Genomic DNA, 113666 nt, shown 5'->3' with positions numbered 1-113666 from the left:
AGTCAGTTGCCCTGACGAATTCGTAGGTAACGTGGTAGGTGACCTTAATGCCCGCCGCGGAAAAATCTTGTCTATGAATGTAAAACAGGGTGGAGGTCAGGTGATCTCCGCTGAGGCCCCTTTGGCGTCCCTCTTTGGCTATGCGACGGATGTGCGCAGTTTGAGTCAGGGGCGAGCAAGTTTCAGTATGGAATTCTTGGAGTATTCAGTCGTACCACCGAAGGTCAAAAACGAAATTCTCCACAAAATGGGAAGATATTAAAAAATTAATAATTTCCCTTTGACAAAGTATTTTGGGTTGCGCATACTCGCGCACTCATAGCGTCTAAATCTACAAAAAACCCCCCGCGCTGAGCATCAGGCCGCAAGGGCTAAACCGGGGTACGTTTTCGATGGGATAATTGACGTGTGCGAAGAAGAATTTACTAGTAATTACGATACTTTATAAACAGAAGAAGAGTGTCTATATATGCAAAGTCAAAAGATTAGAATCAGATTGAAGGCTTTCGATCATAAATTGCTTGATCAATCTACAAAAGAAATCGTCGAGACTGCTCGTCGTACTGGCGCAAAAGTTGCGGGACCAATTCCATTGCCAACTCGCATCAACCGTTTCACGGTTTTGCGTTCTCCTCACGTTGATAAAAAATCTCGTGAGCAGTTCGAGATCAGAACTCATAAACGTATGTTGGATATTTTGGAACCCACTCAACAGACTGTCGATCAGCTAATGAAACTCGACCTCTCTGCTGGTGTGGATGTTGAAATTAAATTGTCGGCTATCTAATAGGAGTCCGTCGTGAGTGAAACTACAGAAAAAAATTCTGCGCAGGGCTTAAAGCTGAACGGCCTCTACGCATTCAAAGAAGGTATGGCTACTGTTTACAATGAACAGGGCGAAGCTGTGCCTGTAACTGTTCTTCGTTATGAGCCTTGGTTTGTATCACAAATCAAAACTAACGAAGTTGATGGTTACGAAGCTGTTCAGTTGGCTTGTCATCCAAAGAAAGCTAAAAATTCAAACAAAGCTGAACAAGGTCACTTGGCAAAAGCTAACTTTGAAAATGGCGCTCAGTTCGTAAAAGAACTTCGTCAAGCTCTTCCAGAGGGTGTAACTCTTGGAGCTCAAGTATCTATCGATTCTTTGACTAAAGGTGATGTTGTAAAACTCACTTCTAAATCAAAAGGTAAAGGTTTTGCTGGCTCAGTGAAACGTTGGGGTTTCGCAGGTGGTCCTGCTTCCCACGGTTCTAAATTCCACCGTCGTCCGGGTTCTTCTGGTAACAGAACATGGCCAGGTCGCGTAATGCCAGGTAAAAAATTCCCGGGTCACTTGGGTGCTGAAACAGTAACAGTTAAAAACGTAGAGATCGTCGATATTATCGCGTCTGAAAACGTTGTTATGGTAAAAGGCCCTGTTCCTGGTGCCCGCAACACTTTGGTTAAATTGGTGAAGGCATAATTATGGCAACAGTAAATGTACTTAACTGGAAAAAAGAAAAAGTAGGGTCTGTAGACCTAGCTGCAGACGTGTTCGAAGCTTCTGTTAAAAAAGAAGTTCTTCACACTGTAGTTCAATGGCAATTGGCTAGCCGTCGCCAAGGTACTCACATGACTAAAACAAAAGGTCTTGTGAGCGGTGGTGGTAAAAAGCCATTCAAACAAAAAGGTACTGGTGGAGCTCGTCAAGGTTCTAGCCGTTCTATCTTGATGCCTGGTGGTGGTACTGCTTTCGGTCCACAACCTCGTAGCTATGCATTTGTTTTGCCGAAAAAAATCCGTCGTTTAGGTTTGAGCATGGCTCTTTCTCACCTTCAAAAAGAAGGCAAGTTGTTCGTAGTAGACAGCATGCAATCTGAAGGTAAAACTGCTGAGCTTAGCAAACGTTTGAAAGCATTCGGTTTGAAAAAAGCTGTTTTGGTTGATGCTAGCGTTGATGAAAAATTCAGCCGTGCAGCTCGCAACATGCCAGAATTCAAATACTTCCCAGTTGAAGGTTTGAACGTTTTTGACTTGTTGAAATACGATGCTGCGATCATCACTAAAGAATCTGTAGCAAAAATCGTGAACCGTTGCTCATTGGAGAACGCGTAATGAAACAAGTAATTAAAGCACCTCTCGTTACTGAGAAAAACACATTCCACAACGCAGCTGGCGTTTATGTTTTCGAAGTTGATGTTAAATCATCAAAAACAGAAATCAAAACAGCTGTTGAGAAGAACTTCAAAGTGAAAGTTGACAGTGTTAGAACTAGCATCTGCCGCGGTCACTCGAAGCAAACTAAATTTGGATTAACAAAGGTTCCTTACTGGAAGAAAGCTTACGTAAAACTTTCTGAAGGTGAGAAAATCGCTCTTTTTGAGGGAGTATAAAGATGGGTATTAGAACATTCGCCCCACGCTCTCATGGTCGCAGAGGAATGACAGGTTTCGATTTCTCTGAAATTACAAAGACAACTCCTGAGAAGTCTTTACTTGCTCCTTTGAAAAAACAAGGCGCGAGAAACAACCACGGTCAAATCACTATGCGCCACCACGGTGGTGGTCATAAAAGAAAATACCGTTTGGTAGACTTCAAAAGAAATAAACTTGAAGTATCTGCAAAAGTCGTTGCGATCGAATACGATCCAAACAGAACTTGCCGTATCGCTTTGATCTCTTACATGGATGGTGAAAAAGCATACATCATCGCTCCAGTAGGTTTGAACGTTGGTGATACTGTTTCTTCTTCTGACAAAGCCGATATCAAACCAGGTAACTCGCTTACTTTGGCAGCTATCCCAGTTGGTACAGTGATTCACAATATCGAATTGCGCCCTGGTAAAGGTGGTCAAATCTGTCGCGGTGCTGGTGCATCTGCAACTCTAGCTGGTAAAGGTGAATTGTACTGCCAAGTACGTATGCCTTCTGGTGAGTTGAAACAAGTTCTTTCAGTTTGCCGCGCTTCAATCGGGCAAGTTGGAAACACTGACAATGAAAATATCGCTCTTGGTAAAGCTGGTCGCTCTCGTTGGAGAGGTATCCGTCCTACAGTTCGCGGTATGGCTATGAACCCGGTTGACCATCCTCTTGGTGGTGGTGAAGGTGTGGGTAAAGGTCATCACCCTGTGACTCCTTGGGGTCAACCTTGTAAGGGTTATAAGACTAGACATAACAAGCGCACTGATTCGTCAATTATTAAGAGACGTAAGTAGGAGTAAAACGTGGCACGCTCAATTAAAAAAGGTCCATTTGTCGATACTCATCTTCAAAAGAAGATCGACCATGCGATCGAGAAAAATGATAAAAAAGTTATTAAAACTTGGTCACGCCGCTCAACAATTCTTCCAGAGACTATCGGACTTACGTTCGCAGTTCATAATGGTAGAAAGTTTGTTCCAGTGTACATCACTGAGAACATGATTGGTCACAAACTCGGTGAGTTTGCTCCAACAAGAACTTTCCACGGTCATGCTGAGAAAAAAGCCGCTGCTCCTGCTGCTGCGAAGAAATAATAGAGGTTGATTATGGAAGTTAAAGCAAGCTTGAAATACGCAAGAGTTGGCGCTCAGAAAGCAAGATTGGTTGTTGACCTTGTTCGCGGTAAAGACGTGAACGAAGCAGTTAAAACTCTTACTTTCTTGAACAAAAAAACTGCTGGCATGGTTAAGAAATTGATCGAATCAGCAGTAGCAAACGCAGAATACAAAAAGGTTATGGATGTAGATAATCTTTATGTTAAGGCAATTTGGGTTGACCAAGGGCCTGTACTTAAGAGATTCCGTCCTCGCGCTCAAGGCCGCGCGTTCGGTGTTCGCAAGAAAACCAGCCACATTAACGTCGTACTTGAGGAGAAATAGTCGTGGGACAAAAGGTTAATCCTATTGGTTTACGTGTTGGTGTTATCAGAACTTGGGACTCTCGCTGGTATGCGAAGGGTAACCAATATTTCGAAAATATCCACGAAGACATCCGCTTAAGAAAATACTTGAAAAACAAGCTTAAGCACGCGGGTGTTGCGAAAATTGAAATGGAACGTGCAGCGAAGAAGATTAAAATCATCATCTCTACTGCTCGTCCAGGTGTTGTAATTGGTAAAAAAGGTACTGGTATTGACGCTCTTAAAGCGGAAGTTCAAAAACTTACACCCAACGAAGTTTTCTTGAGCATCCAAGAAGTGCGCAAGCCAGACCTCGATGCTCAGCTCGTTGCTGAGAGCATTGCTCAACAACTTGAGAAACGTATCTCTTGGAGAAGAGCTCTTAAAAAATCTATTGCAGCTGCGATCAAAGGCGGCGTGAGAGGTATCAAGATCCGTGTTTCTGGTCGTCTTGATGGTGCTGAGATTGCTCGTTCAGAGTGGTACAATGAGAAGAGCGTTCCTCTTCATACATTGCGTGCAGATATCGACTACGGTACTGCAGAAGCTTTGACAGCATACGGAATCATCGGATTGAAAGTATGGATCTATAAAGGCGATATCTTATCTGCTCGCGAAGTTGAGGAGGCAGGTCGTGTTAAGTCCTAAAAGAGTAAAATGGCGTAAACAATTTGTAGGCCGTGCTACAGGATTTGCTGTTAGAGGCGCTAACTTGGACTTTGGAGATTTCGGTCTTCAAGCAGTCGAAGAAGGTCGCTTGACAGCACGTCAACTAGAAGCAGGTCGTATTGCTATCTCCCGTTCAGTAAAGCGTGGTGGTAAAATTTGGTGCCGTGTGTTCCCAAACATCCCGGTAACTAAAAAACCAGCTGAAACACGTATGGGTAGCGGTAAAGGTAACCCTGAATTGTGGGTTGCACGTGTTCTTCCTGGAAAGATCCTTTTCGAGATGAACGGTGTTACTCGTGAACAGGCAAAAGAAGCATTTGAACGTGCAGCTCATAAGCTTCCTTTCAAAACTCGTTTCTTGGCGAGGGAGTAGTTAGATATGAAATTCCAAGAGATCAAAGATCTTTCTGTAGTTGAATTGAAAAAGAAGAGAGCTGCGCTTAGCGAAGAATTATTCCAAGCGCGTATTAAGAACTCAATTGGTCAACTTTCAAACCCAATTGAGATCCGCAATCTTCGTCGTAACATCGCAAAAATTAATACAGCGATCGTTAAAAAAGTGGCGAGATAGGATAGAATATGGCGACAGAAACTAATACTAGAGGCCGTAAAATTGAAGTGGTAGGAGAGGTTATCTCTGACAAGATGGATAAAACCATCTCTGTTCTAATCTACCGTATGGTTAAACACGCAAAATACGGAAAGTATGTTAAGAAGACTTCTGTGTTCAAAGCTCACGACGAAAAAAACCAAGCTAAAATTGGTGACATCGTTAAGATCCGCGAAACACGTCCACTTAGCAAAACAAAGCGTTGGGCTTTGGCTGAAATCGTAGAAACAGCAAAAGGATAGGGAGCAGAATATGATTCAAATGCAAACTAGACTTAATGTTGCAGACAACTCTGGCGCGAAAGAAGTAATGTGCGTTAAGGTCCTTGGTGGATCTAAACGTCGTTTCGCTTCTATCGGTGACGTTATCGTTGTTTCTATTAAAGAAGCTCTTCCAAACGCAAAAGTAAAAAAAGGCGACGTAGCAAAAGCTGTTGTTGTTAGAACTGTACAAAAATTGCGTCGTCCAGATGGATCTTACATCCGTTTTGATGATAACTCTGCAGTTTTGATCAACGCTTCTAAAGAGCCAATCGGAACTCGTATCTTTGGACCAGTAGCGAGAGAGTTGAGAGCGAAGCAATTCGTGAAAATCGTCTCTTTGGCTCCTGAAGTTCTTTAAGAGGTGTGATGTGAATCGTTTACAGAACAAATACAATAAAGAAATTGCTCCAAGTTTGAAAACAAAATTGGGCGCAAAAAACGTAATGCAAGTTCCTCGTCTAGAGAAAATCACTTTGAGCGTTTGCTTGAGTGAAGCAGTTCAAAATCCAAAAATTTTGAACACAGTAGTTGACGAGATTACTGCAATCACGGGTCAAAAAGCTGTTATCACTAAAGCTAAAAAAGCGATCTCTAACTTTAAATTGCGCGCTGGCATCCCTATCGGTGTTCGCGTGACTTTGAGAAGAGAGAGAATGTGGTCGTTCCTTGATCGTTTGAACACTTTGGCTCTTCCACGCGTACGTGACTTCCGTGGTTTGCCAAATAAAGGTTTCGACGGCCGTGGTAACTACAACATGGGCTTGAAAGAGCAGATCGTGTTCCCGGAAATTAACTACGATCGCGTAGATAAAGTTCGTGGTATGAACATCACTATCTGTACAACTGCACAAAACGATACCGAAGGCAGAGCGCTTCTTGAAGCACTTGGTATGCCTTTCAGAAAGTAAGAGAGGTGTCAATTGGCTCGTAAAGCAAGTATTGAAAAAAACAACAAACGTAAAGAACTAGCTAAGCGATACGCTCAGTACAGAAAACAGTTGAGAGAGACTGCTGTTAACATGAAGCTTTCTGATGAAGAACGCGACCAAGCTCGCAAAAAACTTCAAAATCTTCGTCGCGACACTTCTATGAACCGCGTAATCACTCGTTGTGAACTTTCTGGTCGCCCTCGTGGTAACTACAGAAAATTCGGATTGTCCAGAATTGCGTTCCGTGCACTTGCCCTAGACGGTAAATTGCCTGGCGTAACTAAGGCTAGCTGGTAAGAGGTTAAGAATGGATACAATTTCTCAATTTCTAACAATGATCAGAAACGCTGGTGCTTCTAAGCACGAAAAAGTGGATCTTCCAGCTTCTAAGATGAGAGCAGGTATTGCTCAAATCCTAGTTAACGAAGGTTACATCCGTAGCTTTAAAGTAGCGAAAGACAGCAAACAAGGCATCATGCGTGTTTACTTGAAATACGATGAAGCTGGTAACCATGCTATCACTGCTATCGATAAAGTGAGCAAACCTGGTCGTAGAGTTTATGTTAAATCTGACAGTATTCCGACTGTTCGTTCTGGAATGGGTATGACTATTCTTAGCACGTCAAAAGGAATCATGAGCGGGAAGCAAGCAGCTGATCAAAAAATCGGCGGCGAATTGCTTTGCGCACTTTGGTAAGAGGTGATTTATGTCGCGTATTGGTAAAGCACCCGTAATTTTTGATAACACAGTTCAAGTGTCTGTTTCACCTGCTAACGAAATTACAGTTAAAGGTGCAAAGAGCTCACTTAAAATTGCAATGCAACCTCAGATCTCTGCTAAGGTCGAAGGTAACAAAGTTGTTTTGACTCGCAACGTGGAGACTAAAGAGGCTCGTGGCCTTCATGGTCTTTACAGAGCGTTGTTGCAAAACGCAGTTATCGGTTTGACTAAAGGTTTCCACAGAGGTTTGGAACTTCAAGGTGTTGGATATCGTGCAAACGTAGCTGGTAAAAAGTTGGAGCTTTCTTTGGGCTTCTCTCACCCAGTTATCTTCGACATCCCTGAAGGCATCGAAATTAAAGTCGACAAGCAAACTAACTTGATGATCTCCGGCGCAAGCAAGGAACTAGTTGGTCAGGTTGCAGCGAAAATTCGCTCATTCCGTCCACCAGAGCCTTACCTTGGTAAAGGTGTTCGTTACGCTGGTGAGCAAATCAGACGTAAAGCCGGTAAGTCTGCTGGTAAATAATTGAGGTAATATATGAAACTTAAAATTAGTAAGCACACTAGTGATAGAAAAGCGAATCGCCTCAAGAAGAAAATCAGAATCCGTAAAACAGTTCACGGTACTGATGAAAGACCTCGTCTTTGCGTATTCAGAAGCGGTAAGCACATGTATGCGCAAATCATCAACGACGTAACTGGTACAACTGTTTTGACTGTTTCTTCTCTTGGAAAAGATGACAAGAAAACAGGCATCGAGATGGCTAAATTCGTTGGCGTTGAAGTTGCGAAAGCAGCTACTGCTAAGAACATCAAAAACGTAGTTTTTGATCGTAATGGTTACTTGTACCATGGACGTGTGAAATCTCTTGCGGAGGGCGCTCGCGAGGGCGGCCTTAATTTCTAAGGAGTGATGTGTGGAGAAAGTTCAAACTACTACTGCTGCTGAACTAGAAGAACGTGTAGTCGCTATCAACCGTGTAACAAAAGTTGTTAAGGGTGGTCGTCGCTTCTCTTTCGCTGCTCTTGTTGTCGTTGGTAACAAAGCGGGAGACGTTGGTTTCGGTTCAGGTAAAGCTGGTGAAGTTCCTGAGGCAATTGGTAAAGCTAGCCGTTCTGCAAAGAAATCAGCTAAGTCTGTTTCTTTGAAAGATGGTCGCACAATCCCTCACGAAGTAATCGGTAAATTCGGCGCTGCTAAAGTTATCATGAAGCCTGCGGCTCCTGGTACTGGTGTTATCGCTGGTGGTGCTGTTCGTGCGGTTCTTGAGTCTGTTGGGGTAAAAGATATTCTTACGAAATGCGTAGGAACTCGTAACCCTCACAACGCTGTAAGAGCAACAATCGACGGCTTGAAACAGTTGAAACAACTGTAAGATTTGGTGGATTAAATGGCTAAAACATTTGTTCTTACATTGAAAAGATCGACAATCGGCTGCACTCAAGACCAAAAAGATGCAGTTCGTTGCCTTGGATTGAAAAAGATCCGTCACTCAGTTGAAGTGAAGGACTCTGCAGCGATCCGTGGAAATATTATGAAAATTCAACATCTAGTTGATGTTGTAGTGAAGGGGTAATCATGAGCTTGCTTAAAACATTGGCACCAGCTTCTGGTTCGAAACACAGCCCAAAAAGAATCGGTCGTGGTATCGGTTCTGGTATGGGAGGCACTGCGACAAAAGGTCACAAAGGTCAGTTGGCTCGTACTGGTGGTAAAGTACGTCGTGGTTTCGAGGGTGGTCAAACACCTTTGCACCGTCGTCTTCCTAAGTTCGGCTTCAGCAACGTCGCATTTGCTAACAACTTTGAGATTGTTAATATCGGACAACTTGCTAAATTTTCTGGAGAAGTAACTCCTGAAACTCTACACGCTGCTGGACTTGTATCTGGTGGTGCGGTTAAGATTTTGGGAAATGGTGAGCTTAAAGCAGCTTTGACTGTAAAGGCTCATAAATTTTCAGAAAGCGCTAAGAAAGCTATTGAAGCTGCTGGCGGCAAAGTCGAGGTATTAAAATAGTGTCTGCAATTGAGAGCATCGCAAAGAATTCGGATCTTCGTAAACGCATCTTGTTCACTTTGGCGCTGTTGGCGATTTATAGAATTGGCGTGCACGTTCCTACACCAGGCGTGGATGGAACTGCTGTCCTTTCTTTCTTCCAAGCACAGAGCCGAGGAATCTTTGGTTTGTTTAACACCTTTACGGGTGGTGCTCTCTCCCAATTCAGTATTTTTGCATTGGGTATTATGCCGTACATCTCGTCGTCGATCATTTTTCAACTTTTGACTTCTGCGATTCCATACTTGGAAGCGTTGAAAAAAGAAGGTGAACAAGGTCGACGCAAAATCAATCAATATACTCGTTACGCAACAGTCGCTTTGGCGATCGTTCAAGGTTACGGTATCTCTACTTGGTTGATGAACTCTGCAAGTCCCGATGGACGTCCTTTGGTGATCTCTCCAATCGTGGCTTTCCTTCCGTTCCAAATCATGACAATCATCACTTTAACTGCTGGTACATGCTTTATCATGTGGTTGGGTGAGCAAATTACTGAGCGCGGTATCGGTAACGGTACTTCACTTATCATCTTCACTGGTATCGCTGCTGCGATCCCTGGTGGTGCTCAGCAATTGTGGGAACTTGTTAAGAACAACGAAATGCAACCAATCTTTGCATTGCTTCTAGTTCTTGGCATGGTCGCTGTTATTGCAGCTGTTATCTATATGGAAGTGGCGCAACGTCGTATCACAGTTCAGTACTCTCAAAGAGCTGCTGGCGGTACAGGCATGCAGGCAATGCAAACGCCAACAAGCCATTTGCCAATCAAAATCAACTTCTCAGGCGTTATCCCGCCAATCTTCGCTTCATCTCTTTTGATGTTCCCAGCGACGATGGCTCAATTCGTTAACGTTCCTTGGTTGAAAGCGCTTCAAGACTCTTTGAATCCTTCAGGCACGATCTTCAATATCTTGTTCGTTGCATTGATCGTATTCTTCGCTTTCTTCTACACCGAAATCGTATTTAATCCGAACGACGTAGCTGACAACTTGAAAAAGTACGGCGGTTTCGTTCCAGGTGTTCGTGCTGGTAAAAGCACAGCTGATTACATCCAAAAAGTACTTGAGCGCGTAAACGTTCTTGGATGTATCTATCTTTCCGTAGTTTGTATTATGCCAGGTATCCTAACAACTATGTTCAACTTGCCATTCCATTTCGGTGGAACAAGCTTGCTCATCCTTGTTGGTGTTGCTTTGGATACGGCCCAACAAATTCAATCCCACCTGATCACTCAAAAATATGAGGGTTTCTTGAAGGGTGCGAAAATCCGTAGCAGAAGGGTTCAATTTTAATGAACTTGATCCTGTTTGGAGCCCCAGGGGCAGGCAAAGGAACTCAATCATCTCTTTTGATTGAGCGACACGGAATGACTCAGATCAGCACGGGAGACCTCTTCCGCGCTGCCATCAAGGGTCAGACTGATCTGGGCAAAAAAGCTCAAGAGTACATGGATAAAGGTCAACTTGTGCCAGATAGCATCGTTATCGGCATGGTTGAAGAGGTTCTTGCGAAAGGCCTTAAAAGCTTCATCCTCGACGGTTTTCCAAGAACTGTCGCTCAAGCAGAGGCTCTTGAGGAATTACTTAAGAAAATGAATATCTCTATTGGAAAAGCCATCTTTTTGGAAGTACCAATGGGGATTTTGATGGATCGCTTGACGGGACGTCGAGTATGCAAAAGTTGCGGCACTGTCTACCATGTAGCCAGTAAGCCTCCCAAGATGGAAGGCAAGTGTGATGTTTGCGGTGGCGAAGTTGTTCAAAGGAACGACGATAAAGCGGACGTGATTGAAACGCGTTTGAAGACCTACCATGAATTCACAAGCCCTTTAAAAGAGTTTTATAAAAAATCAGGCAAATACGTAGAAGTGGACGGTAATAGAGACACCGAAGAAGTCTACAAAGAGATCGATAAAATAATAAAATAGACGGCTGTATTATTTTTATCTCTAGACTTTAAGGTTTTTCGGTGTTAGCGTGCCGGACCGCGTTCGTTTTTTTGCTGAGATTACGCCTGTATAAGGCGATTTAAGTATGGGAAAACATTATGAAAGTAAGACCATCGGTTAAAGCGATTTGTAATAAATGTAAAGTTATCAAAAGAAAAGGCGTCATTCGCGTTATTTGCGAAAACCCTAAACATAAGCAAAGGCAGGGCTAATCATGGCACGTATCCTTGGTGTCGACTTACCTAGAAATAAACGAGTTGAAATTGCTTTGACGTACATCTACGGCATTGGTCGCCCTCGTGCGGCTATGATCTGCAAACAAGTAGGTATTCCTCATGAGTTGAGAACTGAAGGTTTGACAGACGAGCACATTGCTAAAATCCGTTCAATCGTGGAGCAAAGCTTCAAAGTTGAAGGTGATTTGCGTCGTGAAATCGGGCAATCAATCAAGCGCCTTATGGATTTGAACTGCTTTAGAGGTATCCGCCACAGAAAAGGTCTTCCTGTTCGTGGTCAAAACACTCGTTCTAATGCAAGAACTCGTAAGGGTCCTAAAAAGACGGTCGCTAACAAGAAAAAGGCCGTGTAAAGGGTAACTCATGAATACAGATAAAAAAGTAGTTGCTAAGAAAAAAGTTAAAAGAAACGTTCCGCAAGGAAACTGCTATATCTCAGCTGGATTTGGTAATGTTATCGTAACGATGACTGACCCAACTGGTGCTACTGTGTCTTGGTCCTCTGCAGGACACCTAGGTTTCAAAGGAAGCCGTAAAGGTACACCATTCGCTGCTCAAGTCGCGGCAGAAGACGCAGCGAAAAAAGCTATGGAAGCAGGCATGAAATCTGTGGACGTTTATCTTAAAGGACCAGGCGCTGGACGTGAGCCTGCTATCCGTGCACTAGCTGCAACTGGAATGAGAATCTTGTCTCTTAAAGACGTGACTCCAGTTCCACATAACGGATGCCGTCCACCTAAGCGTAGAAGAATTTAATAGAGGAGATTACCTGTGAGCTGCGTAAACGAGAGCGTTTGTAAGCTTTGCCGTCGCGAAAACGTAAAACTTTTCTTGAAAGGTGACCGTTGTTTCACTGATAAGTGCTCTTTCGAAAGAAGACCTTATCCACCAGGACAACACGGTCAATCCCGTTTGAAGTTTTCTGAATTTGCACTTCAATTGCGTGAAAAACAAAAAACTAAAAGATATTACGGTGTTTCTGAGAAACAATTCGTAAAATATGTAAAAGAAGCTTCCCGTTCAAAAGAATTGACGGGTACTGCGCTTCTTAAATTCCTCGAGATGAGACTAGATAACGTTGTGTACACTTTGGGTTACGCAAGTTCTCGTCGCGAAGCAAGACAGCTTGTGAAACACAACCATTTCTTGTTGAATGGTAAGAGAGCTAACATTCCAAGCATTCTTGTTTCTAAAGGCGACGTTATTCAAGTTGCTGAAGGAAGCCGTGAAATGGCGAAAGTTGCTATTGCGATCCAAGGGGTTGCAAGACGTACTGTGCCAGCTTGGCTTGAAGCAGATCATGCGAAATTCACTGGAACTGTTAAAGATCTTCCAAATCGTGAAGAAGTAACAGTGGCAGTTGAAGAGAACATGATTGTTGAATACTACTCAAGATAATTTTTCACCTCTCGGGGGAGCTATGCAAGAGCATTATTATAAGTTTTGGAGAGAAATGATCAAACCAAAGGGATTTGAGGTTGATCGTGATTCTCTTCGTGATGACTACGCAAAATTCATTATCCGTCCCCTTGAAAGAGGCTTCGGAGTTACTCTTGGTAACTCTTTGAGAAGAATTCTTTTGAGTTCAATGATGGGTTCTGCTGTTACAGCAGTTAAGTTTGAAGGCGTGTTGCACGAGTTCACTACGATCCCAGATGTTCTTGAAGATGTTACTGACATCATTTTGAACCTCAAGGAAGTTCGTTTTAAACAATACACTGCAGATGCTTTGACTTTGAAGATCTCTAAAAAAGGTCCAGGCAAAGTAACTGCAGCTGACATCCAAGTTTCTGATAAGGTCGAAGTTTTGAACCCAGACCATCACATCGCTACTTTGGGTGCAAACGCAACTTTCAACGCTGAAATCATCGTTGGTTTCGGTCGTGGTTACGTTCCTGTAGAAAACAGAGAAACTGATCTTCCAGTTGGCTTCATCGGCGTTGACGCTCTTTACAGCCCAATCCGTAAAGTTAACTACACAGTATCAAATGCACGTGTTGGTCAAAGAACTGACTACGATGCTTTGACTTTGGAAGTTTGGACTGATGGTTCATTGAAACCAGAAGAGTCTGTTGCTCTTTCATCAAAAATCATGAAAGAACAATTGCAAATCTTCTTAACTTTCGATGAAAGCATGGAGCCAGCAGAAGAAACACGCGAAATCGGATCTCCAACATTGAACGAGAACTTGTTCCGTTCTGTTGACGATCTTGAGCTTTCTGTTCGTTCTGCGAACTGCTTGAAAAACGCTAACATTCGCTACATTGGTGAGTTGGTTGTTCGTTCTGAAGCTGAAATGCTTAAAACTAAGAACTTTGGCCGTAAGTCTTTGAATGAAATCAAAGAAATCTTGGGCGAAATGGGCTTGGGTCTTGGAATGAAAATCGATGGATGGCCTCCGCAAGGATGGGATCCAAACCAGCCTCCACAAAAAAGAGAAACTCAACAGTAATTGTTGAGTTCTCACCCCTGAAACCATAAGGATTCAGGCAATAAAAGTAAGGTCCTCGTCAAGAGGACCTTCTATCGTGCTGATACCTGATACGGTCAGCCCGTTGAACGGAGAATAAAATGAGTTCACACAGAAGAAGAGTAAAACATTTCGATCGTAAATCTGGCCCACGTAAAGCTTTGTTGAGAGGTCTTGTGACTTCTTTGATCGAGCACGGCCGTATCACTACAACTGTTGACCGTGCTAAAGAAGTACGTCGTCACGTTGAAAAAGCAATCACTCTTGGTAAAAAAGGTGATTTGGCTACGATCCGTTTGTTGATGTCTCGTTACCCAAATAAGGAAGCTGTTCAAACTATCGTGAAGGACCTTGCTCCTCGCTTTAAAACACGTCCTGGTGGTTACACTCGCATCATCAAAATCGGTCGTCGCCCAGGTGACACTGCTGAGATGGCGTTCCTTGAATTTGTAGACTACGATTTCGAAGCTGCTTCTGCTCAACCAGAAGAAAAAGCTGACAAAAAAGCTGCTAAAACTGAAAAAGCAGCTAAACCTGCAGCGAAAGCTAAAAAAGCATCTACTAAACTAGTAGCTGCTAAAAAGAAATCTGTTAAAAAGACTCAAAAGAAAGCAAGAGCAGCAGCTCGCGCATAATTTGAGTTTCTAAAAATAGAAGCTTCTAAAAAGGGACTCATTTGAGTCCCTTTTTTTATTTGATGAGCTATATTGCGTGGCTCTCTGCTTGCGCCTCTGACCAAGCAATCCTACAACAATAATTGGATATGCATCTTTGTGGAGGTTTCAGTGAAACAACATATTAAGGCCGCTATTATCGTTGTCATTTTGGGTGTTGTAGGTGTTTGGGCCTTCCAACAGTACATGGCTTCAACAATGCATACGCCTTCTGGAAGTGTGCAAAGCTTAGCGCAGATGGAAAAAGAAGGCGTTCCTAATTTCACGTTTAAGGATTTCTCCGGAAACTCGTCAGAGTTGAGCGCGCTCAAAGGCAAAGTTGTCATTTTAAATTTCTGGGCTTCTTGGTGTTCTCCGTGCGTGGAAGAAGTTCCTTCTTTGATCAAACTCGTGAAAGAGTTTAAAGGCGACGTGAAGTTGGTTGCGATTTCCGGCGACAGCCGTAAGGAAGATATCGAAGTTTTCTTAAAGTCTTTCCCGGAGCTTCAGCACGCGGATATTCAAATTGTTTGGGATGAAGATCGCAGCTTGATGAAACGTTTCGAAGTTTCGCGTTTGCCAGAATCTTTAGTACTTGGGAAAGATCAAAAGGTCGTGAAAAAGCTTGTTGGCTCTATTGATTGGTACAACAAAGACTCTATCGAATATATGAAAACGCTTCTTGCGAAGTAGCCTTTCGTTCGCAGCCATCTCGACTGTTTGCCTAGAAAGAAATTGAAATGCTAAAAACGATTTTGTTGAGTCTGTTTATTGTGGTTCCGGCATTGTCGGCGATTCCTCAGGACCTTGTTGGGACTTGGGTTCAGCCGTGTAAGCAGAAGGCTGTAAGAACCGAAGTCTTTTCTGAAGAGACGGCGAGTCTGACGGAAGTTTATTATCTTGATAACAACTGCTCACAACCATTGATAGCATTTCAAAACGACGGTGAAGTTGTGGCGAGCGCGGGAGAAATGGATTTCCGTTTCACTCGAGTGGCAATGACATTGTTCCATTCGGACTTCGTTGATGACTACAATGCTCGTGCTGTTTGTGGGTTCACTGATTGGCAATTGGGAGTAGAAAAAGAGATTACGGCACTTCCTTGTGCCCTCTTTACAGCTAAACCTACTCAAACTCCGAGAGCAGGGGATATGCGCTACGGAATTTATATGATCCAGGCCAATCGCCTTTATTTCGGCAAAATGACAATGCAAAGAAATGCATTGTCTCCGGAAAAACGCCCGAACGAATTTGATATCCGTTTCTACGTTCGTCAGTAGTACCTGCTTCTTATCCTCTTGCTTGAACCAGGTACTTTATCCGAACGAAAATAACCTGGTACCTTTTCAACACGAAAGAAAGCAGGTACCTATTGGCAATCGTAAACGAGATCGATCTTCGTTCCTTCGATCAGTGATTGGCTGAACTTCAAAACTTTTTTGTCGACCTTGAAATTTGTTACGGACTTGCCGTTGATCTTGATCTTCATTGTTGCAGGATCGGGAAGGCAACGTAAAGCCAGTTGGTTCAGTGAGTTCACGATCTTGTCTTTGAAGGTGTTCAAGCTTCCGTTGTAATCGGCATCACAAACGCTTCCGACGCCACCCTCAGTGAGTTGTGACATCTCCGAATACACATAGCCTGCGTGGCTTGGTGATGCGTTTTCGTCTTGTTTGGCTTCGCAGGATTTATCTCCTGGCTTCACGATAATCGAGTTAAAAGTAAAACGAATGTCGTTACCAAAAATATTTTTTGAATGTGCAATCAAGTTTGCAGGTATGTCTTCGGTTTCGAGGGGTTTGCAACTGTCAGCGGCATCATTTGATTTGATCAGGCTGCAGTTGCCGCCGACCGAGCGTTCGTCTTCATCGGAAATTGCGATCACAGAGAGGGCGGCGCCGGCGCGATAACAACCGTGGCTGCTGCCAGAGTCTGGATTGCCGAGCGTGAAGTTTTCGTAGGTTGCCTTAATCGCTCGTTCGTCACCGGATGTTGAACCACCGATTTCAACTTGGCTGATCGTATCGTTAAAGATGGTGTCCAGGTTTGCCGATCCTTTTTTTAGAAGATAGACTGGTGTGCCAGCCTGTGGAGAATAATTTTTCCAAGCAAGAGGTTGTCCCCAGGCTCCGCTTACTGAGCGAGTCACCGTTAAGCACATCTGCCAATCGATATCGCTGGATTCAATCGAATTCATAAATGACGACATTCTCGCCGCAAGTTTTTTTAATTCAGGCAGCATGGAGTTCGAATCATCCAATACGATCAGAAAGTCGACTTGTTTGTTTCCCGCAGCGACGATCTCTGTGTACGCCTGAGTTTTAGGTGCCACGAGTGAAGAGTCAGGAAGAGGACTCGGAGTAAAACTGACCTGCGAACAAGCCGTGCAAAGAGTAAGAACCGAACACGTTACAAATATTTTCTTAACTTCGATTATTGTTTTCATACCCACCTCATCGTCAGCCTAGCAATTTTCTCCAGGACTTTTAAATGGGTGAAAAGTGAATGCGAGGTAAATTGATGGATTGAAGCTGGGGTCCTGGAAATGAAGTTGACGGAAAAATTCGAAAGCGGAAATTTGAAAATAAAATTTTTCGAAAGTGGAAATAAATTTTTCAGATGGCGGGAAATCCGCGAGGAGAGCTAGTTCCAAGGAACTGTCGAAGTTAACGACAAAACCAAAAATATCAAGCTCTGCCGGGACCAGGAAGGCCTATCTGACTGCCGCGATGGCAGTCAGATTCTGGCGCTAGAGAGTTCAACGTTGTTGTTAGAAACCCAATTTCTTTTTTAGTTCATCGACGGCTTTTTTACCTTCTTCTTCAAGCTTCTTTTTGCCTTGGTTTTCGGCGTCTTTTTGAGCAAGTTTGATTTTGTCTTCAGCTTGCTTTTTCTGTCCGTCAAGTTGAGCTTGAGCCTTCTTCACCTCAGTGTCGATTTGGCCTTTGAGTTTATTCATCTCGCCATCAACTTGAGCTTTCAGTTTGCCAATCTCTTGGTCGATATAAGCTTGAACCTTTTTCTTCGCTTCATCGATCTTCGCTTGGATTTGTTTTTCAAAACCTTTTTGCAGTTCTAGTCCCAAGTTCGAATTCACTGACAAGTCGATGCCAGGAAGCGTTCCGCTGCCAGTCACATCCAAAGTTACCAGCGGAATACCGGCAAACACAGCCTTCAAGATCTCATCCGCAATATTGTTTTTTGCGTTGATCGCATAGTCGATCTGCGAGAAGCGATTATTAAAATTCAATGTCAAATCTTTAAGACCAACCAATTTACCATTGATATCAAGACTGCCCACGGCTTTTTGGAAAGCAATTTTCACTTCGTCTGATTGAACGAGGTCTTTGCCTTCAAGTGGGTAAGCGCCGACTTTCAAAAGATAATCAATCACGCTGTCAGGTTTGCGATTGTCTAAAACTAGTTTCAGCAAAACACCGGCGATCTGATTTGCAGGGAAGTCCCCGGCGATGCTTGCCACTGTTGGTTTGCCGATAAGTTTTTGATTGGACGTGATATCCAAGATCTCGCCTTTGATATTCCCAGAGTTTGGCGAAAGGCCAGCCTGAGAACTGACGCCTGTGCGCTTGATCCAAAATAAAGGATAAGAGTTCGGGCGGCCGAATTCATATGTCACACCGACTTCACGTGGGTGTGGTTGAATCGGAATATCATCAGGATCTTGAGTCTTTTTATGCACCAAATTTGGTGGCAGATATTTTTCTGCAAGAGCCTTGTAACGATTGAACTTCGCACGATAAGGAGCGAGATAGCGTTGGAATACCGCCATTGTTAGGGCTTTGGCATCTAGCTTTGGAATACGGAAGTGAGTTTCCAACGTTTTAATGTCGGTTTTGATTTGGGTGTCGATAGCTTTGTATTGAGTTTCAAGACCTTTTAAGTCGGTTTGCAACTCGGTCGCCACAGATTGAACCTGTTTGTATTTGGCATCGCCTTCTTTAACGACTTTATCGAGTTCCTGAAGCGAAGCCTGCAGTTCTTGAACGTTTTTAAAATCTTTGTATTTGATTTTGTTTAAACGATCACCCAGTGCTTGAATATCTTTCGCCTGTGGAAGAGTTTTAATTTTCTCATCCCATTTCTTTTGCTGGCCTTTCAGTTCGGCATCGAACTTTTCAAGCATAGCTTTAGAAGGCAAAGTTTGTGCAAGCTTATCTAACTGCGCTTGGGCATCTGTTCCACCCAGCATCGCAATCACGTCAGTTAAAACGTTATCGCCGAATTGGCTTTCAGCTTGGTTTAAAACATTCTCTTTTAGTTTCGCTGCTTGTTTGTCAGCAAAGCCTGGTTCATTCGATGGGGGTTCCGGCGGTGCAACTTTACCTGGGTATTTTCTCTTTACTCCGAATTCAATTTGCTCGACAGCGGCTTCGTTGATCACGACTTTCGCGCGAAGAAGGGCATCCCATAGCATTGAGAATCGGATGTCGCCAATTTTAAGGGAGTCATGAGTTGGTTTTTCCGCATCGGTGATTTCGATATCTTCGATATTCAGACTGGCTTTAAAGAAGCTGGTCTCTAATTTCCCGATATTCACTTCCGCACCGATGGCCTTGTAGCCAGCCCATTCCATACCTTTACGCAGGTGAGTGTCGAAGAAGAAATGGAAGTACAAACCGATGATCAAGCACACGATCGTAAATGGAATAATGGCTTCCCAGCGGATCGGGCCTTTGACTTTTACTTTTTTTGCAGGAGTTTGATTTTGTTCCGTCATGTTGCCAATCCTTAGCCGTAAAGTTTGTCGTAAGTGCAGTACCAGTTATAAAGCTTCGTTGCTGTAAAGGCCTTCCAGTATTTTGTGCCTTTAAAACGCGCCACCACTGTGGCTCTGTATTTCAAAATCATGGCGCGGAATGCGAAGAACGCAAACGGCAAGAGTAAGAAAGAAACCAGCATTGAACCCATCACGATGCTGTTGTTAAAACGAGTCATCGGAAACAACGGAATATTGTACAACGTTGTAAAGAGCGGACGAAGAGCTTCCGTTTCCAGAGTGGCTTTGCCGATCACATGCGCTGGATAGTCGAATAAGAAAGCGACAAATTTAAAAAAGAAAGCAGACAAGAAAGCCGCGCCAACTTGCACGCGAAATACGAAGATAATGAGTAAGACTAAAAATGTTTGCAGAGAGATAAAAGGCGCAAAACCTAGAATCAGTCCCAGCGCTAAACCCGATGCCAGCTGATTGGTGCCGGTATCCGAATTCAGGAGTTTTAAAAAGTTGAAAATCTGCTTCAGCAGTAACGTCATGTTGGCTCCTCTTCCCCAATGGAATGAATACAAGTTTAGAAAGAGGAGGGCTTGGGCGCAAGTGGCCGGTGGTATACGTTGGATTAAAATGCGTGGCGGCATTCAGAGGAAACCCTTGTAATGACATGGATAGAACTTGTGGAGAACACGCCTTTTTGGCATTTTAGAGTCATGTTAAGAAATACTCTGGTTGAGCGCATTGTTGATTCTATGAGATTGGGTGGTCGTTTGATTTTCCTACGGGAACAAGCGCCCACTGAATTGCAAAATATTTTAAAAATCTTGTCTCAGCATGCCGGTGTATTTCCTTTTGTCGTATTATCGGAAAAACAGATTCGTACGCAGGTTATGCAAACGCAAGCCGGTGATATGCTCGCAGTCTTTGTTTCACAAACAGCTCTCTTTGAAGATTTAGGTGCTCTCATACAGGGGCAACGCCTGACAGAGGGGCTGGAACATTTTTCGGAAGAACAGTTTTGGCTGGATTTGCAAAAGGCCCTTAATGAGGCGGCACCGCTGACTCGTTTTTCGGAAAGCTTTTCTGCTCCGTGTTTGTTTTTAGATCGAGACGACGTCGTTGTTAAAAATGTGCCTTACAATCGAGATCCCCAGCAAGTCGTGCTCATGCCCGGAATTGTGGAGCTGATCAATCGCGCGCACGCCGCTTCTTATTGGGTTGCACTTGTCACCAATCAGTCGGGATTGGGACGTGGTTGGATTTCTTGGTCGGAGTATCAAAAGGTCCATCAACAAATGTTGAATCTGCTCGCGGCCCAAGGAGCTTGGATTGATGAGTGTGTTTGGGCTTCTTATTATGAGCAGCCGGGCGTTGATGAGGGACGTTTGTTTGCAAACCTGCGCAAGCCTGAGGGCGGTATGTTCCAGCTTGTCGGCGACAAATTAAGAGTGAATTTCGCGAAGTCGATAATGGTTGGCGATAGTGCCACAGATTTAGTTGCGGCTCACTGGGTGAAAATTCCGAATCTCTATCTTTTGAATTCAGATAAATTAGATAAAGAAGCCAGTGCGCTTAATGAGTTTCAAAAGACTCGCACGGACTTTACTTTCAAAACAATTCAAAATTTTTCTGAAGTTAAGCTTTAACAGGCACGTGGCTTTTGCGACGGAGATAGAAAAAGGCTCCAGCAAGACTGACGACGAAGCTTCCCACTTGGTAGGCCGTAATTGCGGTCGGCCCTACTTCTGTCTCTCTTCCGATATACAAATTGAACAAGAAGTAAAATGCAGCCTGGCCAACACCAATGCCCGCTGGCGAAATGGGAATAGCCGTGGCCATAAATCCAAGTGGCGCCACTAGGAAGAATGTTTTTAGCGGAGCCTCATGGAAGCCGGCTGCAGTCGCGGCAAGGAATAAGAACAAAATCGCGCTTGTTTGTGAAAGCAAACTCAGGCTCAAAACTCCCGCAAGGCGGAGTTTATCATTACCATAAAGATGCATGCTTTCATAAAGCTTCATAAGTTTTTCAGAAAGAGGCAGAGATTCGAGGCCTTTTTTCAGAACGCCAGATTTATAAAGTTGCGGCGAAAATACCAATGCCAAGGCTATAACGAAGGCTACAAAAAGAGCCAAAATAAACCAGAACAAAGTGTGTAGAGCAGGCACCGTGAGAATGTGTTTGAAATCGTAAAGCATCACGGCCAAAGCCATAAAGACCATGGCAAAAAGTCCCAGCACGCGATCCATCAAAACACTTGTGACGGCCACGACTTTGTTGCCGGGGTTGTCGTGATAAAAATAATAAGCTTTGATTACGTCACCGCCGACGCCGCCGGGCATCGCAAAGTTAAAGAAAATACCAATCAGGCTGAGCTTAAATACTTCCCAAGGGCCGGATTTAATTCCTTGTGAAGAAATAAGCAGGCGCCAACGTTCGCTGCCCAAGAAAAGGTTCAGAGTCACAAGTAAAAAGCCTAAAGCAGCAAAACCTGGAGTGAGAAGGCTTTTAAGAGCATTAAAATTGAGTTTTCCCGACTGAATCAGCCAAAAAATAATGCCCGCAGCGAGCGCAATTTTGAGGGACTGAATCAGAAGCTTTTTCGTGTGTCGAACCATGGCCCATTCATACTTGAAATTGGCCCGGAACTCTACCGCAATTCGTTATGACGAAATGAGCCATGCGGCGAGTAAAACTACGCAAGGGAAAGGGTTTCGTTGTAGATTAATCCCTTATTTTGGAGGTTCTTTTGATCCCTGTAATTCTATCTGGTGGAAGTGGCACGCGTCTTTGGCCGGTATCTCGTCAGCACTTGCCTAAGCAGTTCTGTGAGATTTTTGGAAAGCCCTTGCAAACGTTGACCGTAGAAAGATGTCGTAAAATGGGGAGCCCTTGGATTGTGACGGGTAAAGCTCTTCAGACTTTGACTGAGTTGAACCTTAAACAAAACAACGTCACCAATGCGACCGTGGTTTATGAACCCTTTGGACGTAACACAGCTCCAGCGATTGCGGTGCTCTGTCATCTTTTAGCGCTTAAAGGGCAAGAACAAGAAATCGTTGGAATCTTTCCTTCGGATCATTTGATCACCCAAGAAGAAACATTTTTAAATGTTGTGAATTTCGCAAGCCAAGTTGCTGAGGGCAATAAAGTCGTCACGTTGGGAATCACACCCTCTTACCCAGAAACAGGTTATGGTTATATCCAAACTCGCAACGTGAGTTTGAAAGAAAGCGGGACTTTGCGTGCTTATTCCGTAGTGAAGTTTCACGAGAAGCCATCATTAGACCGTGCGAAAGAATTTCTTTCGCAAGGAAGCTTTAGCTGGAATGCGGGTATCTTTGTTTTTAAAGTTTCTCATATGATAGCGCTCTTTAAGCAGCATCAACCTGAAATGTGGAATTTGGTTTCTACTTTAAAAGCTGACAGCAGCAATTTGGAAGAAATCTATTCCAAAGTGCAAAGCATTTCGATCGACTACGCGATCATGGAAAAACTGACAGGTGAAGAATTGGCGTGCATTCCATCTGAATTTGGCTGGAATGACGTGGGCTCGTGGGATGCAGTCGCTAGCCTCCAAAAAGGCCACGACGTGATCAACGTGAAGTCGCAGGGGAATTTCGTTTTCGGCGAGCCTGAAAAAAATTATTCCATGATTGGTTTGGACGACGTTCTGGTGATCGATACCAAAGATGCTTTGATGTTGGTTAAAAAAGAGCATTCTCAAGACGTGCGCCATGTGGTGGAAGCTTTGACTCAGCAAAAGTCAAAACTCGTGAAAGAACATCCTTACGAATATCGTCCATGGGGCTACTTTGAGATTTTAAAAGACACCGAGCATTTTAAATCAAAAGTGATTCGCGTGAATCCTCAATCGCAGATCTCTTATCAATCACATGCAAAACGTGAAGAGCATTGGACTATCACACGTGGTACGGGTGAAGTGGTTTTGAATGATGAAGTGATCCCAGTGAAAGCGGGAACTCATATCCATATTCCATTGGGTGCGAAACATCGCATTCGCAACAACACGAATGAGATGCTTGAATTTGTCGAAGTACAATTAGGATCTTATTTCGGCGAAGACGATATCGTCCGCTATCAAGACGACTATAAAAGATCTTAAAATTCTTAAAAGTTAGAAAGCTTGGTGAATGAATCTTAATTGATTCATTCATTTTACCTATTGCCGATGGGAAACTCGGTCGCCTAGATTGCCTCACTTGTAAAACAACAAACAGTGAGGTGATTGTGAAACTTTACCTGAAAGTACCGATCTTATTGTTCGTGGCTTTGAATGTCGCGATGATGATCACGGCAGGGCTCCCAGACAAAAGCGAAGTCGGCCGAAGATTTTTACGCCTAATAAGTCCTTATCAATCTTTTTTTGCTCTTGATCAGAACTGGAGCATGTTTGCCCCCAATCCCTCGTCTACAAACTCTTATGTCGAAGCGGTGATTCGTTTCACCGACGGTTCGACTGAACGTTGGACTTTTCCGCGTGCTTCACAAATATCTTCGGTAGATCGTTTCACCGCGGGTGAACGCTTTCGCAAGTTCAGCCAAGAAGGACTTCGTCCTGTCGATAAGAAAAAAGATGTCTGGCAGAACCTCGGGCAATTTATCGAACGCGATGTTGTGAAACTTGAGTCGTTCGGTAAAAAACGCACGCTGGAAAAGCTCGAGTTTTATCGATACTCGAACAAAATCAAGGACCCGGCAAAAGTTTTTGTGAATCATGGAGTTCTGAGTAAGCAATTTGATAGTGAAATGATCTATGAATATCGTCCGGCAGCTCAAGGAGTGAAAAATGACAATCAGAGAAACGGCTAAGGCCATTGATACGTTCTTTTTTAAGCCGCAACCTGTGAATAGCGTCGCTTTGATGCGAATTTTATTGGGAGTGGTATTGTTCATTCACTGGTTTACGATTTGGAGTCACCTAGAAATTTTCTGGGGCCCTGAAGGCATTGTTTCTTTGCAGACTTCGTGGGAGAGGACAGCTGATTTCAGAATCAATATTTTTGCATTTCTTCCCGATGATCCCAGAACATCTCAATTATTGGCGCTCTTGCACTTAGGGGGAGTTATCGGAATGATTTTTGGGTTTTTTACGCGCACCTCGATTGCGATCGCGTTTTTTACCCTGGTTTCGTTTCATTCGCGGAATCATTTTATTTTAAATAGTGCGGATGTGATTATGCGAAATATGCTGTTCTTTTTGTTTTTCACTCACTCAAATGATTTGTATTCGCTCGATGCTTGGATTCGTCGGGCACGAGGTGTGCAAACTCCAAAAGAACGAGCACCTTGGGCATTGCGACTGATTCAAATTCAGTTTTGCGTAATTTATATCGCTACGGTGATGTACAAAATGAAGGGGGCCTATTGGGCCGAGGGCACTGCGATCTATTATGCTACTCGTTTGGATGAATTTGTGCGCATTGCTGTTCCTCTTTTGAATTATATGTTTGTGATCAAAATGCTGACTTGGTCGACTTTGATTGTGGAGTTTGCTCTGGGCACATTTGTTTGGATCAAGGAGCTTCGCTATTGGATTTTGTTGGCCGGAGTAGGGTTGCACCTAGGGATCGAAGTGACGATGAATATTCCGCTCTTTGAGTGGATTATGATTGTGTCGATGATGTGCATGGTGGATTCGTATGATCTTGAAAAAATCAGCGTGTGGATCCGTGAAAAAGTGCGGGCTTTTGTTCTCTCCATTCGCTTCAGAGAAACAGATCTCGTAAAGACTCGTTAGTGCAATTTAACAGATTGATATTTCGCGAAAAAACCAAGGCGGCATCGTCTTGGTTTTTTATTTTTCAGAGTGAAAAACAATATTCATAAAAACTTGGTAATTAAAGCGGAATTAAAAGACTGAAACTTTCAAAATTTCAACTATCAAAAGGTAATTTGCTCACCTAATCCTTTGCACACCGAAAAAAGGTGGAAATTAAAAACAAAATTTTATTTGGAGGACAAATGTTTTTTCCAGTTAGGAGAGCACTGCTCGTAACTGGTATTTCTGCGTTTGCTTTGAATGCACCTGCGCAAAGCTCAAGCGGATATACAGGGACAGTTACTTACAAGCAGCAGTCTGTAGGGGGAATGGAAAAAGGCGGCCATGGTGGCGACCGCGGACATGGCGGTGGTAAAGATCATGGAGGTGGTAAACACCACGGCGGTGGTAAGGGCGGTGGCAAAGGTGGTCATGGTGGAGGCCACGGAGGAAGTCATGGCGGAGGCAAACCACGCGGTGATGATGGTTGGGGTCACGACAGTGGTCACAGCGATGGTTATGATGATGGACACGGTGGCGGGCATGGCGGTGGCCACGGCGGTGGAAAACCTCACAAGCCACATAAGCCGCACAAACCTCATCCAGGTAAACCACACAAACCTGATTGCGATACTGACGGATATCCTTCAACCGACGGATACCCTTCCACGGACGGCTATCCGACAACAGGATACCCTTCGACAAATGATGGTTATCCTTCAACGAACGACGGTTACCCTTCGACAAATGACGGTTATCCTTCAACGAACGATGGCTACCCTTCGACGAACGACGGTTACCCTTCAACAAATGACGGCTATCCTTCGACGAATGACGGTTATCCTTCAACAAATGACAATGGACCAACCACAACCGATAATGGCCCGTCAACCAATGACAACGGACCATCTACGAATGACACCGGTCCTTCGACGAATAATGAAGTAACAGTCGACACGAGCAGCACAAGTACTGATGTTCCTCAAGAAACTTCCACTTCTTCAGCGACAGAAGAAACGACGAGCTCTGCTTCTGAAGAAAGTACTTCAAGCACAAGTGAAACTTCCAGCACAACAGGTCGTGGTGAAGACAAAGAAGAGAAAAACAAGTTGAGACATAAGTTGAAACCTCTCTTCCATCTGCGCTTTGACTACGGTAACTACATCGTCAACTTGACTCCGCAATTCAAAACTCCAGAGCCAGCCGCTGCGACATTGGTTCAATACAAAGACCAAGCTCGCACAGATGCACTCGTTTATGGCGACTACTCCGGTGGTTTCCAGAAAACTGTGTACGGCAGTTTGGAAGTCGGTATCGGCGTGCAAATGCGTTGGTGGTTTGAAAATGCCACGGGCATTCGCAATGACTGGTGGGGATATGTTGGTATTCTTCCAATCGTAGGTAAGGACACAGAGTCGACTCGCTATGTGAGCACACTCAGTAAGGCTTACGATATGGGCGGACGTTGGCAGGTTCCTGAATCTGCAAGCGATCTGGACAAATGGGACTCTGGCGACAGCATCACGTACCTCAGTCACGGTGGTATCATCTTCATGGGCGGAACGGGATTCGGTCCAGTGGGAATTGGCGCTTCGAAACTCGCACGCGGCTCTTGGGAAACATATGTAGAGAAAGTCGGCGGGGATAAAGCGTACGTGAAAGTGACTCGTGGTAAATTGAGTAGCTTCTCGGCGTTTACAAATGTCGCAATCCTGAATTTGTCAGTGAACGAGTTTAAATACTCGGATGACGGATTCTCTTATTTGTTTGATTTGACAACGGATACTGGAAGAAAAGCTTACGAAGATATGATTCGCGGTAACGTGGCAGCTTCAGAGATGATCGCTTCGCGTAAACCATCGAACTATGTGGAGTTGGCACCAGTCACGAAAGTTGAAACTTTCCGAACTGTTTCTACGGGTAAAGTTGTTGCCAAAGGTTTCTCAATCCCAATCATCTGGGATAAATCGTACAGCAAAGGTCGCGTTCAATCGTTCACGTCTTCAAATCTGTACATTGACCGCAACACGGCACAAGTGCACTACGGTATCTATAACGATTCCGAAGACACTCGTTTCTGGACGATCCATAAAGAGAAAGACTTTATGTTCTACGGCGCTCGTTACTCAGTTGAGAACTGGGATACAAAAGAGCGTATGGAGAGCATGTTCGGTACTTACTCTTACGCATTCAAACACGAGCGTAGTAACGGAGAACGTTTGCGTGATGGCATCCGCGAACTTGTACACCGCACAGGCTATCGTGGTTTGATGGTGGATGTTCCAGATCGTGATTTGGGTTACACAGGTATTGAGTTCAACGTGAACTTCGATGAAGAGCACACAATGCGCTTGATGTCGGCCGCTCAAAACATGAGTCAAAGTGCGTTTATCAGAACAGCAACGGATCGTTGCGATAGCTCTGGTACATCTCACAGCATGGGCAAAATGTACTCGTCACTGAGAACGATGTACAGCAACATGAACTCTAATCCGAAGGCATTCGCAGCGGCTTACGGTCGATTTGGTGAAGGTATGGCGAACAACCGTTGTACATTCCAAGCGGCTCTGAACCTTGCGGGTCCTGGCGTGACAATCGAGTACCTCATCGAAGGTACAAAAATCTCTATGTACTCTCGTACATGGATGACAAATGGTAATGGATCTTGGGTGCCTTCTCCTTACGGAGCGATGTACAAAGGACTTCCATTCGAACCACAAACTCGTCACTCACGTGTGCGTGGTATGATTATCGGAAATTCAGATGCGGGATCAGGTGTCCCAATGATGACTCCGGTACAGTTCTAATCCTAAATTAGAATTGAAAATATGAAGCCGCTGATCGAAAGGTCAGCGGCTTTTTTTGCTCTAGGGCGGGGATTTGGAGGGAGTTTTTAAACTCTCTCCAAATTTTGCTAGATAAAAAAAGGCAGTGGTTGTCTGATAGGTCGGTGCAAATTTAAACGCTTTAGAGCTATTTAGGATTCCCTTCTGGGACAACGATCTAAAGAAAATCTAGAAACCTCAATAGTGTTCAGCGCACGATTTTAACATCGCCATTGAATCGTCCTAATTCAGTCCAAAGTAGCGTCGCAATTCCACCGACAATAAGTACTACAATTCATTCTCCAAAAGCTGGGGGGCTGGCCTTGAGTCGTAAATAGGAAAAGCTACTACAGCGCCTTGATATACTGCTGAGCGCTCTTCTTTGGAACTCAACTGACTTAAATCGTGGCGCAGCTTACGAATGAGATCTTTTGCTTTCGGAAAGTCTTCTGAATTAAGACGAAATGTAAAAGCTTGCATCTCTCTTTCAGTCAGAGGCAAATCAAAAGCACCGGCGGCCATTTCAAAAGTTTTTTGATAGTAGCCATGACATGATGAACTTCTTTGGCCCGACGGTAAAGTGATAGGCCCCTCAAAAATTCGTATTAACGTGCCATCATCTTGCCGCTGAATAAGATGATGGAAAGAAAGCAAAGCAATCGAATCGTGGATCTCTTTCAGCGAAAAGGCATTTTGGAGAATTGCTTGAATTTTCTCAGACGTCATGAGGCCTGGCAGCCCACACAAATTCAGAATTAACGTGTGTATCGGCGTACTAAAAAAATATTCCGGAGCGTAGAACACTTGAGGAGAGGTGTTACTTAATGAAACACCTTGTTCAGTAGCTTTTAGTTTAGAATCCAGGTTGGCCCGCTCTGACTCAGTCATATCCAAGCTGGCTTTAAGCTTTTTTATTTGGGCAGCGCTCATTTTTCGATGTCCTTTCAAAACATGTCGAAAAGTAATTCGAGATTTTATTCCGAAGGATTTCGACCAACCTTTAACCTTCTCTCCACCCAAGACCTCTTTCAAAAACTGACTGTACGAACTCATAAACTGCGGGACCGTCTTGAATGTAAATATCGATGGAATTAAGCGCATTTTGCTTCCTGTACAAAAGTTATACACAGAATTGTATCTGAATACCTCTCCTACTGCGACCGGGCTATGGTCTAGATATTGAAGACTTAATAAGTAAAGTAAGAATGCACCGCTTTCGCAGCTGCCTCTGCTTTAAAAAACAAATTTTTAAACAGGAGTTTTTATGAAGAAAATATTTTTTCTATTGCCAGCTGTTTTCGTATGTATGAGTGCACTTGCCTCAGGCGATGGCCCTAGCAACAACAGTCACCGGATTGAAAAGGCTATTAAGAACGGGCAAGCCACGATTCAAAGCCCTACCTGTCATGTTAGCTCTTTTTTCAATATGATTTCTGCCGGCTACACAAACGACTTTATCCATTCTGGCAGAAATAGTCGTGACTGGACTAACCAATCCCGATTCGGCAGTCTCCTTCAAGCTCAGGTCACCCCTGTGACCGAAGAGAATAGTAATCAGTCTACTTTTGATAAAATCATTAGACAACGACTAGAAAAAAATGGTTTTAAATTTGACGAAAGGACTTCCAACGTTTTTATGCGCGATGGAGATGATGTGAACTCTCTTGAAATCGTATTGACAGTCGATAAAGACGTCGAAACTTATAACGGCTTGGGAGATTCTTTTACGAAGTCATACTACTCAGTTGTTATTGCTAGGCAAATTAAGAATGGAAAAGTTGAAGATGTCTACAGCTACGGAACTAGATCAAAGGTCTTCAAAAAATCGATTTTTATCCCAACAACAAACAAAGCAATAGCTTCTCACTTTGATGCTGTCGTTGAAGCGGTTCTTTCGAACTTGCCTTCTTGTAAGCAGAAGTAAGTTTCTCAAAAACAAATTAACGGAGATTTTATGAAAAAATTTATGATCAGATTATTTGCGACGCTAGCTCTATTTTCATCCCTCTTTTCCGCAACAGTTTTTGCTGAAGAACAGCAGATCCTCGACAGCCGCGGGTACGAAGCCTTTCACGTTGAAGGGTTAAAAAAACTTGCTGAAGGCAGTTCTGGATTTATCTTTACACAAACACATTCATTCTACCAATTGAGTTCAGGCAACCTCTGTTACGCGACGAACGATTCAAAACTTTGCTATGAACTCAATTGCCCGACCCAAGGGCTTGATAATAAATTGGGTATCATGTGCCAAGCTAAGATGAACAGCCAATTTCTTATTATCTTCCATGATGAACCTAGAAATATGAAGAACGGTTTTGAGACGACCGTGAAAACAATTACCGGAATCCGTAGGTTGGATAAAGAATTTAGCGTTAAAATCGAAAAGAACTAAGAAATACAAAGCAGGTTTGGCTTGCGATAGTAGTGACCCAACCCTAGTTTCTTATCCAAAATATTTATAGAAACGCACTGACTTTAGAAAAATCAGTGCGTTTTTTATTTTGTTGAGAAGAACTTAAAGAGAGTATTCGATCAGCAGGCTTTCGCTCATCAGGTCGCCGACTGAAAGGGCCAATTGACGGGCGTGGAGTTCCCAGTCTTCGGGGCCACCGGTTTTTAGTTTTCCTAAGAGTGCTTGGAAGCCTTTCCATTTTTCTGCGAAGGCTGGAACTTTTTGTGCTTCGCATGTGCTGAAGTATTCAATCAACACTGGCAAGGCTTGTTCTTTTTCGAATGCTCTTAACATATCAAGTGAAAGAACATTTGTGGTGCCTTCCCAAATCGAAAACACTTGGCCATCGCGAAGTAAACGCGGCAGACCTGTGTCTTCCACATAACCTGCGCCACCGAACATCTCGACAACCTCAGATGAAATGTTGATCGCTTTTTTTGCTGTGTAGAGTTTTAGAACTGGAGTCAGCGCGCGGAGCAAGATTCTTTCGCTGGCGGAGATTTCTCCGACTTCTTCTTTGCCTAGTAAGTGCGCGACAAAGAAGCTCATCGCAAAACAGCGGCGGAAGTCTTCTTCAAGAACACGTAGAGTTTCTTTGTGAAGAGGGTGATCCTTCAAAAGTTTGCCGAAAGCTTTACGTTTGCTTGAATAGTCTTGAGCTAAATCCAAAGCGCGGCGCATGTGACCGATTGCGCAGATTGAATTGTAGATACGTGTGATGTTCAAGACACTTGCAATACGTTTTACACCTTCGCCTTCAGCGCCGATCATACGGGCTGGAGTGCCATTGAGATTCAACTCTGCTGTTGGCAGAGCTTTTGTTCCCAATTTGTCTTTCAGGCGATGGATTTGGATATGATTCAGATGATTTTTCTTATCACGAAGCTCAAGATAAAACAGACTCAAACCTTTTGATCCTGCAGGAGCGCCTGCAGGACGCGCAAGGGTCAAAGCAATTTGTGAAGTTGTCGCAGATGTAAACCATTTCGTTCCGTGCAGAGCATGAGTTGCACCAAATTCAGAAGCTTCTTTGTAAGGACTTGCATCCGTTGAAGTTCCGCTCACATCAGAACCACCGGTTCTTTCTGTCATCCACTGTCCCGCTGTCCAGAAAGTTGCAGGATCACGGCTTAACAAATGCGGAAGCGCACGCGCTTTTAATTCCTGAGGCGCATAAAGTTCTAATGCACGAGCAGCTCCATCTGTCATCGCAAGTGGGCAAGAGAAGATCGCAGAACTTGGTGAGTACAAATACAACAAAGCCATTTGATAAATACGGGAAAAGGCTCCGTGCTGACGATCATAAGCTGTGGCAACGATGCCTTCTTCAGCTGCGGCTTTTTCAAGATTTTTCCATCCGTCAGAAACACGAATATCATCAATGCGACGACCCCAAGGATCAAAAGGCACGTGGATTGGTGGACGGGCTTCAGCGTCCTGGGCCCAAGACCAAAGGTCAGTGGCAGCGCGATTGCCCAAATGATCCAAATGCGGGAGTGCTTTTTTCTGCACTTCCGGAGGCAAAATAGCCTTCAAAAACTTCTGAAGTGTTTCGTCATTTCTGTAGGAATTCGTGAGGCTTGGTCCCTCTTGATAAAAATTTTTCATGGTCCTAGTTTAGGCCGACAGAGTGAAGCGAACAAGAGACTTCCTTTTTTTTCGATCTTTTCTGAAATATTCCTTGCCGTTTGGTAAGGTTGACTCCTATAAGTGCCGCTCTTTCTTGGAGGGGCTGTGTCGCGTTTCGTTATTGCTTTGGCTGCAATTGCTTTGGTGTCCTGTGGAGCACCTAAATCATCTGTTTCTGGTAAAAATGGTTCTCAAATTATGGGTGGCACCGAAGTTAAAGACGGCGCGCAAATCGCAAAAAGTATCGTGGCTTTGTGGGATCGCGAAATGAAAGCGGTTTGTACAGCAACCATCATCGCGGAAAACTTCATTGTAACAGCCGCTCACTGCGCAAATAAGCCTCAACATCTTAAAGTCGTTTTCGGTGCGGAAATGGACTACTACTTGAACTCTCACGAAGACGACATCTTGCAGATGCATGTTCGTCAAGTAACAGACGTTGTTGTTCACGAGGACTACGACGAAGAACTCAACGAAAAGAAAAATACAGATCACAACGACATCGCATTAATGCGCTTTGCTGGCAAATTGCCAGAGGGTTATGAGCCTGTGACATTCCTTCCAGACGACAGCGTTTTGCAAAAGGGTGTGAGAACTTACCTTGCTGGTTACGGCGTTGATTTCGTAGATAGCCAAGAAATTGATCCAAGAAAAGTGAAGAACATCAAAAAGGCCATTGAATCTGGCGAAATTGAGTGTGACGACGATCTTCGTTACTGCGTAAAAATCACGACATCTGGTGATGGCATCTTGCGTGAGACTTCTGCGATCATCAATTTGATTGGTTTGACAGAAGTTGTTGTCGACGAATCAAAAGGTCATGGCACATGCATGGGTGACTCGGGAGGCCCGGCATTTGTGAAGTGGGAAAACGTTTATTACCTTTACGGTGTCACAAGTCGTGGCAGCCCGATGTGTGACGGGAAAGGGATTTACACGAACGCGGTGTACTTCCGCCCTTGGTTAGAACAACATATGGCAAGACTTCGCCGCTAAAGTAAAGGCTCCGAAAATACGGAGCCTTTCTTGTTTTTGCCAGTGCATTTTTTGAAATTGCACACATCTAATCGAGAGCGACTGTTAATCAACAAAGCTCCTCTGAAAAAACCGATATTTATTGTCGCGGTCTCAGACTCTTGAGAAGACTCCAAGCCTCTTGAGAGGGAGGCGGTATGTTGGATTTTTCCGTTCTGAATTCTTCGTTTTCCAATCCCACGTGGATCTCTGTTATATATGCCTTTCTATTGAGTTTTGTTTTAGGGACGGCCCTCGCCGTCGTGTACGTTAAGACCTTCCGCGGTCTGTCTTATTCACTGAACTTCCTCCATGGTCTTGTTTTGCTTCCAATCGTCATCGCTATTGCCATGCAGGCGATAGGTGACAATGTCGCTCGTGGTGTGGGGATGATTGGGGCCCTTTCTCTTTTGCGTTTTAGAACAAATGTTAAAGACCCAAGAGACATGTTTTTTATTTTTGCCTCACTCGCTGTTGGATTAGCATCGGGAGTACATGCCTATGGCATCGCGATCGTGGGGACTCTATGTTTTATTCTGGCATTGCTTGTGTTGCAGAAGTCACCTTTTGCGGCGGGACCACAGTTCGATGGTCTGTTGAGATTTAATTTACAGCGTTCAGAACAAGAACAAAGAGAAGTCGAGAGTCGTTTGAGTCATTTGTGCCGGTACTTTGCATTGGCAACAATCCGAGAAATGGCGCAAGGGGAACGTCTTGATTATTCTTACCAAATTCGCCTGAAGCCTGAAGTTTCATCAGCCGACCTGGTGCAAACATTGGGACAGGTATCGTCGGTGCGGGGCTTGAATTTTATGAATCAGGAATCCGTTATCGAGGTGTAAATTGAAACTCAAAGACATCATTGGAACTGACAACCGCTTTCTCGCTGTCATTTGGTCGTTGGCAGTTTTTTTGATTTTGGCGCTGGGACTTATTTTGAATTCCTCACCGGTCAGTCTTTTAGGCGTGGCGGAGTCCCGAGAGTATCAAATTAATTTTGATACGTCGGTTGAGATCAAACATATCTATGTCTTTCCCAGTCAGAGAGTGAAAAAGGGCGATTTATTGGTCGAGCTCAATCAAAGCGCACTGGATCTTCAGCTGCGAACACTGAAGGCACGCTATGATCGGTTGTTGGCGGAAGTAAAACTGCGCGATCAAATTTCTCGTATTGCTAATGACAAAGAGGTCTTGCAGGTCAGTGCAGACCCTCTCCAAATTGACCTCGCTGATACCAAAAAAGAAATGGAGCTTATTGAAACGCGTCTGCAAAATCTTTTTGTTTTTGCTGAGGTCGATGGAACTGTGGGTGCTGTGAATTTTAAAAACGGAGAGAAGGCGCCGGCCTTTGCTCCATTACTCACTTTACTTCCCCAAAACCCAAGCTACGTAAATGGGTTTATGAATGAAAACCTCAGCACAGCCTTAGAGGTTGGACAAAAGGTGGAAGTGACTTCAACGAGTGGTAAAACTGTGCAGGGAATTGTCACACAAGTCGGATCGCGTATTGTGCAAATTCCCGATCGGCTTTTGCGAATCCAATCTTTGCCATCTTGGGGACGCGAAGTGGTCGTTAAAATACCAGCGCACAACGAGTTTTTGCTCGGAGAAAAAGTCAGTGTCAAAAAAGCTTGGGGCGTGAGTTTTTTAAGTTTGGCACAAGCCGAGCAGGGTAAAAAGTGGTTAGCACCTGAGGCTGTTTTGGAAGATGTGCAACTGCCGCAGGCTTTTTCAGATGAGTTTGATCCTGAGTTATCAGGGCTTCTCTATATGCCAGAACTGAAGCAGTTCTTAGCCATTTCAGATGATTACCCTGAGGATCGTCCTTTTCTGATGATGATGAGTGAGCATGGCGAGCTTCAGGAACGACCGTTGTATATAGAGAAACTAGAGAAAATGGGTGATATCGAATCTATCTCTCGCTCTGGAAATTACATTTATCTCTTAAGTTCTTTGTCCCTGACCAAAAAAGGTAAAAGCAAAGAAGAACGTCAGCTGTTCACGAAAATTCATCGCGAAGGCATGCGCTTCGTTATGGATGAGCAAGTGGATTTGAGAGTTCCTGTATTAAATGAAATGGCAAAGTCTTCGGATGTGCATTTGCGGGCGCTGGCGGAATTGGCCGATGATTTCGAGGTCGAAGGCCACTTCATTCGCGGAGATGACTTGTTTTTGGCCTTAAAAGGCCCACTGCTTGAGCGCAATCAAGTTGTCATCATTCGGGTGAAGTCTTTTGCGCAACTCTTTCAAAATAAAAAATTAGCTCCTCATTCACTTTCCTTGGAATATCAGGTGACTTTGCCGTGGGATCATTCTGAAACCGAACTTGTGGTGACAGACGTTGTCGATGATCACGGTACGATTTATGTTGCGACTTCGTGTCGCAAAGCTGCTTGTAGCGCTATTTGGCGAATTCCGGCAAAGTCACAAGGTTCTGAATTGGTCCAAGAATTTCCCGTTTCTCACTTGGAGGGCCTTGCTATTCAGTCAGATAGCTCTTTGCTTTTTGGTGTGTTCGACGATAAAAAACGACCTCGTTATTTTTCGTTTCCGTTGGCGCAGAATAAAGGAACTCCGTGATGTTTTGGCTGTCCTGGATTTTTGCATCAACGGCCGTTTGGGCGGCAACTCCTGAGCAAATCCTCAAGACAGCTTGGACGGATCAAACATACCTGGTTCACGACGAAATCAAGTCGACAGATTCAAAAAATCCTTTTCGCTCGGTGGATGCTTTTGCTTCAACGGAAGATAAGAGTAAGCCTGACACGGAAGTGGGTTTAAAATTTCAATTGAAATCTTGGCCTGAATGGCGCTCGGGGCGTTCTCGTTTGGGACAACAGCGTTTGCAAAAAGAAAGTGCGCTTTCTTGGGCACTCCGTGATCGTTACGGTCTTTTGGCAAATTATCAGCTCAATCAGCAAAAGCTCAAACTTTTAAGTGAAGCTAAAGCAACATCGGAGGCCTTTAGTAAAGCCCAGGCTTTGTCGCTTAAGGCCGGGAGAAGCACTCAGAAAACTTTTTTAAATGCGCAGAGCGAAGAGTACAAGCTTAAGCGCATGGAGAATACCATTGAGCTTGAACAGGAAATTCTCAAAGACAAAATCCAGCGCTGGTTGGGGGCGGATAAAGACAAGTCTTTGGAAAGCTATGAGCTTGTCTCTGTTGATGACATCTATAAAGCCGTCAAAGAAACAGCGCCGGAAGGGTCATTAACGGCCAAGCTGGCTGGCGAAGAGCTTACCAATATTGGTCAAGAGCTTGAGATCGTTCGAGGTCGCGAAAATCAATGGGTGAAGTCTTTTGAGGTTTCGCATGTCAAAAAACCTGATGAGAGTCACTACCAGTTTGAAGTCACACTTCAGCTGCCACCTTTCGGGTCTGATGACATGCTTCGCGAAAAGCAAAACGAATTAATCCTTAAGAAGGCGTTAAAACAAAGAGAAATCGAAAACACCGGAGATCGGTTGAAAATCATGCGTTTGCAAATTTTGAATCTGGTGGAAATTTATCAAATTGAAAAGAAGAAACGGGGTTCCTTCGTGAAAGGGGCTGATCCGTTAGTAAATCTCGAAGCCAAACTGACTTCCTTAGAAGAACAAGTCGATCTGCTCAATCAACAGCAAGAAGTGACACTTCTTTACTTGGATTATTTGCTTGAAAATGAAAGTCTCGCAAAAGAGCCCGAGAAGAATTTTTTAATTGCAGGGAAAAGGTAAAATATGAGTGGACCTGTTTCTCCGCTGGCGCTTGAGCGCTACGAGCTTAAATACCTTATTCCGCCTCACATGGTCGAGCCGATCAGTCGTTTTCTAGAGGCTTACTGTGATCTGGATTATTATTCCGAGATTTCGCCCGATCAGTTTTACATGATTAACAGTCTTTATCTGGATACGCCGAATCTGTATTTGCTGCGTTTTAAAGAAGTGGCCGGAGCATTTAATTTTAACATGCGTATTCGATCCTATGGGGAGTCTCCAAAGCCTCCCTATTTTTTTGAGATCAAATATAAGATTCATGAGTTTGTACGAAAAAAACGAGCCAAGATCTTGACGGAAGATTGGGTCACTATTTTGACAGAAGATCGAATTCCCGAAGGCATGGAATCGTCATCCATATCGAATTTGGAAGATTTTCTCCGTATGAAGATCACTTACAACGTAGCACCCGTAATTTTGACGCAGTATCGGAGGAAGGCGTACATTTCCCATGCTGATGAATATGCTCGTGTGACCTTTGATAAGAATCTGCGCTATCAGGAAATGACGGAATGGAAAGTTACTCCAGATGAAAATGAACTTTGTCATTATGATCATCCTGACTCGTTCGAGGAGCCGGGATGTAATGTCATACTTGAATTAAAGTGCGAAAAAAAGATTCCGATCTGGATGGTTGATTTGATTAAGCGCTTTGGTCTTGTTGGTGGATCTTTCTCCAAATTCGGGAACTCAATGGCCACGCATCTGACTGTACCTGCAGTGATGGCCACCGGACCTCTATATCGCTAACCTTCACAGGACGGTTGCAGTTTCTTACCTCCAGGAACATAGTTTTCTAAATCCACGTCAAAACGTAAAGATCCTGAACGACAGCGTGATTTCAGAATCTCGCGGGCTTTTTTGGCGTTGTCTTGGAGGGAACGAAAGTTGGCATCGCTAAAAAGCATTTCGTTCATAAAATAGTCTCTCACATCCGGGCGTGAAAGAGTTTTTTCAAAGGCAATAAAGCGGCGGTAAGTTTGAAAGCTAAAATGACGGATTTTTTCAAGCGCGCTGATTTTTCTCATCATATTTGTCTTGGTGACTCCACAGTCGTTGTCCTTCAGCACCATTTCTTTGACCAGCGCGGCCATTTTTCCGGCCATTTGTTGTTTTTCGATGGCGGGAACGGTCAACTTGTCGTTCACAATACGAGCGTCTGATTTGGTGCGCTCAATTTTTCCACCGACGACATAATACCAATAAAATTTATAGTGAACATTGCCGATACGATCTTGTTGGTTCAAAAGCGTGTCCATCAAAATCATATCTGTGACGTCTTTAATTAAGGTCACGTCTTGCGCAACTTTGGTAAAGTCGCTCGAACCCACCATTTGCGTCACACTTTTGCTACTCGCGGATTTAACAAAGCCTTTGAGTTTTTGAAAACGCTGATATCGAGTTTCGTAATTTCCTGTTCCGCTGACGTCTGAATAATAGTCTTCATTTTTCACATTGTCGACCAGGGCGCCGTAAATTTGAGTTTCTGTAGAGTCAAAAACTTCAGGGTGATCGGAAAAGTTTTGATGGATTCGCGCGAATTGAGCCCAAGTTTGTGCGATTTCAGATTTGGAGTTGCCAAGTTTTCTGATGGCTTTCTGGGTGAGGGCTTGGTGAATAGATCTGTCCATAGAGCGAATGACAGAAACGGGAACACGGCCAGCATTTCCTAGCAGACGAGATATTTGATAGTAAGCCAAAATGGAGGAGGTGTTGGAGCAACTGACACTTTGTTTGAACTTGGCTTCTGTCTTCACGCCTAACACTTTCAAATTGCAATCAGACGCATCAATGGCCTCTTTTGAATACCTCGCGTTCGGTTGAAGAAGCAATATAGCAGGGTTCGTCGAGTTGTATTTCGGACACAGACCCATATTACTATAGAAGTCATAGTTGCATAGCTCTTCTTCTTTTTCTTGGTCTCCGCTTTTGTACGAACCCCATTCCCATTTTTTTGGAACGATACAAACCTCGTGCAGACCTTGCGGCGATTGATATTCTCGTCTTATCTCTCCCTGCAGTTGATTGAGAACGACGGCGTGGCTTGGGGTGAGCGCCATGATTGTCAGAATGATATTCAGCATAAAATCCTCCGACAACTTTATATGAAAATATCGGTAAGAACCCTACTTACAAACTTGTGATTTGTTTTTTGCCATCCTGTGCATACATCTTTGCGGTAATGATGATGAACTTCATAAAATAAAACTTCATGGCAGTTCTTTCGATTCATCACAGTGAAGACCCGATTCGCGGGGAAGTCTATTCAGGACAACGTCTTGAAGACTTTGCTATGAGCTTGGCGCAAGAACAAGCTTCACGCACGGCTTTAATGAAGGGAAAGAGTTTAAAGCCTCGTATTCGCGAAAATAGAAAAATTCTCGAAGATAGCTTTACTGAAATTGAACATGATATTGACGAACACCGCGCGATACCACCTGCTGCGGAATGGTTGGTGGATAATTTTCATCTTGTGCGTGGCCATCTCAAAGACATTCATGATCATTTGCCAACAGGATATTATCAGGAGCTGCCTAAAATAACGTCCGGCCCTTTTGCAGGACTGCCGCGAATTTATGAAATCATTTGGATGTTTGTGGCTCACACGGACAGTCGATTGGACGAAGACGTCCTCTTCCGTTATCTCAAGGCTTATCAATCGCAAATTCCGCTGAAGATGGGTGAGCTCTGGGCTTTGTCATCGACGTTAAGCATCGTCTATATCGAAAACTTGCGTCGTATTGGCAGCCGCATTGTTTTAAGTCAGAAGGCTAAATCCGATGCGGATGCGCTTGCTGATGAAATTTTGGGCCTGGGCGAAAAAACACCGCGCTCACACGAAGACATTGTGATTGGTTTGGAAAAGCAGGAGCATCCTGTTGCCCTGATTGTTTATTTGTTGCAGCGTTTGCGATTTCAAGAAGCCAGAGTCGATCCCATTTTGCAGTGGATTGAACAAACCTTAAGTCGACAGAACCTCCAGATTGATTCTTTGATAACCGAAGAGCACATCAGACAGGCCGCTGCAAATGCCACGGCTCGAAATATCATCACGAGCTTCCGCTTTGTTGCCGCCTTCAATTGGCAGGATTTTTTTGAAAAAATCAGTTTGGTGGATCTAACGCTTCGGCAAAATCCAATGTACGGCAATATGGATTTTGCAACTCGAGATCGTTATCGACATCGTATCGAAAAGCTGGCCAAACGCTGTGACTCATCTGAATGGGACCTGGCAAAAAAAGTTATTCAAATTACCAGTGCAACTTATATCGATAACATGGAAGAAGTTTTTCATGATCCTGGATATTACCTAATCGGCAAAGGAAAAATTGCTTTTGAAAAAGTCATTCATTATCGGAAGCCATTATTTGAGAAGCTAGCCGGTCGTTACAAAGATGATGCTATATTTTCCTACCCCGTTGGAAATATCGCGGTGACAGTCTTAATCACGCTGTGGTTGTTATCTCATATGGGCGCTATTTCACAAAAATGGTGGCCATTTGTCGGGGCCATCATTTATTTGGTGTGGAGTGAAATTCAATTAGTCATTTCAAATCGCATCACAGTGGCCTTCTTAGGACCTCAGCACTTACCGCGACATAACTTAGAGGGCGGACTGCCAGACGACTGCAGAACCTTTATTGTGGTACCGACAATGCTAACGGATGAAGAGGGTATTGAAGCGCAGGTTGAAGAGCTCGAAATACATTACCTCACAAATCCCCATGGTAATGAACATCTGGCACTTCTGACGGATTGGGTAGATTCTACTTCTGAACACCGAGCCGAGGATGCGGCTTTGCTGACAAAGGCAAAAGAGTTGATTCAACAACTTAATGTGCGCCATGGTCCGGCAAGCAACGGGAAGCCAAGGTTTTATCTTTTCCATCGCGTGCGTAAGTATAACGCCAAAGAGCGTGCTTGGATGGGATGGGAGCGCAAACGAGGAAAGCTTCATGAGTTTAACTTATTACTCCTCAAAAAGGCGCAAACAACTTTTCTTCTAACAGATGAAGAGCGGGAGCAAATTCCTGAAGATATTCGTTTTGTGATTACTCTCGACGCGGATACCAAGCTTCCACGCGGAGCCGTGGCTCAGCTCGTAGGAACTTTGGCGCATCCTCTTAATCGCGCTCGCTACAACGAAAAGAAAGGACGAGTGACCGAAGGCTATGGAATTCTGCAGCCACGTGTGACTTCCGCACTTCCTGCAACTGAAGAAACCAGCTGGTTTCAGAAGCTCACTTCGGGTCCTTGTGGAGTGGATCCATATTCATCAGCTGTGTCAGATGTGTATCAGGATTTATTTGGCGAAGGGTCTTTTGCGGGCAAGGGGATTTATGATTTAAAAATTTTTGAGAAAGCTCTTGAACACCGGGTTCCTGAAAATGCGCTTTTGAGTCACGATCTTTTCGAAGGAAACTTTGCACGCTGCGGATTCCTCAATGACGTCGAAGTTTTCGAAGATTTTCCCTCTCATGTTTTAGTTGCAGCAGGCAGAAACCACCGTTGGATTCGCGGAGATTGGCAACTTTTACCATGGATCTTTGGCCCAGCCGGAAGACAAATGTCGTTCATGGGACGCTGGAAGATGCTGGATAATTTGCGTCGCTCGGTGTTTCCAATTGTCCTCTTCATACTTTTTGTGATGGCACTGAGCGGGTCTTTTCAGCCAGCATGGATTTTATTAGCAGTTTCATTTTTGGGTCTGACATGTCATGAGCTTATGGATATGTTAGGAGGATTTTTTACTCACAAGCCGATGCGATTTCGAGACCGTATCGGGATTTTGTATGAGGATCTTGTCTTTGCTTCACAGAAGTGGTTATTGCAGCTGATTCTTCTTCCGACTTCGGCATGGTTTTCAGTCGATGCCATTGCACGAACTTTATATCGATTATTTTATAGTCACGAAAAACTTTTGGAATGGGTGACGGCGGCGCAGGCCAAAGCCTCGGCCGTTTTAGACGTGAAGAATTTTATTTATCGTATGCGCGGTGGATGGGTTCTCACTTTTCTCAGCATGATTGTGATTAGTTTTGGGGGAGCTCCCAATCCGCTATTGGCTGGTATTATTTGTCTGTTGTGGATTTTTGCGCCCGTTGTAGCTTATCGCGCAAGTTCTCCGCCTCGTTTAAGACTTGCTCGTCCATTGCATGAAGCAGAAAATGAATTGCTTCGGCAGACGGCGCGTAAGATTTGGCACTTTTTTGCCAACGTCGTGACGGCCGAAGACAGTTTTTTGCCGCCGGATAATTTTCAAGAGGATCCCGAGCCTATATTGGCTCATCGGAGCTCACCCACCAATTTTGGTTTGTATCTATTGTCCGGGCTCGCCGCTAAAGATTTTGGGTGGATTGGCTTGCGAGAATTGGTGGATCGTTGGCAGAAAACTTTGGGTTCAATGGAGGCATTGCCAAAATTTGAAGGACATTTTTTAAACTGGTACGAAACGACCACGATGCGGGCTTTGGAGCCACGCTATGTTTCTTCGGTCGATAATGGAAATCTTGCTGGTCATTTAATTGTTGTTGCCCAGGCTTGCGAAGAAATGTTGGCTGAAAAAATTCATTTTCGAGCCTTTCGCGAGGGACTCAACGACACTCTTATAGCAGTTCGCAAAACGCTACCGGTAAAAGATGCAGCCCTCGATATTCCGGTACGTCGGAAATTTAAAGATTTGCAAAATTACGTTCAAGGACATCCACAGTCTGATGTGGCATTTTGGCGTGAGCTGCCAAGACTTTCGACGCTTTTCTATGAAGAGGTTCATCGCCAACACCAGGGACAAAAAAATCCCGCAAGCCAAAGAATATTTTCGTGGAGTCGAGAGTTGCACGAAGGCATTTTGACAGCAGCTCGTGATTTTCATGATTTCCTTTCCTTTCGTGAGTACCGTCAACAAGTTCTGCCTCAAGAGCTTAATCATGCGGGCACCTTGCGCTGGCAGTATCTTCAATCACGTTTGGGCGACGAAATGAGTTTGGGCGAACTTCCGAGTTATTGTGAAGAATTGCTTCAGGAGTTCGAAGATTTTGAAACCGCATTTGCAATCGCATCAGATTCCGCCAATGGACGTGTGATTGCCGCAATAAAGGAAGTTCTTGAAAACTCCCGCGTGCATGCCGTGGTGACGATTCAAAAAGTGCGACAAACTTCGGAGGCATGTCAGCGTCTCTTCCTCGATATGGATTTTGGCCTGCTGTACGATAGTTCAAGAAAACTTTTTTCCATCGGCTTGCGTGTAGCCGAAAATGTTTTAGATCCGAGCTATTATGATTTGATGGCTTCAGAAGCAAGACTCTTGAGTTTTGTTGCAATCGCTAAAGGCGATGTGCCTGTGGCTCATTGGTTTAGTTTAGGCCGGGGGTTGACTCGAGTGGGGCGTGGTGCTTCGTTGGTGTCTTGGTCCGGGTCTATGTTTGAGTATTTGATGCCTTCTTTGGTTTTGCGAACGCCCGAAAGCAGCATGATCAAACAAACTTGCGAGTTATCAGTTAAAAAGCAAATTGAGTATGGCGACGAAAAATCAATTCCATGGGGGATCTCTGAATCGGCTTATCATAAACGAGATCTCCATCAGACCTATCAGTATTCAAATTTTGGCGTGCCTGATTTAGCTCTCAAAAGGGGAGTTGAAAACGATTTGGTTGTCGCTCCTTATGCGAGCTTACTGGCAGCGATGTATGATCCTGTTCGCGCTGCTGAAAATTTAGAACGGTTACAACAAATGGGTGTTGAGGGAGACTTTGGGTTCTATGAGGCCGTTGATTTTACATCAGAACGTCTCCGAGCACATCAGAGCTATCAGGTTATTCGCTGCTACATGGCCCACCACCAAGGTATGTCATTGGTTTCTCTAGCCAATGTTTTCTTTGACGGTGTGATGATCCGCCGATTTCATTCCGAGCCCATTGTTCAAGCCACGGAATTGCTCTTGCAAGAAAGAACGCCACGAGCCTTGGGATCATTGCGAGAAGCTCCGAAAAAAATCAAAGCGCCATTGGTTCAAGAAGAAGTCGAACATGTGTCCCGTCAGTATCATCGTGTGCATCGAGCTACACCGCCGACACAGTTATTATCAAATGGCGAATATACGGTGATGCTCACAATTGCGGGATCTGGGTTTAGCCGCTATAAAGAGCAAGCGGTCACACGTTGGCGCGAAGACGTCACTCAAGACAATTGGGGTCAGTATCTATTTATTAAAGATCTAAAAAATCAAAATGTCTGGTCGGCTACGTATCAGCCTCTAACGACGGAACCACAACGTTATGAGGTTGTATTGGCTGAAGACCGCGTTCGTTATCAGCGCGAGGATTTCGAAATTTTGACAGAGCTGGAAGTTTTTGTTTCACCCGAGAGTCAAATTGAAATCCGCCGTTTGCTTTTGACGAATACAAGTGAAGAAGAACGAACTCTGGAAGTGACTTCGTATATGGAGTCCGTTATCAACGCCATTGGCGCCGATTCTGCACATCCAGCTTTTTCCAATCTTTTTATTCAAACAGAATTTTTAAAACAACAAAAGACTTTGATTGCCAGCAGGCGACCGCGCTCTTCGACTGATACACCTCTCTGGATGGGACATGGAGTGGCGCTAGATGCTTTTGCAACCGGTGAAATCGAATACGAAACCGACCGATTTCTATTTTTAGGGCGTGGACGAAATATTAAAAACGCCGAAGCTCTTTTCGTTCGAACCAAGTTACATAATAGTTTGGGTGCGGTTCTAGATCCAGTGCTCAGCCTACGCACGCAAGTTCAAATTCCACCTGGTGCTAAAACCGCTCTGACTTTTTATACGATGGTGGCACCAGCAAGGAAGGATCTGGAATTGCTGGCTGAAAATATGCAGGACTCGGCAAGCTACGAAAGACTGTCTTCATTGGCGTGGACTCAGGCACAGATCAAATTGCATTTCCTTAATTTAGATCCGGACGAAGCGCATTTGTTCCAGCGCCTGGCCACGCGTTTGATCTTTTCTGACGCAAGCTTAAGACCTGCCTCCCGAGTCTTGACTTCAAATACCCGAGATCTTGCGGGTCTGTGGTCAATGGGAATTTCCGGAGATCATCCCATCATGCTCGTGAGGATTGATGATCATGATGAAATGGGCCTGGTGCGCCAACTTCTCAAAGCCCAAGATTTTTTCGCCCATAAAAACTTTAAAGTCGATCTGGTGGTGGTCAATACTCAAGGCGTTTCTTACTCCCAAGAGTTGCAAAACACTCTGGAGGGATTAAGACACAGTGTTTTCACCTCTCCGGCGCGGGGACAGTTATTTGTATTGCAAGCCAGTCAACTTTCTCAAGAAGAGCGTGTGCAACTTTACTCTGAAGCTCGAGTTTTGTTCTCCGGAAAAATGGGCAGCCTCTCGGAGCAATTGGGAAGAACTTTGTATGTCACTCCGGCTGACCGCCATATCGCCCGAAACGCGCATTCAGATACACGTCCTCAAAACTTAGAAAAAGCAGTCCTCAGTTATTTCAATGGTCTTGGTGGATTCACCGAAGACGGCCGAGAATATGTAATCGACCTGAATCCCACGCATCCACATACACCGGCTCCTTGGATCAACGTGATATCAAATGGGGAATTTGGATTTCATGTTTCAGAGCTCGGTAGCGGCTATACTTGGTCTCAAAATAGCAGGGAAAACCAGCTGACACCGTGGTCGAATGATCCTGTTTCGGATCCGAGTGGTGAGGCACTTTACATCTATGATCGAGATTCGGGACAACTGTGGAGTCCTGTGCCTTATCCGATTTATTTACCTGGAGGGTCTTACCGCACTCGACATGGGCAGGGATATACTCAGTTTGAGCATATGTCTCACTCGATGCGATGTCGTCTAACTCAATTTGCAGCCAAAGAGCTTCCCGTGAAAGTTTCTCAACTTATTCTGGAGAACACATCGCGAACGGAAAGAAATATTTCTATTTATGCTTATGTGGAATGGGTGTTGGGATTTTTAAGATCGACCATGGCTCCGACCACGGTTACTGAGTGGGATGAAGAGGCACAGATTCTGCTTGCAACCAATGTTCGCAATTCTGAATTCGGAACACGTGTGGCCTTTGCAGGCTTTCTGATAGAGAACCAACATTATACTGGAGATCGCCGAGAGTTTATTGGACGAAATCGCAGTCTTGCTAATCCGTTTGGAATTTTTGGCAAGGAACGTCTTTCACGCTCAGTCGGTGCGGGATACGATCCTTGTGGTGCATTTCAAACAGATGTGCAAATTCCGGCGCTAGGGCGTGTTGAAGTCACGTTTGTTTTAGGACAAGCAGAAAGTCGCGAAAAAGTTCGAGAGCACTTAAAGGAATTGCGGGCACATAAAACGGAAGAACTTTTGAGTGAAGTGCAAGAGACGTGGAATCATTTCCTGACTCAGGTGCAGGTCGAGACTCCAGATCCTAGCTTTGATTTGATGATCAATCGTTGGTTGCTTTACCAAACCATGAGCTGTCGATTCTGGGCACGTTCGGCTTTCTATCAAGCGGGCGGTGCGTATGGTTTTCGCGATCAACTACAAGATTCCTTGGCTCTTTTGTGGGCAGCACCAAAGGTCGCCCGCCAACACATTATTCGCGCGGCCAGCCGACAATTTGTTGAAGGCGATGTTCAACATTGGTGGCATCCGCCATCAGGTCGTGGGGTGCGCACACACTTTTCCGATGATCTTTTGTGGCTGCCTTACGTTGTGAGTGCTTATATTTCTGTGACTCAAGATGAAAGCATTTTAGATGAACGCGTTTCTTTTTTAGAGGGGCCGCTGCTTCGCGAAGATCAAGAAGATTCGTACTATACGCCACATGTTTCTGTTTCCGCCGCGACGGTGTTCGAACACTGCGCGCGAGCCTTGGATCGCAGTTTAAAGACCGGTGCTCATTCTTTGCCATTGATGGGGTGTGGTGACTGGAATGACGGTATGAACCGCATTGGTAAAGAAGGTAAGGGTGAAAGTGTTTGGCTGGGTTGGTTCTTAATAAGCAATCTGCAAAGCTTTGCAGAAATTGCATCACGTAGAAACGAAGCCGAGAGGGTGCAGCGATGGCTGGCACACATTGAAAAACTCAAAGCGGCGCTGGATTCAGAGGCTTGGGATGGAAGTTGGTATCGTCGTGCATTCTATGACGATGGCACACCCGTCGGTTCCTCTCAAAGTGACGAATGTAAAATCGATTCCATCGCGCAATCCTGGTCCGTGATTTCAGGCGCTGCGGACCCGGAGCGCGCACGACTTGCTATGAAATCGCTTGATGAAATCTTGGTTCAAGAAGCCGACAAGCTCCTTTTACTTTTTAAACCTCCATTCGATCAGACGGAACATGATCCAGGTTACATCAAAGGTTATTTGCCAGGTGTGCGTGAAAATGGCGGGCAGTACACTCATGCCGCAACTTGGACTGTGATAGCTCACGTTTTGTTGGGCAATGGTAATCGTGCGATGGAACTTTTTAATATGCTCAATCCGATTCATCATGGGAAAACTCTTCAAGATGTTCAGAAATATAAAATTGAGCCCTATGTTTTAGCTGGTGACGTCTATTCGCAAAGTCCACATAACGGCCGAGGTGGTTGGAGTTGGTACACCGGTGCGTCGGGCTGGTTGTATCGAGCTGGAGTGGAATATATTTTGGGTCTACGCATTCGTGGAAATCAGTTGGATTTAAAGCCGTGCGTTCCGAGTGAGTGGAATGAGTTTAAGCTGCGTTATAGATTTGGAAGTACGACTTACGAAATACATGTTCTGAACCCGCGGCAAGAGCAGTCGGGAAGTGAATCTGTTATCTTAAACGGACAATCAGCCTCGTTTCCAATTGCAATGGTGGACGATGGGAAACATCACAAAATAGAAGTCACGATGGGACCGGCCAAAGATCACTTCGTTGAAAAGATGTCTTTAAAATAGTTTTGAACTTCTTTTGGACCCATTGAAAAACTGCCAGAGATTTCTTTGGCAGCAAGTCCCGACAGGCGTAAGCCTGTGAGATTCGCGCCCATACGATGCAACTCGCGAATAGCAAGTAAGGTTTGGGCGGTCGATGGTTTGTAGTGGCCGCTATTGTTATTGAGTTCACGAATATAGCCATTATGAAAGGCGACGGTCCCGGCGAATATGACGTCTTCACCGGCGCTCAAACTTGAGTGGTGAAGTCGACCGCGCTCTTCTTCGCGAAGGATAAAAATGCGGGAATTTTTATCAATCACAATAAGAGCGTCTTCAAAGTGCATGAACTCGGGATCAAATGGAGAGTCGGCTTTTTTACCATTGGCTTCAAAGAAGAGCCCGTTTTTAATGGTGAGTTCCAGAGGTTTTTTTTCTTGCTCGGTAAAATACTGAACTTTCCAGTGCTTCTTGATGTTGACGTCATAGTAGAGACCCCTTTCTTCGCCACGGTACTTTTCAATCATCGAAATAACCGGTGGGCGAACGTCGGCAAAAAGCTCTTCGCAGGCAAAGGGAGAAGCCTTCGCCGGAGACTGCAAAGCCCATGACAAAACAACGCCCAGGAAGGGCACTGCCGTCAAAAGCTTAAACAGTAAGATCGCTTGCCGAGCGATTAATTGGGTCATGAGGAATCCTTTTTATATTCGTATTGGGCATTGCGAAACCCGCGCCAATTCATTTGGATTCAATATAAGAGGAGGACATACTGAGAACATGAAAAATCAGATAGCTAAAGTTCTTTTTCCGGCTGTGGCTCTCCTATGTTTGACGCCTTATTTCTCTTCTGCGTGGGCTCTTTTTTCGGGTGTCGTTCTGGCCGTAACGCTGGGAAATCCCTATGCGGAGTTCACCAAAAAATCGACTCATAAGTTGTTGAGTTGGTCAGTTATCGGTTTGGGTGCTGGAATGAATTTGTTAGTAGTTGCCCAAGTCGGAGTTCAAGGAATTGGCTATACGATCCTGGGTATTGCAAGCACATTGATTCTTGGAACGGTTGTGGGTCGTCTTTTAAAAGTTCAGGAGAATACATCTCTGTTGATCACTGTAGGAACCGCGATCTGCGGTGGCAGTGCCATTGCCGCCGTTTCTCCTGTTATCAAAGCAAAACATCATGAAGTTTCTGTCGCTCTGGGAACTGTTTTTCTCTTGAATGCTACAGCGCTGTTTTTATTCCCGTGGTTGGGTCATCACTTTCAATTGACGGAAGCTCAGTTTGGTTTGTGGAGTGCACTTGCAATTCACGACACCAGTTCGGTTGTTGGTTCTACTTTGCAGTTTGGCCCTCATGCTTTGGAAGTTGGAACAACAGTGAAACTAGCTCGCGCTCTCTGGATTGTCCCGGTTTCATTTGGAATTGGAATTTTATGGGCAAGAAAAAATAAATCACAGGATGCCGGAGCCGCCGGAAAAGCAAAAAAGCCTTGGTTCATTTTAGGTTTTCTTGCAATGGCAGCCTTGGTCACTTGGGTTCCGCTACTTAAAACACCGGGGCATTACATTGATCTTATCGCCAAAAAAACACTGGTTCTGACTCTGTTTTTTATCGGTGCGAATCTCACTCGCGAGACTATTCGAAGCGTGGGTGTAAAACCATTCTTGCAAGGTGTTCTTTTGTGGATACTTGCCGCCTCTGGAACCTTAGGGGCGATTCTTTTGGGATGGATATGAAAAAGATCGTGATTCACAAAGCGGGCTCTTATGATCAACTCAAAATTGAGGAGGTCAGTGAACTGCACCCAGGAAATAACCAAGTCGTTGTTCAAGTTCACGCGATTGGTGTTAATTATGCCGACTGTTTGGTACGTTGGGGAGTTTACGAATCAGCAAAAAAATATGTAGGCTGGCCGATCACGCCGGGGTTTGAATTTACCGGTGTGATAAAAAAAGTAGGGCCGGGTTGTCGCAATCTCCAAGTCGGTCAAGAGGTGATGGGCGTGACTCTTTTTAACGCCTACGCCACAGAGGTCTGCGTTTCCGAAAAGCAGATTTTTTCTTTACCGCAAGGATTTTCGAAAACCGAAGCGGCAGGATTTCCAGCTGTTTTCTTTACGGCCTATCACGCGCTTTTTCAAATTGTCCGCCTCTATCCCCGAGCACACATTCTTGTACATTCAGCTGCGGGGGGTGTGGGGTCCGCACTAACTCAGCTTGCGCATGGCGCTGGCTTTGACGTGACGGGCGTTGTTGGAAGTTCGCATAAAGTGGAAGCAGTGAAAGGCCTTGGAGCCGATTTTGTGATCGACAAATCTCAAGAGGATCTGTGGAAAAAAGTGGAAGAGCTTTGTCCTGAAGGATACGATGCAATCTTTGATGCCAACGGTTTTGTGACATTGAAAGAGGGCTATCGTCATTTACGTCCCACGGGAAAGTTGATTTCCTATGGAGCTCATTCACTTTTACCTAAAGGTGGAGCCGGACGATTGAATTATTTTAAAGCGGCTTGGGGATTGTTGCGCACTCCGAGATTCAATCCTCTTCAGCTGATCACTGATAACAAATCAGTTGGAAACTGATCCATGAGTGTGTGCTTCGGGCGAGGTTTGGTGGCTGGGTTTTGGAGATTTCCAAGGCTTCGCGACACGGCATCCGGCCTCTGCTGTTGCCCACCTTCGGTGGGTTCGTGCCATCCAGGCACCAACAGAGGTCGCTACGTCTTGAAAATCTCCAAAACCCAGCCCCCAAATTTGCTGAACCTCATAACTTGGCTGCAATTCTTCTATTTTAAAAAGGCAAAGTTGTTACTCTTCGCAATATATAGATAAAGACCTAGCTCTAAGTGCTCAGGTTTTTTAGTCGTGCACCAACTTCTTCTTGTAAGTCTTTTAATGTGATCTCGAAGTTTGGCGCAGGTGTGATTGATTTTAAATAATGGATCGAATTTACGTTTGTTGTGGTTGAGATATCTTTGTTCTCTCGTCTTTTCTTTTTTATCGTCCGCTAAGAATATTAAGTGTTGAGCTTTGGGAAAAGCCTTTTTTACAGCTTTTATATAGCTCATTTTTTTATCGGACTTAATAATCTGGATATGGGGATTACGAGAGGAGATTTCTTGTAATAACTCAGGAAGCTTCGCTTTGATCTCATCAGGACGAGGTCCGTATTTTTGGAGAGAAATTGAAGATAAATGTCCAAAGGCTTTAATCTTTGCCACTTTAACTCCGGCAATCTCATAGTGCTCATTAACCGCAACGATGACGGATAATGGTTTTAACTTAGTATGTTCAATAGATAAAAGTTCATCAAACTCAAGCTCTTGACCTTGAAGTTTTCTACTTAAAACATCGTCCTTAGCAAGTGTGCCGAGCCAAACCCATCTGGTATAGGCTGTTTTATAGTTGCAGCCCACAATTCTAGCGGCCTCTCTGATACTGACTCCACCAGCAAAAAGCTTGCACAGGGTTCTATTCAGAAAGCTTTTCTTTTGTTTAAACGCTGGCGACAAGGTTCTGGTGGAAAAGTTCCTGTTGCAGTGATTGCAATGAAAACGCGGGATATAGGTTTTAGTACTCTTTTTATAAAAGTAGCCGCGTTTAGAAAAGTCTTTGTAGCCACAATAAGGGCATTTTTTATGGTGAACCGAAAACTGCGCCATCAAACGAATGGGGCAGCAATAGATGTGCTCTTCTTAAGACGTCTTTAATTTATCACAACATCCGATTTTGACTAGTGGCGGATATCTTAGGATTGTGCTGCGCACACCGTTCGGGATCAGTTTCGGCGCAGTGGCTCGATAAAGAACTGCACTTGAACGTGTAAAGAATCTTTTTGCCCCTGCATTTGTGTGAGCATTCCTTCTTTGAGATTAACGACTCCAGACCGTGCCAAGTTTTCAATAATGCTATTTTCCTCATTCACAACATAGATCGAGGTCATAAAAGAAGAAAGCTGACTGGTGTCGTTGTTAAAACGATAGGAATAAGAATTTGCACTGAGGTTCAAGTTGTATTTCGAGATGAACTCTGTGGGCCCTGCATAGCGCCAGTGTGCGGATTTGAAATCCGAATTCAAGTTGTACATCATTTCGCTCTGCCAATCTGAATAGCGAATGACTATACAATCTTGTGATACGCACCAACGCGCTGATAGGCGAATACGCGGATAAGAATGCGGAGCGGGATCCGTCGGAGGTTTTTCAGTGCTTCGTTGGTAAGTCAGGCAATTTGTGCCTTCGGTACAAACTTGAAGACTGTTATTGACCTCTTGATAAGTTAGTTTCATTTTCTGCTTTTCATTGGGGTCAAAAACTTCAAGTATCCCGGCTTTATCAGAGAGAATTTGCAATTTGGTTTTGTCGTAGTGCATCCCCAGCGTGATGATTTGATCTAAAGATGACTCGCCAACAATCAACCAGCCTCGATAGAACTTCCCATATCCACCATCATCTGGGACTAGATTCTCAGACAGCCATGTGCCTTTTGGAATCTGCGCAAAAGAGAGCGAACTCATTAAAAAAATTGTGAACATTAGAAGTCTGTTGCAATACATGGCTAAATCTTAATTGCAGAAACTTTGACAAGTCTAGAAGAGTTTCATATTTCCACCACCTCACAACGGAGGATCTATGAAAACATTGGTATTCTTATTCGCGATGTCTTTGTCTTTTTCAGCTTCAGCAGCATTGGAGCCGCATTTTGGAAAAATCTCGAGCCACGGCTTTAAATACAGCTGCACGTTCACAAATAAATCCAGCAGAACTTTGGATATGAAGTATGTGACATTTGTGTTTGCACCGGTATCTGGTGAAAACTCAGACTACCAAGTGCAAGAGCGTATTGATCAACGCGTGCGTTCTGGCGAAACTCTTCGCAACTCAGTTCATGAGCCACATGCTTATTTGGCTCGTCACTGTTACTATCTAGCTCGCTAGTATCATATTTCAGGTTGGGAGGTGAGCGCTGCCATTTCTCAGCCTTCTGGGTCTCAAAAAAGACTTGCCATCATGCTCTAGGCGCCGTCAAAATTTAAACATGAAAAAGACGTTGAGCATCTTCGCATTGGGTGTACTTGTGGGTTACGGCATTTCATTACTGAAGTCGGAAAAGCCGACTGCAATGCCACCACAAGTGACTCACTCGAAACCGTACGAGGCGAAGATTGTAAAGCCAGCAAATCTCATTCGAGCTAGCGACGCGCAAGTCGCCAGCGAAAAACCACCAGCAACCGAGATTCCTCCGATGGGAGTTCAACAGCAAAGAGAAATTGCCGCAGACTCCCCTCAAGAAGAAGAAGCATCTGAAGTATTTAATCTTGATATCGCTGAATCCGAACTGGCGATGATGGAAGAAAATCTTTCAGACTTACAGAAAGATGTTTCTCTCGTTCGCAGTGAAGATGGATGGATCGTTCGTTTTTATAGCTCTTCAAACTTAATGGAGTCGATCGGAGTTAAAGACCGTGATCTTATTCGTTTTAGCCATCTTGAAGCTTTGAAAAGAGATCCAACAAAGACCTACTTGGTCAGCCGTCTCGAATCTCTTTTCTCTCACCTGGAGCGCTAGGGATTGAATACCAGGACTAGGTAAACTAGGAACAGCACCATATGCACAGCACCTTCCAAAAGAGTGGTGCGACGGTTTGAAAATGTCAGCGTGCTTAAGACCAAGGTAATTCCTAAAATTGTCATTTCCGTGGGTTTAAGACCCAAGATCACAGTTTGATTTGTCAGAATTCCAATCGCCAGAACCACTGGAACAGTCAGTCCTACCGTCGATGTTGCACCACCCAAGCAAAGGTTGATCGCGCGTTGCAGATCATTTTTTGCCACAGCTCGTAAAGCGCTAATTCCTTCCGGTGCAAACACGATAGCTGCAATCACAACCCCGCCCAGCGCTGCCGGTAGGTCCAACGTTCCAATGCCATAATCCAAAATCTTGGCAAGACCTTTAGAAAGTAAAACAATCGGCAAAATATTTGCGAGAAGCAAAACAATATGCTGAATTAAAACTTTTCGGCTCACGGATGGGCGATGAAAGCTGTCAGAGGATGCAATAGCGGACTCTTCAGAGTTATGAACATAAAACGCCCGGTGGCGACCTGTTTGAGTAATCAGAAAAACACCGTAGAGACCGATCGTGAAAATTGAAAATGCTCCCGCTTGCAGGGGAGTCAATGTGCCTCCGATTGTCGAAGTCGTAAAATTCGGAAGAATCAAAGCAATTGAAGACAATGGAATTAAAACAGCAAGATAAGAAGCAGCCCCTTGCAAGTTATAAGATTGCTCGCGGTGTTTCAGGCCCCCAATAAAAAGTCCCAAGCCTACGACACCATTTAATACAATCATGAGAACGGCGAACATGGTATCGCGACCCAGAGTCGGTGCTTCTTTCGCGCCTAACATCACCGCAGCCACAAGTGCCACTTCAATAATCACAATGGATAAGGTGAGTATCAGAGTACCATGGGGCTCACCTAAGATATGAGCAAGTTCCTCTGCTTCGTGAACCACACCAAATGCCGACCAAAGAATCACCCCGAAAAACCAGCAAAATAAAACTGTCAACAGAACCGGTGAACTCAGATCATCAAGCCAACTTGAAAGAAAAAGAAGGAAGCACAACACCGTACTCCAAGAAACAATCAATCGTGCGATCATACTTTTTTGCAAAAGGCCTCCGTCGAAAATCTTTTCTACTTTTCAATCAGAATCTGTTTGTGGTCAACGGCTTTTGCGACTTTTAGCATCTTTGAAAGTGAACGCGCGTCTGCGGGAGCTCGTACTTTAATATCGTTATCAAAATAGACAAATACATCGCGGGACGAGATTGATTTTGCAGAATCACCAATGCGCAAAGCATCGCGTGGCTCCAAACCTTTTGACCACGTGCGAATGCGGTCTGCCCACCAACGAAGAGTTGGCTCATCATAGCCGGATTTATAGATTTCTTCGTCGCCATGCAATCGCAAATAAACAAAGTTGCTGGTGACATCTTCCATGTAAGGCCATTTTCCAGCGGTGTCGGCAAAAACAAGTGCTACATTGTGTTTACGTAGGAGAGCAATAAAATCAGGATTTTCAAAGCTATGGTGACGGATCTCCAGTGCGTGGCGCAAACGCCTTTTCGAATGAGTGATAGCATCTGAATATTTTTTTTGAAAGCGTTCGGATTGGTGCGCAAGCGCAGCTGCATCTGCGAAATTTTTTGGTAGTAACCCTAAAAACTCGTCCAGGCGGTCTGGATCAAATAAAAAATTAGGCGGAAGCTGCCACAGAAAAGCTCCCAATTTATATTCTAAACAGAGAACTCCTGAAGCAAAAAAATTAGATAACGCAAATTTCGGATCGCGAAGACGAAGAATATGTGTGATATAGCGTGGCCCTTTGACGGAGAACTTAAAATCATCGGGAACTTCCGAAAACCAACGTTGATAAGTTTCGGGACGCTGATAGGAATAAAAGGATCCGTTAATCTCAATGGAGTTCACCTGCCTGCTTGCATAAGAAAGTTCTTTCTTTTGTGGCAGATCTTCTGGATAAAAAATTTTTCTCCAGGGTGGGTAAAGCCAACCTGAAATTCCAATTCTCATTTCCATTTTTTCAGCCTAGCACCGCTGGCTTTCCGCACAAAGCAGATTTAAGACTTCTTGCCGAATACTAAAAAGGGAAGGAGGATAGAAGAAAGCCTATTACAAAAGGAATTCAGGATGATTCAAGCACTTCGATTGGCACTCGCACTTTTTGTATTCACCCCTTTTTTGGCAAAGGCCTTGCCGCCGGTCTCAGAAAGACCTGATCTGAACGAGTTTTATAGCAGTGCATTTCAACTCCCAGACACTCGTATTTGTGCTGTGTTCGAAAATCTTGAAAATTTTCAAAGCACTCTTCCTCAAGCAAAAATGTACTTTGTCTGTTTAAAAGATCGTCGTTTTACCAAAGCCCGTCAGTTGCAGCCTGGCATCAGTGAACAGTTTAATTACTTTGCCAATGCTCGGCCTGTTACTATCAATGGAAAAATTTGGATTTACTTCACTGCCGTTGATACTCAGAAAAATGAAAGCAAATGGGGACGTTTCGCGTTTGATGAAAATGATCCAGAAACTCCGGTCGAATGGTTGAATGCGCAAGAATCACTAGTGGGGCAAATCCGTCCTTGGATTTTTCCGAGTCTAACGAGTTCGGGAGATATTCTGCTTGCTTACGAAAAAAGAAATTCGACGACGGGTCTGATGGATTTGTTTTTTGCAAGAAGTGCAAAGGGACGAGATTTCAGTGTCGGTCTGCCGATCGCCAGCGGAGCACAGATGGTTCGCTTTGCTGAATTTGAGAAAGGCCCCTGGGCGTTTTCTTATCAGGTGGGGAGTGGAAAGCAGATGAATGCGTTTGTGAAGTTTTCCGCGGATCAAGGACAAAGTTTTTCAACTCCGATTCAAATTTCGCAATATAAAAATATTCACGACACATTTTTACTCAAACGTCATGATGGCGAACTAGATGTATACTATCTGGTGTGGATGGAAGGATCTGGCTACTCGCTGTTCCGTCGCCAGCTTAAGCGCGATGGCGGATTGGGACCTGAGCAGCAGTTGACGAGTACAGCTGTTGCTGTTGAAAAGCCGCATTGTTTGCGTCTTGCGAGTGGAAAAATATTTGTTACATTATCGAAATTAAACGCTCCAACGAGCTCCACAGTTGCGAGCGATATCGTCTTTATGACTTTGATGGACGATGCAGAATAACGAATTTTGTATTTCGACATTTCTTAGCTTTTAACAGGCCATATTAAATCTCGTTTAGTAAACTGAACTTACTTTTTCCAACGGAGGACATATGCCTTATGTTGGGGGCGTAAGAAAGCTGGTATCTGTTGTTCAGGACCTTTCATCGGCGCGCAGCCTTGAAAGAATCATGGCGCTCGTGCGAACGGCAGCCAGGGAAATTGCACATTCAGACGGAGCAACCTTTGTTTTGCGAGAAGGAAATTTCTGTCACTATGCAGATGAAAATGCAATCAGTCCCTTGTGGAAGGGACAAAGATTTCCAATAGATTCGTGTATCAGCGGTTGGGCGATGCTCAATAAAAAAGCGGTGGCGATTTACGATATTTCCAAAGATCCTCGAATTCCCATCGAAGCATATCGACCTACTTTCGTTCGCAGTTTGGCAATGGTGCCTATTCGACGGGATCGACCGGTTGGTGCCATAGGCGTGTATTGGGCGAAAACTCATCATACATCGGCTGAGGAACTCGAATTATTGCAGGCCCTTGCTGATACGGTTTCAGTTGCGATGGAAAATGTGAATCTGTACAGCGCCTTGTCCTCGAAAGTCGAAGCTTTGCAGGAAGCAAACGAGGCCAAAGATAATTTTCTGCTAACGGTTTCCCATGAATTGCGTACGCCACTGAATGCAATCACAGGGTGGGTTGATATTCTTAAAGAGGATCCCGCGTTGGAAGAAGAACAACGAGTTCATGCTCTCGATGTGATTGATCGCAATGCTCGGGCGCAAACGAGAATCATTGATGATCTCATTGATTCGACCCGTATTGTATTAGGACGTTTGCGCCTCGAGCAACAAGAAGTCGATTTAGTGGAAGTCGCAAAGGAAGCCATTGCTTCAGTACAGTTTGAAGCGAAGAAAAAAGGCATTTCACTTCACTTATTGATTCAAATCTCCAAGGCACCGATTTTGGGCGATGCTGTTCGCATGCGACAGGTGATGTGTAATCTTTTGGTGAATGCAATTAAATTTTCTCATGACCAAGGACAGGTCTTTTTGAAAATTCAAGGGAGAGGGCCGGGGGTTGAAGTGCTGGTGCAGGATCAAGGCGTCGGTATTGCACCAAAAGACCGAGATCTACTTTTTCAGCGATTTCATCAGGCCGACAGTACGACGACCCGAAAACATGGAGGTTTAGGTCTGGGTCTTTCGATTTGTAAACATTTAGTGGAAAATCACGGTGGTCATATCAACGTTTTTAGTCAGGGGGAAAATATGGGAACGACGGTCACGTTTTCGGTTCCGATGATTGATAAAAATAAAGAGACGGTGGCTGCCGCCTTAGAAGATCAAGTTCGCGAATCCGCAAAATCAGACAAACGGCTCCGAGGACTGCATATTCTCGCTGTCGATGATGATGAAGATTCTTTAGGCCTTATGGAAGTCGTTCTTCGCCGCTCGGGAGCGCGAGTTGAAAAGGCAAACTCAGTCGGTGAGGCAATTCGCTTGTCACGTCTTCATCATTTTGATGCGTTGGTGAGTGATCTGAGTATGCCAGAAGAGGATGGCTTTTCCTTGATGCGCAAAGTGCGTTCGGGGCAAACGGCATTTCCGCGAGAGATTCCCGCAGTTGCGGTAACGGCCTTCAACGATAAAGAAAATGAAATCAAAGCTCTTGCGGCAGGTTTTGATCAATTTTTTGGAAAACCTTTTTCGGGAAGTAAGCTGATCCACACCTTAGAAACCTACGGTGTATTCCGTGATATGCGTGATGCGGATCATCCTTAAAACTTAACCGACAATTTTTTGCAATTGCTCCACTTGCTCGCCTAAAACTTTTGCTTGGCGAAGCATCACCTCAGAGGAGGCGGCGGCTTCTTCGGCAGAGGCGGCATTAGATTGCGTCGCTTGATCCAGTTGATTCATGGCTTTTGAAATTTGTGCGATTCCCTCAGATTGCTCAGATGAGGCTGTGGCAATTTCGGAATTCAATTCTGTTACTTTCTTGACCGATGAAACGATTTCTTTCAAAGCCAATCCACTGCGATCGGCGATGGAACTCCCTCTTTCGACTTGTTCTACCGAGTCTTTAATGAGATGTGAAATTTCCTTTGCGGCCTGAGCAGATCGTTGTGCCAGTGCACGCACGGCTTCAGCCACTACGGCAAAACCTTTACCTTGCTCGCCGGCACGTGCGGCTTCTACCGCCGCATTCAGTGCTAAAAGATTTGTTTGGAAAGCGATGTCGTCAATAACGGAAATAATTTCTTCAATACGTTTTGAAGATTTATTGATATCGCCCATTGCTGAAATAAGGCCGTTGATTTCCTCATCACCACGCACGGCTCGCTGTTGGCTCCCTTGGGATAATTCGTTTGCTTGGCTGGCGTTTGCTGAGTTCATTTTCACCATGCTGGTGAGTTCTTCAAGCGAGGCAACAGTTTCTTCAAGTGAGGCGGCGGCTTCGGTTGAGTTGTTTGCCAGTTGTTGGCTAGCCATATTGAGTTGCTCACTGGCGTTTTCAACATTGGTTTTTGATTCCGCAACCGACGTGGCAATTTCTTTGAGATTCTTCTGTAAGAGTCGAGCGATAAGGGCTGCGACACTTAGACCCAAGATCAGTCCGATAGCGCTGATCATGAGAAGGGTCTTACGAGAAAACTGCATGATGCCTTGGGCTTTTTTAGACCATTCAATGCCTTGATTTTCTTGGAAGGTGATAAGTTCTTCTAAGCTTTTACCATGACTATTATAAGCTTCTCGAAAATCTCCATCGAGCATCTGATGGAACTCTGAAACATTTCCGCTTTTGCGCAATTGGATCATTTTTCTTGCGGACTCGAGGGTTTTGGTCCAGCTCGATGCAACTTTGTCGTAAATCGCAGCTTCTCCCTCAACAAAAGGAACGTCTTGATAGCGCTTGTCATTTTCGGAATATTTTTTGACGTAATCTTCGAATCGTTGAGAGAGATAGTTGATTTCTTTTTCGGGTAGATCGGGATAACCCAAGCGTACAATCTGGCGGATGGAACCGCCGGTTGCCGAGGACATCTGTTGCAAGAGCATCGCGTTTGGTAGATTAATCTCCACAACATGGTCGTAGGTATCCGAGACAGTTTTGAGGGCGAAAAATCCTGTTCCGCCCACAATTATCAAAGCTATGGAAAGTAGGCCGCAAATTAATGCAAGGCGAGCGCGGAGAGTTGTCATCGTGTTAATTCTCCTTTGAGAGAAAACGTACCAGTTAGAAGACGTATTAGGAAAATTACATCATGATTTTTATCAGGATTTCTTTACAAGCCAGTAATGTTAATTGAGAGGCGCAGAGGAAAGCTCGTATTCAATTTGAGATGGATTTTCGGCTTGAAAATAAACATTAATGAATTTGACCAAAAATCACATCATTGATGATCAGGAACCCATGTTCATGTGGTGCTGATTTTTTTGGATTTGAGTGGAGCCAATGAATGACAGCTCCAAGTGGGGACCAACGATCTTTGATAAAATCTCCGCAGGCAATGACTTGGTCACCGATGCGATAGTCGGTTAGTGCACCGAATTTGGTGTTGTAAATGACTTCCACTCGGTCGTCTTGCGTCGATAGATTTCCGTCTAGATCCACTTCGAAATGCATGTGGTTTTGACGATCTTCAATAAGACGGACAATCACTCCTCGGACGAATGCGCGCCCCACGAATTTTTGTTCCGTGAGTTCTCGCCACATTAAAACGCGACTTTCGTTAAAGCTGAGGCGCTCTGTTTTATCCATGCATGCCGGAATTTTCCCAGCGGCCCAAGTAAGACTGGTGGATAAAATAAGAACTAAGAAAGTCGCGAATTTCATTTAGTGGATTTCTTCCGCAACAAGGGAAACAGCCAAATCGTAATCCGATGTCGTTTGGTCTTGGAAATGTTCGCGGACAACGCGAATAGCTTCTTCAAATTGGGCCGTACGCACTTCACCTTTGGAAGCGACGAAATAATGAAGATCGTCTTGAGCTGCGGCAACAACACGACAAACTTTGCCAAAACCACCTGTTGCACAAAGAGTGACGACACTTGAATATACAGAAGTTGCGCGGAAAGAAAGAATTGTATCTTCAGCATGGGCTGCGGAAGTAAGAGACAGTGTTGCAAGAAGAGCTGACAAGATTTTTTTCATAATAATCTCCAACAGATCCTATGGTTTTACACACATTGCTGGGGGATTTCCAATTCTGCTCAGCCCCTTAGCGGCTTTACAAAAACTGTTCAAAAATTCGACACAGCCAACTACGTGAGGTTAACAAAATACATGTTTGTTCGTCTGGTTTGACGAGGTGTTGTCTCTTATCTTTAAGCTTTAAAGGAGAAGCATTCATGTTCAAAGTACTCGCAATCAGCCTGACATTTGCGGCCGTTCCGGCCCTAGCAGAAAAAGTGGCACCGAAGCCCGTTGCCGTCCAATTGAACAACGGTAAAGGAGTTGAAGTGGGAAGTCTGACAATCACCCCTGATGGCGACGGAGTGCGGGTTGTGGTTGATGTAAAAGGTCTACCACCGGGGGAGCATGCTTTGCATTTTCATGAAAATGGATCCTGTATCGGACCTGATTTTAAATCTGCGGGAAATCATTTTTCACCGCAAAAAAGAAAACACGGCTTTGATACAAAGGGCGGACCCCATGAAGGAGATCTGCAAAATATGACCGTCAAGGAGGATGGGACCGGACATTTTGAGGCCGTACTGAAGGATGTGGCTCTTCATGGCAAATCACTTTTAAAACCAAAAGGAACTTCATTTGTTATTCATGAAAAACCTGACGATTATAAAACTCAACCTTCTGGTGCATCCGGTGATCGCATTGCCTGCGGTGAAGTGAAAAGTCCTCTATAGGACGCTTAGGAAAGACATATGTTGCCCGGAAAAAAACGGCTGACGTGGAGCCAGCTCAAAATAGAGGTCGAAGATTGTAAAAGATGTGATCTCTATAAAAACGCCACTCAATCTGTTTTTGGTTCGGGCAATCGCAAGGCCGCGATTCTCATCATCGGGGAACAGCCCGGGGACCGCGAGGACTTGGCAGGAGAAGCCTTCGTAGGTCCCGCAGGTGGTGTCCTAAAATCTTGTTTGCAAGAAGCGGGAATCGAAATTACAGAAGTATTTATGACAAATGCGGTTAAACATTTCAAATATGTGGCCCGTGGTAAGTCTCGCATTCATCAAAAACCCAATGCGGTGCAAATCCAAGCCTGTAAGCCTTGGCTTGATGAGCAGATTCGACTGTTGAAGCCCCAAGTTATTATGGCTCTCGGTGCGACGGCCGCACGAAGTCTGCTGGGAAAAAATATTGTGATCTCTCAGGTACGTGGGAAAGTTTTTCCGCAAAGTCTGTACGAGGCCAGATGTTTTGTAAGCTGGCACCCTTCAGTCATCCTTAGAACTCCAGATCGACAAGCGGCCGCTATCAAAAGAACCGAGCTCATTGCAGATCTTAAGAAAGCAAAGTCATCTCTAAAATGAAATGGGGATGATGGACTTCTGGGCGAGTTCTAAGGGAATGAATTGAGAATAGATTTTGACGAAGGTGCCGTCTTTTAGCATGTCTAGCAGGACCTGTCTGAACATCTGAACTTCTTGTTCGGAGAGTCGTTTTGGATCTATATAACAACCAATGGGTACACTAAACTTATCATCCACAATCGTCGAATAATTCTTAAGACCCATTTTATTCATGTGGTAGCTTGAAATCATAAACGAGCCGATAAATCCTTGAATGCGATTTTCCTCAAGAGCTTTAAAGAGGCTGGGATAGTCGGGCAAATCAATGAGACGTTTTTCTTTTCGCAGCAATTCGTATTCCGACAAGTCATAATAAGTCTGCGTGCCGATAATGTTGCCGAAAATTATTTTCTTTTTATTCACAAACTGCGGAACCGATTTAACCTTCCTCGCCCACTTAGGGCCGACGACCAAACTGCGTGGACTGTCATAGAGATGGATAAATCGCGCCACATTATCCATCTCAATAGTTTTGACTGAAACGACTGAGATGTCGACTTGAGAGTGGCGAAACTTTTCGATGAGAGAAGGGCGACTGTATTCTTCGACAAGAAATTCGCAACCCGTTCTTTTTCTAAGTTCGTGAATGACCTCGATAGAGGAACCTCGCAGCTGACGTTGGGTTGAGACAAAATAAAGGGGCTCATTAAAAACCTGACCGGCTTTAAAAACATGGGAACATTTTTTAGGCGTGTTTGAGATCACGGTTTGTGCAGATGCCACCGAGACCGAAAGGACAAAAAGACCCGAGCACAAAAATTTAAAAAATGGTCGCATGACCTATAATACTTAGAAGAGATACTGAAGGGAAAGCCCGGAAGAAATGTAATATTGAAGGTCGCGATTTGAATTGTTAAATGCGGCAATCAAACCATTGTCGAAAACACGTAAATGGTAGCCGATTGCCACACGGCTTGGATGAAAGGTAAGTGTCGAACTAAATTCGGCACCATAGCGAAAAGCCGTTTCGTCATAATACTTCGGATAAGGATACTTCCCTGGTGAACGGAAAAAATATCTTTCATTGTCCATGGAAACCACGGTGAAAAACCCAAATTGCAATGGACGCCAGTCATTTCCATAGAAATTCACATTCCAGCGGGAATAGCGATATATAAAATTCGACTGGTAGTAATTTTCGTCACCAATATTGTAAACACCCAATAGGTAGTTCACTGCATGCTCGGGCAGCCACTCATAGCTAAAGCCGAGGGAATACTTTCCTAAAAAGCCACCGCGCTCAAAAAGAGCACGCCAGTCAGCGCGAGCCTGCATGCTGAAAAGCAGAATAAATATTAAGGATAAGTTTTTAAAGTTTTGCAAACTGTCTCCTGTGTATCCATTCTTTTTATGCAAAGGTTAAAGCCGGTGATTTCCAATAGCAGCCACTGTTCGCCTTCGACCCGTGCGCACTGGAGCATAACAGTGGTATTGTCGTCGAGAAGGTCATAGACGTGATTGTGTCCATTTAAGATCAACTGGACTTTGCTATCTTTAATAATTGTATCCAACATGGCAGCATCATCGCCAAAGTAGCGCTCGGGATCGCGCAACTGGACATGTGAGAAAATGAAAACTGGCAAAGCTGAGTCGTCGACCGTCTTTTTTAGCCAAGGAAGATCAAAGTCATCGGGATTTTCTAGGTTGTTCGAATCAAAAAAGATGTAGCGGTGAGAAGTAGACTCGAAATAAAAGTTAGGATTGCCAAATGCCTTGCGGAAGAGCTCCGGACCAGCGCCAATGGCATCGTGGTTACCGATGGCCATCATTTTGGGATATTTTAAATACTCAAGGGCGTCAATAAACTGATCGTATTCAAGGTTATAGGCGCTGTTGGTGAAATCCCCCAAGCCTGCAATAAAATCAATTCCTTCAACTTGGTTCATCGCAAATGTGACTTTATCAAGGGCTTTGTAGTTCTGATGAGAATCAGAAAAAACCGCGATGCGAATCACTCCATCGGCATCAATGTCACCCAGTCTGTCGATCGATTGCCCATTGAGATTCCGCTCGGGTCTTAAAAGGGCATCCGAGAAGGGAGAATCCACGAAAGGCGCACAAGAAGTGATTGTTAAAAGGAAAAAGAGTGAAACGAAGATTGTCTTCATAAACGAAACTCCACGCTCAATCGGCCAAAGATATCGCTGTCAATCTGAGTGGCTTCGGAATTCGGTGAATAAATGGTTTCAGATTCATAGAGACGACGGTTGAATGAATAACCCAGTCCGAAAATCACACCCGTTGTGTCAGTGAGAATTTTGCGAATACGCGCTTGAACTGCGACCTCTTCGTAGTAAAGGCGATCGTCATCATCAACCCGAGTGGAGTGAAGATAAGATCGAACATCGAATCTGATATTGGCATTGAAGACGAAATCATCTTCAAGATTTTTCTCTAAATCGAAATTGACTCCAAACGGAGTCAGGCCAAAGGATTTTTGCCATATTTCGGGATTGTCCCAAACGGCACGAAAGAATGGAAATCCATAAACCAGCATCAAATTTTCGCTCACGTGATGAATCACGCCGAAATAAGGAAAAGGTTTGCCGTTAAAAAAGCCACGGTTTTCGGACTGGTTCACAGCAAAAAGCCATCGATGACTATTAAATTGCGGAGTGTAGTAAACGACGCTGGCTTCGACCCACACATCACGCTGGCTGACGTAAGGCTCGTCGCTGGCAGTGGCATAAGCGCCAAAAAAAGAGAGCGATGAACCACCTTCGAATTCTTTATTGAGTCCCAAACCCGCACTGATACTTTGTAGATTGTTGCCGATAAAGACTTTTTCTTTCCCTAAGGTAAAATCAGCCTTCCCCAAGCCTAAGCTTTCGTCAACAATGTCAGCAGAGCCTTTCCAAGTTTCTGTGCGAAGAAGAGGCACACGAATTTCACTGTTGGTAATACGCACGGGAGCGGATTTGTAAGTGTAAGGGGATGTCCAAAGATCGGAACGGAAATCAAAAATAAATCGCAGGTTACGATCTTCAATCGTTGGAATAGTTCCCAACGGAGCCGCCTGTCCTTGAATAAGAAAAATGTTACTGACTACGAATAAAAGAAGACGTAAAAAATTGTGCACTTACATTTTTTACGGGGCTTAGAGAGATGAGTCAATACGAAGGCATTTGCTTTTGATGCCGTACAAAATGAAATTTGCAAACCTGCTGGCACACACGAGAGTGTTCGAAATTTAAATAACATTACTGAGCAAAATCGCAGTTGTAGAGCAAACCCTTAATGCGAGCCTCGCCGCCGGCGTCACGATGAGCTGGCGTGAAAGTAGCGCCGGCTGAAGGCATAGAGATACGACCGCCCTTTGAAACTTTCACATCTCCATACTCAGCTTCGGTTAGTTTGTCCGTATCAATTGCAATCAAGATCCCTTTTGTTTTGGAGTCGTTGATATGAAGAGAATAGACACGAGAGTTGTCGATGTTCTTACCAGGTACCACACAACGAGCAACGACTTCTTGGAAGGCTGCTTGAGCAAAGGACGTGGTTAAAACGATTAGAGCTATAGTCAGGAAACGTAACATGGGACTCTCCTCGGAAAGATTCCATTGTATCTAGCAAAGAAGATGCCTTGTGGGCGCACTCTGGTTGCCATTTAATTTTACTTTAAATGCGGTTGGGGACCAAGTTTGCCAATTTTGGCGGTCCTGTGATCTGCTATTTTACATCTTGTGATCGTTTCTTTAGGCCTTGATCCTGAGGCTCTTCAGAGGGAATACGACGTATGATTCGGGCAATTCGTAAAGAATCTGAGAATTTTGTATTATCGGCGGGGATTGTACCGGTTCTTCAGGAAGAACAGGTGCGCCTGTTGCTTTTGCGCTCCTACAATTACTGGGATTTTCCTAAAGGTGTGGTGGAAAAAGATGAAGATCCTTTTCTTGCTGCCCGACGAGAGCTGCAAGAAGAGACCGGAATATCTAAAGTCACATTCCCATATGGTCGCGAATGGACCGAGACCGAGCTTTATGGTCGCGGTAAAATAGCGCGCTATTATGTGGGATCCGTGAGTTCTGCCGAAGTAACTTTGGGTGTGAATCCCGAGTTGGGGAGACCCGAACATCAAGAGTATCGATGGGTCAGTCCCGAAGAAGCCCAAGAACTCCTAGGTCCTCGAGTCGCCAAAGTTTTGGAGTGGGCTCTTAAAAAAATAAAATCTTAGAAGTTCGGATCTTCGATGTATTTGAAATAGGCTTTGCAATATGCACTTTCTGTTTGCGCGCGATTAAAGCGAATACCCTTGTCCATGTGTCGAGCTTTACAGCGGTTGATGGCAGGACCAATCAATCCTGTTGGGCGACTTTTAAGTACATCCGCCATTTCTTGTTGGCATTCATGATGAGCTTTTTCCCAGAGCACTTCGCATAAGTCGCGTTTTAAATGATAGCACTGACCTTGAGGAGTGTCAGTGCCGCACGGTTGTTTGGCTAAATCTTCTTCGATCATACGAGGTGTGATAAAGGCATTAGATAGAAGAATAAGAAAAGTAATAATGGCAACAGCGCCGACACCTATTTCCCAATAAATGGAAATGCCAGCTTTGTGAGCCAAGGGACGTTTCACAATCAGAAAGATTCCGGCGATGCATATCAACGAGAAGAAGATCATTTCTGTCATATTTTGAAAGTATAGGTCTGGACCTAATGAATAGCAACCCGAATGAATTTGACTGAAAGATCGACAGTTTAAAGAACTTAGAAATTTTTAAAGTCCCAGGCTATCATGACAATATGGCGCAACAAACGTTGGCCCCGATTTTGGGGGCCTTAGATGAATGCATCGAGACTTACACCACGGAACGCAAAATGTGTGTGGATGAGTTTATTAATCAACATTTCTCTCTCGCAGAGACCTTAGAAATTCAAAAGCGGTCTGTTCCTTGGGACTTTCTGTTAACTCCTATCAATGCCTTGTGGTCGATTCCCTATGTTTCGTTGAAAAAATCAATTGAGACAGCAGATAAAATGGGGTGGACCAAGCTCAGTCCTTTGATCGAACGAGTTCCGTCTGGATTTAAAACCGGCTATCAAAAGTCGATGGAAAAGCTTTTGCTAGAGGAACTCATCCAACCCGAAAAGCTATTGAAGCGCTTGCACGAGCATCCTGTCATTGGGCCGCAACTGGCTAGCCATCAAGTTCAACTCAATGAAAAACAAATCCGCAAAGAGATGATCAAGGAGATTGAAAAGCACACCTCGGGGCAGGCGATGATCTCGGACCTCTGCAGTTCGCTATTAGCGCTTCTTGCGGGATGGATATATTTTGGTGATAAGAATCTGGGAGTTCTGGATCTCGGGAGTCGTATTGCTAAAAAGATGGCGCGAGAAAAAGCGGCCTCCGGATTTTTTCTGGGCGAAAAATTAGGCCATACATTTTATGGTTATTTCCCACCAGCTCCGACCAAAACTCAAGTGGTCTTGGCAACCGTGGCTGTGGGATGCGTACTAACCGTGATCAGTGTTCTCGTCAGCACAATGAGTGACCCACTGAGAAAAAAAATGGGACTGCATCACCGTAAGCTCACGGGACTTGTTGAAAGCTTAGAAGAAAAATTGTTCTTACAAATCAAAAAAGAAATCAAAACATCCCTTCAACAATCCGAATTATTGGAGCGAGCTGGTTCATGAAAATTCCATGGATCGTTCTTTCGGCATTTTTAATCTTGCAAGGGTGTGCTCACAAGCTGAAGGTCGGCGGAACTCAAGAAGGTACTGCTTCTTGGTACGGTGACACTCATCACGGAAAAACCACGGCTAACGGGGAAAAGTTTAATATGAATGCACTGACGGCAGCTCATCGTAAGTTGCCGATGAATTCCATCGTTCGGGTCAAAAGCCTTTCCACCGGTAAATCAGTCACAGTCAGAATTAATGATCGGGGTCCTTACTCGGGCGGGCGGATTATTGACGTTTCGAAGGAAGCGGCGAGGCAGTTGGGCTTTCTGCAAAAGGGAACCGATCAGGTTGAGATCGAAGTCTTAACAATGCCAGTTCAATAATTCAAATGAACTCATAGAAACCGTGAAGGGCGGCCCCAGGGACCGCCCTTTTTCTTTATTCAATGTCAGCGAAAGAAACACTGTCGAATTTAAGTCCTGTCAGTTGCGCCATCCAATCAGCTGGTGAAGTCGAGTTTGCTGAAGGATGCAGACCGAAGACATAAGCACCTTGTCCCGCGAGTTGGATACCGGCATTGTTACCGCAATCCGCTGTATCGGACACGTAAGTGTGGCAACGGTTATTTACAACTTCCACGTATTTTGAATTATCACCCAAGTCATTATTCGTAGGTGAGGACACGTGGTAGTAACGCGTTTTCAATCCCTGGTTCAAGTTACCTTTGATCGTCGCGATACGAGCTGCATATGTCCCGATACCGTTTTGGATTTGCGAGTCATAGATATCACTCGCAATACCTTCGATGTTCGATACACCTGTGATCTGACCACCTGACATTGCGATGGTTGCAACGATACGTTCATGGCGTGACCAACCACAAGAACCTTGCTCCGCACACAAGAAACGATCAGAGCGGCTTTCGAATCTCAACTTACCCGTCAAGATATCAAAGCTTGCGGCAAAAGAACCTGATTTGTTCGCGCTCACTGCCGATTGATCTTCGTAAGTTAAGAATTCAATCGTTGTACCTGATATTTTACCAGCCAACTTGTAGGTTCCGAATTCTGCTGTTGTGATCGAAATACCAGTATCATAGTTCGTATTAAAGAACGCAGGTTTTGAAGCGCGAATCGTCGCAACCATTTGACCAATACCCATGTCGTTTAATTGTTGCTGTGTGAAGCACGACGTATCAGCTGTCACTGTTACTTGGTGCTCTTGGTTGTCGAAAACGATCCCGGCTTTTTCAACAGCACAAGAGATGGCTTTCACAACTTGAAGCGAGCCTGGAATGGAGTCAGGGGAGCCACCATTTTGCGCAAGCTTACAATAGAACAACCTCTGCGGGTAATCTGGATCCTGCGTATCAAGATAGCCACCTTGTTGATCAAGTGGCATCGCATGTTCATTACAAAGTACATCGACAAGACTTACTTGTGATGAAACTTTGCCTTGAACTTTACCCTGTACAGCTTGACCACCACCTTGTGCTGCCAAACCGTAACCAACCGCAACCACTGCATCTTGAACCGCTCCCATAATCTGAGACGGTTTTTCAGCAGAGATTGTTTCCGATGGTAGAAGTTCTTCGGTCAGCGGGGCTTGGCAGCCTGCTGATACAAAACCATAAAGAATTGAACCAATAGCGGCGATTTTATGCATTTGCTTATTCATAACACTCTCCTTGTTTTAAAGTTCCACGCAATTGCGTTTGCGTTACCTTCCTACAAGGCAAGTTTTCTGCCAGGCTCTAAGTGTTTGGTTTTACAAAAGTCTCATTCTGAACCGCCAACAGGAGTTAGCAGGTTGGCGCCAACTTTCCATGGGGGCTGACCATCCCAATTGATGTGTCCTTTTTACGACGTTGTTGTGTGGGAATAAAGACAAGGTCTGCCTCGGATTTCGGCAGACCTGAAGTGAATTTAAAATGGGGCGACTTCTTTTAGAAAGTTGACGAGTGATTCCCAAGATCTTTTATCTGCTTTTTCATTATAGGCGATACCTGTAGATGGATCATTCCCAGCATTTATGTCGGTAAATGAATGGACGGCATTCCCGTAAGCTGTGAAAGCATAATCAATGTGAGCCGCATCCATTTCAGTTTTGAATTGCTCCACTTCAGCCGGTGGAACAAGCGGATCGATTGCTCCATGATGAACGATGACTGGCATCTTCATATTCGGCACATCTTGAGGATTTGGATTTGTCAAAGCACCGTGGAAACTCACAGCTCCAACGATCGGCGCACCGGCACGAGCCATCTCCAAAGCTCCTGTTCCTCCGAAACAATATCCGATCACGACAATTTTGTTAGGATCCACGCGCGGATCTTTTTTGATATGTTCAAGTGCTGCCATTTCGCGAGCTCGGAACAAGGCGCGATTTCCAGATTTATAAAAGTCAGAAAGATTTTTTCGTTCAACAGGGTCAACTGGTCGAATGCCTTTGCCATAAATATCAATGGCAAAGCCCACATATCCTAATTGCGCAATCATTTGCGCCCGCATTTTTTCGTAATCTCCAAGGCCACCCCATTGATGCACAATCAGCACTGCGGGGCGTGGAGTGGTCACTTGATCATCAATGGCCAAGAAGCCCTCGAGATCCGTATTTCCTTCTTTATAGTTTACAACTTCTGTTTTGATTTCTGCCAATGCCGCCGAAGTCATCAGCAGTAAAATGACAAAAGATTTCTGTAAGAGCGTCTTCATAATTCCTCCCATCGTGCGATCGTAGGAGCCTTCCCAACCCGGGTCAAAAAAGCCAGGGTCGGGGTGATGAAGTACAGCGTTTTGGAAATCTAGTCACAGCCGATTTTGTCGAGGCCATGAATGGGCTGCGTGTACTCAACTGTTGTGCCATCGGACCTCTTAATCATGAGAGAGTCACAAAGCATTCGACCACAATTGCCACCAGTAAAAATGTACTCTTCGCCAGAGCGTTTGTTTTTAATGTGAACGGTTTTTTCATAACCCCATTCACGTTCGTTCAATTCTTTGAACGCTTTCACTTCTGCTTTTGAAAGGGCCAAAAAGTCCGCTGGTGGATTTGCTGAGTGCGAAACAATCATATTGTTACCGATTTGCTGGATCTGCAGAACAGATTCGACGCATGAAGTGCCGCCATCGATTTCGTACGAATCGTTAGCAATAAACGAATATCCTCGGGTCGTGAAAGACTCATAGTTCTGCAGGAACGCACCAGAGATTTGGTATTCCTGATCATTAATGCTCGCAAGACCCAAGTATTCATGTAGTAAAGTTGCCATGGCTTTGGCGTTTACTTCTTCCATATCGACGTTACAGAATTTATCGGTTATCAGAATATCATTCGAATGAGGGTAGTTGACGGCATCTTTAACCTCGCCGTCCAAAATAAGGCTTTCTGTGCGATGAAATTTAGCTCGGGAAATTCGATAGAAAAGTACGCGTCGCTGAATTTCGGTCAAAAGCTCGGGCATCTCGGTCACAAGGCTCATGAGCTTTTCGGTGTTTTGACGAATTGAAAGAGAGCAGGAGTTGCCGCCTCCCCCCGTTCTGGGACCTTGTGGTTTAACGATCTTTTTCAAAGAATCGAAATTTTTATTATTAAGAATTAGAGTAGGCGCTTTTTTCAGCACGAGGCGTTTTTTTGCGACATCCTGAAGGAAGGCCGACTGTTCTTCAGCAAATGAGGGAGTGCTCCCAAGGACAAAAAACGTCAAGCAGGTGCAAACAAATTTTCTAATAAAGCCTTGGTATTTCACAGCTCATCCCTTCTCAAATGGACTGTTTATTCCCAATGCAAAGGATGCACCCTGGAGGTGTCTCGAAATGAGACTACACCCGGAATAGATCGATATTTAAACAGAAGGCCTCTTCCGGATCAGAAGGGTCGGAGACTTTATTAAATTCGGTTATAAAGCCTGCGATTTTTCGTTTTAGTTTTTCGAAATCTTGTTCAGAGAAAGACTGTACGGCGCTGTAGTGGGTCGCTTCTTTATCATGTTTTTGAATATTTTCGGTGGCACGAGTGCGCCAGTTGGAATGGTGAACACTGATCCAAGTGCTGTTGTCGGCCAGATGAATATTTGCGGAGTTCCAGCGATACTTATCACCTGACTTTTCTATCATTTGCATTTTGAGCAGGTAATTTAAAACAGGGGTGACTGTTTCTATCGTCAGGTTCAATCTTTTTGCGAGCATGGGGGCGGTTTGAAATCGGGGAATCGATGTGAGTGTGTGAATCGCCGTGGTCAGCCAAGTTGCATAGTAAACGCCGACGTCTGAGCTGACCTCAGAGATAATCAGGGAATCCTTTTGTTGGTTTTTGAGTCGAAAGGATTCTCGTGCCATGTCTTTGGCCTTCGCTTCAAGGCGACGACGCAATTTTGGTGTGACGGCTTTTTCTTTTTCAATAAGCAAAAAGAAATAGTCTTGTTCAAAGTCCGATAGCTCGAGGTGCTCGGCCATGCCGTACGCCTGATCTAGACTCAGCTGGCCTTTTCCTTTCAGGCATGCGGATAAATAGGACTTCTGGCATTCACCAGCCTCGGCCAGTCGGGAAAGAGAACCACGCTCTTGCTCGCAGTAAGAATTGAGGAAATCTTTGTAGGATTTGAACTCAAATATATTCATGCGCCGACTTCTCCTATCAACGGTTTAGACAATTGTACACTAAAAATGAACAAATCGTTCACTAAATAATAATATCTATATTTTTTTACGATGAAGGCCCGGGTATATTGCAGTTGTAGTCATAACTGAAATGAAAGAACTAATAACTTGGAGGATACTATGAAAAGCGTATTGTTAACTTTTGCGGTTCTGTTTTCTTTTAATTTTGCTCAGGCGGCGAGTTCAGTTCGTGCGTTTGTCGTCGTCGGAACGAGCGACAAGTTCGACGAAAATGACTTCAGAGGACAAGCACCCAATGGAAGTGACGCTATGGCGATTGATTGTGGTGAAGATCAATTCTCTTCAATTGAAGTGGATGATCTTGGACGCGGTTTCTGGGCTTACTACAAATTTACATCGCACAAGGAATGTTTGAAGGCCGCAAGTGCGATGGAAAAAGCGACTGCCGAGTATCCAGCTGTTATCGTGTTAATCAACGGTGTTGCTAAGATAGCCGAACACTAACAGGTGTTCAGATAGTCTCTTTGATCTAAAAGCCTGCATTTCGATGCAGGCCCTTTTAGGTTTGATTAAAACTCCGGGGATTCTAGGGCGCCAAGCAGCTAAAAGAGAGATTTTAGAACAAGATTGCCCTCGGCGCTATAGAAGCTTACCGTGTTCGTATGGACCAAAAAACTTTGAACGCGTATTCTGCAAAAGCTTCCGAATATAGCCATGATTGGCTAGCTCAGCCTGAACCAACAGACATGTACAAACTTTTAAAAGAATATTTTAGACCTGGTTTGGAGACTGCTGACATTGGATGTGGGAATGGTCGAGATGCAAATTGGTTATCTCAAAATGGTTTTAAAGCAGTGGGATACGATTCAAGTCTTGAACTCTTGAATTTGGCCGCGACACTTTATCCTCAAATTCAATTCAAACAGGCATTTTTACCGTCATTAAGTGAAATTCAGAATCAATTTGATAATCTTCTTTGTGAAACCGTGATCATGCATTTGCCTCAAGCTCAGATTCTTGAAAGTCTCAAAAACTTAAAACGTCTTTTAAAGAAAGACGGAGTTTTGTATCTTTCATGGAGAGTGACTGAAGGTACAGATATTCGCCACAACGATGGTCGATTATATTCTGCATTTGAGCCTAGTTTTGTTTTGAATCAGTTTTCTAAATCTTCAATTTTGCATTTCGAAGACAAAACTAGTGAAAGCTCAGGTAAGAGAGTTTGTCGCTTGATAATTTCAGGTGAATAAAACCACTCCCAAATTATCCAAGATCTTCATCGAAAGACACTGACTTAAAAATCAGTGTCTTTTTTCTTTAGCTCCTTATCTCGAGCCTTAATCAAAGGCCCCACTGACGAGCGGACAGGAGATTATGTGTTCGACAGAGCACTCTTAAGTTATCAAATGAATGAGATCCCCCTCGCGCCAATGGAATCTTGTGATCGATTTGAAGTTGATAGGAACTCTGACACTTCTTATTTGATTTAAGATCGACATACTCACAGCAGTGATTTGCCTTGTGCAAAAGCTTTCTGCGATCTGTGATTTTAATATGTTGGCGTTTTCGCGTTACCAAGAAACCGTGCGTCGACGAAGACTTTTCCATGGTCACTATCGATGAAGCCTCGACATGAGGACTTGGTTCTTTACGCTCCTTCCCTTTTATCTTTTGGATATGCACTTTGGCGAGATAAGAAATCACTTCTGCCCAATTTCCATCAGGCAAAATATGGGACAAAAGATCTTTGGCTTCAGACAAATCTTTCATCTGATCCGGAGTCAGAGTTAACCCCAAACGAATGCTGTCATCTCGCTGTGGTGTCAACACTTCATGCATTTGAATCGGTTGATTAAATTCGACCGCTAAAACTTTCTTGGTTTCATAGGATGATTTATTTTGGATCTGTTCTAAAATCTGCAAGGTTTGAACAGAATCAATCGAGTTACCAGCCTTACTCTCTTGCTTAATACATTTTTGTACTTGCGTGAGCTGGGTCAAATTTAAAGAGCCGTCTTCTAACTTCTCCGCGATTTCTGGGGCCTTTCTAAGAACTTTCGCAGCTTGAAGGCGACGATACGCGCTGTCCTCGCCGTACCCACAATGCTCAGTCAGGTATTTGAACATGGATTCAAATCCGAGATCGGCATAAAGCCTGCGCGCATCCACTTCGTTGATATGGCATAAAATCACATGCGTGATTTTTCGTTCCGTACGAACCAGTTTATCCATGCGACCCAAAAGCTCTTGATTCGAAATTTTTGAAAGTTCCATGACGACACTCCTTACTTGAACAAGGTTCTATCATGGGTTTTAAAAAGCGATTTTTCCCGTTTTTCTTAAGTGAATATGCATTGAACAAATACCCATAAACACGCTTTGAAAAACGCTAATAGCCGCAACATTCGATCGACAAACAATCCTCACCAGCGCGACTTGTATTCCAAATCAAAATACTACAAAGAGCTCCTTAAAAGCTCAAACAACCCGTCAACAAACTTCTTCATTACAATTGTTGGAATGACATCACGTTTCTTGGTAGCGCGAAAAAAAAGAAACATCAAGCACGCTACAACTCCCAGTAGGAACATATCCCGATCATCTTCCAAGCGTATTCGTGAATGTTACGTGGCTAAAAATCATTACCTTGATGACAGTCGGCAGTTGCTTGGCTATTATTTATTCATGGATAAAAGACTCGAGAAGTATTTTGATGAAAATCTAAGGGACAATCCCAAGGACCCAGAGGGATTGAGGAATTTCTCTATCGAACTCGAGCAATCTCTAAAGCTAACCACAGATCCTCTTCAGCGAATCCGATTTCTAGGAGAGCTTGGTGTGCATCTGCGAACTTTAGGAGACTTGGATCGAGCGGAACAATGTCTTCGAGATGCCCTAAAAATCATTCAAGAAAACAACCTTGGCATTAAGTGGGAAATTCAGCAGAAAATAAGACTAGCGCATGTTCTGCAATGGAAGCGAAGCTTCAATGAAAGTGATAGTCTCTTCAGTGAAATTATAAACACTTGCCGATCTAACGTTGATGCTACCATCTACTTGGACTTTGCACTTCAGCATGCAGGAAAGAATTTTTTTGATCAAAACAGACTGAGAGAGGCCTTAGCTTTCTTTGAAGAGACAATGAGTCTTCGATTGAAAAGAAAAGCCCCTCAAGATCAGATCGAATCTACAGATCTTGCAATCAAAAGAACAAAGTCACTTTTGGCTTATTAAAACCCCTAGGTTCTTTTGCGAGGCCTTGATTAAAAAGTGTAGGCCTCTTTTCTTTTCAATTCACTTTTTAGATTTTAGAACTCGATTAATGAACAAATGTAAATGCCTGATACGTTCGAGTCGCACAAGGTCCTGGGTCTTTTTTCAGTTTTTAACAGGGAAATTATTCTGTGAGTTATTGATTTTTCAGGGGGGCAGCGCAACGTTCGCTTAGGAAAAATTGGTGATCCGGGCACGACTCGAACGTGCGACCTACTGCTTAGAAGGCAGTTGCTCTATCCAGCTGAGCTACCGGACCACTTGAGATATAAAATATCTTGAGGACGCACAAAGTAGCAAACCTAAAGAGAAATTCCAAGACCGTGGAGTAAAAAAACCAAATTACACATTGTGTCAATTCGGTTTATCCGAGAGGTTTTTCTTAAAGACCTCTCTCTCGATCTGAGCTTTCAGGATGGCTTCTTCTTCTGGCGTCGGCGGTTCGCCCCATTTGGCAATGAATTCGGCGCGGGTCTCCTGCCAAGCTTCTTCCAGGATCGCGTCTTTTCTTCCATTTAGGAAGGCTTTCAAAGCGCGAAGACCTGAGACGACGTCGTCCACCTGTTTCTGCTGTTTTTGTTCAACTTCCTCGTAGGCATTTTGGTACATAACCGTAAAGACAATACCGAGGAATACCGGCGTCCAAAGGCGGCGGAAGGTGTTGTAAGCCTCAATTTTGCTTTGCTTGTTCAAGTGAATGCGAGCTTCTTCAGCATGAGCCTCAAAACCGTCGCGAATAATTTTATACATCAAATCGTGAGGGATCTCCTGATCCTTCATCTTCGGTAGAAAGACGGGGAGGCTCAACACGCTACCCACGCGGCTATTTTGAAAGCGCCAGATTCCGTCTAAGACCTTTTTAAGGCGGCCGATATTTTCCGGGTTGTGGGAATCAGCCCACATTTTCGTAAGACCATCACGAATCAAATCGCGTTTAGCGAGGACTTCCGCTGATTGGGCTTCACGCTGTTCAGAGGATTTCAAAATCCAACGATCCGCGATATCCAAGCGGCCGAACAAAATATCTCCCAACGTCAGCACTTCGTTTTCAAGCGCTTTCGCTGATGGAATTTGGCTTATGGAAACTTTTTGTAGATATTTGCGAAGTTTGCGACGGCGATTCCACGACAGCTCATTGGTGAAATCTTCCAGGCCCTTGCCTCTGAAAAGACGTCCTTCAGATTGAGCATCGAGTTCTTCAAAAACTTTTTGCAGAGAATCCTCGAAAAGACCTTCACAGCGCATAGCTCGCGCCTCTGCCACCGAAGTGCAGAGGAAAACCGCCGCGAGCAATGAGGAAACGAAGGCCTTGATCGACATGAGATAAACTCTTTCGGATTTGTTTTTATACGTAAATGAACATGAAGAGTATAGCGAAAGCCGTGCCGTCAATTGGCACCGCCATACTAATTTTACATGGGGATGACTGTTTAAGTCCTTATGGGTGTGACACTATTTGCATTCGGTGAGCACCGGATCGGTGTTCTTGCAACCCAGGGCTTTTTGTATTTCAGGAGGTGCGTAAAGAATGCGGTTCACGCGACCTGCTGTGGAGGGATGAGAATCAGATACATCATCACTGCGATCGGCAAATTCGAATTTTCTTTCCAGGTCGTAACATCGGTCTTTTACGATTGGGCGAATGTATGCAACAGCCGTTTGTTGCACATTCTTACACGAGCGGGCCATGAAGATAGCCTGTGATTCGAAGGCATACTGTCGCGCTTTTCCAGAATCTTGGATCTCTGAAATTTTTTGTTTCAAAGCTTGTGATGAAATCCAATCTGAAAAGCTTTCTTGAATTTTTCCGTCTCCAGATTCGCTGTAGCAATACTTCATTTTGTCATAGTTATCTTCAATTGATTGAAGTTTGTCTTCGAAATCAGCCTCTGTTTTATCGCTGTAGCTGTCTTGATTGTCGCCCTCGTCGCGGTCTTGTTTTAACTCCAGGGACTCTTGCTGATCTTTCTTTGCTTTTGCGACAAGAGCATCTTTCGAAGGAAGCTTAACGTTGAGTGAGCTTGGCCCTTGTAAACATGAGATCACGCTCTTGAAGGGATTTTTTGCGATAGAAATTTTTTTGAATGTGGCATTGGGACTTGCCTGATCTAAGAGTTCATCTGCTGACCTAACGCCACTATACGTTGAATACGATTTTTGCGCCTGACAAGGGTCAACGGAATGCCCGAGTTCATGAGTAATCGCACTAAAAAGTGTCGCATCAGGCATGTTCATGACCTGCGGGCAGACTGTGACTTGATGTGATGAAGGATTGTAGAACGCATTTGGTACTTCGCAGCCCATAGTCGCCAAATCTGCAATGCGGGTTCCAGCGGTCGGAACTTCGAGTTTGATTTTAGAAATTCGATTGATCATATTGTCGATCTCTGCTGCATTTTGAGAGGTACGGCGCGATTTTAAGAATGCCAAAACGCGATTTTGCACGTCGGAAAAAATACTACGAACGCGATTGCCTTCTTTTTGAAAGCGAGAGAAGTTTTGTTTTATTTTCTCGTGTCCGCCGGCCATTTCAGGATCATAAAGTCTCTCGGGATAGACAAATGGATCATTGACTTCATCTAGTTCGCGGAAGCCACCAAGGCATTCCTGAGCATCTGAAATAGCAGAAGTAAAAGCGAAGTTTGGGATCTGACGTCCCTCTTCGTTTTCATACAAATAAAAATTTCGACCTTTGCCATCAAACTGGCGGCAGGAACTTTGAAACGAACAGCTGGGCATATCGGCAATTCGACAGCCAGCTTCTTTGCTGGCTGTTGCTTTTAATTGCACGGCAAGATTCTGAATCTGAGCGACTAAGTCTTGATCATCAGCAGAAACGCCAAATGCAACCGAAGCAAAAAAAGAAGTGCCTAAAAGAAAAGTGCACAAAGATTTTATCACTTCGCCGATCCTTTGGCATAACGGCGAACGATTTCAAGTTCTGCGATGTAGTTGCCATAGGCTTTACCTTGCATGCAACCACGGAGAGTTTGAGTTGTTTTATCTGTTTTAGTGAAAGTATAAGTTCCGGCCGGACAACCGCTTGCAGCTGAAACAGCCGAAGGACCTTTTGCCATTTCTTTCCAAGCTTTTAAAACTGGGGACGGTAGTGTCTTACCCAGATTGCGGCCGGTAAAAAAGTACTGACCATTTTCTTCTTTTGCGATGTCACGGCGGGAATATCCCAAGTGACTTGTCCGATGAAATTCCATCTTCCAAGCAAAGCTCACCGAACAAAATAAAAACACCACAAGAAAGTATTTCATGCAGTCTTCAGTTTAAATTTTTTAAATTGAATTGCCTCTACAAAATCCCGCGGCCCAGCCCAAAGTCTGATATGGGAGTTAAGCCATGTGGCGTTTTTGAAGGCCAGCGCAGAAAGCCACGCCCGCTAAGATCACATACCAGATAGAAAGCATCCACAGGAACAACAACGGAATCGCCGCGAAAGATCCATAGATAGAGCTATAGTTGAACGCCTTTTGTGCCAGCAAGCCATAACCTTTGTGCACACCGAATAAAACAGTAGCGGTGGTAAAGGAGCTAATAAAGGCTGCTTTGGTATTTACTTTTAAGTCGGGAACCAATTTAAAAATTAAAAACAAAGAGCCCACCAGAACCAAAGTATTTGAAATCGTACGCGGAAGCAGGCGATGCACGAACTGCAGCTCTTCAAGTGAATTAAAAGCGACGTAAACCGCCAGCATCAGCGGAATGGCCAGGATTAAACCCCATTGATAAATGAAACGCTTATAGAAAGGTCTGGAGCTTCTTTGATTCCAAACGCGGTTGATGCCAACTTCCATATCATGCAATAAACGGAAGGACGTGATCACAAGAAGCACCACGCCTGAAATCCCAAGTTTTCCGGCGTTGATATTTTTTAGAAAGATACGGATGAATTTTGAAACACTGCTGCCAGCAGCTTCGCGCAGATTTGAAAGTAACAATGCTTCTACTTTTGGATAAAGTGCTTCAAGACCGCCGATAGATTGAAAGACGGCGAGAACAACCGCGATAAACGGAATCAGGCCAAGTGCCGTTGAAAAAGCCAAAGACCCCGCAACCAATTGCAGCTCGCCATCGCGCATCTGCTGAGCGGTGTCTTTGAGTACTTCCCACACTCGTCTAAAGTTAAAGCCAAAATCTCTTTTGAACAGCGAAGTCATGTCCGTTTCTTTCAATCAGAGCTGCATCACAATACGGATCGTGCTCAAAGAAAAGATACCATGAATGGTCGGCTGCTTCACCTAAGTATTTCTGTTTTTCTTCCATCAGCGTGAGCGGATGGAGGTCATAACCCATTAACCAAGGAATTTTCACGTGTGTGCTTGTTGGAACAAGGTCGCCACAATACAACAGCGTGGTTTTATCATCGCTGACTTTGATAATTTGTTGGCCTTGAGTGTGGCCGTTACTGATCAAACAAGAAATTCCGGGAATAAAGTTTTCAACTGGACCTTTAAGAAGTTTCAAAACGCCCGCGTCGAGAAGCGGTTGGAAATTCGCGGGATAATAACTCGCCCGTTCACGCAAGTTAGGCTCGCGAGCAGTTTCGTAGTTCGCCCACTGAGCCCAGTACTGTGCCTTGGGGAACGTTGGAGCCAATTTTCCATTTACTTCAGTGGTCGCACCACCGGCATGGTCAAAGTGAAAGTGCGTGATAACAACGTGATGAATGTCTTCAGGCTTCAAACCAAATTTGACCAAGGATTTTAAAAGTGAGGGGCCGTTTTGATCAATCCCGTACATCTCAGCAAACTTGTTACCCAGCTTTTCACCGTATTTCAAAACGAAGTCAGCCCCATTTCCAGTGTCGATCAAAACATTGCAGCCAGGGGACTTAAGAAGCAAACCACGAGCTTCCATTTGAATACGATTCTTATCGTCCGTAGGGTTTGTTTTCTCCCACAAAACTTTTGGAACAGTTCCAAACATCGCGCCGCCATCTAAGCCAAATTCTCCGGTGGGAATCGGGCAGACTTCAAAAGTGCCAATTTTAATTTTTCGTGATTCGACTTCAAATTTGCTCGGAGTCATTAGGGGCCTCCTTTGGTTCCTCTTCCTTTACGTGGAATGCATGGGGGTTGATAGTCATCACCCAGCTTTTATAGGCAGTATACACCTGCTCAATAGGACCTGGGGGGTGAACCGGACCAACGTGCAAGACAAGCTTCCCTGGGACCGCAAAGATACGACCTTTGGGCCAAAGCTCAGCGTTTCCTTCGAGATAAGTAAATAAAAGTGGAGTCTGAGTTCTTTCAGAAAAAATCGAAACCCCGCGTTTAAACTCTTGAACCTTTCCATCACGAGAGCGCGTGCCTTCAGGAAAAATAATCAACCACATGCGTGGCAGTTCCGTCAGAAGTTTCAAAATCAAATTGATCGCTTCGCCTTTACGGTCTTTGCGATCAATTGGAATGGCGCCCAAGCAGTGTTGCGAGAAAAACGTAAACAGGGGATTGGTAAAGAAATAATCCTTCGCGGCTGCGATATACACATCCAGCCAATAAACGCGCGGAATAGAAGCGGCAATCGACACCGCATCCAAGTGACTGGCGTGATTCGAAATAATAATAAGCTTTGGCTGAGTCTTATAGAGTTCCTTAAACGTCGTGCCTTTGACGGTCAGGCGAATATAAAACTTAAAGAAAAGATTCTTTAAAATAATGGACCAGACAAAGCGCACGCAGACGCTGAAAATATCAATATGACGAGTGAACAGCGGTAAATGCTTTAAGTAGGTTGGAAGCTTCGTCCACTGTTCGTTTTCGTAGTCCCAATCCTTCATAGAATCGCCGTCATCACGTAATAGTAAATAGGAGCCACAAAAATCAAACGGTCCACACGGTGAAGGAAGTCACCACGACCGATGATGAAAGGGCCCACAGTTTTCATTCCGGCATCACGACGAACCACTGTCATCACAAGGTCGCCGATAAAGCCCCCCAGGGATGCAACCAAGCCTGATGCCAACCAATATTTGTCAGAACCATCGGGTAATAAATAGCGCATGGAGCCTGCAAGGAATAACGTCAGCAAAATCGAAACCGCCGTACTGCCGACGGTACGACGAGGGTTGATGCCGGGGAAAAGTCTCCAACCACCGATGTAACGGCCCACGGCCAAGTTCGTGTTATCGCAAAACTCTGTCAGGATAACCAAGTACATGACTTGGAAAACGCCATTTGGGAATTTCATAATCAAACCCAAATGCATAAACGACCAGCCCAAAAAGATAAAGGCGAGCAAGGTCAGCGAAATATACTGAATCATGCGCTTATAAGAATTACGGAACAGCGGTACCAAACATGCGGCACCTAACACCACCATCGGCATGTTGTTGTAAATATCCAAACGGTCAAACCAGCAACAAAGCGCCAGTCCTATAATTCCCGCATAACAAAGCAGAACAAAGTAACTGCGGTGGAACATTCCCATGATCTGGAAAAATATTTTCGCACCCACGATCGCAAGACATGTGAGAAGGACCAATGGCCAAGGATCCGGCAAACCCATTCCGATAAACATCACCGGAGCTGCGATCAGCCAGCTTTTAATGCTCGCCCAAGATTGAACGAAGTAATAGTTGCGGTTACGGAAAAAGAAAATAATCGCGCCGGATACAAAGATGATCGATAGAACAATCAAAACCGTTTGGCGATAAGCATGGGACTCCCACGCGGTGGGAACACTCATGCGAAACGGTAATTCAAAACTAAAATCCATTAATTGGAATCCTCATCAATTTTATATTCTTTAATTTTCTTATACAGATTCGAGCGCGACACTTGCAGTAAGCCCGCTGCCGTCTCCACATCTTGAGTTTGTTTCAGGCAAGAGCGAATCACGTGCGTTTCAAACTCTTCCACCAAAGTGGCAAGACCTTTGTTGAAATCAATCACGGTATAAGAAGGAGCTCCTGTTGCCGTGGCCGCTGGTTTTAACCAAGCCGACACGTCTTCATCACGAATCATTGGAAGTGGGGAGACCAGACTGAGTTGTTCACACACGCGCTTTAGTTCGCGCACATTTCCTGGCCAGTTGTATTTCTGAAGCGCAGTCAAACCATCATCGGTAAATGTTTTGTTACGACGAGGACGCTCGGATGCTAAAAAGTGTTGTGCCAGTTCTGCGATATCCTCAAGACGTTCGCGCAAAGGTGTCAGGTGAATACGTTGCGAGGCCAAGCGATACAGCAAATCCTCACGGAACTCACCGGCGGCCACCATTTTATCCAACGGCTTATTGCTTGCTGCAATCACACGCACTTTTACAATCGTACTTTCCTTGGCACCCACACGGCGAACTTCTCCGCTTTCAAGGAAGCGCAAAAGTTTTGCCTGTTGAGTTAGCGGCAAAGCTTCGATTTCATCTAGGAACAAGTCACCACCGTTGGCAGCTTCTACAAGTCCGGTTTTGTTTTGATCTGCTCCGGTGAAAGCGCCTTTCACGTGACCAAACATTTCCGATTCAAAAAGATTATCGGGAATGCTTGCCAAATTCACAGCGATAAAGGGACGTTCCGCTTCCTGTTCATGAAGCAAGCGAGCTGTGACTTCTTTACCGCAACCTGTTTCACCTTCGATGAGAACCGGGCTGGTTTCGCCACGAAGTTCCGCAATACGTTTACGGATTTGTTGCGAAGCCGAAGAAGAGCCGACCCAACGAACACTGTGACGATTTGCACTTGGGTCGATATTGCGAAGGCTCCACAGAGCTTCGATTTTTTCAACGACCAAGGCCACTTCTTCCGGCGTAAGAGGTTTTGCAAGGAATCTTTGTGCGCCAGCCTTCAAACATGTTTCCATCAGTTGGCGGTTGAGATCGCCTGACATCGCCACCACTTCAAGTTGTGCATGCGTCTTTAAAAGCTTTTCGATAATTTGTGGACCCACAGGACCTTTGCCTGGCTCCAAGTGCATGTCGACGAAGGCAGCGTGATAAAAACGCTCAAACTGAATCGATTCCAACGTATGAGCTGAAAAAACCTTCCAATGCGAAGGCAAAATCATCTTCAAAGATTGATGAATCAGGGGATCGTCATCGACAATGAGTAGAGAAAAAACTCGAGTTGTTGCCATAGAGCTCATCCTCGCTCGACCAAGGGTCTTTGACTACCCTTAGTGCGCATGGTCACTAGTGACGAGGGCCTTAGAATACTCTAAAATTATTTAGGGAGGACGTTGATGGACGCTCTTAAGATCTTACTGGTAGAAAACATTCACCCTGTAGCTAAAGAAAGACTGATCGAAGAAGGTTTTCAAGTCGATTTGATCTCGTATGCTCCTTCCGAAGAAGAGCTTCTCGCGACTCTTCCACGCTATGATGTCTTAGGTATCCGTTCTAAAACCGAAGTGACGGCGAAGGTGCTTCATGCAAATAAGCATTTGGTGGGCATCGGTTGTTTTTGTATCGGGACAAATCAAGTTGATTTAGTGACTGCGAAGGATGTTGGCATTCCTGTATTCAATGCGCCACACTCGAACACGCGCTCGGTTGCGGAACTGGTGATTGCGGAGATGGTTTCTCTGTCTCGTCAATTGGGCGATCGCAATACCAAAGCTCATATGGGTGAGTGGGTCAAATCGGCTGAAGGTTCACGTGAAGTGCGTGGCAAAACTTTGGGCATTGTGGGTTATGGCCATATCGGCAGCCAAGTCAGCATCCTCGCTGAATCTATGGGCCTTAAAGTGGTGTTCTACGACACAGTCAAAAAACTTCCACTCGGAAATGCGAGTGCGATGTCATCACTGGCCGAGCTTTTAAAAATTTCTGACTTCGTGACTTTGCATGTGCCAGAAACTCCTGAAACGAAAGATATGATTTCTAGCAAAGAACTTGCGCTGATGAAAAAGGGCGCAAACCTTATCAATGCCAGCCGCGGGACCGTGGTTGTAATTGAAGACCTCGTACAAGCTTTGAAATCCAAACACCTTGGTGGCTGTGCGATCGACGTTTTCCCTTGGGAGCCAGCTTCGAACAAAGAAAAATTCGTCTCTCCTCTTCAAGGACTTTCCAACGTGATCCTCACGCCTCATATCGGGGGCAGCACTGAGGAGGCCCAATATGCGATCGGCATGGAGGTCGCTGAGAGTTTCCGTCGTTATTTGAAAATCGGCTCGACGTCAGGAGCTGTGAATTTCCCGAATGTTGATTTGCCTGTGAAGCAGGGGACGTCACGAATCCTCAATGTGCATAAGAATGAGCCCGGGGTTCTTGGGGAGATCAACGGTCTGATTTCCAAGGCGGGGGCTAATATCGAGGGACAATTCTTGTCCACTGATGAAAAAATTGGATACCTGGTGATGGATCTTCACTCTCAACATGCACAAAGTTTAGCCACTGACATTGGAAAACTTTCCCGTTCTATTCGAACAAGGGTCGTATACTAGTCTGAAAGTGGAGAATTAGGACCATTCGTGATACTTCCTATCGGGTTGATTTAATCCTATCGGAGGTTTCATGAAATTGGTTATCGCGTCTCTTATGTTGGCTATGGCACCTGCTGCTTCTTTCGCAGTTTCTGCTGATTTTGGTGGTGGCTATACAACTCCAGGTTACGAAGTTGAATATCTTTACTCTTCTTGGTGCAACCAAAATGAAGTGACGTCACAAGACGGTTTTGGTGAGTTGGTTCTGCTTCAAGATTGTTCTGAACAAGGTCTAACTTGCAAAACTAAAGAAGCATACCGCGGTCGCAAGGTTGTTGTTTCTGCTTATTGCTCTGCTAAGTAATTTCGATATCGCAGGGAAGGTGACTAGATCACTTTCCCTGGATTCATGATCCCGTCTGGATCGAAAACCTTTTTAATCCCGCGCATCAGTTCTACTTCCGCTTCGGATCTTGTGTACGTTAAGAAAGATTTTTTTGTTAAGCCCACGCCGTGTTCTGCGGAAATGGATCCTTTGTATTTACGAACAGTTTCAAAAACCATTTTATCGACTTTGCGACATTCGGTCACAAATTCTTCTTTCGACATTCCTTGAGGACGTAAAATATTGATGTGCAAATTGCCGTCACCGATATGGCCAAACCACACAACTTCCCAAGTTGGATAAGCTTGCGACAAAACTTTATCCAGATCTTCCATGAACGGTGGAACTTTTGAAATCGCCACTGCGATATCATTTTTGTACGGAGAGTACTTCGCAAGTGATTCAGAAATGTCTTCGCGATAACGCCAGAAGGTCGCTGCTTGCACATCCGACTGACTGATCACGCCGTCAGAGATCCAACCTTCTTCCAGACCTTTTTCAAACGCGCTCAGAGCACGTTCTTCATCCGACTCTGTGCGTGCCTCTACTTCTGCCAAGACGTAAAACGGAGAATCCGCAGAGAGAGGAGCGGCAAGGCCTGTATTTTCTAAAACTTTTTTAAGAGCTTTATCAGAGAACATTTCAAACGCCACAAGAGTGGCTTTGGTTTTAAACTCGGCAAAGATTTTCATCACCGCATCGAGTGCTGGCACCGCCAACACCATGACTTTCATTGGCGGAGGAGCGGGCGCAAGGCGAATGGTTGCCTCTGTGATAAATCCCAAAGTTCCTTCAGCACCAATAAATAAATGGCGAAGATCATAACCCGTGGCATTTTTTACGAGCGCATTGTTGAGTTCTAAAACGTCACCAGCTCCGGTTACCACTTTCAATCCCGCGATCCAATCACGAGTTAAACCGTAGCGAAGAACTTTGATTCCGCCTGCGTTAGTGGAAATATTTCCGCCCATTTGCGACGAACCAGTCGCGGCGAAATCCACTGGATAAAAAAGATTTTTTGAAATCGCAAATTCTTGCAAAGACTCCGTCACCACGCCGGCTTCAATCACCACTGTTTGGTCAACAGCGCTGAATTCTTTGATCTGATTCATTTGATCAAAAGAAACAACCACTTCACCTTGTGTGGCAACAGCAGCGCCGGATAAACCCGTGCGACCACCAGATGGGACAAGTGCAATTTTATTTTGGCGGGCCCAACGGACCAGCTTCATCACATCTTCAGTTGTACGAGGGAAAACGATGGCGGAGGCTTTGATGTCGAAGTAGGTCGTCCAGTCCTTGCCCCAGTATTTGAGGCTTTCCTCGTCGGTTTTGATTTGGTCTTTTGACAAAACTTTTTCAAGATCGACAAGTGCTGGAGACGGGACCATGTTCTACATCCTTTGGTGATAATCCTTCAGTGTTCTTATTCTAAAGAATGCGTAGACAGGACACAAGCCCCAAGCGGCGGTCAATAGACCATAGACACCGATATACGCCCAAAAAGGACCGCCGGCGATGGCATAGGCTGTTAAACCTAAACCAAACAAAAACCTTAAGGCGCGGTCCCAAAGGGCGACGTTACATCTCATGTTATTTCAAAAGCTCTTGAAGTTCGCCGGATTGATACATTTCCATCATGATATCGCTGCCGCCGACCAATTGTTTATTGATGTAAAGTTGAGGAATAGTTGGCCAGTTGCCGTACTCTTTGATGCCTTGGCGGATGGCTTCGTCATCAAGAACGTTTACGTCGTGGAATTTTGTACCCAAATCTTGAAGGATTGCGCAAGCACGTGCAGAGAAACCGCACATTGGGAATTGTTGAGTGCCCTTCATGAAAAGGACAACTTTGTTATCGTTCAAAATAGTTTCAATTTTTGCTTTTACGTCAGACATGAATTACCTCACGGTCTATTATTCTAAGGGATCTTTGTTTTGATAGAAAGAGCATGGACCTCGCCTGTCTTCAGTTCAGGACCGAAGCAAGACATCACATGCTGATGTTGTTGAATACGTGAGAGACCTGCAAATTTGTCGCTCTCAACAAAAACTTCGTAGTGATCTTGAGTGCCAGTCAAATCATAAACTTCGATTTTACAGTTCGGGTAGTTTTGTGAAAGGCGCTCTTTCATTTGTTCTGGTGTCATAGGCGGCCAAACTACCAGAGTGGGCTAGGCAAGTCGACACTGGGAAGCTTGTTTAACGCATTATGTCAGTGTAGGATGGCACCTATGTTTGGACCGACTTCTCGTCTCTTAAAAATATGGACTCTTGTCCTTATGGCCCTGTGTTTTTACGCGATCTCGCGTTTAGAGTTCCTCGCGTGGAATTGGAGTCTTTTTCAGACTAAATCGGGGGGCGATATCCTGTGGGCCTTTGTCGTGGGAATGCGTTTTGATATCGCAGCGGCTCTTACTCTAACGGCTCCGGTTTTGTTGTGGTCGTTTCTGCCGTGGCCTATGAAGTGGCAGAGGTTCTGGCAAATTTCTACTTTTCTCGGATTTATCTTAGTTCATGTTCCGTTTTACATTGTGAATTTGGTTGATACTGAATTCATCAATTTTGTAGGACGCCGATTTACTTGGGACGGACTTTTTATTGTTTCCGAAGTTCAAGGTAAGATGCTGAACTTTATCGGCAGCTACTGGAAGCTTTTTGCTGTGAACACCATGCTGGTGGGGCTTTTCATTTGGGCCGCTTATGCGATTATCTTTTTCCCTCCGCGCTTAAAACCATTGGCGTCGAGTGTAAAGATGTGGAGCGCGCACGCGTTCTTGTGCTTCGTTTGTATCGTGCTGGCAGTTATCGGCATCCGTGGTGGATTGCAATCAAAACCTGTGAATTTCGTGAACGCGAATGTGTTTGCGGCTCCGTTATTGAACAACTTGGTTTTGAATTCTTCGTTCACGTTTATCAAAAGTTACGGCGCTGAAGAAATTAAGAGAGAAAAATATTTTAGCGATGAACAAGAGATGATTCGCTATTTGAATGGTTCTTATGAAGGTACTTCTTTGAAGGGCCAGCGTCCTGCAAAAAATCCGAACATCGTGATCATTATTCTTGAGAGCTTCGGTAAAGAATACTTCGGTATTCGTAATGGGCATTCTTATACGCCTTTCTTAGATTCCTTGATGAGCAAGTCCTTGGTGTTTGAAAATGCGTACGCGAACGGTCGTCGCTCGATTGAAGGTGTGGCAGCCGTGATGGGCGGGATTCCAGCTTTGATGAGTGAGCCATTTATTTCCTCGCACTTTACTTCAAACTATTTCTTGGGTTTGGGCACGTTATTGACGGAAAAGAAATACACGACAAGTTTCTTTCATGGTGGCCACAACGGCACGATGTATTTTGATTCTTTCATGCAAAGTGCAGGGGTAGAAAAATACTACGGTGCCAGTGAATACGGAAATAAAGAAGACGACGATGGTGTGTGGGGAATTTGGGATGAGCCGTTCTTACAATGGATGCTCACGCATTTAGACTCCGAAAAAACGCCGTTTATGACGTCGGTCTTCACTTTGAGTTCGCATCAACCGTTTAAGGTTCCGGAAAAATATCGTGATCAGTTCCCAGAGGGACCGGTTGATATTTTGAAAACAATTTCTTATACGGACTTTGCATTGAAGAAATTCTTTGAAACAGCGGCGACCAAGTCGTGGTACAAAGATACTTTATTCATCATCACAGCGGACCATACTTCGAAGCATTACCTTCCAGAATACGACAATGAAATCGGGAACTATCGCATTCCCATGATTTTCTTCCACCCCACGTGGAAAATGCCAGCCGTAGACCCGAATATGGTTGTGCAGCAGATCGATGTGATGCCGACGATTCTTGATATCTTGGGAATGCAGCCAAAAGATCAAAACTACCTTGGCAGTTCGATTTTTGTTCCAGGTGATAAAACTGCTGTGAACTTTATTGATGGTCGTTATTTGTTAACCGCGCGCGATTATCAAATCCGTTGGTCCCCAGGGCACGGGGAGCCAGAGATGTTTGCCATGTCGGATGTGAATGCTGAACATCCTTTGACTGAACCTGCGGCTCGCAAGGAAGATTTGATCAAACGCTTAAAAGCCACGATTCAATATTTCAACGAAGGCATGTGGGACAATAAATTATATTATCCTGCGAAAGGTCTTTAGAAGAATGCGCCTGTTCGTACGACGCTTGTTTGCCGCGAGCCTAGCGAAGCTCGCGACGCAAAATCTTCCCAACATTTGTTTTTGGTAAACTCTCTCGGAACTCCACAACCTTCGGAACTTTATAACTTGTCAGTCCTGCTCGGCAGTGGCGGATGACTTGTTCCTCTGTCAGGCTTGGATCCTTTTTTACCACGAACAATTTCACGATCTCTCCTGATTTGGCATCAGGAACTCCGACGGCAGCGGCTTCGAAGATTCCAGGATGACTGCAAGCCACTTCTTCAACTTCATTCGGGTAAACATTAAATCCTGAAACTAGAATCATGTCCTTTTTACGGTCGACGATTTTGATAAATCCATCCGGCGTCATCAAGGCCATGTCGCCGGTTTTAAAAAATCCGTCAGCCGTCATGACTTTCGCCGTTTCATCGTCGCGGTTCCAATAACCCTTCATGACCTGGGGTCCTTTCAGGGCTAATTCACCTTCGGCATTGTAGGGAAGGGGATTGCCTTGGTCGTCCAAAATTTTTGCCAGAGTCGAGGAAATAGGAAGACCGATGTAGCCATTATAGTCTTGAAGATCACCTGGGTTGATGCAAGCGGCTGGGGCCGTTTCAGTCAGACCGTAGGCTTCTAATAAAGTTGTACCTGTGACTTCTTTCCAGCGTTTCGCCACAGCCCCTTGAACGGCCATGCCTCCGCCCAACGTCATTTTCAGACGAGAAAAATCAAGCTTTGCAAAATCCGGATTGTTTAATAAAGCATTGAACAGGGTATTAACACCTGTGATTGCAGTGAATTTCCATTTTTTAAGTTCTTTCACAAAGCCTGGAATGTCCTTTGGATTTGTGATCAAAACATTCAGCGCGCCCATTGAACTGTACGTAAAGCAATTCGCCGTCAGAGAGAAAATATGATAAAGGGGGAGAGCGGTGATGATAACCTCACCCTCATTGCGCGAACGAGATTTCACCCACATCCGCGCTTGTAAAAGATTTGCCAGCATATTGCCGTGAGTGAGAACAGCCCCTTTAGAGACTCCTGTTGTTCCGCCCGTGTATTGCAAGAAGGCGACCGAATCCAAAGTTAAGGTTGCTGGAGTGAATGAAAGTCCCTTTTCACGACAAGCGTCAGAGAATCTAACAGCGTGTGGAATTGAAAATGGCTTGACCAGCTTTTTAACTTTGCTGATCAGGAAATTCACAATGGCAGATTTAGGAAATGATAAGAAATCACCGATGGCCGTAGTGAAAACGTATTTAACCTGCGTGCGCTCAAGAATTTCTTGTAAAGTGGCTGCGGCATTATCAAATACGACAATAGCTCTTGCTCCGGAATCCTTGAGCTGATGCTCAAGCTCCCGCGCTGTGTAAAGTGGATTGACGTTCACCACGATAAGTCCCGCACGTAAGCAGGCATAAAGCGCCACTGGGTACTGCAAAATATTTGGTAACATGATGGCGACGCGATCGCCAGGTTTCAAATCTGTTTGATTTTGCAAGTAAGCGGCAAAGCGCGAACTTAAGCGATCCAATCCCGCAAAAGTGAGAGTGCGCCCCAAGTTGTAAAATGCAGGACGAGAGCTGTATTTTTGCAGGCTCTCGTTGAGGAGGTCATTGAGGCTGTTGTAGGGGCCAAAAGAAATCTCAGCAGCGACACCTTTTTCGTAATGAGCAAGCCAGGGTTTTTCCATCTGTGGGCTCCTTCGCTGTTATAGGACAGTTGTTTGGACAGGATTTCGAAAACAAGGGCTTAGGTCAATAAGGATCGCCGTTTATGGGCATAGACCAGGTTCTAGACACGGCCTTAGGCCCTAAAACGATTTTATCCTACTTTTATCGGGCATAAGACTCGCATAAAAAACCTCCGAAATGGCGGGTCATAATATGTGGAAAATTTCTCTAGCTGGAATCTTGGGAATAGGGCTTACTTTTTCAGGTTCGGTTCAAGCCTCTTTGCTCAGTAAGACTCTCACTAAAAGCGTCCAAAACGCGGCAGGAAATATTCCTGATATTGCATCCGGCGGTGGTTATGACCCTCAGCACGCCGAAAAGATCGAGTCCCTAGTTTCCCCAAAAGAAGTGATGTCGTGCCTTGAAAGCACCTGCGGTTCTCCACGTACCAATTGGAATTACACCTCCATCAAAGAAGACCGAGAGAGCTTGAATAACGAACTCAAATGGGTTTTGCCGACAAGTCAGGTCGAGGCGCTCGCAGAGACATTGAGACTTGAAACTAGTGTCACGCGAAACCAAGTTCTCCTTGTGCAAAAACTTCTGCAATCGGGGAAAAAAATTGATATCTCCGAAAACTTTCGTTCGATGATGGTTTTTTTCTTGGCTCTTGCTGATTTCACTGAGGTATCCGGTGGCAACAGCGACTACATCAGTTACGACGGCGAGAATTCCACGCTTAAGGTTGATCAAGAAAAATACGCAGCTATTTTGCAGAAGCTTCCGGCTCAAAAGCGGGAAGTGGTAAAGGCCGTTGTCGATGCTGCCATTATCTCAAGGGTAGATGGGGTTTCATATTTAGATTATTCAAATAAGACGATGACTGCGTACCTCAGAAAAAAGTATCCAGCGAAGTTTACGTATGCCGAAGCTTTAAAACAAGAAGCGACTCAGGCATTGGCAACCTTTCAGATGATACAAAAACGAGTGGGCATCCTAGCCGATTCTTTGTTGTCCGATCGGGAAGTTGAAATTTTACAGCGGGCCGCGACTAGAGGTCTTTCAAATAAAACTGAGGAAAAAAGCTGCCTCGCGCTTTTTGAGAATTTATCTTTGTTTGGAACGATCTTTAAAAGTGAGTTTCAAACTATTGTAAATTCGTACCCCGTTGATTTTGTGACGCTCTTTTCAGATATGGAAAAGAGTAAATTTCTAGAGAAGACTCTCGCTGATGTGGATGGTTTTAACCCCACCTATGAGGCGATGTTTTTGATGGGCAATTGTCGGGAAAAACTGCAAGCAAGCATGCCATTAACAGCGTCTCCTTTGCGCCGTCGTACATTTGATAAGTTGTCAGAGGATGTCCGTCGGGCCAGTCAGATCGTGGCAAAACGAATGGTGAGCCCATCTCAGGCAAGATGGATAGATCAGGAACTTGCCAAAATTAATTTTGTGCATGAAGCGACACGTGAAGAACGTTTGCAAGACGTCCTGAATCGGATTGTAGAAATGCGTGAGAATGCGGAAAAAAGCCTCAAACAAATGAGAGTCGGTTCGGAGGAACTCACGGTCGTCGCTGCCGCCATAAATTATTTGACTGACAAAAAATCAATTCGAACAAAACTGGTTGAAGAATCTGAGCTTAAGAAAACCTGTAATGCGTTGCCCAGCTCGGTGATTTCGGATTCAACACTTCCGCAATCAGGTAATATTTCGGTAAGCTGGTTCAGTGTTAATTATCCGGAAGTGGGCTTGGCGATTCTTGCACACGAATTCGGTCACATCGTTTCGCATAGATTAAGGCTTCTACCAGCGGCTGACTCGACGGCATTTACAAAAACATTGAACTGCGTGGCCAACCGCAATCCTTTTGTTCCAGCGCCGGAGCCAATGAAGGCCGCTGACAACACCGTTTGGTCGGAAGAAGACTTTGCCGATCACTTTTCTGCTGAAGTGATGAACGAGCTTCGTCGCCAAGGCCATTCGATGGCCGCGCAAAGTAAGAATATGGGTTGTTCTCTGATCGGCAACAAAAGCACCGAGTACTTAGCCTCGAATGTACTGACGCCGACGCTCAACGATACGCATTCTTCAGGAGTTTTGCGATTGTTAATGATGGGGCAGGATCTTGGAACTCTAACCCCACAATGTGGAATGATCTTGAATCGAATCCAATCTTCGTTTCAGGCTCCTCGCTGTCAGTAGAACTATTAATGCCTGATAGGCATTAATATCATACAATTTATATATTTTTATTATATGCCGAAAGTCCCTATAAGGTCTCCAACCTCAAACGGTAAAAGGAGATCTTATGAAGCTACACAATGTTTTCTTGTCTCTCGTCACACTGATCAGTACTCAAAGTTTTGCGACCGAAGGGCCCTATCTGGGAGTCGTGAATAAAGCGGATGGAACGGCGTCTTTTATTAATCTTCTCACTCATCAAACGGATTTTGCAGTCAGTGTTGGGTTTTTACCCCACGAGATCACCTTTTCACCAGATGGTCGTTGGGCCTTTGTTTCAAATTACGGGAAAGATCACGTGCGCAGTCAGGCTCCGACAAATCGCCCAGGTCACAATATCGCGATGATTGATATGGAAAAGCGCCAAGTAGCTAAGTATTTGGATTTGGGAGCTGAGGCCTGCGCTCCTCATGGGCTGGAGGCTTCTCCAGATGGAAAACGCCTTTACGTGACTTGTGAAGCTCGGAAAGTTGTCATGGTTATTGATCTTGCCAGTGCAGAAATCACTGAAATTCCTACTATGCAGGAGCAATCCCACATGGTGGTTTTTAATACAGATGAAACGCGCGCGTATACATCGAATTTTGCTTCAGGATCGATCTCAGTTTTGGATCTCACCGGTAAATCGTCCGCACAAGTTATTCCGACAGGTCCGGGAACGGAAGGTATTTCGCTTTCAGGCGACGGCAAGTTTATCTATGCCTCTTCTGTTTTAGGTAATTTCATCGTAAAGATCGATGCTGCGACATTGGAGATTATAGGCAGGGTCGAGACGGGGAAGTCTCCAGTGCGCGTGGTGCCTACACCAGACGGTGAGAAATTGATTGTGAATTGTGCCGCTAGCAATGTCGTTCAAGTTTTTGATGCTGCAACGATGACGCTTATGAGGGAAATTTCGGTAGGTCGTCAACCTATTGGGATTGTAGTCCCGAATAATGATTATGTATTCACAGCGACGATGCTTGAGAACGCCGTGGTGATGATTAACTTAAAGACTTATAAAATTGAGCACAGATTCGCGACTGGAAATAAGCCGGATGGAATTGCTTTCGGAAAGGCTCGATAGCGACAAGGGAGCTGATCTGAATATCTGATATCCGTATTTTAAGCAGCGCGACGACTGAAAAGCTCGCGCTGTAAATCCGAAATCGCCAGCATGATTTGCTCTTCGCTTGAGTGCACCATGTGATGGAACTCAATACCAAGAATCAAGTTCTGGAAATCTTTGGCGCGAATATTTTTGATAACACCTTGAACGATGATGGGGTCGCGACCGCCTAAGCAAATCTCGGCTTCCATGATATCTTCAAGGTGCAAGTTGGCTGCGGATTGATCCACTTCGACAGCACAACCTTGCGTGCTCAGGTCGATCATGCGGCAAGTGACATTGATTGTGTTTTTATTCAAGTGACTGATGTTAAAACGACTTCCGAAATCATGCGGGACTTGATAGCGGAAAGTTCTACGTTTTTGCAGATGGAACAGTGTCATCACCGGCAAAACCAAGTTGCCATCAACGAAGTGTGGGCGCGTTTCAAACAAGTATTTTTCCTGATCAATCCAAAATACAGCGGTGAAAGTTTCATTCTCACCGAAAGTGAATTCAGATTCAGCAGGGGAGATGCAAGTGAGGTAAAAACGACTGTCGACGCTTTTTGCTTTAAGCGGTAAGCTGCGATCGAACTTATCTTTAAGGTACAAGTTTCCTTGGGAAGACAAAAGTGTCGTGAAAAGACGCTGTCTTTCAGATACGGAATTAATACATTTAAAGAGTGTCAGTTCTTCAGCCATAATCTACGCCGCCATTGTTATTTTGTGACCACATTCATGACAGAATTTCGCTCCTGCAGAAAGCTCAACAGAACAAGCTGGGCAAGAAGGGCCAGCGGAAGCTTTTTTCTTCGGCTTTTCTTCTTTTTCGTCCATGTCGACGAAACCCTTTTCATTCCATTTTTCGATCTCTTTGAGCATCTTCCAACTTTGGAAGACTGAGCGGAACTCTTTCACTTCAAATTGCAAGAGAACGCCACCTGTTGCGTTCTTTCTTTTCATAAAGACACCTTTACCCTCAAGACGGGCAAAGTGGTCGTTATTCAGGTTGATGCCGATTTCTTCTTTGCAGTATTCAACAAACTTCGCGAATTCCACGCTTGTCACACCGAAACGGTCGACTTCTTGGTTTTCCGCCAGTTTCAAAATACCACCCAGCATTTGCGAGCAAAGATCATCGACCTTGAGCAAATCTGTACGGCCACCTTTAAAATAGTAGTATTGATAGAATTCAAAGAAGCTCTCCACCAAGCCCAAATCCAAGAAGTGCACCTTTTGGATTTCTTCAGGGCCGTCTGGGTTATCAATGGATTTACCCATTTCATAAAGAGCGAGTTTCAATTTGACAAGGATGTTGATTGCTTGCTCAAGGCGCTTGGGAGATTCCCCCATCACACGTTGAGAGTATTGCTTCATCAAACTCCAATCCACAACCACGCGGCCTGGAGTAGAACGATCACCTTTGTGATTCGCTGTATGGAAAACAGTACCAAAACATTTTGCGACTTGGTCTTCAGGCAATGGAGAAGAATCCTTTTCCATTTTTGAAGAACGAACGTCATTGAAAGCCAAACGCAGACGATCCGCCAAAGACTTAATAAGTACTTTGAGCATCTGTGGAGCGGCTTCGTATTGTTGTTTCAAAGCTTCAACTGGGATCTCTAGAACCTTAGTTTCTGTTGTCGCAACAGCAGAAGTCGGATGCGTCGCTTGTCCCAGGATCACTTGATCGCCCAGAATATGCGAAGCTCCCAATTGAAACAGATCAATCGTCTTTTTACCACGGATGAGGCATTGGTTGGCGCCCCCTGCTTGAATGAGGTACACCGCCGTGATTTTGTCGCCATCCTTGTAGATGACTTCGCCTTTTTTAAAGGTCTTAACAGACATGAGACTGACTCCTTAAATACAATTCACAAATTTTTATCGGCACTTCACTGGACAATCTTGAGACGAAAGGCCCTCTTGCGGGGGAAATGGACTTAAGTTATAGGTAGTGTCATGGACGAATTCTTTGCCGCGGCCCCGCCGGAACATCAAAAACGTGAAAAAGCCAAAGCCCGTGAGCTTCGGTCTAGCCAATGGTGGAGGCAGGAGCTGGGAAAAGGAATCTGCTACCATTGTGGGCAGAAGTTCAAACCGACCGAGCTGACAATGGATCACTTGATCCCCATTGCCCGTGGTGGGAAATCGAATAAGAACAACTGTGTTCCATCCTGCAAGGACTGCAATACCAAAAAGGGACATAAAACCCGGGCTGAAATGGTGTTGGAGGAATTAAAATTATCCTCAAAAGTCTCGGACTCAGGTTCTGATTCAGAGGAATAACGCTGCCTTGTCATTGCTCACATTCAAATTTGCGCGCTGCGATGATCAGCCTTTAGTCTTGCTTTGACCCCATGCGTTCGCGTTAACCTATCAAAGTCATTCATTAAAATTCGTTAACATCTTCTGAAGGACGAACAACCGTGAGCAAAATTACTAAGAGTAGTACAGCGGAATATTTTGCTAAGAACCTCCAACAGGTGGGGTTCTCATCTCCGTTGAAAGCCGTTCTAACGACTCTCAAAGAGGCCGTGGACAATTCATTAGATGCCTGTGAAGAGCATGGCATCTTGCCTGATTTGATGATCGAAGTTTCCAAAGTGGGAGCTGGTTCGACTAAAAATACTGATTTAATTCGCATCGTTGTCGAAGATAACGGTCCTGGTATCGAAGCTGATGACCTTGCAAAAGTTTACGGTGAATATCTTGCTTCATCGAAGTTTGGACGCGGGAAGTGTTCTCGTGGTCAACAAGGTATCGGTATCTCCGCTGCGACAACTTGGGCGCAAATGACCAATGCTCGCGGTGTGAATGTGACTTCTAAGACGAAGAAAATGCGTAAAGCGATTTCTGCGCAAGTCGACGTCGATATCAAATCGAACACGGGTATCGTGAAGAACAAAGAAACATTTGATTGGGATCGTGAACACGGAACGCGCGTTGAGTTCGTTTTGGACGGTCGTATCCAATTAAATGGTGACGGTGGTCTTGTGACTTATATTGAGGGCACGATCCTCGTGAATCCTCACATGACTGTGACTTATAAGTTGATGGAAAACGATTTCGTGACTGTGAACCGCGTGAGCCAAGAAGTTCCGCAAGTTCCAGAGGCGACTTTGCCCCATCCTCACACGTTCAAACTGGGTGAATTCATCACTCATGCGACGTTGTTCGGTAAAACAACTGTTTCTAAGTTCTTGAAAACGGGTTTCTCACGTATCACAGATCAATCAATCTCTGAATTCGTGAAAAAAGGCTTACCTAAAAACTTGCTTGAAAAGCCGCTGACTTCAATCAACGAAGAAGACTTCAAAAAGATCTTCCAAGCTGTGCAAAACACAGATTTGATGCCACCTTCAACTCGCTCTGTTTTGACGGTTGGTGAAGAATCATTGTCGAAATCAATCAACCGTTTGGGTGAAGTTGACTTCTTCTCTGTTGTGACTCGTAAACCGCGTATTTGTGACTTCAAACCAGTGGTTGTCGAAGTGGCTTTGGCGCGTTTCAAAGACCGCAATCAAGACGGCGACTCACAAGTCACTTTGCTTCGTTTTGCGAACCGCGTTCCTTTGCAATTTGATAAATCCGGTTGTGCGATCACGTGGGCGATTGAATCAGTAAACTGGAAGGCTTACGGTTTGTCGCAAGCAAAAGACAGCTTGCCACAAGGTCCGTATATCTTTGCGGTTTCTATCGTGTCTCCGTTCATTAAATTTAAAAATGCTTCGAAAGAAACGATTGATGCGTCAGAAGATCTCGTTGGCGAAATTCGTCTGGCGTTGATCCAAGCAGGTCAAAAGCTTTCTCGTCACATCAAAAAAGAAGTGAAAGAAGCAGATCTTGAAAGAAAATTGGCTCATATCGAGCAATTCGGCCCGATTTTGGTTGAGAGCTTGGCGAACATTGTAAAAGCTCCAGAAGGTCGTAAGAAAAAGGCTGAAGAAGGTTTGAAAAAACTTTTGGGTCGTGACTCTCAAGACGCGATCGCTGACTTGGAAGCTGCAGAATCTAAACTCTTGGAGCAAAAACAACGCGACAAGAAAAAAGGAATCGGCGCTGATGACGAAGACGATGAAGTTCACGTTATTCGCAGCGAAGACTTAGTTGAGGAAGCTTCGGAACCACAAGGAACGAAGAAAATCGCGACTAAAAAAGAAACGACTAAGAAAACGACTGGTAAGAAAAAGTAGGTAAAGAATCATGGCTAAACTTCTCAGCGTTCGTGATTTAAAAATTGATATTCCGAAAGAAGCCCGTCTTCTTGCGGATAAAATGCTTAAAGATCTCGAGAACTCGAAGCGTCCAGTTTTGGAAGCGGTGAAAACATCTCTTGATAACTCATTGTACAACTCCAAAGTGGGTTACCTAACTCCAGGTGATAAGGTTGTTCGCACGGAATTGAACGTGTCTTCTGTTCAGAAGCTCGCACGTGTCGTCTTCATGCTTGAAATCCTTCTTCGCAACTTGGAAATTGGCTCAGTCAATACGAAGCGTGAGTTGTACTATATCTGTAAAGGTCTGATCAAAGGGGACAAACGCTATAAGCCCCTCGATTTCGACGACCAACCAGAATCCGACGCGATCATCGATTTTATCGGTGATATGTTGGAAGTGTACCGCGAGGAATTGAACTGTTTTGCCAATGACCGTGGTGGACAATCATACTCTCAACAATTGATCGTGACAGAGACTTTGCCTGATGGTGATAAGGCCGTGATCGACCTTTCCACTTTGGGTACGTCTCCGTTCCAGCCAAAAAATAAACCGCAATCTTTGAAGTTGAAGGCGAAAAAGAAAATCGACTTCTGCTTGATCGTTGAGTCAGAAGGTACGGCGAATACCCTTGTAACAATGGGATTCACGAAACGTAACAACTGTATCGTGATGGGTGCTCAAGGGGTTCCATCGAATGCGGTACGTGGTTGGTCAAAGTTGATCCAAGAACAATTGGACATTCCAATGTACTTCTTCGGAGACCTCGATGCGTACACATTGCAAAATATCTTCCGTACTTTGAAAGCGGGATCTGCGGCTTCGTTGATCCGTAACGCTGACTTCTCGGCTCCGAACGTAAGATTCTTGGGTGTATTGCCAGAAGACGTGAAGAAGTACGACCTTCCTCACTACAAAGTAAAAGAATCCGATCCAGCTGAAGCGCGCGCTTTGAAAAAAGCAAAGGACGCTTTGGAAAACGATCCGTTCTTCTTGGATAAAAAGAACAAAGACCTCGCAGAAATCCTGCGCTGGTTGATCAAAGAAAAGATTCGTTGCGAGCAACAGTCTTTCTTCTCGGTAGATCCAAAAGATCCAATCAAAACCGAAAAGCTCATCCTAGAAAAAATCAAACGCGGTTCTTACGTATAGAACTCCCAAAAAGCCGGCCCACCGCCGGCTTTTTCGTTTAAAAAAGGCGCCTACCCAAAAAGGTGCCTGGTGACTTTTTGGAAAAAGTCGCCGGCACGATTTGAAATTGTCCGAATTGCGGATTAGTAGATGATTCCCTGGAAGTTTTTGCAGAGATAGACTTTGAATGTGCGTGCGTGTTCGCCGTGGCGGAAAGTTTTCAACTCCTCCGGAGTGCAGGAGTCGAACTTTGCGTATTTCAATGGGTCGGCGTCGTATTTTTCTGTCGTCACAACAATCGCGTCTTGGCCTTCCAGATTTTTCATTTCTTCTGGGTCTTGCATCACTGTGTAGTGACTTCTTGTTGAGTTGAGCATGTAGATTGGTTGCTCGGTTCCCCAAGTTGTTTGTGCTGTTGTTTCATAGCGTAGCGCTGCCAAGAAAGGTTTCTTTCCTGATTCGGCATGAATCTCGCGCTGGCGGCGGTTTACAAAGCGACCTAGTTCTTTCCAACCTGTAAATTCATTCGAGAAATCCCATGTTGTGTTCCACTCCTTGTTCGGTGCAAAGAAGCGGAATGCCTTAGGAACCCAAGGGTACGCAAACGGGGAGTAGCTCAAAATCATGAGTGGAATAAAGAATCCCAAGATTCCCCAGGTGTAGACTTTGCTTTTAGCTTTGACGATTTGGCGGTGGCCCCATACTAAGCCTTGTGACCAAATGTAACCAACACCGATCAACAACAATGTGCACGCAGCTCCACTCCAGTGTGGTTTGTAGTCAGCAAAGAACGGCTGCGGATAAAACACCGCAAGCGAAGGAGCTGTCAGCGCGAAAAGAAAACGCCAACGCGCTTCCGTTCTGCGCAAAAATGAAGTGATAAACGCGAGCACCAACAGCACATACAAGAATGGTGTATAGAACAACAACTGCGCGCCAAAGAAAACCAACCAACGCTGCACGCTGAATGTTTCCCCTGTGTGACGGTCGTGGAATTGATACTTAAATCCCGGCCAATCGTGCATGATGTTCCAAATAAAAATGGGAGAGCACAAAACAGTCGCGATCAAAAAACCAACCCACGGCCACGGACTCAAAAGATCCTTGCGACGATTTGGCGTCATCAACAAATACAAACCAAAACCAGGAGCGAGCAAGGCAATGATGAATTTTGAATTTAGACCCAAGCCCATCAAAATGCCGAGCCAGATCCAAGTTTTTTTCAACGACCATTGTTTGGAGTCTTCACGCACACCTTGCCAGAACACGTAAGCTGCGGCGACAAAGCAAAACATAAATGGTGGTTCCGGAGAAGCCACGTACCCGCCAAAACCCCAAAACGGCGACCACAAAAGAATAAAACCAACAAATAAAGCGGCACCTTGATCAAACAGATCTTTGGCCAACTTGTAGAGCAAAACAATGGTGCCAATAAAACATAAATAGCCCGGCAAACGAACGCCAAGCAAAGTATCGCCGAAAATCGCGGTCGTAATATATTCAAGCCACGCAATCATCGCTGGGTGATCGAAGTAAGAAAGTTGCAAGTCCTTCGCCCAAGACCAGTGGTAAGCTTCATCATCGATCAGGCCAATGTTGAGAGAAAAGAAAGCTCTAAAAATGAGTGTCAAAATAAAAAGGACGAGGATCTTTTGCGAGCTTTGAAGCTTGTTCCAGGAATCACGAATCACGCTGTTACTCCGGCATTGAAAGGTATGCCTTCAGTCCTAATATCTCACAGGCGAAGTGGCAATAATTCAGCTCTTTGACTAAGGGTGTAAACGACATTAAAATAGCGTCTATGAAGAGACTTGAGTTCATTACTTTGGGTGTTGGAATGTCGCTATTATTTGGCTGTCAAAGTTACCGCTATTATGACCCCCAAAAGCCTCATCATGGTCAAGAGGGCTTTCTCAATAATTACGACAATTCTCCCAAACAGAGCTTCTGGAAATGGCAGTGGGAGCGGTGGACAACAGAGAAGCCCAAAGAAGCGCCTTTCACTCCCGAAGTTTTAAAAACCGATACGACTTTTCTTAAAAACAACAAAACAGAGCCCACTCTCACGTGGATTGGACACTCAAGTTTCTTATTGCAACTCGAAGGCATGAATATCCTCACGGACCCGGTGTTTTCTGCACGCACATCTCCGGTCTCCTTTGCGGGACCAAAGCGGCAAGTCGCGCTGCCATTTCAACTGGAAGAATTACCTGCCATCGATGTCGTCGTGATTTCACACAATCACTACGATCACTTGGATCTTGCGACACTCAAAAAACTATCACAAAGACCTGACAACAAAACAATTTTCCTGGTTCCTCTTGGCAACCAAAAACTTTTGCAATCAGAAGGAATTCAAAAAGTACAGGAGTACGATTGGTGGGACCAAGTCAAAGCGGGACCTTTAAATTTTATTCTGACACCGACACAACATTGGTCCGCACGAGGACTCTTTGATAACAATGAAACTCTCTGGGGTGCTTGGTATATTCAAGGTACTACCCAAAAAGTTTTCTTCGCAGGCGACACAGGGTACTCGAAAGACTTTCAAGATGTGGCAAGCAAATTGGGTCCCGTCGATCTCGCCCTGATTCCGATCGGAGCCTATGAGCCACGCTGGTTTATGAAAAAACATCACGTGAATCCAAGTGAAGCCGTGCAAATTCATAAAGATCTTCAGGCAAAAAAATCAGTGGCCATTCACTGGGGAACTTTTCGCCTCAGCGACGAAGCCATGATCAGTCCTGCTGAAGACCTCAAGAAAAGCCTGAGTGAGCAACGTCTCTCTGAAAATGATTTTATTTTGATGAAACATGGAGAAAGAATTTCTCTGTAACAGTCACAAAAAATTAAAGGCCCGTCCTGGGCCCTTCTGTTTTTTTTAAGATTAACGTGTCTGCTTCGTTAAAAGCTATATGTCTTTTGCTGGAATTAATTGCGCTTTTTGCGTGATTGGTGACGGTGCTCTTCTTGCCAGTTTTTTCTTTCAGCAAGAGCTTGATCAATCGGCATAGCTTTCGAAGGTAACGCTTGTAAAGCCGAGCGCAATTGATTGTGCAAAGGCAAGAGGCCAATGCCTGACATCAATGCATTGGAATAGCTTTCAGAAAATGCACTCGTTGAAGCGTCTTGATTAAAGAACAATCTTTCAATTTCATGGCGAGCCACGGCCACATGTTGTTCTGTGATAAAATCAAGCTCTGTCAAAATGTCGATATCCGCCATCAATGATGTCATTTCACGCAACCATGTGTAGCGTTCTGCTGTCATCAAAGCTTGGAACCATTCAACAGGTGCCGCCTCGTAACCATTTTCGCGATCAAATTCGTGTTTTAAATTATTAAGAAGTTCTTTTTGAAGATTCCAAAGTGCCTGACGAACGGGCATAGCATGGGAACGGTGATTAGCTTCTGACATGGAGTCCTCCGAAACGAGAAAACCTGATGCTAACCGAATCAGGCGCGAGATGCACCCAAATTTAGAATGCCAAGGAGCTTTAGAAGCCCCTTGGCATTAAGAAAAGGCCCTAGCGGCATCTTCTGTATTGGATATGGTAGATCAACCCTGAAGAGATATCAGCACTGTCCACCATTGACATGGCTTGTTCGCCACGAGCGTTGGATTTCGACATCATCGACGTGTTCACGCGAAGGTTCACACTGGCACCGCAAGGAGTCCACACCATCGTTTGTGCGAGCAAATTGTCCGTCAAAGAAAAGTTATCATTTGTTGGACCCATAAACGTGCGGGAAATGCGAGGACCTTGAGAACCCGCCCAGAAGTATTCGGCGTCAAAGCGCGCCATACCGCCGCGAGGAACAAGATTGTAACCGCGGTAGTCCACTTGGAAGACTGCCACACTGTATCCGTTCGGTACTTGTACTGGAACGGAGATGTTACAGGATTTTCTGTCAACAGTTCTACCTGTCGCATGACCGGCTTCAGTGATGTAACTGTCGAACAAGATACTCACAGCCGAGTTGTCAGGGCTTAATGTCACGCTCGCAGATCCAGAAGGACAGCCAGTGCCACCGTAAGCAGGTTGACCCAGTCTTAAACTTTGCGCCTCAGCCTGCAGTGAAATTGCAGAGAGCGCGAGAATCATCAGAGATAACATTTTTCTTTTCATGGTTCCTCCTTGGGAATTTTGTTTTTAGTTTTTTTACCTTTTTAAAATTTCAATTTGTCTTAAGGATAACGGGGTGGTCGTCCAGGAGCGGGTGGACGTGGAGATCCTGGGTCCGGGGGACGAGGTCCCACTCCGCCACCGCCTGAAGGTGTGCATGTTCTCCAAGCCAATTGATAGTTTTGCGACTGCAATTGACCATCCACGCTGTCGAGCGAAATTTGCGCTGTCACTGGTGCTGACAGATTCAAATTGCGACTCATTAAGAATGTTGTGACGTAAAGAGTTTGCACGTCGTTCGCACTACAAGCGGCCCATGGTGCAACACGCGGATCGATTTGGTAACGAACATAGTAGTTGTCTGAATAAGGTCCACGGAATTCTTGCGCACGGAAACTATAGCGACCGCTATTTTCATAACCGGGGCGTTCGTTGCGGGGGCGAGAGCCATCAAAAGAATAAATCGCTTGATGTGTTGCCACAGTGCCAGCTTCAGCATACACGAAACCGCGATAGTCAGCTGACATGACAGCCATGCTCCAACCGCGTGGAACACGGAAGCTGACTTTTAGTTCGCACATCAATCGCGCAATGGGATTGTGAATTGTGGATTCAGCAACATAGTTGTCGAGTAAGAGTGAAAAAGTCGAACCGTCAGGTGAAATATTCGCACTGTAACTTCCCACCGGACATCCGCTGCCAACAGCTTGAATGTTTTCGATGCGAAGTCCGGGCGGTGCGGCTGCGAACGATTTTAACGAAATAAACGAGAGCAGCGCGATGACACGCCACGAAGTGATTCTCATAGATTGTTCCCCCAAGTAACTGGTGACATTCGTCACACATAAGCACACTAAAGCAAATTCCAAGCCACAAACTTTCAGTGACAACTTGGCTCTGATCTTTCTCGAAAATGAAAGCTCACTGAGATTTAATGAATCAAAAGTCGAAAGCTCTTGAGTTGTACGAGTGAAACGACTTGAATGCTGCTCATGAAAAAATTAATTTTTATTTCCCAATTTATTTCTGCAGGCATTTTGTCACTAGTGTCAGTTGCTGCTATAGCGACACCACCTCAAACCAACGATCGCGCGACATATAATGTTATTTTGAAAGATGCGCGCACCACGCAAGTTTCAACGCTCGAGAAAAAAATCGAAGCGTTGGATGAAAAATCACAAACTGTGAAAATCGTCGAAACAGAAACTCTTGCGGGTCACAAACCTCGTGTCACAAATTCCGAAATCGTGCTGGAAGATGTGCAAGCAGAGTATTCGGTGTTTTCCGAATGCGGTGATTACGGTGGGAACTACGAGAAAATCCTAGTGCCTGCGGGCTTGTTGGAGGTTTGCGGCATCCCGCTTAATAACGAAGAAGAAGTCGGAAAGGCCTGGTATGGACTTGTTCCATTTGGATTGGTCAAAAAGGAAGTGAAGCTTTTTGGAACCAATGTTCTAGAAACTACAGAGCTTCAGTCCTTCCAGCAGGGTCGTTAGGTCATTTATCATGCCTAAATTCCAGGCAAAGGCAGGGAATTTCTTCCCTCTAGGGCCTGGAAATCGGCTGGAAGTATTCAAAACCACAGCGTTCTGGTACAAGAATTCTATGGCAGAAAAACGCAAGTGGACATGGTGGGTAAAAACACTCCTCCTCAAGGGAGTGCTATTGTTCTTTGTCCTGAGCTTGGGACTTGTTCTGCTTTACCGTTTTGTTCCAGTTGGTTTGACTCCGCTTATGGTGATCCGCTCGGTTGAATCCGTTTGGGGTGACAAGTGGGTCGGCATCAACAAAGACTGGGTGCCTTTAGAGGATATCTCACCTTCTGTCCAGCGCGCTGTTTTGAAAGCCGAAGATTATAAATTCTTTGAGCATAACGGTTTTGACTACGAAGCCATCCAAAAAGCCTACAAGTACAATAAAACTCACACCAAGAAAAAAGGTGCGAGCACGATTTCACAACAAACTGCAAAAAATGTTTTCTTGTGGCCGAACCGCGATTGGCTTCGCAAAGGTCTGGAAGCTTACTTCACAGTTTTGATTGAGTTCGTATGGCCAAAAGATCGCATCATGGAAGTTTACCTCAATGTGATTGAACTAGGGCCTGGCGTATACGGTGTTGAAGCGGCTTCACAAAAGTTTTTTAAAAAATCAGCGAAAAATTTAAATGCGTTTGAAGCGTCTTTGATCGCCGCTGTTTTGCCAAACCCTCGTCGCTTTAAAATAGATCGTCCATCACGCTATGTGATGCATCGTCAGCGCCGAATCATGTATCGTGTCGCTCCTCCGATTCCAAAGGCTGACGCCGTTCTTTTTCAATTTTGGGATCTTAAGTTTGAGAGTGAAGACGAGAATTAATTTTTCTTGTTTCTCAACTTGATACATCGATTTCCACACTCCGTTCACAGTCATTTTCTATCCTGTCATCATGCGCACACAGCAGGGCTTATTACTTTCAAATTGAGACATCATTTTCTGCATTTCTAAGTACAGAGAATCGCTGATTTTCACGATAAGTACTATGTATCCGGGGGAGTGAAAATGACACGTCAACAGAAGCTGACATTTGGCTTTATCGCGGGACTATTGGTTCTGGGATACTTTGCCTTTCGTTCGCCCGCTTCTCAGCAAGACTTCAGCTCCCAACAAGAACCGACACAAGCTCCTTTAGCAAAACAAACTTCAGAAAATTCAAAGACAGAAAATAAAAAATCAGATTCACGCTCGATGCACAGAGCAGCGGCTTCGGAAGAAGCATCTGACGATGTCAATGAAGCACCGACGACGATGTCAGAACGTCATAGCATTCAAATGGCCAAACATGATCTGTCGCCAATAAAGAGAGATGTGTCAGTCGGCGAGTTGCGCGACTCGCAAATTGTCCAAGGTTCTTGGAAGCTTGTGACCTCGGTATTTGCAATACCTCGCGCGCAAGTCTCAGAAGATGATCGCTCGATGATGGTCGGAGAACTAAGTGGCTTTGCGCTTTTTGAATCAGGTCGTGCAGGCGTGCAAGAAGACGCCTTCACAACTGAGCGCGCACTTGTGGTCTATGATACGCGTTTGCAAGTTTTTGGGGTTATGACCGGAACACTGATTGTGTTTTTGCGCTCGGGTGCTTCGATGGAAGCCCTTGTGCAAGACCATGGCTTGCGTGTGCTCAATGCGTTTCCGGAAACGGGTACGTATTACGTGACTTCACGTGAGCAGCCTTTCAATTTATCGCAGTTAAAAAATTCTCTTGAGAGAGATTCAAGAATTAACAATGTCGAAATCGAGATTGTGAGCCGCCAATATGGTAAACGGTAAAGTACGTCTGTTGATTTTACTATTCTGTTCGGGCACGGTGCTCAGTGCTCTCTTCACGAATTGCAGTGAAGGAGGGTTTAGTGCGAGTGACCCGGGGAACACTTCAGGATTTACAGCCGGCATCGGGTCGGAGGGTGATCCTCTGACGGCTTATGCATGGCACATCAACAACACAGGACAAAAGGTCTTCGCCGCTGCGGGTGGAAAAGTCGGTAATGATTTGAATCTCGCGCAGACGTGGACCGATGGTGTTTATGGTCAAGGCGTTAAAATCTTAATTTCAGATGATGGCGTGGAAGACAACCATGAAGATCTATCTGGAAACTTTAACTACAACTATCTTTCCAAAGACTACACCCTTGCTTCTCCGTACACATCCAATCGTGCGGCACCTAAAACCGCTGACGACAGTCACGGAACTGCCGTGGCCGGATTGATTGCGGGTATGGCCGGAAACGGGAAGGGCGCCCGAGGTGTTGCACCCAAGGCGCAAATCGTTTCTTCAAATTTCCTTGCTGAAAACGTTTCGCAAACGGCGGCCATTGTTGCCGACCAAGTTCGTGGCAGTCTGGATATTTACAATATGAGTTGGGGAGGAGCGCAGAATCTGCTCAGCACTCCCATTCCAGGATTTGAAACACAAGTGCGCTTTGGTATTACGAATGGTCGCTCTGGTAAAGGTAGCATTTATGTGAAGGCCGCGGGTAATGAGTTCTTTGTCAACTGTCGCAACTCCAGCAGTGCTGAGTGCGTGGGGAACTCAAACTTTGACGCCGAAAATGCCTCGCCATTTTTTATTGTGGTGGGTGCTTTAAATGCCAAGGGTACTGCGGCCTCTTATTCATCCGGTGGATCGAATTTATGGGTTTCTTCTTTTGGTGGTGAGTTCGGTACAGATACGCCTGCGATGTTCACGACCGACCGCATGGGTTGTTCTGTAGGCTTTGCAAAAAGCACTTCGACATCGACTATTACTTTTGAAAAAGGTCAGAACGGCAACACGGGTTGCAACTACACTGCGATATTTAATGGAACTTCCTCCGCTGCGCCCGTGATGTCAGGTGCGGTGGCTTTGATGTTGTCCGTAAATCCCAATTTGACTTGGCGAGATGTGAAATACATCCTTGCAAAAACTGCCACGCAAGTGGATTTCGTGACAACGGGATCAATCACACATCCCCATGCCACTTCGGGTGTGACGTTGCCAACGGGATACGTTTGGGAGCAGGTGTGGGTGCGCAATGCTGCCGGATTTTATTTTCAAAACTGGTATGGTTTTGGTCGCGTCAATGTGGATGCGGCGGTTTCAATGGCGCGCAATTTCGTATCGCCACTAAAAGCCCTGACGGAGAGTAACTGGGCGAACTCCACAACTTTGAGTTCGGCGATTCCTGATAATTCCGCGACAGGTGTGACAAGCACAATGGCGGTCGCCGATAATATGCAAATCGAAGGCGTGCAACTGCGCGTGTGGGCGACCCACACGGATATCTCAGAACTTGCACTGGAGCTGACGTCTCCTTCGGGAACAAAAAGCATTATCGTGAACGCGCGAAATGCGATGGTGGGCCTGGCGAACTACCAAGGTGAAACTCTTTTATCAAACGCCTTTTATCAAGAAAGCTCCGCAGGAAATTGGACTCTGCGAGTGGTCGATGCCAAGAGTGGAAACTCAGGTACGCTGACTAGATGGAGCTTGAATTTCATCGGTGGCAAGTAGTCTCGTTTTGAGATGATTGACACCTGACAGCCTCTTTTACAGAAGAGGCTTCTCTAAGTGTGATAAAGTAAACGTAGAGCAGGCACGGGCTTTGAATGTTTTGAGTATAGAGGTTTATGAATATGAAAACCCTGGTCAGAATTGCACTCATTGCTTCCTTTGTTCCAAGTCTTGGATTTGGTCAGGTTCAAACCGTGGACCAGTGCTTAACCACAAGTCAGGCTCGTTCAGGGATCAGTCTTTCTAAGGCCGAGATCCGCGATCTCTGTGAAAATAATTCCGATGAAGTTGTTGATTGTGCCTTGTCACAGACTCAAGTTCGCTATTTTTCCGGCAATATAAAACAATCCATTAAGGATTGCCGCCGCCAGTTTATCTATACGACGAATTAATCTTGAATCCGCCTTTTTGGTTTGCCCGGCGCCTGTTTTCTCAGTAGTTTGGCCGCCATGCAAACAGGTCGAATTTTAGTCCTTTTCATTCTTTCAGTTTTATCAATTCAAGCAGGTGCAACTCCTGATTGGAGTGCCGAGGCCCGAAACCCTGAAAACGGTCGCCCTTATATTTTGCAGTTAACACCTGAAGAACAAAAAAACTACGAAACCCAAGGTAAACTCCACGCGCAGATTTACCCGGTCACAGTGACAGGCGTTCTCCCTCCGTATCGACCTATCAAAAAATTTATCGAAGACAAATCTTGGAACCCGCTAAAAGCGTTACTCACAAGCATTGTCCGCGGAGTCACAGGTTTTAAATCTTTTGACTCTATGCTGTCGCGATTGGGTTTGCATGAATATCCTCAAGCCAACGAAGAAGGCATCTACGGAGTTCCCTATCCCAACGGTGTTCGACCGGATTATCGCATGGGTTTTGGAATCGTTGAGCGTGATGGTGCTGATGGATTTACATTCTCGTGTGCGGCTTGCCACTCCTCTGAACTTTTCGGAAAAAAAGTTCTAGGTATGACGAACAGATTTCCGCGCGCGAATGAATTTTTCGTGAAGGCAAGTTCGATCACAGGCCACTACAATTCGTGGTTGTTCCAAAAATGGACGAAGGCCACCGATCAAGAAGCCAAGTTGATGGATGATTCTGTCGTTGCCTTGGGCCGAGTGGGTGTCAAAAATCCAATTGTCTTAGGGCTTGATACTTCACTGGCGCAAGTGGCGTTATCATTGAACCGTCGAAATGCTGACGCTTATGCAACACCTTCCGAGTCTCTGCAAAAAAATCCTCGCAAGGACGAATTCCTCGACGTGTATCCTGCGGATTCAAAACCCGCTGTGTGGTGGAATGTGAAATACAAAAACCGTTGGCTTTCTGACGGCAGCGTTATTTCTGGAAATCCGATCTTTACCAATTTGATTTGGAATGAAATCGGTCGCGGTGTCGATCTAAAGGTGTTGGAAAATTGGCTCGCTCAGAATCAAAAAGTTGTCGATGAACTGACAGCGATGGTGTTTGCTTCCGAAGCGCCACATATTACGGATTTCTTTCCAGCAGAAAAAATTGACTTGGGTCGCGCGCAATCAGGACAGTTAGTCTTTAATGTCACATGTGCCCGTTGCCATGGTCGTTATGAAAAAGCTTGGGACTTGCCAAATGCTGACTCTCTTTCTCACGCTGAAAAGTTAAAAACAGTGCGCGTGATTCCGAAAGCACGCACGCCAGTTGAAGAAGTAGGAACAGATCCTTACCGTCGCTGGGGTATGAAGTCTCTTGAGCAACTCAACAATCTTTCGATCTCTCAGAAAAATGGCATCGTGATTCAGGCTCAGGCGGGTTATGTGCCGCCACCACTTGTGGGGATTTGGGCTCGTTGGCCGTATTTCCACAATAACTCGGTTCCGAACCTTTGTGCGCTTTTGACCGATTCAAGAAAGCGTCCCACGGCTTATTATGCAGGGGAAGCGAAAGATCCAAATAAGGACTTCGACTTTGCCTGCAATGGTTATCCATTGGGGGATAAAACGCCGGCTTCTTGGAAGACAGAAGAGTTCTATTACGACACTTCTCGGCCTGGGATGAGCAATAGCGGTCACGATGAGGGGATCTTTCTTGAAAACGGCAAAGAGCTCCTGACTCGTGAAGAGAAAATAAACCTGATCCAGTTCCTGCAAACGCTCTAAATTGTCACCACTTTATCCTTTTTTCAGGGGTGGTGTTAGGCGGGACGGTTTTTCTGTATAAATAGAGCTTCTAAACTATAGGAGCTTTCCATGAAAAAGATGATCCTGACGATCGGCTTCGCTCTAACTCCGGTTTTCGCGTTTGCGGGTGAAGTTATCAATACAAAAGTAAACTGCACGACATCTTCAAATCCTCAGGTATTTACGGCTGAAGCTCAAGAATACCAATCCAGCTATATCCAACTTAAAGAATACCAATTGTGGCCATTGAATGTAGGCGGTCAAAAGAATCTTTTGATCTCTAAAGATTCAAAAAAAGGGACTTATGCTTACCTGACTTTAGGTGATTCAAAGTCTTCTTCGGTGTTTGTCTCTTTACCTTTGGAAAACGGTGATGTTCAAAACTGCATCGTTTTGATGACTAAGGTGAAGGGCGAAAAACCTTATATTTGGGAGCCTGGAACTCCTATCCAGTACTAAGTCGTTTCCTAAAAGGGCGTTAAGAGCGCCCTTTTTGTTGTCTTTTCAATAGGTTAACGCATATTTCTGCAAGTCTTTGACAGCAAGGCCTTCTGTTCGATATCGTAGGTCCCATCTATGGATCCTGACCCCGCGTCCTTTAAATATAATTCCCGGAGAACATTGTGATTGAACTCATTGTCGTGCTGATTTGCTTGGCACTCAATGCCATTTTTTCTGCCGCTGAAATGGCATTCGTGAGCGTGAACCGCATTGATCTTCGTAAGCTTGCCGATAAGGGTGATAAGCGTGCGTTGACGTTATTGCGATTGCGCTTAGCCCCTGAAAGAACTCTTTCCGTTTTGCAGATTGGTATCACGCTGGTTGGTGCGATCTCTGCTGCCGTTGGTGGTGTGGGCGCTGAAGAAAGCCTTTCGCCCTATTTTGAACAACAGTTTGGTATTCGTGAAAGCATCGCAGAAGCCATTTCGATCTTGCTTATCGTAGTTCCGATCACAGCTGCAAGCGTGGTGATTGGTGAGCTTGTCCCAAAAAGTTTGGCTCTTCGTAATTCGCGAAAAATTGCGTTGATCGCGGCGCCCGGACTTTATCTTTTCGATAAAGTTTTAGCACCAGTGGTAGACATCTTAGAAGGCATCACTCATAAAATCGTGAAGCTCTTTCAGCGCGGACCTGCGACAAATTTGCCGGAGGTGGCGCACGAAGAAACTTCCATCAGCATTGATTCACTTTCCAAGGTACACAAACAGTTCGTTTTAAATTTGGTGAATATCGAATCAAAAACGGCTGAAGACATCATGGTTGACTGGGAATCTGTTGTCACTGTTGATATCGATCAGCCAGTCAGTGAAATTCTCACCAAAGTCGTCAGCTCGGGTCACACCCGTATTCCAGTGATGGGTGGAGAGAATAAAGTTGCCGGCCTTTTACACACCAAAGAATTTATTGCCTTGGTGGGAAGTGGTGATTCTCATTGGCCGACCATCATTCGTCCGATTATCCGTGTGGATGAAGACGATGATGCTCTTAAAGTTTTAAAGATCATGCAGGAAGTGAAAAGCCATTTGGCCTTAGTCACTAAAGAAGACAAGGTTCTGGGGATTGTGACTCTTGAGGATATCATCGAAGAAATTATCGGTGAAATTTCCGATGAAGACGATGACGGCTTGATGAAGCGCCTTTTACTGACGAGATCGCGCCGCCGTCGTTGATGTCAACGGGCCTAAAATCAAAGAAGTAATCAGAGCTAAAGCGATGAGGCTTGTAAAAAGAGTCTCGTCGATAAGTCCTTGCTGCAGGGCTGTTGATGCCAGCAAAATTTCCATCGCGCCACGAGCATTTAGTGAAAAACTCACCAGGATCCGTGACGGTCGATCCATTTTTAGAAATCCCGACGCGACATAAGATCCAACGAACTTACCGACGGTCGCAATTACTAAAATAGTCAGCGCCTGCTGCCAATGAAAGTGCTCGGTCATTTTGATTTTCCAACCGATGCCGATAAAGAAAATCGGAGCAAAGACGTATTTGCTGATGGCGAAAATACCGTGGCGCATTTTATCAGTGATCTGTCGAAGATCCGCAATTGCAAGACCAATGAAAAAGCAAAAGACCGGCACATGGCTGTTAAGCCAAGCTTCTTGTGTTTTTGTTTCCAGAAGAAAGGTAAAAGCGACCCAGACGATAATGTCACAGATCGTGGCTGAGGCGACGATCAAGCTGCCGACAGGTGTATTGTAAAGTTTGATCTCTTGCAGATACTGAATGATAACGGGGAGTGCAGAAACGGAGAGGGCGATTGCAAAAAAGAGGGCACTCTTAAATGTGTTTTCAGGAAGAACAAAACCCGCTAAACACAAGCCCATCACAAAAGGCAAAAGAAATGATCCTGCCGACAGGATCAATGCTGGCTTCATTTGCACGCTTACTTTTTTAAAACTCAGCTCAAGTCCCGCCACGAATAAAAATCCGCAGGCCGCGATTTGTTGCAAAGTCGGAGCAAACGATGGAAGTTGCAATCCGAAACCACTGGCACCTAAAACTAAACCCAGAACGAGAAATAAAAAGAGTTTCACTTACGAGACTTTCTCCAAGCGAAGAAAATCAAAGTAAAGGCCGAAGTTCCCAGAGCTAGGCCTAAATAGATTTTATTTTCCAGCGAAGGATCATCGGAAGATTTGATTCCGAAATAATAAACAATCGTCTTGAGGATAATCATCGACTGAATCACGACCCAAATATATGGCCACATTTCACGGCGAATTTGTTGCTGTTCCGTGAGAACAGCTGGCGGTTTTTGGTTTTGGCCTTTGAAGCCCCAGTGACCGGAACGGTGATAGTCGGTTAAAATCTCGGTCCAAG

The 113666-nt window shown here is 44.8% G+C and carries 122 protein-coding genes and 1 tRNA gene (2 of these 123 only partly in view); 75 read left to right on the top strand and 48 right to left on the bottom strand.

Annotated elements, in window-relative coordinates:
* The 31 genes from fusA to ACLWOR_RS02695 form a co-directional block, all read left to right on the top strand.
* Positions 1-262, top strand: partial view of an elongation factor G gene (fusA, locus tag ACLWOR_RS02845; protein ID WP_413939156.1) — the end only. 1844 nt of this gene lie to the left of the window's left edge; only the last 262 of its 2106 coding nucleotides appear in the window; its start codon lies off the left edge, out of view; the stop codon is at positions 260-262.
* 207 nt (positions 263-469) lie between these two features.
* On the top strand, positions 470-787 hold the full coding sequence (rpsJ, locus tag ACLWOR_RS02840) for a 30S ribosomal protein S10 (RefSeq protein WP_413939155.1): 318 nt from the start codon (positions 470-472) through the stop codon (positions 785-787).
* A 12-nt stretch (positions 788-799) separates the two neighbouring features.
* Positions 800-1462 carry a 50S ribosomal protein L3 gene (gene rplC / locus ACLWOR_RS02835; RefSeq protein WP_413939154.1) on the top strand — a complete coding sequence of 221 codons (663 nt, stop codon included), beginning with the start codon at positions 800-802 and terminating at the stop codon, positions 1460-1462.
* Positions 1463-1464: 2 nt separating this feature from the next.
* Positions 1465-2094, top strand: a complete 630-nt coding sequence (rplD, locus tag ACLWOR_RS02830; protein ID WP_413939153.1) for a 50S ribosomal protein L4 — start codon at positions 1465-1467, stop codon at positions 2092-2094.
* Positions 2094-2372, top strand: a complete 279-nt coding sequence (gene rplW / locus ACLWOR_RS02825; protein ID WP_413939152.1) for a 50S ribosomal protein L23 — start codon at positions 2094-2096, stop codon at positions 2370-2372. Before rplD ends, rplW begins: the two co-directional genes overlap by 1 nt.
* 2 nt (positions 2373-2374) lie before the next feature.
* Positions 2375-3193: a 50S ribosomal protein L2 gene (gene rplB / locus ACLWOR_RS02820; RefSeq protein WP_413939151.1), complete on the top strand. Its 819-nt coding sequence runs from the start codon at positions 2375-2377 to the stop codon at positions 3191-3193.
* Positions 3194-3202: 9 nt separating this feature from the next.
* Positions 3203-3493, top strand: a complete 291-nt coding sequence (rpsS, locus tag ACLWOR_RS02815; RefSeq protein WP_413939150.1) for a 30S ribosomal protein S19 — start codon at positions 3203-3205, stop codon at positions 3491-3493.
* Positions 3494-3505: 12 nt separating this feature from the next.
* Positions 3506-3838 (top strand): 50S ribosomal protein L22, encoded by a 333-nt coding sequence (gene rplV / locus ACLWOR_RS02810; RefSeq protein WP_063204857.1) that lies wholly within the window; start codon positions 3506-3508, stop codon positions 3836-3838.
* Between the two features lie 2 nt (positions 3839-3840).
* Positions 3841-4506, top strand: a complete 666-nt coding sequence (gene rpsC, locus ACLWOR_RS02805) for a 30S ribosomal protein S3 (protein ID WP_413939149.1) — start codon at positions 3841-3843, stop codon at positions 4504-4506.
* Positions 4493-4900 (top strand): 50S ribosomal protein L16, encoded by a 408-nt coding sequence (gene rplP / locus ACLWOR_RS02800; protein WP_413939148.1) that lies wholly within the window; start codon positions 4493-4495, stop codon positions 4898-4900. Before rpsC ends, rplP begins: the two co-directional genes overlap by 14 nt.
* A gap of 6 nt (positions 4901-4906) precedes the next feature.
* Positions 4907-5098 carry a 50S ribosomal protein L29 gene (gene rpmC / locus ACLWOR_RS02795; RefSeq protein ID WP_413939147.1) on the top strand — a complete coding sequence of 64 codons (192 nt, stop codon included), beginning with the start codon at positions 4907-4909 and terminating at the stop codon, positions 5096-5098.
* 8 nt (positions 5099-5106) lie between these two features.
* Complete coding sequence (gene rpsQ / locus ACLWOR_RS02790) at positions 5107-5379, top strand: 30S ribosomal protein S17 (protein WP_413939146.1); 273 nt, start codon at positions 5107-5109, stop codon at positions 5377-5379.
* Between the two features lie 10 nt (positions 5380-5389).
* A complete protein-coding gene (gene rplN, locus ACLWOR_RS02785; protein WP_413939145.1) occupies positions 5390-5758 on the top strand; it encodes a 50S ribosomal protein L14 in 369 nt (122 codons plus the stop codon).
* A gap of 10 nt (positions 5759-5768) precedes the next feature.
* Positions 5769-6308 (top strand): 50S ribosomal protein L5, encoded by a 540-nt coding sequence (gene rplE / locus ACLWOR_RS02780; protein ID WP_413939144.1) that lies wholly within the window; start codon positions 5769-5771, stop codon positions 6306-6308.
* 12 nt (positions 6309-6320) lie between these two features.
* Positions 6321-6626, top strand: coding sequence for a 30S ribosomal protein S14 (gene rpsN / locus ACLWOR_RS02775; protein WP_413939143.1), 306 nt, complete (start codon positions 6321-6323; stop codon positions 6624-6626).
* Positions 6627-6636: 10 nt separating this feature from the next.
* Positions 6637-7026, top strand: coding sequence for a 30S ribosomal protein S8 (rpsH, locus tag ACLWOR_RS02770; protein WP_413939142.1), 390 nt, complete (start codon positions 6637-6639; stop codon positions 7024-7026).
* A 10-nt stretch (positions 7027-7036) separates the two neighbouring features.
* Positions 7037-7579 (top strand): 50S ribosomal protein L6, encoded by a 543-nt coding sequence (gene rplF, locus ACLWOR_RS02765; protein WP_413939141.1) that lies wholly within the window; start codon positions 7037-7039, stop codon positions 7577-7579.
* Between the two features lie 12 nt (positions 7580-7591).
* On the top strand, positions 7592-7960 hold the full coding sequence (gene rplR, locus ACLWOR_RS02760) for a 50S ribosomal protein L18 (RefSeq protein ID WP_413939140.1): 369 nt from the start codon (positions 7592-7594) through the stop codon (positions 7958-7960).
* Positions 7961-7970: 10 nt separating this feature from the next.
* On the top strand, positions 7971-8429 hold the full coding sequence (gene rpsE, locus ACLWOR_RS02755) for a 30S ribosomal protein S5 (protein WP_413939139.1): 459 nt from the start codon (positions 7971-7973) through the stop codon (positions 8427-8429).
* Positions 8430-8444: 15 nt separating this feature from the next.
* Positions 8445-8630, top strand: coding sequence for a 50S ribosomal protein L30 (rpmD, locus tag ACLWOR_RS02750; RefSeq protein ID WP_413939138.1), 186 nt, complete (start codon positions 8445-8447; stop codon positions 8628-8630).
* A 2-nt stretch (positions 8631-8632) separates the two neighbouring features.
* Positions 8633-9070, top strand: coding sequence for a 50S ribosomal protein L15 (gene rplO, locus ACLWOR_RS02745; RefSeq protein ID WP_413939137.1), 438 nt, complete (start codon positions 8633-8635; stop codon positions 9068-9070).
* Positions 9070-10401: a preprotein translocase subunit SecY gene (gene secY, locus ACLWOR_RS02740; RefSeq protein WP_413939136.1), complete on the top strand. Its 1332-nt coding sequence runs from the start codon at positions 9070-9072 to the stop codon at positions 10399-10401. Before rplO ends, secY begins: the two co-directional genes overlap by 1 nt.
* Complete coding sequence (locus ACLWOR_RS02735) at positions 10401-11036, top strand: adenylate kinase (RefSeq protein WP_413939135.1); 636 nt, start codon at positions 10401-10403, stop codon at positions 11034-11036. The genes secY and ACLWOR_RS02735 overlap by 1 nt, the downstream gene beginning before the upstream one ends.
* A gap of 119 nt (positions 11037-11155) precedes the next feature.
* Positions 11156-11269, top strand: coding sequence for a 50S ribosomal protein L36 (gene rpmJ / locus ACLWOR_RS02730; protein ID WP_011165332.1), 114 nt, complete (start codon positions 11156-11158; stop codon positions 11267-11269).
* Between the two features lie 2 nt (positions 11270-11271).
* Complete coding sequence (gene rpsM, locus ACLWOR_RS02725; protein WP_413939134.1) at positions 11272-11646, top strand: 30S ribosomal protein S13; 375 nt, start codon at positions 11272-11274, stop codon at positions 11644-11646.
* A 10-nt stretch (positions 11647-11656) separates the two neighbouring features.
* A complete protein-coding gene (gene rpsK / locus ACLWOR_RS02720; RefSeq protein ID WP_413939133.1) occupies positions 11657-12049 on the top strand; it encodes a 30S ribosomal protein S11 in 393 nt (130 codons plus the stop codon).
* A gap of 15 nt (positions 12050-12064) precedes the next feature.
* Complete coding sequence (gene rpsD / locus ACLWOR_RS02715; protein ID WP_413939132.1) at positions 12065-12691, top strand: 30S ribosomal protein S4; 627 nt, start codon at positions 12065-12067, stop codon at positions 12689-12691.
* A gap of 22 nt (positions 12692-12713) precedes the next feature.
* Entirely contained in the window at positions 12714-13745 is a 1032-nt protein-coding gene (locus ACLWOR_RS02710) for a DNA-directed RNA polymerase subunit alpha (RefSeq protein ID WP_413939131.1), read from the top strand.
* Between the two features lie 119 nt (positions 13746-13864).
* Positions 13865-14398 carry a 50S ribosomal protein L17 gene (gene rplQ, locus ACLWOR_RS02705; protein ID WP_413939130.1) on the top strand — a complete coding sequence of 178 codons (534 nt, stop codon included), beginning with the start codon at positions 13865-13867 and terminating at the stop codon, positions 14396-14398.
* A gap of 150 nt (positions 14399-14548) precedes the next feature.
* Positions 14549-15109 (top strand): TlpA family protein disulfide reductase, encoded by a 561-nt coding sequence (locus ACLWOR_RS02700; RefSeq protein WP_413939129.1) that lies wholly within the window; start codon positions 14549-14551, stop codon positions 15107-15109.
* Between the two features lie 47 nt (positions 15110-15156).
* Positions 15157-15696: a hypothetical protein gene (locus ACLWOR_RS02695; RefSeq protein WP_413939128.1), complete on the top strand. Its 540-nt coding sequence runs from the start codon at positions 15157-15159 to the stop codon at positions 15694-15696.
* An 89-nt stretch (positions 15697-15785) separates the two neighbouring features.
* Here ACLWOR_RS02695 and ACLWOR_RS02690 read toward each other — a convergent pair whose 3' ends face one another.
* From ACLWOR_RS02690 to ACLWOR_RS02680, 3 genes are all read right to left on the bottom strand, one after another.
* Positions 15786-16862: a hypothetical protein gene (locus tag ACLWOR_RS02690; protein ID WP_413939127.1), complete on the bottom strand. Its 1077-nt coding sequence runs from the start codon at positions 16860-16862 to the stop codon at positions 15786-15788.
* Positions 16863-17186: 324 nt separating this feature from the next.
* Positions 17187-19154: a TIGR03545 family protein gene (locus tag ACLWOR_RS02685; protein WP_413939126.1), complete on the bottom strand. Its 1968-nt coding sequence runs from the start codon at positions 19152-19154 to the stop codon at positions 17187-17189.
* Between the two features lie 11 nt (positions 19155-19165).
* Complete coding sequence (locus ACLWOR_RS02680) at positions 19166-19690, bottom strand: TIGR03546 family protein (protein ID WP_413939125.1); 525 nt, start codon at positions 19688-19690, stop codon at positions 19166-19168.
* Positions 19691-19861: 171 nt separating this feature from the next.
* Here ACLWOR_RS02680 and ACLWOR_RS02675 point away from each other — a divergent pair, with 171 nt between their 5' ends.
* Positions 19862-20794 carry an HAD-IIIA family hydrolase gene (locus ACLWOR_RS02675; RefSeq protein ID WP_413939124.1) on the top strand — a complete coding sequence of 311 codons (933 nt, stop codon included), beginning with the start codon at positions 19862-19864 and terminating at the stop codon, positions 20792-20794.
* Here the strand turns inward: ACLWOR_RS02675 and ACLWOR_RS02670 are convergent.
* Positions 20784-21764: a lysylphosphatidylglycerol synthase transmembrane domain-containing protein gene (locus tag ACLWOR_RS02670; RefSeq protein ID WP_413939123.1), complete on the bottom strand. Its 981-nt coding sequence runs from the start codon at positions 21762-21764 to the stop codon at positions 20784-20786. The two genes, ACLWOR_RS02675 and ACLWOR_RS02670, sit on opposite strands and share 11 nt — an antisense overlap.
* A gap of 131 nt (positions 21765-21895) precedes the next feature.
* On the opposite strand from ACLWOR_RS02670, the gene ACLWOR_RS02665 reads away from it, so the two are divergent.
* The 4 genes from ACLWOR_RS02665 to ACLWOR_RS02650 all read left to right on the top strand — a co-directional run bounded on the left by ACLWOR_RS02665 (position 21896) and on the right by ACLWOR_RS02650 (position 27735).
* Entirely contained in the window at positions 21896-23272 is a 1377-nt protein-coding gene (locus ACLWOR_RS02665; protein ID WP_413939122.1) for a mannose-1-phosphate guanylyltransferase/mannose-6-phosphate isomerase, read from the top strand.
* A gap of 125 nt (positions 23273-23397) precedes the next feature.
* Positions 23398-23979: a hypothetical protein gene (locus tag ACLWOR_RS02660; RefSeq protein ID WP_413939121.1), complete on the top strand. Its 582-nt coding sequence runs from the start codon at positions 23398-23400 to the stop codon at positions 23977-23979.
* Positions 23957-24907: an HTTM domain-containing protein gene (locus ACLWOR_RS02655; RefSeq protein WP_413939120.1), complete on the top strand. Its 951-nt coding sequence runs from the start codon at positions 23957-23959 to the stop codon at positions 24905-24907. The genes ACLWOR_RS02660 and ACLWOR_RS02655 overlap by 23 nt, the downstream gene beginning before the upstream one ends.
* 224 nt (positions 24908-25131) lie before the next feature.
* Positions 25132-27735 (top strand): hypothetical protein, encoded by a 2604-nt coding sequence (locus tag ACLWOR_RS02650; RefSeq protein WP_413939119.1) that lies wholly within the window; start codon positions 25132-25134, stop codon positions 27733-27735.
* A 306-nt stretch (positions 27736-28041) separates the two neighbouring features.
* Here the strand turns inward: ACLWOR_RS02650 and ACLWOR_RS02645 are convergent, their stop codons facing one another.
* Entirely contained in the window at positions 28042-28854 is an 813-nt protein-coding gene (locus ACLWOR_RS02645) for a TIGR02147 family protein (protein WP_413939118.1), read from the bottom strand.
* Positions 28855-29017: 163 nt separating this feature from the next.
* On the opposite strand from ACLWOR_RS02645, the gene ACLWOR_RS02640 reads away from it, so the two are divergent.
* Both ACLWOR_RS02640 and ACLWOR_RS02635 read left to right on the top strand, forming a co-directional pair.
* Entirely contained in the window at positions 29018-29677 is a 660-nt protein-coding gene (locus ACLWOR_RS02640; RefSeq protein WP_413939117.1) for a hypothetical protein, read from the top strand.
* Positions 29678-29707: 30 nt separating this feature from the next.
* Positions 29708-30145 carry a hypothetical protein gene (locus tag ACLWOR_RS02635; RefSeq protein WP_413939116.1) on the top strand — a complete coding sequence of 146 codons (438 nt, stop codon included), beginning with the start codon at positions 29708-29710 and terminating at the stop codon, positions 30143-30145.
* 123 nt (positions 30146-30268) lie between these two features.
* Here ACLWOR_RS02635 and ACLWOR_RS02630 read toward each other — a convergent pair whose 3' ends face one another.
* Positions 30269-31813, bottom strand: coding sequence for an acyl-CoA dehydrogenase family protein (locus ACLWOR_RS02630; protein ID WP_413939115.1), 1545 nt, complete (start codon positions 31811-31813; stop codon positions 30269-30271).
* A gap of 126 nt (positions 31814-31939) precedes the next feature.
* Here ACLWOR_RS02630 and ACLWOR_RS02625 point away from each other — a divergent pair, with 126 nt between their 5' ends.
* The 5 genes from ACLWOR_RS02625 (at position 31940) to ACLWOR_RS02605 (ending at position 37353) form a co-directional block, all read left to right on the top strand.
* On the top strand, positions 31940-32830 hold the full coding sequence (locus ACLWOR_RS02625; RefSeq protein WP_413939114.1) for a S1 family peptidase: 891 nt from the start codon (positions 31940-31942) through the stop codon (positions 32828-32830).
* A 176-nt stretch (positions 32831-33006) separates the two neighbouring features.
* Positions 33007-33690 carry a DUF4956 domain-containing protein gene (locus ACLWOR_RS02620; protein WP_413939113.1) on the top strand — a complete coding sequence of 228 codons (684 nt, stop codon included), beginning with the start codon at positions 33007-33009 and terminating at the stop codon, positions 33688-33690.
* 1 nt (position 33691) lies between these two features.
* The gene (locus ACLWOR_RS02615; RefSeq protein WP_413939112.1) at positions 33692-35428 is read left to right on the top strand and encodes an HlyD family efflux transporter periplasmic adaptor subunit; all 1737 of its coding nucleotides are present in this window, start codon (positions 33692-33694) and stop codon (positions 35426-35428) included.
* The gene (locus tag ACLWOR_RS02610; protein ID WP_413939111.1) at positions 35428-36564 is read left to right on the top strand and encodes a hypothetical protein; all 1137 of its coding nucleotides are present in this window, start codon (positions 35428-35430) and stop codon (positions 36562-36564) included. The genes ACLWOR_RS02615 and ACLWOR_RS02610 overlap by 1 nt, the downstream gene beginning before the upstream one ends.
* Positions 36565-36567: 3 nt before the next feature.
* Complete coding sequence (locus ACLWOR_RS02605; RefSeq protein ID WP_413939110.1) at positions 36568-37353, top strand: VTC domain-containing protein; 786 nt, start codon at positions 36568-36570, stop codon at positions 37351-37353.
* Here ACLWOR_RS02605 and ACLWOR_RS02600 read toward each other — a convergent pair.
* The gene (locus tag ACLWOR_RS02600; protein WP_413939109.1) at positions 37350-38687 is read right to left on the bottom strand and encodes a hypothetical protein; all 1338 of its coding nucleotides are present in this window, start codon (positions 38685-38687) and stop codon (positions 37350-37352) included. The genes ACLWOR_RS02605 and ACLWOR_RS02600 overlap by 4 nt on opposite strands.
* 128 nt (positions 38688-38815) lie before the next feature.
* Here ACLWOR_RS02600 and ACLWOR_RS02595 point away from each other — a divergent pair, with 128 nt between their 5' ends.
* A complete protein-coding gene (locus ACLWOR_RS02595) occupies positions 38816-47524 on the top strand; it encodes a GH36-type glycosyl hydrolase domain-containing protein (RefSeq protein ID WP_413939108.1) in 8709 nt (2902 codons plus the stop codon).
* Here the strand turns inward: ACLWOR_RS02595 and ACLWOR_RS02590 are convergent.
* The gene (locus ACLWOR_RS02590) at positions 47494-48189 is read right to left on the bottom strand and encodes a hypothetical protein (RefSeq protein ID WP_413939107.1); all 696 of its coding nucleotides are present in this window, start codon (positions 48187-48189) and stop codon (positions 47494-47496) included. The genes ACLWOR_RS02595 and ACLWOR_RS02590 overlap by 31 nt on opposite strands.
* 88 nt (positions 48190-48277) lie before the next feature.
* Between ACLWOR_RS02590 and ACLWOR_RS02585 the strand changes: the two genes are divergently transcribed.
* Together ACLWOR_RS02585 and ACLWOR_RS02580 are read left to right on the top strand one after the other, a co-directional pair.
* A complete protein-coding gene (locus ACLWOR_RS02585) occupies positions 48278-49231 on the top strand; it encodes a YeiH family protein (RefSeq protein ID WP_413939106.1) in 954 nt (317 codons plus the stop codon).
* Positions 49222-50076, top strand: a complete 855-nt coding sequence (locus tag ACLWOR_RS02580; RefSeq protein ID WP_413939105.1) for a zinc-binding dehydrogenase — start codon at positions 49222-49224, stop codon at positions 50074-50076. The genes ACLWOR_RS02585 and ACLWOR_RS02580 overlap by 10 nt, the downstream gene beginning before the upstream one ends.
* 203 nt (positions 50077-50279) lie before the next feature.
* Here ACLWOR_RS02580 and ACLWOR_RS02575 read toward each other — a convergent pair whose 3' ends face one another.
* Complete coding sequence (locus ACLWOR_RS02575; protein ID WP_413939104.1) at positions 50280-51155, bottom strand: hypothetical protein; 876 nt, start codon at positions 51153-51155, stop codon at positions 50280-50282.
* Positions 51156-51271: 116 nt separating this feature from the next.
* Entirely contained in the window at positions 51272-52009 is a 738-nt protein-coding gene (locus ACLWOR_RS02570; RefSeq protein ID WP_413939103.1) for a hypothetical protein, read from the bottom strand.
* Positions 52010-52124: 115 nt separating this feature from the next.
* Between ACLWOR_RS02570 and ACLWOR_RS02565 the strand changes: the two genes are divergently transcribed.
* Both ACLWOR_RS02565 and ACLWOR_RS02560 read left to right on the top strand, forming a co-directional pair.
* Positions 52125-52430, top strand: a complete 306-nt coding sequence (locus ACLWOR_RS02565) for a hypothetical protein (protein WP_413939102.1) — start codon at positions 52125-52127, stop codon at positions 52428-52430.
* Positions 52431-52530: 100 nt separating this feature from the next.
* Positions 52531-53061, top strand: coding sequence for a hypothetical protein (locus ACLWOR_RS02560; RefSeq protein WP_413939101.1), 531 nt, complete (start codon positions 52531-52533; stop codon positions 53059-53061).
* Here ACLWOR_RS02560 and ACLWOR_RS02555 read toward each other — a convergent pair.
* Both ACLWOR_RS02555 and ACLWOR_RS02550 read right to left on the bottom strand, forming a co-directional pair.
* Complete coding sequence (locus ACLWOR_RS02555) at positions 53058-54155, bottom strand: calcium:proton antiporter (protein WP_413940745.1); 1098 nt, start codon at positions 54153-54155, stop codon at positions 53058-53060. The two genes, ACLWOR_RS02560 and ACLWOR_RS02555, sit on opposite strands and share 4 nt — an antisense overlap.
* 35 nt (positions 54156-54190) lie before the next feature.
* Entirely contained in the window at positions 54191-55093 is a 903-nt protein-coding gene (locus tag ACLWOR_RS02550; protein ID WP_413939100.1) for a DUF72 domain-containing protein, read from the bottom strand.
* A gap of 111 nt (positions 55094-55204) precedes the next feature.
* On the opposite strand from ACLWOR_RS02550, the gene ACLWOR_RS02545 reads away from it, so the two are divergent.
* On the top strand, positions 55205-56236 hold the full coding sequence (locus ACLWOR_RS02545; protein ID WP_413939099.1) for a hypothetical protein: 1032 nt from the start codon (positions 55205-55207) through the stop codon (positions 56234-56236).
* 91 nt (positions 56237-56327) lie between these two features.
* On the top strand, positions 56328-58007 hold the full coding sequence (locus tag ACLWOR_RS02540; protein WP_413939098.1) for an ATP-binding protein: 1680 nt from the start codon (positions 56328-56330) through the stop codon (positions 58005-58007).
* Between the two features lie 3 nt (positions 58008-58010).
* Here ACLWOR_RS02540 and ACLWOR_RS02535 read toward each other — a convergent pair whose 3' ends face one another.
* The 3 genes from ACLWOR_RS02535 to ACLWOR_RS02525 all read right to left on the bottom strand — a co-directional run bounded on the left by ACLWOR_RS02535 (position 58011) and on the right by ACLWOR_RS02525 (position 60381).
* Positions 58011-59429: a methyl-accepting chemotaxis protein gene (locus ACLWOR_RS02535; RefSeq protein WP_413939097.1), complete on the bottom strand. Its 1419-nt coding sequence runs from the start codon at positions 59427-59429 to the stop codon at positions 58011-58013.
* 166 nt (positions 59430-59595) lie between these two features.
* The gene (locus tag ACLWOR_RS02530; RefSeq protein ID WP_413939096.1) at positions 59596-60063 is read right to left on the bottom strand and encodes a hypothetical protein; all 468 of its coding nucleotides are present in this window, start codon (positions 60061-60063) and stop codon (positions 59596-59598) included.
* Positions 60064-60381 (bottom strand): DUF2388 domain-containing protein, encoded by a 318-nt coding sequence (locus tag ACLWOR_RS02525; RefSeq protein ID WP_413939095.1) that lies wholly within the window; start codon positions 60379-60381, stop codon positions 60064-60066. It abuts the gene before it with no gap.
* A gap of 197 nt (positions 60382-60578) precedes the next feature.
* Here ACLWOR_RS02525 and ACLWOR_RS02520 point away from each other — a divergent pair, with 197 nt between their 5' ends.
* Both ACLWOR_RS02520 and ACLWOR_RS02515 read left to right on the top strand, forming a co-directional pair.
* Positions 60579-61094, top strand: coding sequence for a superoxide dismutase family protein (locus ACLWOR_RS02520; protein ID WP_413939094.1), 516 nt, complete (start codon positions 60579-60581; stop codon positions 61092-61094).
* Between the two features lie 18 nt (positions 61095-61112).
* Positions 61113-61721, top strand: a complete 609-nt coding sequence (locus ACLWOR_RS02515) for a UdgX family uracil-DNA binding protein (protein WP_413939093.1) — start codon at positions 61113-61115, stop codon at positions 61719-61721.
* On the opposite strand, the gene ACLWOR_RS02510 is transcribed toward ACLWOR_RS02515, so the two are convergent.
* The 5 genes from ACLWOR_RS02510 to ACLWOR_RS02490 form a co-directional block, all read right to left on the bottom strand.
* A complete protein-coding gene (locus ACLWOR_RS02510) occupies positions 61713-62537 on the bottom strand; it encodes a substrate-binding periplasmic protein (protein ID WP_413939092.1) in 825 nt (274 codons plus the stop codon). The genes ACLWOR_RS02515 and ACLWOR_RS02510 overlap by 9 nt on opposite strands.
* Before the next feature lie 12 nt (positions 62538-62549).
* The gene (locus ACLWOR_RS02505) at positions 62550-63083 is read right to left on the bottom strand and encodes a hypothetical protein (RefSeq protein ID WP_413939091.1); all 534 of its coding nucleotides are present in this window, start codon (positions 63081-63083) and stop codon (positions 62550-62552) included.
* Entirely contained in the window at positions 63056-63868 is an 813-nt protein-coding gene (locus tag ACLWOR_RS02500) for a metallophosphoesterase family protein (protein ID WP_413939090.1), read from the bottom strand. The genes ACLWOR_RS02505 and ACLWOR_RS02500 overlap by 28 nt, the downstream gene beginning before the upstream one ends.
* The gene (locus ACLWOR_RS02495) at positions 63865-64839 is read right to left on the bottom strand and encodes a hypothetical protein (protein ID WP_413939089.1); all 975 of its coding nucleotides are present in this window, start codon (positions 64837-64839) and stop codon (positions 63865-63867) included. The genes ACLWOR_RS02500 and ACLWOR_RS02495 overlap by 4 nt, the downstream gene beginning before the upstream one ends.
* 121 nt (positions 64840-64960) lie before the next feature.
* Positions 64961-65296: a hypothetical protein gene (locus tag ACLWOR_RS02490; RefSeq protein ID WP_413939088.1), complete on the bottom strand. Its 336-nt coding sequence runs from the start codon at positions 65294-65296 to the stop codon at positions 64961-64963.
* A gap of 200 nt (positions 65297-65496) precedes the next feature.
* Here ACLWOR_RS02490 and ACLWOR_RS02485 point away from each other — a divergent pair, with 200 nt between their 5' ends.
* Positions 65497-65934, top strand: coding sequence for an NUDIX domain-containing protein (locus ACLWOR_RS02485; protein WP_413939087.1), 438 nt, complete (start codon positions 65497-65499; stop codon positions 65932-65934).
* Here the strand turns inward: ACLWOR_RS02485 and ACLWOR_RS02480 are convergent.
* Positions 65931-66389 (bottom strand): hypothetical protein, encoded by a 459-nt coding sequence (locus ACLWOR_RS02480; protein ID WP_413939086.1) that lies wholly within the window; start codon positions 66387-66389, stop codon positions 65931-65933. The genes ACLWOR_RS02485 and ACLWOR_RS02480 overlap by 4 nt on opposite strands.
* A gap of 113 nt (positions 66390-66502) precedes the next feature.
* On the opposite strand from ACLWOR_RS02480, the gene ACLWOR_RS02475 reads away from it, so the two are divergent.
* Together ACLWOR_RS02475 and ACLWOR_RS02470 are read left to right on the top strand one after the other, a co-directional pair.
* Complete coding sequence (locus ACLWOR_RS02475) at positions 66503-67399, top strand: DUF6635 family protein (RefSeq protein WP_413939085.1); 897 nt, start codon at positions 66503-66505, stop codon at positions 67397-67399.
* Positions 67396-67770, top strand: a complete 375-nt coding sequence (locus tag ACLWOR_RS02470; protein WP_413939084.1) for a septal ring lytic transglycosylase RlpA family protein — start codon at positions 67396-67398, stop codon at positions 67768-67770. The genes ACLWOR_RS02475 and ACLWOR_RS02470 overlap by 4 nt, the downstream gene beginning before the upstream one ends.
* A gap of 55 nt (positions 67771-67825) precedes the next feature.
* Here the strand turns inward: ACLWOR_RS02470 and ACLWOR_RS02465 are convergent, their stop codons facing one another.
* From ACLWOR_RS02465 to ACLWOR_RS02450, 4 genes are all read right to left on the bottom strand, one after another.
* Positions 67826-69064, bottom strand: a complete 1239-nt coding sequence (locus tag ACLWOR_RS02465) for a hypothetical protein (RefSeq protein WP_413939083.1) — start codon at positions 69062-69064, stop codon at positions 67826-67828.
* A gap of 248 nt (positions 69065-69312) precedes the next feature.
* A complete protein-coding gene (locus ACLWOR_RS02460; protein WP_413939082.1) occupies positions 69313-70101 on the bottom strand; it encodes a dienelactone hydrolase family protein in 789 nt (262 codons plus the stop codon).
* 89 nt (positions 70102-70190) lie between these two features.
* On the bottom strand, positions 70191-70958 hold the full coding sequence (locus ACLWOR_RS02455) for a hypothetical protein (RefSeq protein WP_413939081.1): 768 nt from the start codon (positions 70956-70958) through the stop codon (positions 70191-70193).
* Positions 70959-71208: 250 nt separating this feature from the next.
* The gene (locus ACLWOR_RS02450; protein WP_413939080.1) at positions 71209-72006 is read right to left on the bottom strand and encodes a DUF4423 domain-containing protein; all 798 of its coding nucleotides are present in this window, start codon (positions 72004-72006) and stop codon (positions 71209-71211) included.
* Between the two features lie 159 nt (positions 72007-72165).
* On the opposite strand from ACLWOR_RS02450, the gene ACLWOR_RS02445 reads away from it, so the two are divergent.
* Positions 72166-72510 (top strand): hypothetical protein, encoded by a 345-nt coding sequence (locus ACLWOR_RS02445; protein ID WP_413939079.1) that lies wholly within the window; start codon positions 72166-72168, stop codon positions 72508-72510.
* Positions 72511-72668: 158 nt separating this feature from the next.
* The gene (locus ACLWOR_RS02440) at positions 72669-73256 is read left to right on the top strand and encodes a class I SAM-dependent methyltransferase (protein WP_413939078.1); all 588 of its coding nucleotides are present in this window, start codon (positions 72669-72671) and stop codon (positions 73254-73256) included.
* A 91-nt stretch (positions 73257-73347) separates the two neighbouring features.
* Here the strand turns inward: ACLWOR_RS02440 and ACLWOR_RS02435 are convergent, their stop codons facing one another.
* On the bottom strand, positions 73348-74280 hold the full coding sequence (locus ACLWOR_RS02435; RefSeq protein ID WP_413939077.1) for an HNH endonuclease: 933 nt from the start codon (positions 74278-74280) through the stop codon (positions 73348-73350).
* Positions 74281-74634: 354 nt separating this feature from the next.
* On the opposite strand from ACLWOR_RS02435, the gene ACLWOR_RS02430 reads away from it, so the two are divergent.
* Entirely contained in the window at positions 74635-75240 is a 606-nt protein-coding gene (locus ACLWOR_RS02430; RefSeq protein WP_413939076.1) for a hypothetical protein, read from the top strand.
* Between the two features lie 221 nt (positions 75241-75461).
* On the opposite strand, the gene ACLWOR_RS02425 is transcribed toward ACLWOR_RS02430, so the two are convergent.
* The 9 genes from ACLWOR_RS02425 to ACLWOR_RS02385 all read right to left on the bottom strand — a co-directional run bounded on the left by ACLWOR_RS02425 (position 75462) and on the right by ACLWOR_RS02385 (position 83363).
* Positions 75462-75538: transfer RNA gene (locus tag ACLWOR_RS02425), tRNA-Arg, on the bottom strand.
* A 95-nt stretch (positions 75539-75633) separates the two neighbouring features.
* Positions 75634-76599, bottom strand: a complete 966-nt coding sequence (locus ACLWOR_RS02420; RefSeq protein WP_413939075.1) for a hypothetical protein — start codon at positions 76597-76599, stop codon at positions 75634-75636.
* Positions 76600-76731: 132 nt separating this feature from the next.
* On the bottom strand, positions 76732-78180 hold the full coding sequence (locus tag ACLWOR_RS02415) for a hypothetical protein (protein ID WP_413939074.1): 1449 nt from the start codon (positions 78178-78180) through the stop codon (positions 76732-76734).
* Entirely contained in the window at positions 78177-78545 is a 369-nt protein-coding gene (locus ACLWOR_RS02410; protein WP_413939073.1) for a hypothetical protein, read from the bottom strand. The genes ACLWOR_RS02415 and ACLWOR_RS02410 overlap by 4 nt, the downstream gene beginning before the upstream one ends.
* A gap of 78 nt (positions 78546-78623) precedes the next feature.
* Positions 78624-79448, bottom strand: a complete 825-nt coding sequence (locus ACLWOR_RS02405; protein WP_413939072.1) for a YihY/virulence factor BrkB family protein — start codon at positions 79446-79448, stop codon at positions 78624-78626.
* A complete protein-coding gene (locus ACLWOR_RS02400; protein ID WP_413939071.1) occupies positions 79414-80319 on the bottom strand; it encodes an MBL fold metallo-hydrolase in 906 nt (301 codons plus the stop codon). Before ACLWOR_RS02400 ends, ACLWOR_RS02405 begins: the two co-directional genes overlap by 35 nt.
* Complete coding sequence (locus ACLWOR_RS02395; RefSeq protein WP_413939070.1) at positions 80300-81070, bottom strand: lysophospholipid acyltransferase family protein; 771 nt, start codon at positions 81068-81070, stop codon at positions 80300-80302. The genes ACLWOR_RS02400 and ACLWOR_RS02395 overlap by 20 nt, the downstream gene beginning before the upstream one ends.
* On the bottom strand, positions 81067-82008 hold the full coding sequence (locus tag ACLWOR_RS02390) for a phosphatidate cytidylyltransferase (RefSeq protein WP_413939069.1): 942 nt from the start codon (positions 82006-82008) through the stop codon (positions 81067-81069). The genes ACLWOR_RS02395 and ACLWOR_RS02390 overlap by 4 nt, the downstream gene beginning before the upstream one ends.
* Positions 82008-83363, bottom strand: a complete 1356-nt coding sequence (locus ACLWOR_RS02385) for a sigma-54-dependent transcriptional regulator (protein ID WP_413939068.1) — start codon at positions 83361-83363, stop codon at positions 82008-82010. The genes ACLWOR_RS02390 and ACLWOR_RS02385 overlap by 1 nt, the downstream gene beginning before the upstream one ends.
* A 105-nt stretch (positions 83364-83468) precedes the next feature.
* On the opposite strand from ACLWOR_RS02385, the gene serA reads away from it, so the two are divergent.
* Both serA and ACLWOR_RS02375 read left to right on the top strand, forming a co-directional pair.
* The gene (gene serA / locus ACLWOR_RS02380) at positions 83469-84674 is read left to right on the top strand and encodes a phosphoglycerate dehydrogenase (RefSeq protein ID WP_413939067.1); all 1206 of its coding nucleotides are present in this window, start codon (positions 83469-83471) and stop codon (positions 84672-84674) included.
* A gap of 70 nt (positions 84675-84744) precedes the next feature.
* Positions 84745-85017, top strand: a complete 273-nt coding sequence (locus tag ACLWOR_RS02375; protein WP_413939066.1) for a hypothetical protein — start codon at positions 84745-84747, stop codon at positions 85015-85017.
* 23 nt (positions 85018-85040) lie between these two features.
* On the opposite strand, the gene ACLWOR_RS02370 is transcribed toward ACLWOR_RS02375, so the two are convergent.
* From ACLWOR_RS02370 to ACLWOR_RS02355, 4 genes are read right to left on the bottom strand one after another with little or no spacing between them, the layout of a single operon-like run.
* Positions 85041-86429 carry an FAD-binding oxidoreductase gene (locus ACLWOR_RS02370; protein ID WP_413939065.1) on the bottom strand — a complete coding sequence of 463 codons (1389 nt, stop codon included), beginning with the start codon at positions 86427-86429 and terminating at the stop codon, positions 85041-85043.
* Between the two features lie 3 nt (positions 86430-86432).
* Positions 86433-86630, bottom strand: a complete 198-nt coding sequence (locus ACLWOR_RS02365) for a DUF2892 domain-containing protein (protein ID WP_413939064.1) — start codon at positions 86628-86630, stop codon at positions 86433-86435.
* 1 nt (position 86631) lies between these two features.
* Positions 86632-86937 (bottom strand): Grx4 family monothiol glutaredoxin, encoded by a 306-nt coding sequence (gene grxD, locus ACLWOR_RS02360; RefSeq protein ID WP_413939063.1) that lies wholly within the window; start codon positions 86935-86937, stop codon positions 86632-86634.
* Between the two features lie 23 nt (positions 86938-86960).
* Positions 86961-87188, bottom strand: a complete 228-nt coding sequence (locus ACLWOR_RS02355; RefSeq protein WP_413939062.1) for a BolA/IbaG family iron-sulfur metabolism protein — start codon at positions 87186-87188, stop codon at positions 86961-86963.
* A gap of 84 nt (positions 87189-87272) precedes the next feature.
* On the opposite strand from ACLWOR_RS02355, the gene ACLWOR_RS02350 reads away from it, so the two are divergent.
* Positions 87273-89189 carry an LTA synthase family protein gene (locus tag ACLWOR_RS02350; protein WP_413939061.1) on the top strand — a complete coding sequence of 639 codons (1917 nt, stop codon included), beginning with the start codon at positions 87273-87275 and terminating at the stop codon, positions 89187-89189.
* A 40-nt stretch (positions 89190-89229) separates the two neighbouring features.
* On the opposite strand, the gene ACLWOR_RS02345 is transcribed toward ACLWOR_RS02350, so the two are convergent.
* On the bottom strand, positions 89230-90882 hold the full coding sequence (locus ACLWOR_RS02345; RefSeq protein WP_413939060.1) for an AMP-binding protein: 1653 nt from the start codon (positions 90880-90882) through the stop codon (positions 89230-89232).
* A gap of 178 nt (positions 90883-91060) precedes the next feature.
* Here ACLWOR_RS02345 and ACLWOR_RS02340 point away from each other — a divergent pair, with 178 nt between their 5' ends.
* A complete protein-coding gene (locus ACLWOR_RS02340) occupies positions 91061-93067 on the top strand; it encodes a hypothetical protein (protein WP_413939059.1) in 2007 nt (668 codons plus the stop codon).
* 106 nt (positions 93068-93173) lie between these two features.
* On the top strand, positions 93174-94172 hold the full coding sequence (locus tag ACLWOR_RS02335) for a beta-propeller fold lactonase family protein (protein ID WP_413939058.1): 999 nt from the start codon (positions 93174-93176) through the stop codon (positions 94170-94172).
* A gap of 38 nt (positions 94173-94210) precedes the next feature.
* On the opposite strand, the gene ACLWOR_RS02330 is transcribed toward ACLWOR_RS02335, so the two are convergent.
* Positions 94211-94897, bottom strand: coding sequence for a PilZ domain-containing protein (locus tag ACLWOR_RS02330; RefSeq protein ID WP_413939057.1), 687 nt, complete (start codon positions 94895-94897; stop codon positions 94211-94213).
* A 3-nt stretch (positions 94898-94900) separates the two neighbouring features.
* Positions 94901-96046 (bottom strand): cyclic nucleotide-binding domain-containing protein, encoded by a 1146-nt coding sequence (locus tag ACLWOR_RS02325; protein WP_413939056.1) that lies wholly within the window; start codon positions 96044-96046, stop codon positions 94901-94903.
* Between the two features lie 111 nt (positions 96047-96157).
* Between ACLWOR_RS02325 and ACLWOR_RS02320 the strand changes: the two genes are divergently transcribed.
* The 3 genes from ACLWOR_RS02320 (at position 96158) to ACLWOR_RS02310 (ending at position 99565) form a co-directional block, all read left to right on the top strand.
* Positions 96158-96484 carry an HNH endonuclease gene (locus ACLWOR_RS02320; RefSeq protein ID WP_413939055.1) on the top strand — a complete coding sequence of 109 codons (327 nt, stop codon included), beginning with the start codon at positions 96158-96160 and terminating at the stop codon, positions 96482-96484.
* 140 nt (positions 96485-96624) lie between these two features.
* Positions 96625-98391, top strand: a complete 1767-nt coding sequence (locus ACLWOR_RS02315) for a DNA topoisomerase VI subunit B (protein WP_413939054.1) — start codon at positions 96625-96627, stop codon at positions 98389-98391.
* Between the two features lie 10 nt (positions 98392-98401).
* Positions 98402-99565 (top strand): DNA topoisomerase VI, encoded by a 1164-nt coding sequence (locus tag ACLWOR_RS02310; RefSeq protein ID WP_413939053.1) that lies wholly within the window; start codon positions 98402-98404, stop codon positions 99563-99565.
* A gap of 122 nt (positions 99566-99687) precedes the next feature.
* Here ACLWOR_RS02310 and ACLWOR_RS02305 read toward each other — a convergent pair whose 3' ends face one another.
* The gene (locus ACLWOR_RS02305) at positions 99688-101235 is read right to left on the bottom strand and encodes an ArnT family glycosyltransferase (protein ID WP_413939052.1); all 1548 of its coding nucleotides are present in this window, start codon (positions 101233-101235) and stop codon (positions 99688-99690) included.
* A 110-nt stretch (positions 101236-101345) separates the two neighbouring features.
* Here ACLWOR_RS02305 and ACLWOR_RS02300 point away from each other — a divergent pair, with 110 nt between their 5' ends.
* Positions 101346-102380 (top strand): MBL fold metallo-hydrolase, encoded by a 1035-nt coding sequence (locus tag ACLWOR_RS02300; RefSeq protein WP_413939051.1) that lies wholly within the window; start codon positions 101346-101348, stop codon positions 102378-102380.
* A 95-nt stretch (positions 102381-102475) separates the two neighbouring features.
* On the opposite strand, the gene ACLWOR_RS02295 is transcribed toward ACLWOR_RS02300, so the two are convergent.
* The 3 genes from ACLWOR_RS02295 to ACLWOR_RS02285 form a co-directional block, all read right to left on the bottom strand.
* Positions 102476-102961, bottom strand: coding sequence for a hypothetical protein (locus ACLWOR_RS02295; protein WP_413939050.1), 486 nt, complete (start codon positions 102959-102961; stop codon positions 102476-102478).
* A 109-nt stretch (positions 102962-103070) separates the two neighbouring features.
* Positions 103071-103673, bottom strand: a complete 603-nt coding sequence (locus tag ACLWOR_RS02290; RefSeq protein WP_413939049.1) for a DUF4360 domain-containing protein — start codon at positions 103671-103673, stop codon at positions 103071-103073.
* 59 nt (positions 103674-103732) lie between these two features.
* Positions 103733-104476 (bottom strand): DUF4360 domain-containing protein, encoded by a 744-nt coding sequence (locus ACLWOR_RS02285; RefSeq protein ID WP_413939048.1) that lies wholly within the window; start codon positions 104474-104476, stop codon positions 103733-103735.
* Between the two features lie 186 nt (positions 104477-104662).
* Here ACLWOR_RS02285 and ACLWOR_RS02280 point away from each other — a divergent pair, with 186 nt between their 5' ends.
* The 8 genes from ACLWOR_RS02280 to ACLWOR_RS02245 all read left to right on the top strand — a co-directional run bounded on the left by ACLWOR_RS02280 (position 104663) and on the right by ACLWOR_RS02245 (position 112516).
* Positions 104663-105166, top strand: coding sequence for a hypothetical protein (locus ACLWOR_RS02280; protein ID WP_413939047.1), 504 nt, complete (start codon positions 104663-104665; stop codon positions 105164-105166).
* 109 nt (positions 105167-105275) lie between these two features.
* A complete protein-coding gene (gene mtgA / locus ACLWOR_RS02275; RefSeq protein WP_413939046.1) occupies positions 105276-106025 on the top strand; it encodes a monofunctional biosynthetic peptidoglycan transglycosylase in 750 nt (249 codons plus the stop codon).
* A 183-nt stretch (positions 106026-106208) separates the two neighbouring features.
* Positions 106209-106976 (top strand): hypothetical protein, encoded by a 768-nt coding sequence (locus ACLWOR_RS02270; protein ID WP_413939045.1) that lies wholly within the window; start codon positions 106209-106211, stop codon positions 106974-106976.
* Entirely contained in the window at positions 106963-108696 is a 1734-nt protein-coding gene (locus tag ACLWOR_RS02265; protein WP_413939044.1) for a S8 family serine peptidase, read from the top strand. Before ACLWOR_RS02270 ends, ACLWOR_RS02265 begins: the two co-directional genes overlap by 14 nt.
* A 116-nt stretch (positions 108697-108812) precedes the next feature.
* On the top strand, positions 108813-109088 hold the full coding sequence (locus ACLWOR_RS02260) for a hypothetical protein (RefSeq protein WP_413939043.1): 276 nt from the start codon (positions 108813-108815) through the stop codon (positions 109086-109088).
* A gap of 57 nt (positions 109089-109145) precedes the next feature.
* Positions 109146-110825, top strand: a complete 1680-nt coding sequence (locus ACLWOR_RS02255) for a hypothetical protein (protein WP_413939042.1) — start codon at positions 109146-109148, stop codon at positions 110823-110825.
* Between the two features lie 90 nt (positions 110826-110915).
* Positions 110916-111305, top strand: a complete 390-nt coding sequence (locus tag ACLWOR_RS02250; protein WP_413939041.1) for a hypothetical protein — start codon at positions 110916-110918, stop codon at positions 111303-111305.
* A gap of 164 nt (positions 111306-111469) precedes the next feature.
* Positions 111470-112516 carry a hemolysin family protein gene (locus ACLWOR_RS02245; RefSeq protein ID WP_413939040.1) on the top strand — a complete coding sequence of 349 codons (1047 nt, stop codon included), beginning with the start codon at positions 111470-111472 and terminating at the stop codon, positions 112514-112516.
* On the opposite strand, the gene ACLWOR_RS02240 is transcribed toward ACLWOR_RS02245, so the two are convergent.
* Entirely contained in the window at positions 112487-113380 is an 894-nt protein-coding gene (locus ACLWOR_RS02240) for a cation:proton antiporter (RefSeq protein WP_413939039.1), read from the bottom strand. The two genes, ACLWOR_RS02245 and ACLWOR_RS02240, sit on opposite strands and share 30 nt — an antisense overlap.
* Positions 113377-113666, bottom strand: the 3' portion of a protein-coding gene (locus ACLWOR_RS02235; RefSeq protein WP_413939038.1) for a hypothetical protein. It continues 214 nt past the right edge of the window; the window shows 290 of its 504 coding nt (coding positions 215-504); its start codon lies beyond the right edge, outside the window — the gene reads right to left on this strand; its stop codon occupies positions 113377-113379. The genes ACLWOR_RS02240 and ACLWOR_RS02235 overlap by 4 nt, the downstream gene beginning before the upstream one ends.

It is taken from the genome of Bdellovibrio sp. HCB2-146, from assembly GCF_047345725.1.
Taxonomy (GTDB): Bacteria; Bdellovibrionota; Bdellovibrionia; order Bdellovibrionales; family Bdellovibrionaceae; genus Bdellovibrio.
The sequence above is the reverse complement of the archived record's forward strand: the minus strand, read 5'-3'. Positions and strand labels throughout refer to the sequence as shown.

Coding starts and splice junctions, on each gene's coding strand:
- rpmD (WP_413939138.1), top strand. CDS start 8,445: ATGGCTAAAACATTTGTTCTTACATTGAAAAGATCGACAATCGGCTGC.
- rplW (WP_413939152.1), top strand. CDS start 2,094: ATGAAACAAGTAATTAAAGCACCTCTCGTTACTGAGAAAAACACATTC.
- ACLWOR_RS02285 (WP_413939048.1), bottom strand. CDS start 104,476: ATGAGAATCACTTCGTGGCGTGTCATCGCGCTGCTCTCGTTTATTTCG.
- ACLWOR_RS02550 (WP_413939100.1), bottom strand. CDS start 55,093: ATGGAAATGAGAATTGGAATTTCAGGTTGGCTTTACCCACCCTGGAGA.
- rpmJ (WP_011165332.1), top strand. CDS start 11,156: ATGAAAGTAAGACCATCGGTTAAAGCGATTTGTAATAAATGTAAAGTT.
- ACLWOR_RS02350 (WP_413939061.1), top strand. CDS start 87,273: ATGTTTGGACCGACTTCTCGTCTCTTAAAAATATGGACTCTTGTCCTT.
- rplQ (WP_413939130.1), top strand. CDS start 13,865: ATGAGTTCACACAGAAGAAGAGTAAAACATTTCGATCGTAAATCTGGC.
- ACLWOR_RS02645 (WP_413939118.1), bottom strand. CDS start 28,854: ATGCGCTTAATTCCATCGATATTTACATTCAAGACGGTCCCGCAGTTT.
- ACLWOR_RS02635 (WP_413939116.1), top strand. CDS start 29,708: ATGAAAAAATTTATGATCAGATTATTTGCGACGCTAGCTCTATTTTCA.
- ACLWOR_RS02545 (WP_413939099.1), top strand. CDS start 55,205: ATGATTCAAGCACTTCGATTGGCACTCGCACTTTTTGTATTCACCCCT.
- ACLWOR_RS02500 (WP_413939090.1), bottom strand. CDS start 63,868: ATGAAGACAATCTTCGTTTCACTCTTTTTCCTTTTAACAATCACTTCT.
- ACLWOR_RS02640 (WP_413939117.1), top strand. CDS start 29,018: ATGAAGAAAATATTTTTTCTATTGCCAGCTGTTTTCGTATGTATGAGT.
- serA (WP_413939067.1), top strand. CDS start 83,469: ATGGACGCTCTTAAGATCTTACTGGTAGAAAACATTCACCCTGTAGCT.
- rplF (WP_413939141.1), top strand. CDS start 7,037: ATGTCGCGTATTGGTAAAGCACCCGTAATTTTTGATAACACAGTTCAA.
- ACLWOR_RS02670 (WP_413939123.1), bottom strand. CDS start 21,764: ATGGTTCGACACACGAAAAAGCTTCTGATTCAGTCCCTCAAAATTGCG.
- ACLWOR_RS02480 (WP_413939086.1), bottom strand. CDS start 66,389: ATGACAGAAATGATCTTCTTCTCGTTGATATGCATCGCCGGAATCTTT.
- rpsQ (WP_413939146.1), top strand. CDS start 5,107: ATGGCGACAGAAACTAATACTAGAGGCCGTAAAATTGAAGTGGTAGGA.
- ACLWOR_RS02365 (WP_413939064.1), bottom strand. CDS start 86,630: ATGAGATGTAACGTCGCCCTTTGGGACCGCGCCTTAAGGTTTTTGTTT.
- ACLWOR_RS02695 (WP_413939128.1), top strand. CDS start 15,157: ATGCTAAAAACGATTTTGTTGAGTCTGTTTATTGTGGTTCCGGCATTG.
- ACLWOR_RS02250 (WP_413939041.1), top strand. CDS start 110,916: ATGAAAAAGATGATCCTGACGATCGGCTTCGCTCTAACTCCGGTTTTC.
- ACLWOR_RS02395 (WP_413939070.1), bottom strand. CDS start 81,070: ATGAAGGATTGGGACTACGAAAACGAACAGTGGACGAAGCTTCCAACC.
- ACLWOR_RS02510 (WP_413939092.1), bottom strand. CDS start 62,537: ATGCGACCATTTTTTAAATTTTTGTGCTCGGGTCTTTTTGTCCTTTCG.
- ACLWOR_RS02330 (WP_413939057.1), bottom strand. CDS start 94,897: ATGGCTGAAGAACTGACACTCTTTAAATGTATTAATTCCGTATCTGAA.
- ACLWOR_RS02530 (WP_413939096.1), bottom strand. CDS start 60,063: ATGAAATTCGCGACTTTCTTAGTTCTTATTTTATCCACCAGTCTTACT.
- ACLWOR_RS02575 (WP_413939104.1), bottom strand. CDS start 51,155: ATGGCGCAGTTTTCGGTTCACCATAAAAAATGCCCTTATTGTGGCTAC.
- rplV (WP_063204857.1), top strand. CDS start 3,506: ATGGAAGTTAAAGCAAGCTTGAAATACGCAAGAGTTGGCGCTCAGAAA.
- rpsH (WP_413939142.1), top strand. CDS start 6,637: ATGGATACAATTTCTCAATTTCTAACAATGATCAGAAACGCTGGTGCT.
- ACLWOR_RS02570 (WP_413939103.1), bottom strand. CDS start 52,009: ATGAGTTCGCTCTCTTTTGCGCAGATTCCAAAAGGCACATGGCTGTCT.
- ACLWOR_RS02325 (WP_413939056.1), bottom strand. CDS start 96,046: ATGTCTGTTAAGACCTTTAAAAAAGGCGAAGTCATCTACAAGGATGGC.
- grxD (WP_413939063.1), bottom strand. CDS start 86,937: ATGTCTGACGTAAAAGCAAAAATTGAAACTATTTTGAACGATAACAAA.
- rpsJ (WP_413939155.1), top strand. CDS start 470: ATGCAAAGTCAAAAGATTAGAATCAGATTGAAGGCTTTCGATCATAAA.
- ACLWOR_RS02520 (WP_413939094.1), top strand. CDS start 60,579: ATGTTCAAAGTACTCGCAATCAGCCTGACATTTGCGGCCGTTCCGGCC.
- ACLWOR_RS02680 (WP_413939125.1), bottom strand. CDS start 19,690: ATGACGTTACTGCTGAAGCAGATTTTCAACTTTTTAAAACTCCTGAAT.
- ACLWOR_RS02735 (WP_413939135.1), top strand. CDS start 10,401: ATGAACTTGATCCTGTTTGGAGCCCCAGGGGCAGGCAAAGGAACTCAA.
- ACLWOR_RS02595 (WP_413939108.1), top strand. CDS start 38,816: ATGGCAGTTCTTTCGATTCATCACAGTGAAGACCCGATTCGCGGGGAA.
- rplD (WP_413939153.1), top strand. CDS start 1,465: ATGGCAACAGTAAATGTACTTAACTGGAAAAAAGAAAAAGTAGGGTCT.
- ACLWOR_RS02675 (WP_413939124.1), top strand. CDS start 19,862: ATGTTAAGAAATACTCTGGTTGAGCGCATTGTTGATTCTATGAGATTG.
- ACLWOR_RS02460 (WP_413939082.1), bottom strand. CDS start 70,101: ATGAAGACGCTCTTACAGAAATCTTTTGTCATTTTACTGCTGATGACT.
- ACLWOR_RS02310 (WP_413939053.1), top strand. CDS start 98,402: ATGGCTAAACTTCTCAGCGTTCGTGATTTAAAAATTGATATTCCGAAA.
- ACLWOR_RS02565 (WP_413939102.1), top strand. CDS start 52,125: ATGAAAACATTGGTATTCTTATTCGCGATGTCTTTGTCTTTTTCAGCT.
- ACLWOR_RS02335 (WP_413939058.1), top strand. CDS start 93,174: ATGAAGCTACACAATGTTTTCTTGTCTCTCGTCACACTGATCAGTACT.
- ACLWOR_RS02435 (WP_413939077.1), bottom strand. CDS start 74,280: ATGGAACTTTCAAAAATTTCGAATCAAGAGCTTTTGGGTCGCATGGAT.
- ACLWOR_RS02255 (WP_413939042.1), top strand. CDS start 109,146: ATGCAAACAGGTCGAATTTTAGTCCTTTTCATTCTTTCAGTTTTATCA.
- ACLWOR_RS02420 (WP_413939075.1), bottom strand. CDS start 76,599: ATGTCGATCAAGGCCTTCGTTTCCTCATTGCTCGCGGCGGTTTTCCTC.
- ACLWOR_RS02485 (WP_413939087.1), top strand. CDS start 65,497: ATGATTCGGGCAATTCGTAAAGAATCTGAGAATTTTGTATTATCGGCG.
- ACLWOR_RS02440 (WP_413939078.1), top strand. CDS start 72,669: ATGGACCAAAAAACTTTGAACGCGTATTCTGCAAAAGCTTCCGAATAT.
- ACLWOR_RS02410 (WP_413939073.1), bottom strand. CDS start 78,545: ATGAAATACTTTCTTGTGGTGTTTTTATTTTGTTCGGTGAGCTTTGCT.
- ACLWOR_RS02610 (WP_413939111.1), top strand. CDS start 35,428: ATGTTTTGGCTGTCCTGGATTTTTGCATCAACGGCCGTTTGGGCGGCA.
- ACLWOR_RS02370 (WP_413939065.1), bottom strand. CDS start 86,429: ATGGTCCCGTCTCCAGCACTTGTCGATCTTGAAAAAGTTTTGTCAAAA.
- ACLWOR_RS02590 (WP_413939107.1), bottom strand. CDS start 48,189: ATGACCCAATTAATCGCTCGGCAAGCGATCTTACTGTTTAAGCTTTTG.
- ACLWOR_RS02490 (WP_413939088.1), bottom strand. CDS start 65,296: ATGTTACGTTTCCTGACTATAGCTCTAATCGTTTTAACCACGTCCTTT.
- ACLWOR_RS02265 (WP_413939044.1), top strand. CDS start 106,963: ATGGTAAACGGTAAAGTACGTCTGTTGATTTTACTATTCTGTTCGGGC.
- ACLWOR_RS02655 (WP_413939120.1), top strand. CDS start 23,957: ATGACAATCAGAGAAACGGCTAAGGCCATTGATACGTTCTTTTTTAAG.
- ACLWOR_RS02340 (WP_413939059.1), top strand. CDS start 91,061: ATGGCGGGTCATAATATGTGGAAAATTTCTCTAGCTGGAATCTTGGGA.
- rpmC (WP_413939147.1), top strand. CDS start 4,907: ATGAAATTCCAAGAGATCAAAGATCTTTCTGTAGTTGAATTGAAAAAG.
- rplR (WP_413939140.1), top strand. CDS start 7,592: ATGAAACTTAAAATTAGTAAGCACACTAGTGATAGAAAAGCGAATCGC.
- ACLWOR_RS02450 (WP_413939080.1), bottom strand. CDS start 72,006: ATGAATATATTTGAGTTCAAATCCTACAAAGATTTCCTCAATTCTTAC.
- ACLWOR_RS02555 (WP_413940745.1), bottom strand. CDS start 54,155: ATGATCGCACGATTGATTGTTTCTTGGAGTACGGTGTTGTGCTTCCTT.
- ACLWOR_RS02385 (WP_413939068.1), bottom strand. CDS start 83,363: ATGGCAACAACTCGAGTTTTTTCTCTACTCATTGTCGATGACGATCCC.
- ACLWOR_RS02690 (WP_413939127.1), bottom strand. CDS start 16,862: ATGAAAACAATAATCGAAGTTAAGAAAATATTTGTAACGTGTTCGGTT.
- ACLWOR_RS02345 (WP_413939060.1), bottom strand. CDS start 90,882: ATGGAAAAACCCTGGCTTGCTCATTACGAAAAAGGTGTCGCTGCTGAG.
- ACLWOR_RS02710 (WP_413939131.1), top strand. CDS start 12,714: ATGCAAGAGCATTATTATAAGTTTTGGAGAGAAATGATCAAACCAAAG.
- rpsM (WP_413939134.1), top strand. CDS start 11,272: ATGGCACGTATCCTTGGTGTCGACTTACCTAGAAATAAACGAGTTGAA.
- ACLWOR_RS02650 (WP_413939119.1), top strand. CDS start 25,132: ATGTTTTTTCCAGTTAGGAGAGCACTGCTCGTAACTGGTATTTCTGCG.
- ACLWOR_RS02525 (WP_413939095.1), bottom strand. CDS start 60,381: ATGAAAAAAATCTTGTCAGCTCTTCTTGCAACACTGTCTCTTACTTCC.
- ACLWOR_RS02445 (WP_413939079.1), top strand. CDS start 72,166: ATGAAAAGCGTATTGTTAACTTTTGCGGTTCTGTTTTCTTTTAATTTT.
- ACLWOR_RS02685 (WP_413939126.1), bottom strand. CDS start 19,154: ATGACGGAACAAAATCAAACTCCTGCAAAAAAAGTAAAAGTCAAAGGC.
- mtgA (WP_413939046.1), top strand. CDS start 105,276: ATGGCAGAAAAACGCAAGTGGACATGGTGGGTAAAAACACTCCTCCTC.
- ACLWOR_RS02560 (WP_413939101.1), top strand. CDS start 52,531: ATGAAAAAGACGTTGAGCATCTTCGCATTGGGTGTACTTGTGGGTTAC.
- ACLWOR_RS02290 (WP_413939049.1), bottom strand. CDS start 103,673: ATGAAAAGAAAAATGTTATCTCTGATGATTCTCGCGCTCTCTGCAATT.
- ACLWOR_RS02540 (WP_413939098.1), top strand. CDS start 56,328: ATGCCTTATGTTGGGGGCGTAAGAAAGCTGGTATCTGTTGTTCAGGAC.
- ACLWOR_RS02405 (WP_413939072.1), bottom strand. CDS start 79,448: ATGACTTCGCTGTTCAAAAGAGATTTTGGCTTTAACTTTAGACGAGTG.
- ACLWOR_RS02270 (WP_413939045.1), top strand. CDS start 106,209: ATGACACGTCAACAGAAGCTGACATTTGGCTTTATCGCGGGACTATTG.
- ACLWOR_RS02620 (WP_413939113.1), top strand. CDS start 33,007: ATGTTGGATTTTTCCGTTCTGAATTCTTCGTTTTCCAATCCCACGTGG.
- ACLWOR_RS02465 (WP_413939083.1), bottom strand. CDS start 69,064: ATGAATAAGCAAATGCATAAAATCGCCGCTATTGGTTCAATTCTTTAT.
- ACLWOR_RS02475 (WP_413939085.1), top strand. CDS start 66,503: ATGGCGCAACAAACGTTGGCCCCGATTTTGGGGGCCTTAGATGAATGC.
- ACLWOR_RS02375 (WP_413939066.1), top strand. CDS start 84,745: ATGAAATTGGTTATCGCGTCTCTTATGTTGGCTATGGCACCTGCTGCT.
- ACLWOR_RS02585 (WP_413939106.1), top strand. CDS start 48,278: ATGAAAAATCAGATAGCTAAAGTTCTTTTTCCGGCTGTGGCTCTCCTA.
- rplO (WP_413939137.1), top strand. CDS start 8,633: ATGAGCTTGCTTAAAACATTGGCACCAGCTTCTGGTTCGAAACACAGC.
- ACLWOR_RS02355 (WP_413939062.1), bottom strand. CDS start 87,188: ATGACACCAGAACAAATGAAAGAGCGCCTTTCACAAAACTACCCGAAC.
- ACLWOR_RS02280 (WP_413939047.1), top strand. CDS start 104,663: ATGAAAAAATTAATTTTTATTTCCCAATTTATTTCTGCAGGCATTTTG.
- ACLWOR_RS02630 (WP_413939115.1), bottom strand. CDS start 31,813: ATGAAAAATTTTTATCAAGAGGGACCAAGCCTCACGAATTCCTACAGA.
- rplN (WP_413939145.1), top strand. CDS start 5,390: ATGATTCAAATGCAAACTAGACTTAATGTTGCAGACAACTCTGGCGCG.
- rpsK (WP_413939133.1), top strand. CDS start 11,657: ATGAATACAGATAAAAAAGTAGTTGCTAAGAAAAAAGTTAAAAGAAAC.
- ACLWOR_RS02400 (WP_413939071.1), bottom strand. CDS start 80,319: ATGACTCCGAGCAAATTTGAAGTCGAATCACGAAAAATTAAAATTGGC.
- ACLWOR_RS02535 (WP_413939097.1), bottom strand. CDS start 59,429: ATGACAACTCTCCGCGCTCGCCTTGCATTAATTTGCGGCCTACTTTCC.
- ACLWOR_RS02260 (WP_413939043.1), top strand. CDS start 108,813: ATGAATATGAAAACCCTGGTCAGAATTGCACTCATTGCTTCCTTTGTT.
- ACLWOR_RS02300 (WP_413939051.1), top strand. CDS start 101,346: ATGAAGAGACTTGAGTTCATTACTTTGGGTGTTGGAATGTCGCTATTA.
- ACLWOR_RS02600 (WP_413939109.1), bottom strand. CDS start 38,687: ATGCTGAATATCATTCTGACAATCATGGCGCTCACCCCAAGCCACGCC.
- ACLWOR_RS02390 (WP_413939069.1), bottom strand. CDS start 82,008: ATGGATTTTAGTTTTGAATTACCGTTTCGCATGAGTGTTCCCACCGCG.
- ACLWOR_RS02320 (WP_413939055.1), top strand. CDS start 96,158: ATGGACGAATTCTTTGCCGCGGCCCCGCCGGAACATCAAAAACGTGAA.
- ACLWOR_RS02605 (WP_413939110.1), top strand. CDS start 36,568: ATGAGTGGACCTGTTTCTCCGCTGGCGCTTGAGCGCTACGAGCTTAAA.
- ACLWOR_RS02580 (WP_413939105.1), top strand. CDS start 49,222: ATGGATATGAAAAAGATCGTGATTCACAAAGCGGGCTCTTATGATCAA.
- ACLWOR_RS02515 (WP_413939093.1), top strand. CDS start 61,113: ATGTTGCCCGGAAAAAAACGGCTGACGTGGAGCCAGCTCAAAATAGAG.
- ACLWOR_RS02470 (WP_413939084.1), top strand. CDS start 67,396: ATGAAAATTCCATGGATCGTTCTTTCGGCATTTTTAATCTTGCAAGGG.
- ACLWOR_RS02295 (WP_413939050.1), bottom strand. CDS start 102,961: ATGTCAGAAGCTAATCACCGTTCCCATGCTATGCCCGTTCGTCAGGCA.
- rplB (WP_413939151.1), top strand. CDS start 2,375: ATGGGTATTAGAACATTCGCCCCACGCTCTCATGGTCGCAGAGGAATG.